At 39.8% G+C, this 90,086-nt stretch carries 88 protein-coding genes, 1 other RNA gene and 1 riboswitch; of the genes, 22 read left to right on the top strand and 67 right to left on the bottom strand.

The window, feature by feature from the left end; genetic code table 11:
- The 16 genes from AC3E7H_RS07020 to AC3E7H_RS06945 all read right to left on the bottom strand — a co-directional run.
- Nucleotides 1-4,125, bottom strand: a 4,125-nt coding sequence (locus tag AC3E7H_RS07020; RefSeq protein ID WP_490676303.1) for a mucin-binding protein, incomplete at its 3' end; no start/stop codon positions are given.
- Nucleotides 4,126-4,590: 465 nt separating this feature from the next.
- Nucleotides 4,591-5,223 (bottom strand): response regulator transcription factor, encoded by a 633-nt coding sequence (locus AC3E7H_RS07015; protein WP_049531079.1) that lies wholly within the window; start codon nucleotides 5,221-5,223, stop codon nucleotides 4,591-4,593.
- An 18-nt stretch (nucleotides 5,224-5,241) separates the two neighbouring features.
- Nucleotides 5,242-6,231 (bottom strand): envelope stress sensor histidine kinase LiaS, encoded by a 990-nt coding sequence (locus AC3E7H_RS07010; protein WP_490676302.1) that lies wholly within the window; start codon nucleotides 6,229-6,231, stop codon nucleotides 5,242-5,244.
- Nucleotides 6,228-6,926 (bottom strand): cell wall-active antibiotics response protein LiaF, encoded by a 699-nt coding sequence (liaF, locus tag AC3E7H_RS07005; protein WP_490676301.1) that lies wholly within the window; start codon nucleotides 6,924-6,926, stop codon nucleotides 6,228-6,230. Before liaF ends, AC3E7H_RS07010 begins: the two co-directional genes overlap by 4 nt.
- A gap of 94 nt (nucleotides 6,927-7,020) precedes the next feature.
- Nucleotides 7,021-8,022, bottom strand: a complete 1,002-nt coding sequence (gene fni, locus AC3E7H_RS07000) for a type 2 isopentenyl-diphosphate Delta-isomerase (protein ID WP_490676300.1) — start codon at nucleotides 8,020-8,022, stop codon at nucleotides 7,021-7,023.
- On the bottom strand, nucleotides 8,000-9,013 hold the full coding sequence (locus AC3E7H_RS06995) for a phosphomevalonate kinase (protein WP_490676299.1): 1,014 nt from the start codon (nucleotides 9,011-9,013) through the stop codon (nucleotides 8,000-8,002). The genes fni and AC3E7H_RS06995 overlap by 23 nt, the downstream gene beginning before the upstream one ends.
- Nucleotides 9,000-9,953 carry a diphosphomevalonate decarboxylase gene (gene mvaD / locus AC3E7H_RS06990; protein WP_490676298.1) on the bottom strand — a complete coding sequence of 318 codons (954 nt, stop codon included), beginning with the start codon at nucleotides 9,951-9,953 and terminating at the stop codon, nucleotides 9,000-9,002. The genes AC3E7H_RS06995 and mvaD overlap by 14 nt, the downstream gene beginning before the upstream one ends.
- Complete coding sequence (mvk, locus tag AC3E7H_RS06985; protein ID WP_490676297.1) at nucleotides 9,935-10,813, bottom strand: mevalonate kinase; 879 nt, start codon at nucleotides 10,811-10,813, stop codon at nucleotides 9,935-9,937. Before mvk ends, mvaD begins: the two co-directional genes overlap by 19 nt.
- Nucleotides 10,814-10,935: 122 nt before the next feature.
- Nucleotides 10,936-11,865: an N-acetylmuramoyl-L-alanine amidase family protein gene (locus AC3E7H_RS06980; RefSeq protein WP_490676296.1), complete on the bottom strand. Its 930-nt coding sequence runs from the start codon at nucleotides 11,863-11,865 to the stop codon at nucleotides 10,936-10,938.
- 95 nt (nucleotides 11,866-11,960) lie between these two features.
- Nucleotides 11,961-12,650 carry a response regulator transcription factor gene (locus AC3E7H_RS06975; protein WP_490676295.1) on the bottom strand — a complete coding sequence of 230 codons (690 nt, stop codon included), beginning with the start codon at nucleotides 12,648-12,650 and terminating at the stop codon, nucleotides 11,961-11,963.
- A gap of 11 nt (nucleotides 12,651-12,661) precedes the next feature.
- Nucleotides 12,662-14,086, bottom strand: coding sequence for an NADP-dependent phosphogluconate dehydrogenase (gene gnd, locus AC3E7H_RS06970; protein WP_003017375.1), 1,425 nt, complete (start codon nucleotides 14,084-14,086; stop codon nucleotides 12,662-12,664).
- A 76-nt stretch (nucleotides 14,087-14,162) separates the two neighbouring features.
- Complete coding sequence (gene mapZ, locus AC3E7H_RS06965) at nucleotides 14,163-15,626, bottom strand: cell division site-positioning protein MapZ (protein WP_490676294.1); 1,464 nt, start codon at nucleotides 15,624-15,626, stop codon at nucleotides 14,163-14,165.
- 12 nt (nucleotides 15,627-15,638) lie between these two features.
- Nucleotides 15,639-16,796, bottom strand: a complete 1,158-nt coding sequence (locus tag AC3E7H_RS06960; RefSeq protein ID WP_049503035.1) for a THUMP domain-containing class I SAM-dependent RNA methyltransferase — start codon at nucleotides 16,794-16,796, stop codon at nucleotides 15,639-15,641.
- Between the two features lie 81 nt (nucleotides 16,797-16,877).
- An RNA gene (gene rnpB, locus AC3E7H_RS06955) (RNase P RNA component class B) lies at nucleotides 16,878-17,258 on the bottom strand.
- An 18-nt stretch (nucleotides 17,259-17,276) separates the two neighbouring features.
- A complete protein-coding gene (gpsB, locus tag AC3E7H_RS06950; RefSeq protein ID WP_000146538.1) occupies nucleotides 17,277-17,606 on the bottom strand; it encodes a cell division regulator GpsB in 330 nt (109 codons plus the stop codon).
- 69 nt (nucleotides 17,607-17,675) lie between these two features.
- A complete protein-coding gene (locus AC3E7H_RS06945; protein ID WP_375555773.1) occupies nucleotides 17,676-18,203 on the bottom strand; it encodes an SLOG family protein in 528 nt (175 codons plus the stop codon).
- Nucleotides 18,204-18,270: 67 nt separating this feature from the next.
- On the opposite strand from AC3E7H_RS06945, the gene recU reads away from it, so the two are divergent.
- Nucleotides 18,271-18,867, top strand: coding sequence for a Holliday junction resolvase RecU (gene recU, locus AC3E7H_RS06940; RefSeq protein WP_414260694.1), 597 nt, complete (start codon nucleotides 18,271-18,273; stop codon nucleotides 18,865-18,867).
- Nucleotides 18,864-21,026: a penicillin-binding protein PBP1A gene (gene pbp1a / locus AC3E7H_RS06935; RefSeq protein ID WP_490676293.1), complete on the top strand. Its 2,163-nt coding sequence runs from the start codon at nucleotides 18,864-18,866 to the stop codon at nucleotides 21,024-21,026. The genes recU and pbp1a overlap by 4 nt, the downstream gene beginning before the upstream one ends.
- 363 nt (nucleotides 21,027-21,389) lie before the next feature.
- Here pbp1a and AC3E7H_RS06930 read toward each other — a convergent pair whose 3' ends face one another.
- Nucleotides 21,390-23,372, bottom strand: a complete 1,983-nt coding sequence (locus AC3E7H_RS06930; RefSeq protein WP_490676292.1) for a peptide ABC transporter substrate-binding protein — start codon at nucleotides 23,370-23,372, stop codon at nucleotides 21,390-21,392.
- A gap of 223 nt (nucleotides 23,373-23,595) precedes the next feature.
- Here AC3E7H_RS06930 and AC3E7H_RS06925 point away from each other — a divergent pair, with 223 nt between their 5' ends.
- Complete coding sequence (locus tag AC3E7H_RS06925) at nucleotides 23,596-24,078, top strand: S-ribosylhomocysteine lyase (protein WP_006151868.1); 483 nt, start codon at nucleotides 23,596-23,598, stop codon at nucleotides 24,076-24,078.
- 55 nt (nucleotides 24,079-24,133) lie between these two features.
- On the opposite strand, the gene AC3E7H_RS06920 is transcribed toward AC3E7H_RS06925, so the two are convergent.
- A complete protein-coding gene (locus AC3E7H_RS06920; RefSeq protein WP_075228470.1) occupies nucleotides 24,134-26,236 on the bottom strand; it encodes an AAA family ATPase in 2,103 nt (700 codons plus the stop codon).
- A 402-nt stretch (nucleotides 26,237-26,638) separates the two neighbouring features.
- Nucleotides 26,639-28,954, bottom strand: a complete 2,316-nt coding sequence (gene pflB, locus AC3E7H_RS06915; protein ID WP_000260625.1) for a formate C-acetyltransferase — start codon at nucleotides 28,952-28,954, stop codon at nucleotides 26,639-26,641.
- Between the two features lie 237 nt (nucleotides 28,955-29,191).
- Between pflB and dinB the strand changes: the two genes are divergently transcribed.
- Nucleotides 29,192-30,253: a DNA polymerase IV gene (gene dinB, locus AC3E7H_RS06910; RefSeq protein ID WP_000904608.1), complete on the top strand. Its 1,062-nt coding sequence runs from the start codon at nucleotides 29,192-29,194 to the stop codon at nucleotides 30,251-30,253.
- Nucleotides 30,254-30,287: 34 nt separating this feature from the next.
- Here the strand turns inward: dinB and AC3E7H_RS06905 are convergent, their stop codons facing one another.
- Together AC3E7H_RS06905 and AC3E7H_RS06900 are read right to left on the bottom strand one after the other, a co-directional pair.
- Nucleotides 30,288-31,133, bottom strand: coding sequence for an undecaprenyl-diphosphate phosphatase (locus tag AC3E7H_RS06905; RefSeq protein ID WP_000273482.1), 846 nt, complete (start codon nucleotides 31,131-31,133; stop codon nucleotides 30,288-30,290).
- A 61-nt stretch (nucleotides 31,134-31,194) separates the two neighbouring features.
- A complete protein-coding gene (locus AC3E7H_RS06900; protein ID WP_490676291.1) occupies nucleotides 31,195-33,090 on the bottom strand; it encodes a DUF2207 family protein in 1,896 nt (631 codons plus the stop codon).
- 129 nt (nucleotides 33,091-33,219) lie between these two features.
- Between AC3E7H_RS06900 and AC3E7H_RS06895 the strand changes: the two genes are divergently transcribed.
- Nucleotides 33,220-34,785 carry an ABC transporter substrate-binding protein/permease gene (locus AC3E7H_RS06895; protein ID WP_000732055.1) on the top strand — a complete coding sequence of 522 codons (1,566 nt, stop codon included), beginning with the start codon at nucleotides 33,220-33,222 and terminating at the stop codon, nucleotides 34,783-34,785.
- On the top strand, nucleotides 34,785-35,525 hold the full coding sequence (locus AC3E7H_RS06890; protein WP_070460098.1) for an amino acid ABC transporter ATP-binding protein: 741 nt from the start codon (nucleotides 34,785-34,787) through the stop codon (nucleotides 35,523-35,525). Before AC3E7H_RS06895 ends, AC3E7H_RS06890 begins: the two co-directional genes overlap by 1 nt.
- 362 nt (nucleotides 35,526-35,887) lie before the next feature.
- Here AC3E7H_RS06890 and AC3E7H_RS06885 read toward each other — a convergent pair whose 3' ends face one another.
- The 13 genes from AC3E7H_RS06885 to AC3E7H_RS06825 form a co-directional block, all read right to left on the bottom strand.
- Nucleotides 35,888-36,103: a capsule biosynthesis transcriptional regulator gene (locus AC3E7H_RS06885; protein ID WP_001140700.1), complete on the bottom strand. Its 216-nt coding sequence runs from the start codon at nucleotides 36,101-36,103 to the stop codon at nucleotides 35,888-35,890.
- A 105-nt stretch (nucleotides 36,104-36,208) separates the two neighbouring features.
- Nucleotides 36,209-37,105 (bottom strand): SPFH domain-containing protein, encoded by an 897-nt coding sequence (locus AC3E7H_RS06880; protein WP_000243418.1) that lies wholly within the window; start codon nucleotides 37,103-37,105, stop codon nucleotides 36,209-36,211.
- A gap of 82 nt (nucleotides 37,106-37,187) precedes the next feature.
- On the bottom strand, nucleotides 37,188-38,438 hold the full coding sequence (gene ilvA, locus AC3E7H_RS06875; protein WP_490676290.1) for a threonine ammonia-lyase IlvA: 1,251 nt from the start codon (nucleotides 38,436-38,438) through the stop codon (nucleotides 37,188-37,190).
- Between the two features lie 80 nt (nucleotides 38,439-38,518).
- Nucleotides 38,519-39,541 carry a ketol-acid reductoisomerase gene (ilvC, locus tag AC3E7H_RS06870; protein ID WP_235097868.1) on the bottom strand — a complete coding sequence of 341 codons (1,023 nt, stop codon included), beginning with the start codon at nucleotides 39,539-39,541 and terminating at the stop codon, nucleotides 38,519-38,521.
- Nucleotides 39,542-39,759: 218 nt separating this feature from the next.
- Nucleotides 39,760-40,236, bottom strand: a complete 477-nt coding sequence (gene ilvN / locus AC3E7H_RS06865) for an acetolactate synthase small subunit (protein WP_001253809.1) — start codon at nucleotides 40,234-40,236, stop codon at nucleotides 39,760-39,762.
- Nucleotides 40,229-41,929 (bottom strand): acetolactate synthase large subunit, encoded by a 1,701-nt coding sequence (locus AC3E7H_RS06860; RefSeq protein WP_070460105.1) that lies wholly within the window; start codon nucleotides 41,927-41,929, stop codon nucleotides 40,229-40,231. Before AC3E7H_RS06860 ends, ilvN begins: the two co-directional genes overlap by 8 nt.
- A 213-nt stretch (nucleotides 41,930-42,142) precedes the next feature.
- Nucleotides 42,143-42,832: a 50S ribosomal protein L1 gene (gene rplA / locus AC3E7H_RS06855; protein WP_001085672.1), complete on the bottom strand. Its 690-nt coding sequence runs from the start codon at nucleotides 42,830-42,832 to the stop codon at nucleotides 42,143-42,145.
- A gap of 96 nt (nucleotides 42,833-42,928) precedes the next feature.
- Nucleotides 42,929-43,354: a 50S ribosomal protein L11 gene (rplK, locus tag AC3E7H_RS06850; RefSeq protein WP_001085808.1), complete on the bottom strand. Its 426-nt coding sequence runs from the start codon at nucleotides 43,352-43,354 to the stop codon at nucleotides 42,929-42,931.
- Nucleotides 43,355-43,549: 195 nt separating this feature from the next.
- Entirely contained in the window at nucleotides 43,550-44,032 is a 483-nt protein-coding gene (locus AC3E7H_RS06845; protein WP_414258032.1) for a GNAT family N-acetyltransferase, read from the bottom strand.
- Complete coding sequence (locus tag AC3E7H_RS06840; protein WP_485731663.1) at nucleotides 44,007-44,426, bottom strand: chromosome partitioning protein ParB; 420 nt, start codon at nucleotides 44,424-44,426, stop codon at nucleotides 44,007-44,009. Before AC3E7H_RS06840 ends, AC3E7H_RS06845 begins: the two co-directional genes overlap by 26 nt.
- 27 nt (nucleotides 44,427-44,453) lie before the next feature.
- Entirely contained in the window at nucleotides 44,454-45,104 is a 651-nt protein-coding gene (locus AC3E7H_RS06835; protein WP_490676289.1) for a phosphatase PAP2 family protein, read from the bottom strand.
- A complete protein-coding gene (locus tag AC3E7H_RS06830) occupies nucleotides 45,094-45,657 on the bottom strand; it encodes an ECF transporter S component (protein ID WP_490676288.1) in 564 nt (187 codons plus the stop codon). Before AC3E7H_RS06830 ends, AC3E7H_RS06835 begins: the two co-directional genes overlap by 11 nt.
- A 159-nt stretch (nucleotides 45,658-45,816) precedes the next feature.
- Nucleotides 45,817-46,035, bottom strand: a riboswitch (FMN riboswitch).
- Between the two features lie 48 nt (nucleotides 46,036-46,083).
- Nucleotides 46,084-46,587: a tRNA (cytidine(34)-2'-O)-methyltransferase gene (locus AC3E7H_RS06825; RefSeq protein WP_075227583.1), complete on the bottom strand. Its 504-nt coding sequence runs from the start codon at nucleotides 46,585-46,587 to the stop codon at nucleotides 46,084-46,086.
- A gap of 393 nt (nucleotides 46,588-46,980) precedes the next feature.
- Here AC3E7H_RS06825 and trkA point away from each other — a divergent pair, with 393 nt between their 5' ends.
- From trkA to AC3E7H_RS06805, 4 genes are all read left to right on the top strand, one after another.
- On the top strand, nucleotides 46,981-48,330 hold the full coding sequence (trkA, locus tag AC3E7H_RS06820) for a Trk system potassium transporter TrkA (protein WP_000691699.1): 1,350 nt from the start codon (nucleotides 46,981-46,983) through the stop codon (nucleotides 48,328-48,330).
- A gap of 3 nt (nucleotides 48,331-48,333) precedes the next feature.
- Nucleotides 48,334-49,773: a TrkH family potassium uptake protein gene (locus tag AC3E7H_RS06815; protein WP_375555689.1), complete on the top strand. Its 1,440-nt coding sequence runs from the start codon at nucleotides 48,334-48,336 to the stop codon at nucleotides 49,771-49,773.
- 163 nt (nucleotides 49,774-49,936) lie between these two features.
- Nucleotides 49,937-50,569 carry a hypothetical protein gene (locus AC3E7H_RS06810; protein ID WP_083279609.1) on the top strand — a complete coding sequence of 211 codons (633 nt, stop codon included), beginning with the start codon at nucleotides 49,937-49,939 and terminating at the stop codon, nucleotides 50,567-50,569.
- Between the two features lie 60 nt (nucleotides 50,570-50,629).
- A complete protein-coding gene (locus AC3E7H_RS06805) occupies nucleotides 50,630-51,322 on the top strand; it encodes a CPBP family intramembrane glutamic endopeptidase (protein ID WP_070460117.1) in 693 nt (230 codons plus the stop codon).
- Between the two features lie 631 nt (nucleotides 51,323-51,953).
- Here the strand turns inward: AC3E7H_RS06805 and AC3E7H_RS06800 are convergent.
- The 3 genes from AC3E7H_RS06800 to AC3E7H_RS06790 all read right to left on the bottom strand — a co-directional run bounded on the left by AC3E7H_RS06800 (nucleotide 51,954) and on the right by AC3E7H_RS06790 (nucleotide 55,107).
- Nucleotides 51,954-53,498 carry a peptide chain release factor 3 gene (locus AC3E7H_RS06800; protein WP_070460122.1) on the bottom strand — a complete coding sequence of 515 codons (1,545 nt, stop codon included), beginning with the start codon at nucleotides 53,496-53,498 and terminating at the stop codon, nucleotides 51,954-51,956.
- Nucleotides 53,499-53,705: 207 nt separating this feature from the next.
- A complete protein-coding gene (locus tag AC3E7H_RS06795) occupies nucleotides 53,706-54,398 on the bottom strand; it encodes a YwaF family protein (RefSeq protein ID WP_490676287.1) in 693 nt (230 codons plus the stop codon).
- Nucleotides 54,399-54,432: 34 nt separating this feature from the next.
- A complete protein-coding gene (locus AC3E7H_RS06790) occupies nucleotides 54,433-55,107 on the bottom strand; it encodes a YwaF family protein (protein ID WP_004251928.1) in 675 nt (224 codons plus the stop codon).
- Nucleotides 55,108-55,319: 212 nt separating this feature from the next.
- Between AC3E7H_RS06790 and gatC the strand changes: the two genes are divergently transcribed.
- From gatC to nusB, 9 genes are all read left to right on the top strand, one after another.
- Entirely contained in the window at nucleotides 55,320-55,622 is a 303-nt protein-coding gene (gatC, locus tag AC3E7H_RS06785; RefSeq protein WP_004251926.1) for an Asp-tRNA(Asn)/Glu-tRNA(Gln) amidotransferase subunit GatC, read from the top strand.
- Nucleotides 55,622-57,088 (top strand): Asp-tRNA(Asn)/Glu-tRNA(Gln) amidotransferase subunit GatA, encoded by a 1,467-nt coding sequence (gene gatA / locus AC3E7H_RS06780; RefSeq protein ID WP_061862717.1) that lies wholly within the window; start codon nucleotides 55,622-55,624, stop codon nucleotides 57,086-57,088. The genes gatC and gatA overlap by 1 nt, the downstream gene beginning before the upstream one ends.
- The gene (gatB, locus tag AC3E7H_RS06775) at nucleotides 57,088-58,533 is read left to right on the top strand and encodes an Asp-tRNA(Asn)/Glu-tRNA(Gln) amidotransferase subunit GatB (protein ID WP_373094353.1); all 1,446 of its coding nucleotides are present in this window, start codon (nucleotides 57,088-57,090) and stop codon (nucleotides 58,531-58,533) included. Before gatA ends, gatB begins: the two co-directional genes overlap by 1 nt.
- Before the next feature lie 51 nt (nucleotides 58,534-58,584).
- Nucleotides 58,585-58,977 carry a hypothetical protein gene (locus AC3E7H_RS06770; protein WP_371620518.1) on the top strand — a complete coding sequence of 131 codons (393 nt, stop codon included), beginning with the start codon at nucleotides 58,585-58,587 and terminating at the stop codon, nucleotides 58,975-58,977.
- 50 nt (nucleotides 58,978-59,027) lie between these two features.
- Complete coding sequence (locus tag AC3E7H_RS06765; protein WP_373094349.1) at nucleotides 59,028-59,984, top strand: zinc-ribbon domain-containing transport protein; 957 nt, start codon at nucleotides 59,028-59,030, stop codon at nucleotides 59,982-59,984.
- 9 nt (nucleotides 59,985-59,993) lie between these two features.
- On the top strand, nucleotides 59,994-61,121 hold the full coding sequence (locus AC3E7H_RS06760) for an SPFH domain-containing protein (RefSeq protein WP_373094347.1): 1,128 nt from the start codon (nucleotides 59,994-59,996) through the stop codon (nucleotides 61,119-61,121).
- An 80-nt stretch (nucleotides 61,122-61,201) separates the two neighbouring features.
- Nucleotides 61,202-61,762, top strand: a complete 561-nt coding sequence (efp, locus tag AC3E7H_RS06755; RefSeq protein WP_000568646.1) for an elongation factor P — start codon at nucleotides 61,202-61,204, stop codon at nucleotides 61,760-61,762.
- A 28-nt stretch (nucleotides 61,763-61,790) separates the two neighbouring features.
- Nucleotides 61,791-62,180, top strand: coding sequence for an Asp23/Gls24 family envelope stress response protein (locus tag AC3E7H_RS06750; RefSeq protein WP_049503061.1), 390 nt, complete (start codon nucleotides 61,791-61,793; stop codon nucleotides 62,178-62,180).
- The gene (gene nusB / locus AC3E7H_RS06745; RefSeq protein ID WP_049503062.1) at nucleotides 62,173-62,595 is read left to right on the top strand and encodes a transcription antitermination factor NusB; all 423 of its coding nucleotides are present in this window, start codon (nucleotides 62,173-62,175) and stop codon (nucleotides 62,593-62,595) included. The genes AC3E7H_RS06750 and nusB overlap by 8 nt, the downstream gene beginning before the upstream one ends.
- A 60-nt stretch (nucleotides 62,596-62,655) precedes the next feature.
- Here nusB and AC3E7H_RS06740 read toward each other — a convergent pair whose 3' ends face one another.
- The 14 genes from AC3E7H_RS06740 to AC3E7H_RS06675 form a co-directional block, all read right to left on the bottom strand.
- Nucleotides 62,656-63,381, bottom strand: a complete 726-nt coding sequence (locus AC3E7H_RS06740) for a CPBP family intramembrane glutamic endopeptidase (protein ID WP_075228489.1) — start codon at nucleotides 63,379-63,381, stop codon at nucleotides 62,656-62,658.
- 269 nt (nucleotides 63,382-63,650) lie between these two features.
- The gene (locus tag AC3E7H_RS06735) at nucleotides 63,651-64,418 is read right to left on the bottom strand and encodes an acetyl-CoA carboxylase carboxyl transferase subunit alpha (RefSeq protein WP_490676286.1); all 768 of its coding nucleotides are present in this window, start codon (nucleotides 64,416-64,418) and stop codon (nucleotides 63,651-63,653) included.
- Nucleotides 64,418-65,281, bottom strand: a complete 864-nt coding sequence (gene accD, locus AC3E7H_RS06730; RefSeq protein ID WP_254724512.1) for an acetyl-CoA carboxylase, carboxyltransferase subunit beta — start codon at nucleotides 65,279-65,281, stop codon at nucleotides 64,418-64,420. The genes AC3E7H_RS06735 and accD overlap by 1 nt, the downstream gene beginning before the upstream one ends.
- Nucleotides 65,282-65,315: 34 nt before the next feature.
- Nucleotides 65,316-66,683: an acetyl-CoA carboxylase biotin carboxylase subunit gene (gene accC, locus AC3E7H_RS06725; RefSeq protein ID WP_254724513.1), complete on the bottom strand. Its 1,368-nt coding sequence runs from the start codon at nucleotides 66,681-66,683 to the stop codon at nucleotides 65,316-65,318.
- A gap of 11 nt (nucleotides 66,684-66,694) precedes the next feature.
- Complete coding sequence (gene fabZ, locus AC3E7H_RS06720; RefSeq protein ID WP_000565515.1) at nucleotides 66,695-67,117, bottom strand: 3-hydroxyacyl-ACP dehydratase FabZ; 423 nt, start codon at nucleotides 67,115-67,117, stop codon at nucleotides 66,695-66,697.
- Entirely contained in the window at nucleotides 67,114-67,596 is a 483-nt protein-coding gene (accB, locus tag AC3E7H_RS06715) for an acetyl-CoA carboxylase biotin carboxyl carrier protein (protein WP_373094339.1), read from the bottom strand. The genes fabZ and accB overlap by 4 nt, the downstream gene beginning before the upstream one ends.
- A gap of 2 nt (nucleotides 67,597-67,598) precedes the next feature.
- A complete protein-coding gene (gene fabF / locus AC3E7H_RS06710) occupies nucleotides 67,599-68,834 on the bottom strand; it encodes a beta-ketoacyl-ACP synthase II (protein WP_045763683.1) in 1,236 nt (411 codons plus the stop codon).
- Between the two features lie 22 nt (nucleotides 68,835-68,856).
- Nucleotides 68,857-69,591: a 3-oxoacyl-[acyl-carrier-protein] reductase gene (gene fabG / locus AC3E7H_RS06705; RefSeq protein ID WP_490676285.1), complete on the bottom strand. Its 735-nt coding sequence runs from the start codon at nucleotides 69,589-69,591 to the stop codon at nucleotides 68,857-68,859.
- Between the two features lie 32 nt (nucleotides 69,592-69,623).
- The gene (gene fabD / locus AC3E7H_RS06700) at nucleotides 69,624-70,535 is read right to left on the bottom strand and encodes an ACP S-malonyltransferase (protein WP_490676284.1); all 912 of its coding nucleotides are present in this window, start codon (nucleotides 70,533-70,535) and stop codon (nucleotides 69,624-69,626) included.
- Nucleotides 70,528-71,502, bottom strand: a complete 975-nt coding sequence (gene fabK / locus AC3E7H_RS06695; RefSeq protein ID WP_490676283.1) for an enoyl-[acyl-carrier-protein] reductase FabK — start codon at nucleotides 71,500-71,502, stop codon at nucleotides 70,528-70,530. Before fabK ends, fabD begins: the two co-directional genes overlap by 8 nt.
- Nucleotides 71,503-71,618: 116 nt before the next feature.
- Entirely contained in the window at nucleotides 71,619-71,843 is a 225-nt protein-coding gene (locus AC3E7H_RS06690; RefSeq protein ID WP_000257840.1) for an acyl carrier protein, read from the bottom strand.
- Nucleotides 71,844-71,901: 58 nt separating this feature from the next.
- Nucleotides 71,902-72,876, bottom strand: coding sequence for a beta-ketoacyl-ACP synthase III (locus tag AC3E7H_RS06685; RefSeq protein WP_490676282.1), 975 nt, complete (start codon nucleotides 72,874-72,876; stop codon nucleotides 71,902-71,904).
- Nucleotides 72,876-73,310, bottom strand: coding sequence for a fatty acid biosynthesis transcriptional regulator FabT (gene fabT, locus AC3E7H_RS06680; RefSeq protein WP_004251873.1), 435 nt, complete (start codon nucleotides 73,308-73,310; stop codon nucleotides 72,876-72,878). Before fabT ends, AC3E7H_RS06685 begins: the two co-directional genes overlap by 1 nt.
- A 91-nt stretch (nucleotides 73,311-73,401) precedes the next feature.
- The gene (locus AC3E7H_RS06675) at nucleotides 73,402-74,187 is read right to left on the bottom strand and encodes an enoyl-CoA hydratase (RefSeq protein WP_025170321.1); all 786 of its coding nucleotides are present in this window, start codon (nucleotides 74,185-74,187) and stop codon (nucleotides 73,402-73,404) included.
- 253 nt (nucleotides 74,188-74,440) lie between these two features.
- On the opposite strand from AC3E7H_RS06675, the gene AC3E7H_RS06670 reads away from it, so the two are divergent.
- The 3 genes from AC3E7H_RS06670 to serS all read left to right on the top strand — a co-directional run bounded on the left by AC3E7H_RS06670 (nucleotide 74,441) and on the right by serS (nucleotide 77,667).
- Nucleotides 74,441-75,805 (top strand): aspartate kinase, encoded by a 1,365-nt coding sequence (locus tag AC3E7H_RS06670; protein ID WP_490676281.1) that lies wholly within the window; start codon nucleotides 74,441-74,443, stop codon nucleotides 75,803-75,805.
- A gap of 2 nt (nucleotides 75,806-75,807) precedes the next feature.
- Nucleotides 75,808-76,179, top strand: coding sequence for a DUF956 family protein (locus AC3E7H_RS06665; RefSeq protein WP_004251868.1), 372 nt, complete (start codon nucleotides 75,808-75,810; stop codon nucleotides 76,177-76,179).
- A 213-nt stretch (nucleotides 76,180-76,392) separates the two neighbouring features.
- Nucleotides 76,393-77,667 carry a serine--tRNA ligase gene (serS, locus tag AC3E7H_RS06660; protein WP_490676280.1) on the top strand — a complete coding sequence of 425 codons (1,275 nt, stop codon included), beginning with the start codon at nucleotides 76,393-76,395 and terminating at the stop codon, nucleotides 77,665-77,667.
- 99 nt (nucleotides 77,668-77,766) lie between these two features.
- On the opposite strand, the gene groL is transcribed toward serS, so the two are convergent.
- The 16 genes from groL to AC3E7H_RS06580 form a co-directional block, all read right to left on the bottom strand.
- Nucleotides 77,767-79,386 (bottom strand): chaperonin GroEL, encoded by a 1,620-nt coding sequence (groL, locus tag AC3E7H_RS06655; protein WP_490676279.1) that lies wholly within the window; start codon nucleotides 79,384-79,386, stop codon nucleotides 77,767-77,769.
- Nucleotides 79,387-79,401: 15 nt separating this feature from the next.
- Nucleotides 79,402-79,686 carry a co-chaperone GroES gene (gene groES, locus AC3E7H_RS06650; RefSeq protein ID WP_320692800.1) on the bottom strand — a complete coding sequence of 95 codons (285 nt, stop codon included), beginning with the start codon at nucleotides 79,684-79,686 and terminating at the stop codon, nucleotides 79,402-79,404.
- Nucleotides 79,687-79,821: 135 nt separating this feature from the next.
- Nucleotides 79,822-80,115 (bottom strand): DUF202 domain-containing protein, encoded by a 294-nt coding sequence (locus AC3E7H_RS06645; protein ID WP_155458651.1) that lies wholly within the window; start codon nucleotides 80,113-80,115, stop codon nucleotides 79,822-79,824.
- Nucleotides 80,116-80,217: 102 nt separating this feature from the next.
- Nucleotides 80,218-81,072, bottom strand: a complete 855-nt coding sequence (locus AC3E7H_RS06640) for a PTS system mannose/fructose/sorbose family transporter subunit IID (protein WP_033586897.1) — start codon at nucleotides 81,070-81,072, stop codon at nucleotides 80,218-80,220.
- Entirely contained in the window at nucleotides 81,056-81,898 is an 843-nt protein-coding gene (locus tag AC3E7H_RS06635) for a PTS mannose/fructose/sorbose/N-acetylgalactosamine transporter subunit IIC (RefSeq protein WP_061862698.1), read from the bottom strand. Before AC3E7H_RS06635 ends, AC3E7H_RS06640 begins: the two co-directional genes overlap by 17 nt.
- A gap of 56 nt (nucleotides 81,899-81,954) precedes the next feature.
- Entirely contained in the window at nucleotides 81,955-82,449 is a 495-nt protein-coding gene (locus AC3E7H_RS06630; RefSeq protein ID WP_070460178.1) for a PTS sugar transporter subunit IIB, read from the bottom strand.
- Nucleotides 82,450-82,463: 14 nt separating this feature from the next.
- On the bottom strand, nucleotides 82,464-82,901 hold the full coding sequence (locus tag AC3E7H_RS06625; RefSeq protein ID WP_214262372.1) for a PTS sugar transporter subunit IIA: 438 nt from the start codon (nucleotides 82,899-82,901) through the stop codon (nucleotides 82,464-82,466).
- Between the two features lie 138 nt (nucleotides 82,902-83,039).
- The gene (locus AC3E7H_RS06620; RefSeq protein ID WP_320692801.1) at nucleotides 83,040-84,338 is read right to left on the bottom strand and encodes an extracellular solute-binding protein; all 1,299 of its coding nucleotides are present in this window, start codon (nucleotides 84,336-84,338) and stop codon (nucleotides 83,040-83,042) included.
- Nucleotides 84,335-85,018, bottom strand: coding sequence for a response regulator transcription factor (locus AC3E7H_RS06615; RefSeq protein WP_006147185.1), 684 nt, complete (start codon nucleotides 85,016-85,018; stop codon nucleotides 84,335-84,337). Before AC3E7H_RS06615 ends, AC3E7H_RS06620 begins: the two co-directional genes overlap by 4 nt.
- Nucleotides 85,019-85,024: 6 nt before the next feature.
- A complete protein-coding gene (locus AC3E7H_RS06610; RefSeq protein WP_061862695.1) occupies nucleotides 85,025-86,341 on the bottom strand; it encodes a sensor histidine kinase in 1,317 nt (438 codons plus the stop codon).
- Entirely contained in the window at nucleotides 86,341-87,324 is a 984-nt protein-coding gene (locus AC3E7H_RS06605) for a substrate-binding domain-containing protein (RefSeq protein WP_061862694.1), read from the bottom strand. The genes AC3E7H_RS06610 and AC3E7H_RS06605 overlap by 1 nt, the downstream gene beginning before the upstream one ends.
- 188 nt (nucleotides 87,325-87,512) lie before the next feature.
- The gene (locus AC3E7H_RS06600) at nucleotides 87,513-87,908 is read right to left on the bottom strand and encodes a single-stranded DNA-binding protein (RefSeq protein ID WP_490676278.1); all 396 of its coding nucleotides are present in this window, start codon (nucleotides 87,906-87,908) and stop codon (nucleotides 87,513-87,515) included.
- Nucleotides 87,909-87,982: 74 nt separating this feature from the next.
- Nucleotides 87,983-88,744, bottom strand: coding sequence for an SDR family NAD(P)-dependent oxidoreductase (locus tag AC3E7H_RS06595; RefSeq protein WP_490676277.1), 762 nt, complete (start codon nucleotides 88,742-88,744; stop codon nucleotides 87,983-87,985).
- Nucleotides 88,745-88,773: 29 nt separating this feature from the next.
- Entirely contained in the window at nucleotides 88,774-89,400 is a 627-nt protein-coding gene (ytpR, locus tag AC3E7H_RS06590; protein ID WP_049527037.1) for a YtpR family tRNA-binding protein, read from the bottom strand.
- Nucleotides 89,401-89,413: 13 nt separating this feature from the next.
- Complete coding sequence (locus AC3E7H_RS06585; RefSeq protein WP_075227609.1) at nucleotides 89,414-89,731, bottom strand: thioredoxin family protein; 318 nt, start codon at nucleotides 89,729-89,731, stop codon at nucleotides 89,414-89,416.
- The gene (locus AC3E7H_RS06580) at nucleotides 89,728-90,018 is read right to left on the bottom strand and encodes a DUF4651 domain-containing protein (RefSeq protein ID WP_049527035.1); all 291 of its coding nucleotides are present in this window, start codon (nucleotides 90,016-90,018) and stop codon (nucleotides 89,728-89,730) included. The genes AC3E7H_RS06585 and AC3E7H_RS06580 overlap by 4 nt, the downstream gene beginning before the upstream one ends.
- Nucleotides 90,019-90,086 lie beyond the last annotated feature (68 nt).

The raw sequence follows: 90,086 nt of genomic DNA, 5'->3' as shown, positions 1-90,086 counted from the left end.
TGCACTTGGAATTTTGTTTCCTTCTGGATCAACTGGAATGATCTTACCAAGTGGTTTATAAGTAACCTTATCCGTAACTTCTGGTTGATCTGGAGTAACTGTCTTAGATCCAGCTTCCTTCTTATCGGCATAGTAATGTTCAACAACTGGAACTGTTTCTTTGCCATAAGTGTGATTAGGTTGATCCCATGTTGTTGTACCATTTTTTTGTTTACCAGTAAAGGTGAAGTTATCTTGAACCTTATCAGCTGGAGTAGCTGTTCCTGCTCCTTCAAACGTTACCGTTTGTTTAGTTGGTTTTGTAACTTCAGTTGTTTTTGGTACGTAGATAATTGGTGTATCTTCACCTGGTTTTTCAGGAGTGATTGGTGTTCCTGGAGGTACTGATTTACCTGGTTTAGTTGGATCTTTTGGATCTGGAAGATGTGGTTCATAACCTGGTACATCTGGAACAAGTGGTTGACCTGGTTTAGTTGGATCGTTTGGATCATTTGGATACTTCACTTCTGGTGTTGATGGGAACTTAGGATCATTTGGTGTCTCTGGTTTTGGAACCAAGTTTCCAAGTGGTTTGTAAGTTACAGTTTCTTCAAGATTTTCTTGAGTGACTGTCTTAGAATCAACATTTGCTTTATCCGCATAGTAACCTGTCAATCCTGGTGTTGGAACTGCATCATAGTTAGCCTTATTCGCTGTCCATGGTGCATTAGGGTTAAGAACTTTACCTGTCACCTTATCAACATTTAAGGTACGTGTCCATTGTGCATTTTGAACATTGTCAGCTGGGGCAGTTGCCTTACCGTCTGATACCACATAATGAACAGTTGATGTTACATCTTTCTTCCATTGATCTGTCGCAGGGTATTTAGGACTGTTTGGATCATTTGGATTGATTGGATCTGTTGGATTGTGTGGATTATTTGGTCCAACTGGAGTTACATCGTGTTCTAGTCTAACTACGAATTCTTGTTCAATGTTTTCATCATCATCAAATTTCTTTTGATCTTCAGAGGCCTTTTTGAATCCATCGTCTACAAGTTTGTAACCTTTATTAACAAAATCAGCAATCTTAGCATCCGTTGAGTAGTTAATGGCTTCATCCGATTTACCAGAAACTTGATCTTTTGCTAACTCCTTATTATTAGCACTTGTATCAATGTATTTAATAATAGCTGATTGCATTGGTCGCTTATAGACAACGACTGTTTCGTATGTACCCAAATCAGACTTAGCTACAATATTGCGCCAATAAGTTTCTGAAACGGTACGTTTACCTGCTTGAGCTTCAATAAGCGTATCTGGTGCTTTGCTTGAATCATATGAAACAGAAACTGAATCAGCTTTAGCCCCAACTTCTAATCCTGGAACATTTGTTGATAGAATTTCTGGTTTATAGCCTTTGAGTTTTGGCGAAGCGATAGTACCATAATTATAGGTAGCAGAATTTGTTCCGTCTTTTTTCCAACCTGTATCAGCTATATTATCTCCATCGATATCAGAAATGTGATACTTCGCTTTACTGTATGCTGCTAAGAATTCATCACCATTTCTAACGCTTGAATTTCTTAAAATATTTTCGAAACCTTCTTTGTCGATTGAGACATCCAAAGTACGGTTCCAATCTGATGACTGGATAACATCTTTAACTGGATTTCCGTCTTTGTCTACTTTAACTGGAGTTCCATCTTCGTAGACATATTTGATGATATTCTTATGAACACCAGTCGGGTTGATTTTAGTACCATTTGAAACCCAAATGTTTTGACGGTTATGATCAACAGGGTCAATACCATAGGTTCTATCTGTAGCGCTTACCCCACCAGAAGAAGAGCCTGTTTGAACAGATGCAGCGTTAGCAGGTTGAATATCTGGTCTTCTACTTATGAAACCAGCGATTGACATTGAACCGCTCCGTATATTAGTCCAAACAGAACTTTGTTTATCTTTAGTTTGGCTATCCCTACCATCTTTATTCATAGAATAGACGGTATAAGTTCCAACAGTAGAGCCACCGTTCCGACTAGCTGGACCGTTAAATTCGATTCTGTTTCCAGACGCTGGTGTTTTATCTGAGATATAAAGGATGTTTCCGTGTCCAATATCCTGTGGGTTGTTCCCTTGAGGAATAGATACTGGTAATTTACCCGTAATTTCCCCTGCTGAAAGACCTTGTGAGTTTGTATATCTCATGAAGGATACATAAAGTGGGTTATTGAACTGGAAGACAGTATTCTTACTTGAACCCAAGGCTACGGAAATCAACTCCGCATAGAAGTTGGTATTATCATCTCGGATATCTACGATAGAACCCTTATTAGCTTGGAAAAGTGGCTCAGACTTAGTACCATTCTGAGAACCAAGTGAAATGACATCATCCCAGTCATTGTTGCCACGATTGTCCATTTGCACACGGAAAGTCGCAAAGTCATCTACTAAGATTTTACCATTTTCATTGAGGCCGATATAGTTGTAACCATCGTAACTACCCGAAGGTGCACCACCGTTCTTACCTTTACCATCTGAATGGAAGGTATTTGTCGAATGTTTACCAAAGGCTACTCTTGAATCATTACCGAAATCAAGTGCTACACCGCGTCCTCTATTTTCAAAGCGAACTTTTGAATTTTGACCTGTGACAAGTTCTGAGTTATTACCCATCATAATCCCATCACGGCCATTAAACTCAAAGGTACCTTCTTCACCAATAAGAACACGGCTAGGGCCATTTTTACGACCATGGTTACCTGCACCGTAACCACCGAAACGATTCTTATCGTTAACTCCATCCCCTGGACGGTCTATACCAATTGAAATACCTTGACCGATACTAGTATTTAAGACTAACTTAGAGCCTTTACCAGTTTCTACGGTACCACTATCAGCCATGAAAATACCAGCATTATGGTAGCGAGCATTATCAGTTCGGTTGTCAGTGTTCATGTTGATAGTAAGACTACCTTTATCTTTTACACTGACTTTAGCTCCACTTTCAAGAGTAATAGCATCCCCTTGAGAAGAGCGATTAAGCGTTAAACTAGCTCCCTCAGCAACTGTTACAGATTTGGCATCGTGAATATTTGACTCACGACGTTGATCTGAACGGCCAACCGCGCCAACATTACGTTGTACGTATTGTGTTTGACCGTTTGCTGCTTGGTAACTGTCACTTACTGTTGATGTTGTATTCCCTTTGATAACGACATTTGTGTTACCACCACCACCATAAAGTGATGAACCAACACTGGTTACGTTGTCAAAAGTGACAGTATTTGAACCGCTAGTTCTTGATAGTTCAATTGGACCTCTAGAGTTTGCTGAAGCAATCTTAAGATTTTTGAGGTTTAGTTCCCAGCTAGCTCCTGTCAACTCCAAAGTGTGTGACAAAAGTTCAAGACGAGCGTTTTCATTTTTACCTTGGATAGTAACTGGACGTGATGGTGCACTAATGGTAGTTCTACGGTCTACAGAACCAGGATTTCGGCCATCTGTGTTTCCATTATCACCTTGAGCAACGACATCACCATTTACAGTGATTTCGTTGACATTTCCATCCTCTAAGGCTGAAACAAACTCACTCCAATTTGATACTTCACGTTTATTTTCTGAAGTAGCTCGACGTGTACGTGTTGAACGGCGTGCTTCAGTTGGAGCTGGAGCTTTATCAGTAGATTTACCATCTTTTTCAGCAACTTCAGCTTTATCAGTAGACTTACCATCTTTTTCAGCAACTTCAGCTTTACCTTCAGTTGTTTTTGCCGTATCTTCACTTGATACCTTAGCTGATTCTTCTTTATCAGCTTTTGGCTTTTCAGTTGTTTCTGGTGTTACAACAGCTTTATCTACAAGTGTAGAATTTGACTCAGAAGTTTCTGAAGCTTCAGCAGGTTTTTCAACTACTGCAGGTTTTGATTCAGAAGTTTCTGACACTGAAGATTCCGACGTACTAGTTGAACTATCTGGACTAGCAGATACTACGGAAGGGGACAAAGTTTCTGAAACATTTGTCTCATCAGCGCTAGCGACTTGGCCACTCAAAAAGAAGGCGGTTCCTAAAAGAACAGACGCTAAACCAAAGCTATACTTACGTAAAGAAAAGCGTTGGCGTTCATTAAAATGATACTTCATTTTATTCTCCTTAAAATATTTGTATATTTTTACACATACTAGTATACCACTTCAAATTAATATTTCAACTATTTTTATATTTTAATTGTCTTTTATAACCAGTTATTTGTTGTCGGAATATTTTCATCCACTATAACTGTGGATTTTTTTGATAACAAAACTATTTTTTGTAAAATAAAAGATTTCTTGATACATTATTGCAAAAAACTTTATTATATACGACATGAATATTATAGAATGTATCACTTAGATAATCTTCCTAGTTCTTTAAAAACTTTAATCGAAACATTGTATGCCTGTTAATAGAATAAGTATTAAAAAATCGTAAAAACAAAATAAAATAGACCAGTTTTCCTGATCCATTTATTCTATAGTTATAAATTATATAGATACATTCTTAACTAAAAGTAAATCTTTTGAATGACTTTTGAAAAATAAACCTTACTTTCACTCCAAAAGATTCATCTAGAAATCCTCATGCCCTACTAAGTGATGCTGAAAGGCATATACTGCTGCCTGGGTGCGGTCACTAACCTGAAGCTTTGCTAAAATATTGGATACATGGGTTTTAACTGTCTTAAGGGAAATGAACAATTCATCAGCTATACGCTGATTTTCATAGCCTTTAGCGATTAATTGAAGGACATCTCGTTCACGAGCTGTCAGATCTTCATGTAGTTCAATATGATTGCGGTTGTATTCTACCTTCTTGCTAACCTCTTGTTCAATGGCTAGCTCTCCAACCGCCACCTTACGAACAGCGTGTAACAATTCATCTGCACTGGACGTCTTGAGCATATAACCTCTAGCTCCAGCATTCAAGACCGGCATGATTTTTTCATTGTCTAGGTAAGAGGTCACGATTAATATTTTAGCTTCTGGCCATTCTTTGAGAATAGCTAGAGTTGCATCAATTCCGTTGACTTCAGGCATAACAATATCCATGACGATCACATCTGGACGAAGCTCCAAGGCCATAGAAATTCCTTCCGCACCATTGGTTGCTTCTCCTACAACCTCTACATCATCTTGTAATTCAAAATAACTTTTTAAACCCAGACGCACCATTTGGTGGTCATCTACTAATAATAGTTTCATTTCATTTCCTTTTGTTAGTCACTCAAGCAAGGGAATGCGGATATCCACTGCCAAACCCTGCTTAGGAGCCGTCATCAATTGTACTGTCCCAGCCATATCTTCCACTCGTTCTTTGACATTGCGTAGACCATAGCTTAGTTCATCAACATCATCTAGCTGAAAACCACGACCATTGTCTACTACCTTCAACTGCAAACCTGTTTCCGTTTGATAAAGGTAAACATCTAGACATGAAGCTTGGGCATGACGAAGTGTATTACTAATCAATTCTTGGACGATACGGAAGACATGTTCCTCAATCTTTTTAGGCAATTCGTCTACCTGATATTTAAAGCTTACCTTCAATTCACTTTTTTCTTCTAGCTCTTTGAGGAGTAGCTGAATACCCTCCACCAAGCTTTTTTGTTCCAGTTCAATTGGTCGTAAATGCAAAAGAAGAATGCGCAAGTCTCTTTGAGCTGTCTCTAAAATGGCAGTCACACTTTGGAGTTGTGTTTGCATCTTCTCGCGGTCTAATTTAGAAGCTTGTTGGCTGAGCCCAGATAAAATCATATGGGCTGCAAAAATTTCTTGGCTGACCGTATCATGCAAGTCACGTGCGATTCGCTTGCGCTCCTTTTCAACAATTTCTTCTTCTTTGACCAAGGCCTGATTGTCTGCTTTTTGAATAGCTTCTGTCAACAAACCGAGCTTTCCTGACAAATTTCTAAAACTTGCGTCTAAGTCAGCATCTCCCAGACTTTCAATATCTTTGCCAGCTAGGAGACGTTTGAGATTTGCTTGGATTCTTCTCTTTGAAATTTCGTCAACCATTGTCCAGAATAGGACTAATAAAAAGGCTAGGGCAAGACTAAACATCAGGGCTAGAAAAAGGACTTTTTCTGTCTTTTCTAGATCCTGAAAAAGAGAAGTCCACTCCAAATCTAAGACCTTAAAAAGGCTTCGAAATAGAAAAGCAACAAAGAGAAATGAGGTGAGACCAATTAAAATATAGGGTTGTTTTTTCATCCTCTCACCACCTCAACATCTCCAATCATGGTTGTCAAAAGTACCTTAACACTCTTAGGACTCTTGAGATAATCTCTGGTTTCTTGATGAAATTGCTCATTACGTAAAGCACGTTTAGGCTGGTCAAAAAAGGTTAAGTCTCCATACAGAGAATTGACACTAAGACTGACTTCAACATCTACTGGTACAATAATTCTAGTCGTACCCACCAGTTTTCTCAAGATGATGACATTATCATGATTGCTCAAAATCACGTGCTCTAGATGAATGGTATCTTTCCCCATGAGACGAAAAAGGTTGATATCATCAAAGCGGCAAGTCTGGTAGCTTGAGAAGTGGTGTAGATTCCCAAACCAGCGATTTTTCTCCCTCTTCACTGTCACTACTTCTTCAAAAAACAGATTGGTGTCTTCTCTTTCCTGATTCATCATAGGATAAAGCAAGAAGAGACTATAAATCAAAGCCACAAAGATAGCTAAAATGACAAAGGGATTGAGCATGATGATAAAGAAAAATAGGATGCTCACTGCCACTAATATGAGGTTATTCCCCTGTCTTCCAGTATAGTATCGAATCAGCAGTAAAAACAAGAGCAAGATCAGCAGAAAACGGGAAAAATGCTCTGATACCATCATAATCAGAGCTCCTGTTAATAAACAAGCTTCAATAAATAGAAAAATTTGAAATTTTCGCATGTATCCGTCCTCTCTATTTTATTGTATCACAAAACCAAAAAGTCACATCAGTCTGAGGAATGATAAAGAGACCGGGACCAAAATCCCGACCTCCTTATAATTGATCTTTTGCTTCTTTTAATTTTCCGTAAAGGAGATAGTCGACCTCTTGCAAATCCTCAATTCTTTTACAATTAAGGGCACACATAATCAAGCATAGGTCTTCCTTCCAACCTTCAACAATGGAAATAACGACATCAACAGAGTAATTTTCAACCAGCTCTAACATGGTGCGTGATAGACCAACCGCCTTGGCTCCAAATACCAGGCATTTGATGATGTCTAGTGGATTGCGCACTCCTCCACTTACCAAAAGCTCCATCTTATCTTTCCAGTCTTGGGCATTCAGAAGTGCTTGCATAGTTGATTGACCCCAGTCATTTAGGTAGTCACGCTGTCCACTGCGACGGTTTTCAATATAGGCAAAGCTCGTTCCCCCACGACCAGACAAATCAACGGTTCGTATTCCCATCTCATAAGCCTTAGCAATGGTCTTAACATCCATACCAAAACCGACTTCTTTTAAAACAAGAGGAACTGTGATTTGCTCAGCATAATCTTTCAGATTACTTTGCCATAATCTAAATTGACGTTCACCTTCTGGCATGAGTAATTCCTGCATAACATTGACATGAACTTGCAAGAGGAGGGGATTCATCTCTTGGACCGTTTGTATCCCCAATTCAACAGGCTTGTCTAAGCCAATATTGGTTCCAAGTAGAAGGTTAGGGTGACTAGTTTTGACTGAAAAAGAATTGTCCGATGGATCCTTAAGTGCCGCACTGTAAGAACCTGTCACAAATAAAATCCCACAGGCCTCAGCCACCTGAGCCAATTTTTGATTGATTTCTCTGCCCTTGTCACTCCCACCTGTCATGGCGTTAATATAAAAAGGAAAGTCCCATTTGCGCCCTGCAAATTCTGTCGAAAGATCAATTTCATCTAAGTCATATAAGGGTAGCGAAGAATGAATCAGTTCAACTTCATCAAAACTATTATAAGAACTTTTTTGTTCAAGGGCATAGCGGATGTGCTCATCCTTCCGATTCGTCGTCATGTCCTATCCTTTCTTGATACAAGAGTTCAATCCCAAGATCAGCCCAGCGTTTTTTCAGTAATGTGGTCGAATCTTGGTCAAAACTGAGGGCTATCCCACAGTCTCCACCACCAGCACCACTACTTTTAGCAACAGCTTTTAAGTTTCTGCTGGCATCTTTTAATTGTCTGAGCGAAGGTGTGTAAATATCTGAACTCAAGCCTTCTAAAAGTTGGCTGGCTTGTTCTAACAAGGCAATAATGGTTTCTTCTTGCCCTTCCTGCAATCCCTTCACCAAAGATTTTACTGTTTCTTTTGAAGCCTGCAAAAAGCTAGCGTTCATATTGTTCTTGATTTGCTTGACCATATGACTAGACACAGCTACTTCCTTGGTCCAACCCACCAGAAAATCAAATTTCAAGGCCGGTTCAACACTAGAAATAGAAAAGCCCCAATCACGTGCCAATACAGTTGGCAAGTCTTCCTTTTCTAGCCATTGTGCCACTTTCTCCCGATCAAATGACTGATAGAGGACTAGGTTTTCTGAAACGATACAGGCAATGTCACCCATGGAACCATTGTCCCCACGTTTGAGAAGGACTGCACTCGCCAGTTTAAACAAGAAGTCTCTTTCAGCTGGTCTATCATAGAAAGCAAGCATGGCCTTGATAACCAATACAACGACGCTACCACTAGAACCCAGACCAAACTTCTTGCCCTCACGCTCCATTTTCCCACGAATGTCTAGGGAGAAAGGCTGTAGTTCAACTCCTTGGACAGTCAGGTATTCCTCCACCAAGGCAACTGTTTCTTGAATCAAGGCATAAGAAGAATCTGGACTCATGTCTACACTATAGGAAAACATATCTGAGTAGAGTCGATAATTATTAGACGCTTTAATCTCAGCCGTCATATAGATGGGAATAGCCTTTATTAGCGCCAACTGTCCTGGTTCTAAAATGGCATACTCCCCAGCCCAATAGAGCTTCCCACAAGTTTTAACAATCGTCATCTTGGCTCAAATCCTTTGTTTTTGAAACGATTAAGCGATAGCGTTGACCTAAAAGTTCTGATAAATGTTCCAAGTCCTCTTCCAAGCAAAGAACCTTGACATTAGGGCCCGCATCCATGGTAAAGTAGCAAGATTCTCCTTGTTCTCTAAGCTGACGAACAAAATCCATAGCCTCATAACTAGCATCTGTCAGATAAGAGAAGGAGGGAGTGGCTGTTTTTGTCGTAGCATGCATAGCCAAGGCGTTCTTCTCTGTCAATTCTCCAACTTTCTTAAAGTCATTTTCCTTGAGGTAGACCAACATATCCTTGTAATCTTGTTCAGATTGACGAATCCACTCATCAAAAGTTGTCGAAGTCTCCACACAGAGCTTCATCCCATCTCGACTGGAAATTGGTTTTTTCTGGTCTTCCAAGACCAACATAATCATAGCGAGTTTCAAGTCAGTCTCAACTGGATAGATCTCTCCACTATCCTTGTCCCAGGCTGCCAAGGGGCCATAAAAACTACGAGATGAAGAACCCGATGCAAACTTAGCTTCCAAGGCCAATTCTCTGCGACTCAGCCCCAGTTGGAAATATGAGTTACAAGCTTTGACCAAGGCAGATAAACCACTGGAACTTGAAGAAAGGCCTGCTGCTGTTGGCATATTGTTCTTAGTATCGATACGAACAAACCCTGCTCCTTCAGGACGGTAGCGGTCAATGATTTTACTCATCTTAGCGTGCTCAGCTTCATTTTGTAACTGACCATTGATATAGAATGCATCTGCGGTTGCATCAGCTGGTAAAGGAGAAAGTGTCGTCTCCGTATACATATTTTCTAAGGTTAGAGAGATACTGCTAGTCGCAGGAACCATCTCTTTTTCTTTTTTCTTACCCCAATATTTGATAATAGCAATATTGGCATAGGAACGTACTGTTACAGGCTTTCGATCCATGTCTGAACAGCTCCTTTCTCTTCTAATCTTTCTGCTAGTTCTTGCGCTTGGCGATAGTCGGCTACTAAGGCTATGATACAGCCTCCTAAGCCACCACCACTCATCTTGGCGCCAAGAGCACCATTGTCGAGAGCAGTTTCAACCAAGGCATCTGACTCAGGACTGCTAACTCCAATTTCCTTTAGATTGCCATGTGCCTTTGTTAAAATCTCTCCCAGCTTCACGGCATCTTTTGTTTTTATTGCTTCTTCTGCTTGCTGGGTCAACTCTCCTAGCGCATGTAAGAAAGGTAAGGCATCCTTGCCTTTACTCTCTACAACTTGGATAGCTTCACGAGTATGTCCATAAACTCCAGTATCAGCAATGACCAGATAAGCTGACAAATCCATAGCTAATTCTTCAAAACCTACATTCTTGATAAAACGAATAGGCTGGTCACTAAGACAGGTCTTGGCATCTAAACCACTAGGATTCATATGGGCAATCATCTCCGCCCGATTGACCAAAATCTCTAACACGTCATGTGGAAGTTCCGCTTGGTAATAATCAAATACCGCTCGAATGGCTGCAATGCTAATGGCTGCTGAAGACCCCATCCCACGTTTTTCAGGAATAGCCGAGTCAATTTGACAACGGATGCACGCATCTTTTATATTTAGATACTCGAGAGAAGCATATACCGCCATGGATAAGGTGTCCTCTTCAAAAAGACGCCATGGTGTCGCTGCAGGAACTACCCGACAAGTCACCTCTACCTCTAAAAGCGGCAAAGAGATTGCTGGATAGCCATAGACTACTGCATGCTCTCCTATTAAAATAATTTTACTATGTGCCTGACCGACACCAACTTCTTTTGTCATTTAATCCTTCTATCAGACGAAAACCGTCTTTTTCTAGATAAAATTTTAGAACTTTATTCCTTTCTATTTTATTATATTTTCACAAAAAAAGCGATTGTTTCCTTCACAATCGCTTGTTTTCATTACTGTACCCACTCGCCATTATAGTTGACGTAGTAGCCATCTACTTTTGTATTTACAGCTAAGGCACCTGAACTATAGGCATAGTACCATTTACCATTAACTTGGAACCAGCCTGTCACCATAGCTCCTGACGAACGAAGATAATACCAAGTATTACCGACATAAATCCAGCCAGTTTTCATATCACCATTTTGAGCATCTAAATAATACCAAGTTGAACCATCTAGATACCAACCGGTCGCCATAGCACCTGATGAACGGAGATAGTACCACTTATTACCAAGATACTGCCAACCAGTTTGCATAATGCCAGTCTCTGGGTCTAAATAGTACCAAGTGGAAGCATCTTGAATCCAACCAGAACGTCTCTCACCACCAAGATTCTTATTCCCAGAATTTCCTGTTTTTGCTAGGTAATACCAGTTAGACTGATCGTAAAGCCAACCTGTCTTTAAAGAATGATCTTGATCAAAGTAGTAGTATGCTAATTTAAGAACTTCTGGACCTTCCCATCCTTCACCATGTTTTTTCCCAACGGTTAAGGAATCTTTTACCTCTAATTGTTGCCAGCCAACAAATTCTTGTAGTACGCCATCTTGGTTAAAGTAATACCATTGTGGCATTGGCATAGATTCTAATCTTAAACCATTTGGGTAAGGACCAATTGTACTACCTTTAGATGGAAACGGGATATATTGCCAGCCAACAACCATCTCACCTGATACATGATCAAAATAATAGTACTTGCCATCAATCACTCTCCAGGCCTTTTCTTTGATATCGCCCTTCTTGTAGTAGGTTCTACCATTTTCTTGAACAAATTTCCAGCCTTCTGAATCAGCATCATCCGCAAATACTGTACTAGTTGCTAACAGACTAAAAAAGAATGCTGCAAGTCCAGCTAGCATCATTTTTTTCAAAAATTTCATTCTTTTATCCTCCAAAATGATTGTAGCAAAAATCAAATCATATGTCAACATTTCAACGACTCAAAAAAAGCAGTTACAAAACTGTAACTGCTTTTCTATTCTTGCATGGTGTAACCAACACCACGCACGGTTTTAATGTAGCTCTTTTGACCTTTTACGTCAAGTTTACTACGTAGATAACGGATATAAACATCCACAATATTGGTTTCGGTCGCACTTTCATACTTCCAAACACTTTCCAGCAATTGCTCACGAGTTAAAACCTTCTTACTTCCCATAAGGGTAGCTAAGAGGTCATATTCACGACGTGTCAGAGCAATCATCTCCTCGCCACGATAGACGGTATGATGTTCTACATCCATACGCAGATTGCGATAAGCTGTCGGAACTTTCATCTGACTACAGTGTTGGTCGATGAAATCTCGACCTCGGAAGATAGCTGAAATACGATTGACCAAATCATCGATAATGATTGGTTTATAGATGTATGAAACAGCGAAACGCTGGATTGTTTCAAGTTGGTCTTGCAATTCTTCTCGATGGTCCAAGACCATGATCACCGCAGCTGGCTTGGTTCGACTCAACTTATCTGCAAAATCCTGGGCTGTCATATCCCCTAGATGAGCATTCAGTAAAATCAAGTCATAGTCTGTCTGAAGAGCCATGGAGAGGGCTTTTGGTCCCTCTTCTACCTGATCAACTCGGTATTGCTCTTTTTGGAGTTCCAGACTTAAAAAATGAGCTAGATTTCTTTCTTTCTCAAGTAATAAAATCCGTTTCCCCATGGCTGACCTACTTATTTTTCGTCATACCAAGAGTAGTGGAAGGTTCCTTCTTTATCCTTACGTTGGTAAGTGTGGGCACCAAAGTAGTCACGTTGTGCTTGGATCAAGTTCGCTGGAAGATCAGCTGAACGGTAGCTGTCAAAGTAAGTGATAGCTGCTGAGAAGGTTGGTACTGGTACACCAGCTTGAACAGCAAGAGCTACGATATCACGAACAGATTGTTGGTACTTAGCAGTTACGTCCAAGAAGTACTCATCCAAAAGAAGGTTAGCAAGATCTGCATCACGGTTGTAAGCATCTGTAATCTTTTGCAAGAAACGTGAACGGATGATACATCCATCACGCCAGATAGAAGCGATGTCTGCAAATGGCAAGTTCCAGTTGTTTTCTTTAGAAGCTACACGCAATTGCGCAAAACCTTGTGCGTATGAGATGATTTTTGAGAAGTAAAGAGCTTGACGGATTTTTTCAATCAACTCAGCCTTATCTCCTTCAAATTTGAAAGCAGCTGGTTTTGGAAGAACCTTGCTAGCATGTACACGTTCTTCTTTGTAAGTTGAGATGTAACGTGCAAATACTGACTCAGTAATGAGTGACAATGGCACACCAAGGTCAAGAGCTGATTGACTAGTCCATTTACCAGTTCCTTTGTTTCCTGCAGCATCCAAGATATAGTCTACGATTGGTCCGTCTTGACCTTCGTCATCTTTGCGTCCAAGGATATCAGCAGTGATTTCGATCAAGTAGCTGTCCAATTCACCCTTGTTCCACTCAGTAAAGATTTCAGCCATGTCTTCTGCAGAGAGGCCAAGCAAGTGTTGCATAAGATCGTAGCTTTCTGCGATCAATTGCATATCACCGTACTCGATCCCATTGTGGACCATTTTTACATAGTGACCAGCTCCATCAGGACCGATGTAAGTTACACATGGTTTTCCATCTTCTGGAGCTTTTGCAGAGATTTCTTCAAGAACATCTGCTACCAAGTCATAAGCTTCTTTTTGTCCGCCAGGCATGATAGATGGTCCTTCAAGGGCACCTTTTTCACCACCAGAAACACCTGTACCGATAAAGTTGATACCTGAGTTAGCCAACTCTTCATTACGACGGATGGTATCTTTGTAGAAAGTATTCCCTCCATCGATCAAGATATCACCTTTATCCAAGTGTGGAAGAAGGGCTTGAATTGTCGCATCTGTACCAGGTCCTGCTTGTACCATAAGCATGATACGACGTGGTTTTTCAATTGAGTTTACGAAGCTTTCGATATCATAGCTTGGCACGAAGTTTTTATCAGGGTGGCAAGCAATCACATCTTCAGTTTTTTCTTTACTACGGTTATAAATAGCAACTGTATAACCACGAGATTCAATATTAAGGGCAAGGTTACGACCCATTACGGCCATACCAACAACACCAAAGTTAGCTTTTGTCATGTGACACTCCTCTTGTTTAATATGTTTTATTTTATCATGTTTATCTGTGAAAAGAAAGAATTTTGTAACAATTTGACTAGTAGTCTAAATCATCCGCATGTCCAGAACCATTCCCTACAAAGTAACCTGTCTTACAATTAAGGGTAAAGAGATAGGTACCATCTGGTTTATAAAGGTTGTAATAACCATTGCCATTAACAATATTCACAGGTTCCAAAATGTATTGGTTACCCGTGATATAGCCACGCGCACGCGAAGTCTCAAGAATGCGTTCAAGGACACCATCAGCGAATGTCCAAGCAGGATTACTACTATCACTTACAGCGGCTTGATTGTACGGTACTCGACTGACACTTCTTTGTAGGTTCACACCATTGCTTGCTAGTCCACTATTTAGGATATTATTTGCTGAGGCTGTTTCACCCGCTGAAGTTGATGCATTAGCAGAACTGCTAGCATTGCTTTCAGTTGCTGAGCTTGACTCTGTTTGGCTTGATGAACTTGACTGACTACTGCTTGAGCTTGTAGAACTTGAAAGTTGACTCTTACCGAGACTAATAGCCTTATCTAGCAGTTTATCAATTTCAGTATTCCCAGTCTTAACTTCGGTAAATTTAGCATCTGCCTTTACTTTAGCATTTGTATCTAGAACACCATCTGTAATAGCTGGCGTTTCAAATTGAGCATTAACATCTTGTACTGCCTTGATTTGTGTTTCAAGGCTATCATATTTTGATTTTGCAAGAGTATGTTCTTTAGCACCCTCAAGTTTATCTAATAGCTCTTTGAGCTGACTCAATTGACTAAACTGACTATTTTTTAGGGCAGTTTTATTCTCATCAGTATAAAAAGTGTCATAGAGACTGTTAAATTGATCGAGAATTGCTTGGTTACTTACCAAACCTGCATCAGATGACTGAGACTGAATTTCTTGAGAAGAACGCGTAATTTGACGATAAACGTAGTAGCTACCCCCAATAATCAAGACAACAATCGCTAAAAAAGCTGACAAAATGACCCACAGTTTTTTGCGTCGTGGTTCATCCTCTTCTTGAAGAGAGCGAGCTAGAATTGGGGTTTCTTCTTGTGAAGTTTCCTCATTTTCTACCTGTTCAGGTTCAAATACTTCCTCTACAAGATTTTTATCCATAACTAAAGTTTCTTCTAGTGGCGAAGGGAGAACTTCTTCAGTTGCTACTCCCTCTTCTTCAGCAAACTTTTCTGATTCAGAGACTTCTTCTACTGGTTCCACCTCTTCTTCAATCGTCTCTTTAGCTTCTTGGATCAAATCATCTAGACTTTGAAGTTCCTCTTTCTTCGCCTGAATGTTTGTAAATTTATCAGCTTCAATTTCTTCACGGTGTTGTTTAATGTATTTGTCCAAAATCGTATCATCAGGAGTTACTCCTGCTTCGATTTCTTCATTTTTTCGAATAACCTGTCCAACCGTCAAATCCTTAGCTTCCTCAAAATCAAACTGAGGTTCCTGAGATGTTTTCTCAGTTTCTAACAATTCTTCTTTTTTATCCTTCTGATCCATGGCAGCTCCTTTCTAATCTGTCAAATTTCTTTTGACACGTTGACCAAAATATTGATACAAATCAACTTTCAAAGTACCATTATAGAGTTTTCGTTTTTTATCCGCCTGACTACCATATTTACTTTCAAAGGCTTCATCACTTGTCAGAATAAACTTACTCCAAGTTTTGAGTGGTTCAAAAACCTCACCCATTTCAGCATAAAGTTTAGTTACTCCTGCATCATCTGACAAACGTTCACCATATGGTGGGTTAGAGATAATGACTCCATTAATCTTATCCGTACGCAAATCCTGTACGCGCATCTGTTTAAAGAGAATATCTCCAGATACTCCTGCTGCCTGGGCATTGGCTTTGGCAATTTCCACCATACGACCATCGATATCACAACCCATAATATCCAGTTCAATCTCTCGATTTATCTTCTTGCTTGCCTCAGTTCTGACTTCTTGAATCAAGCGGTCACTAACCCAGTTCCACTCTTCAAAGGCAAATGAACGACGCAAACCTGGTGCCATCTTGCGCGCAATCATAGCCGCCTCAATACAAAAAGTTCCAGAACCACAGGTTGGATCAATCAAAGGCTTATCTGGATACCAGTTTGACAGTTGCAAAATCGCAGCTGCCATATTCTCCTTGATTGGAGCACCACCTTTTTCAGTACGGTAACCACGTTTAAAGAGACTTGAACCAGTTGTATCAATCATAACAGTCGCTATATCTTTCAAAATGGAAACTTCAATCTTGAACTCTGGACCATTCTCCATCAGGGGAACACCTTCTGGTCGGGCATAGTGTTTTTGTAGTTTCTTAACGACTGCCTTCTTAGAAATTGCCTGCACACTTGGCTCATTGTGTAATTTTGACTTGACACACTTAGCCTTGGCAATTGGGAAACGAGCTCCTAGCGGAAGATAGTTTTCCCAATCTAAAGCAAAAACACCTTGGAAGAGTTCTTCAAATGTTTTTGCAGGAAAAGTTCCCACAACAATTTTGATTCTATCTGCAGCTCTTAGCCACAGGTTGGTTTGGATAATCGCTTTAACATCACCTTGAAAACGAACACGCCCATTTTCAACTTGACAATCATAACCCAAATCTCTTACTTCACGTCCAACTACAGCTTCCAAACCCGCCGCAGCAGTCGCAATTAAATTAAATGTTGTTTTCATTTCAGTCTTTTATAGACCTTTCTTTATGCACTTTAAAAAATGAGGTTGAGAATATATCTCAGCCCCAACCTATATGCAATTTTCTATAAGCCATGTTTTGTTCCAGAAGTGACTAGGACCACTTCCTTCGATAATCATCTGTCTACCACTAGCAGCTCTAGCTGCTAGCAGTCAGAGTACTACGTTCGTTTCCGCGCACTCCATGCCCCGACCAAAATTTGGGTTGCTAGCTTGAGGGGTTTACCGCGTTCCACTCTCTCTGTTTCCAGAGAGACTCCGTCACTGTGGCACTTTCAAGTCTACTCTGACATATCCAAAGACTTAGCCATTTCAACTGCCGTAACGATTTCTCGTCCCTAGGCTTATGGTTTCGCCTAGCACAAACACTACAGGCATCACAGCCTGTGCTAGCATGGACTTTCCTCATGAAAAGAAACTCTCTTCACGCGATTATCCAAAAATTGCACAACAGAAGTATTCTTAGAAATCAGAATTATCCATGATTTGTTTGCCAAACACTTCTTTTTCAAGACGATTCAAACGTTTCAAAATATCAAAGTTTGTCATAGAAGTTGTACTTCCAAGCTCTGCTGGTTCAGAAGCTACTGGAGTCACTTGAGGTTTTTTTGCCAATTCCTCTTTCAACTCTGCAATTTCTAAACGGAGTGACTTTACTAATGCTGCATAAGTTTCATAATCCTTGATGACATCATCCAAGAATTCATCAACCTCTGCTTTACTATATCCACGTACTTCTCTTCCAAAATCCTGCTCAAAAATATCTTTTGCTGTAAAAATAATACTTGCCATGTCTCTCTCCATTCTCAGTTGCTAGTATTATTATATAAAAAAAGGCAAACAAAAAGCAAGGTCAAAGGCTCAATTTTCGGAAAAATTTTCAGCTACTTCGTTTAATTCCTCAAATGTTAATCTTTTTGTAATATAGTTGTCTTTCTTTTTCATCAGTTCGTAAAAATACTTCAGTTTTGTTTCATTTTCTTCATCATAAAAAAGATAGGCTCCATCTGTATTTTCAAGTAAGAAAAGTTGATAATCTCGTAATTGACCCTTGTGTTCATAGTTCGGATAGGCGTATTTAACAAAATCAACTTGTTTAAATTCACTAAGTTTAACCCGATTCCCCTCATTCCAGTTTTCCCCATGAGTCTCAAAATCAAAGATAGTCGCAAGTTGGAAACCAAAGTCATCTTTCATATCTCTGGCCACCTCCAAAACCCAGTGTTCAAATCCCAGAGTTCCCGTAAACACCAACCATTTCAACCCTTCGTCAGCCATTTTTTCCAAATCTCTACGAATGGCTTTTTTAATAATTTTTAAACGAATATCTTTGTCATTAAACAATCCTAAATCAAAGCTAGAATAGCCTAAAACCAAGGCTGTATGCATTTTTTCACCCTTTCTGTGCACCTTTATGATATAATAGAGTGATGTTATTGTACCAATAAGGAGAATTATGGTCAACTATCCTCATAAACTTTCATCGAAAAAAAAACATCAAGTCACCTCACAAACTAAAAATTTCGCAAATCGTGGGATGACCTTTGAGAAGATGATCAATGCTACAAACGAGTATTATCTGACACACGGTTTAGCTGTTATCCATAAGAAACCAACTCCTGTTCAGATTGTCCGCGTAGACTATCCTCAGCGTAGTCGTGCTAAGATTGTTGAAGCTTATTTTAGACAAGCATCGACTACCGATTATTCTGGAGTTTATGAAGGGTTTTACATCGATTTCGAAGCCAAGGAAACCAAGCAAAAACATGCGATTCCGATGAAGAACTTCCATCCTCATCAGATTCGGCATATGGAACAAGTCCTTGAACAAAAAGGAATTTGCTTTGTCCTTCTTCATTTTTCTTCTTATCAAGAAACGTATTTATTGCCGGCACTTGACCTCATCCGTTTTTATCATCAGGATATGGGAAAAAAGTCAATGCCGCTTGACTATATCAAAGAATTCGGTTATGTGATTGAGCAGTCTGCTTTTCCACAAATTCCTTACCTTGATACAGTCAAACAACATTTACTAGGTGGTAAAACAATATGAACAAACAAACTATCTTACGCATCGCTAAATACCTCGGCATTGGTGTGATTAGCTTATTTATCGCAGCTTTCCTGCTTGGTGGTGGTGTCTTTCTTTACTATGCAAACAAAGCTCCTGAACTTTCCGAGAGTAAACTTGTTGCAACTACATCAAGTAAAATTTATGATAGCAAAAATGAACTCATCGCAGATTTAGGTTCGGAACGTCGTGTCAATGCTCAAAGTAGCGACATTCCTACTGATCTTGTCAATGCGATTGTCTCTATCGAAGATCACCGTTTCTTTAACCACAGAGGAATTGATAGCATTCGTATAGCAGGAGCATTCCTTCGTAACCTTCGAAGCAATAGTGGTCTTCAAGGTGGATCAACTTTGACTCAGCAGTTAATTAAATTAACTTACTTTTCAACATCAACAGCTGATCAAACCCTATCCCGTAAAGTTCAAGAGGCTTGGTTAGCTATCCAGCTAGAGCGAACTGCAACTAAGCAAGAAATCTTGACCTATTACGTCAATAAAGTCTACATGTCAAATGGTAACTATGGTATGCAGACAGCTGCGGAAAACTATTATGGTAAGGACCTCAAAGACTTATCCATTCCTCAGCTAGCACTCTTAGCAGGTATGCCACAGGCTCCAAACCAATACGATCCTTATTCTAACCCTGAAGCAGCCCTTGAAAGACGGAACCTCGTTTTGTCAGAAATGCAAAAACAAGGTTACCTTACAGCCGAACAATATGAAACAGCCATCAATACTCCAATCACAGATGGACTTCAAAGTCTAAAATCTATTAATAGCTATCCACAGTACATGGATAACTATCTTAAAGAGGTTATTGATCAAGTGGAGCAAGAAACAGGTTATAATCTATTAACAACAGGTATGGAAGTCTATACCAACGTTGACCCAGAGGTACAAAAACACCTTTGGGACGTCTATAATACTGATCAATACGTAAACTATCCTGATGATGATATCCAAGCAGCTTCTACTATCATTGATGTATCAAATGGTAAAGTTATTGCCCAACTCGGATCTCGTCACCAAGCTAGCAATGTATCCTTTGGTACCAACCAAGCAGTGGAAACAAACCGTGACTGGGGTTCAACTATGAAACCAATTACGGACTATGCACCTGCACTTGAGTACGATATCTATGACTCAACTGCTTATATGCTTAAGGATGTACCATATAACTTTCCAGGAACTAGCACTCCAGTCTATAACTGGGATCGTGGCTATTATGGTAACATCACCCTTCAAACTGCTATCCAACAATCTCGTAACGTACCAGCAGTTGAAACTCTCGATAGAGTTGGACTCGATAAAGCCAAAAAATTCTTAAACGGACTTGGCATTGATTATCCAACCATGGTATATGCAAACGCAATTTCAAGTAATACGACTGAATCAGGTAAACAGTACGGTGCAAGTAGTGAAAAAATGGCTGCCGCCTATGCTGCATTTGCTAACGGTGGTATCTATCACAAACCAATGTATATCAATAAAGTTGTCTTTAGCGACGGTAGTTCAAAAGAGTTTTCTGATCAAGGTACTCGTGCTATGAAAGAAACAACCGCCTATATGATGACAGAAATGATGAAAACCGTATTATACTCTGGTACTGGTCGAGACGCCTATATATCATGGCTTTCACAAGCAGGTAAAACTGGTACATCAAACTATACTGATGAAGAGATTGAAAACCACATCAAAACAAGTCAGTTTGTTGCTCCAGACGAAATGTTTGTTGGTTATACCCGTAAATATTCAATGGCGGTCTGGACTGGTTACTCAAACCGCCTTACTCCAATCGTTGGTGATGGCTTTACTGTTGCCACTAGTATCTATCGTTCTATGATGCAGTATCTAGCAGAGGACGATCACCCTGGTGATTGGACAATGCCAGAAGGACTTCATAGAAGTGGTGATTACATCTTCAAGAATGGGGCACGTAGCAACTGGATTCCACAGTCAACTCAAGAAAGTTCGACTACAGAGAGCTCTAGCTCAAGTTCAACTTCAACAACTGAAAGTGAAAGCTCTTCAAATGAAAATACGAATGGCACTACCAATCCAAATGCAACGCAACCAAACTCATCTGCAAATCCTCAACAACAAAATCAACCCCAACAAAATCCACGAAGACAACAATAAAATATATAAAAAACTGAGAACAAATCCTCAGTTTTTTGTATGTAGTTTTTATAGTGGAATCTTAACTTCTACTAGGTCAAACTTTTTAAAAATAGGAAGATAAACAACTGAACAAACTAAAAACTGTCAAAGTTATCTCAATCACAACCTTATCCCAAACACAAGTTAAATAGTCGGGAAAACTGTTTAAAATTATAGGTAAAAGTTACCTTGTGTTTATGTAGTTTATCTATGAACTGGGGCGTGACTTAGAAAGTCTAATCTACTACTTCAATGCAGGGATTAAAGCAATAATCAACATGCTAAACTAAAGTCTCAGGAAGGGTATCAAAAGGCCAGACTTTTTGTCCGGCCTCTTTTTTCTTATTTGACATGATTTGCAAGATCTTCTTGCGCTTTTTTATTAGATTCTTCTTTTTCTTTCTTCCATTTATCTTGAGCTTTTTGATACTCATCAGCAGTTACTGGTTTATCTTGAAGTTCAAGGTATTTGTACAAGAGGGCTTCACTCATACCCTTGTTACCTGAGTAAGCAAATGGAAGTGTGAATGGTACCATCTTAGACAACATTGGACGTCCAGTTTGAGAAGTTGTTGGAATAATCAATGCACTATCTGTCAACCAAGCTTGGGCTGCAGCATATTTATCATAACGTTTTGAAACGTCAGTGTCTTCATTTCCAGCTTCAACAACCATCTTTTCGTAATCTTCCAAACCAACTTGTTTGGCAGCAGCGTTGTTTGTACCTGAATCAAATCCTAGGTAAGTCTTAGTATTTTCACCTACTGATGGTTTGATGATATCAAGGTATGTAGATGGGTCGATGTAGTCTGGAGACCAACCAACATTATCTGAAAGATCCCAATCTTCACCGGCAGCCGTTTCAGCAAAGTAAGTGACATTGAGAACTTCATCTTTTTGAAGTTGTTGGATATCAACGACTACGTTATCAGTTCCTAATGTTGCTTCAAGTGATTGTTTCAATGATTGAACACGTTGAACTTTTGTAGTATTGGTTTGGTCAACAGGCATATCCAAGTGGATTGGGAATTGAACGCCTTCTGCTTGGAGAGCTGTCTTAGCCTTAGCAAATTCTGCTTTTGCTTTTTCAGGATTGTAAAGACCATCTTGAGCATCGTCTAGGTTAACATCTTTCCACTCGTCACCATAGGTCACCAATTTTTCCTTAACTAAGTCACCAAAGTTTTTACCATCTGCTTGAACAAATGTTGGTGGTACGAACAAGTTACGAAGGAGTTTGCTTGCTCCACTTTCTCCATTAACTTGAGAAGCATATGCTGTTCTATCAAAACCAAAGGCAATAGCTTGACGGAAGTCTTTGTTAAGAAGAGCTTTTTTAGTTGATGTCTTTTGCTCATCTGTAGTCTTAGAAGTATATTTGTAAGACTGACGGTCAATATTTGTACCAACTAAGAAAGTAGCAGAATCTTGTGGTGTATAAACGATATTGTCTTTAAACTCTTTTTCAAGTTCAGAGTAGCTTCCACTTGTTGGGAAGAGACGAGCCATTGAGAAACCACCATCTTTAAAGGTTTCTGCAAGTTTGTTATTGTCTTGACCATCCCAGAATGAAAGTTTTACTTTATCAATATGAACATTGTCCTTATCCCAGTAGTTTGGATTCTTTTCAAATTCTACTGAAGATTTTGCTACTAATGATTTTAACAAGAAAGGACCATTATAAAGGATACTGCTTGGATCAGTTGCTTTGGCAAAGTCACTTCCTTTAGAAGTAAGGAATTCTTCATTGACTGGGGCAAGAATTCCCATGGTTGTCTTAGAGTTCCAGAAGCTTTCTGGTTTGTTCAAAGTGTATTGAACTGTTTGATCATCTACAGCCTTGATTCCAACTTCTGAGAAGTCTTTAACTTCACCTTTTACATAAGCATCAAGACCTTTAATAGATTCTTGAACAAGATAAAGGGCTTCTGACTTATTATCAGCCGCATATTTAAGACCTGTTACAAAGTCTTGCGCTTTCACTGGCGCATACTCTTCGCCTTCAGAAGTGTACCATTTAGCATCTTTACGGATTGTGTAAGTGTAAGTCAACCCGTCTTTGGACACTGACCAACCTTCTGCCAAAGATGGCACGAAGTTACCGTAGCGGTCATTCTCCATCAAACCGTCAATGACATTACTTGTGATATTAGCAACCGCAGCCTTACCAGTTGTCAGATAGTTGAGACTATCTGGATCTGTTTCATAAACATAAGAAAAAGTTTTCTCACCCTTTGCACTAGAGCCTGAACCTGAACAAGCTGCCAAAACACCTGACGCTAACAGAGTTACTCCTGCTAGGGCCATTACTTTTGAAAATTTCATAATAAACTCCTTTATGACTTTTTATACATTATAGTCCCTTTTTTGCTAAGTGTCAATACAATTTTCAGAATTTTTCCAATTGATTTGAAAATAATTGCCTTTTCAAAATTATTTTTTACAGTCAGACTCTTTTATGGCATTCATATTTGAAAAATCTCTTTATTAGCAGTTTTTAAGTAAATCTTTATGATATAATGAAAGGAGAAAGTTGAAAGGAAATACCATGTCAAAAGAAGTTATTGTTGAAAGTTTTGAACTTGATCACACCATTGTCAAAGCACCTTATGTCCGTTTAATTGGGGAAGAAACAGGTCCTAAGGGAGATATCATTTCTAACTTTGATATTCGCTTGGTTCAACCAAACGAAGACTCAATCCCTACTGCTGGACTTCATACCATTGAACACCTCTTGGCTAAGCTCATCCGTACTCGCATTGACGGGATGATTGATTGTTCACCATTTGGTTGTCGTACAGGTTTCCATATGATTATGTGGGGACGTCATACTAGCGCAGAAATCGCAGCTGTCATCAAGGATTCACTGAAGGAAATCGCTGAAACAACAACTTGGGAAGATGTCCCAGGAACTACCATTGAATCTTGCGGGAACTACAAGGACCACAGCCTATTTTCAGCTAAGGAATGGGCTAAATTGATTCTCCAACAAGGAATCTCTGATGATGCCTTTGAACGCCATGTCATTTAACACAAAAGAACCAGTTTTTTCAACTGGTCCTTTTTTTTACACTCAAAATTTTAATTTAGGCTTTCTCACGAATGACCAAGACACCATCTTCCATGTCGGCTTCAAGGTGTTTAGCATCAAGATTATCCAAGTGGAAGTCTGTGACTTTGTCACGAATTTGTTGTTCAACTACTCGACGGAGTGGACGAACACCCATTACTTCATCATAACCTTCTTCAGTCATGTATTCTTTAGCTGCATCGCTCACTGCCAAGTCGATCTCTTTCTTGGCAAGTGTCTTATTGACATCAACCAACATCAAATCAACAATCTTAGAAAGGTCTTCCTTGCTCAAATGTGAGAATTCGATAACAGCATTGAAACGGTTGAGGAACTCTGGACGGAAGTAAGGTTTCAAACGATCCATCAATTCTGGTTTATCCGCATCTTCTGTCAAGTTCGCTTCATAACCAAAGCCAGCATTTGAAGTTGCGATAATCACTGTATTCTTGAAGTTTACTGTGTTACCTTGACCATCTGTTAAACGACCATCATCCAATACTTGAAGAAGAAGAGTAATCACTTGAGGGTCTGCCTTTTCAATCTCATCAAGAAGGACAATTGAGTATGGATTACGACGAACACGTTCAGTCAATGTATTGTTGTTGTCATCGTAACCAACATAACCTGCAGTAGTACCAATCAATTTAGAAACGGCTGTACGGTCGCTGTATTCAGACATATCCAAACGAATGATGGCGTCTTTAGTACCAAACATATCAAGTGCTAATTGTTTAGCCAATTCTGTTTTACCAACACCAGTAGGTCCTACAAAGAGGAAGCTACCGATTGGGCGATTTCCTTCATCAAAACCTGCACGGTTCCGACGAATCGCTTTGGCAACGGCTTCAACAGCCTTGTCTTGACCGATAACCTTAGTTTGCAAACGGTGGCCCATATCTTTCAAACGTTCAATATCAGTTGCACCCATTTGTGAAACAGGAATACCTGTCATACGTTCTACAGACTCAGCTACGTCATTTACAGTCGCTGTAACCTTGTGATCTTCTGTATGGTTAGCAATTTGCTTTTCAAGTTCTTCGATACGAACTTTTGCATTTAAAGCTGCTTCATAATCTTCTTTAGCAGCTGCAGCTTCTTGTTTAGCTTTTTCTTCTTCAATTTCATGTTCCACAGCATGCACATCTGTTACTGGATGTTGTGCAGCCAAGTGAGCAGCTGTCACATCGACAAGGTCGATAGCCTTATCTGGCAAGCTACGTTGTGGAATATATTGAACAGAGTAATCAACAGCAGCTTTCAAAACTTCATCTGGCAAGATAACATTGTGGTGTTGTTGATAAAGATCACGGATCCCTTGGAGAATCTTGAAAGTATCTTCAGCAGATGGTGCATTAACTTTTACTTCGTTGAAACGACGAGCAAGAGCAGCATTTTTCAAAATAGTGTTGCGATATTCATCTTGAGTTGTTGCACCAATCACTGTCAATTCACCACGTGAAAGAGCAGGCTTCAAGATATCCGCAAGACCTTTAGATCCTTGACCATCCCCTGTGCTACCAGCACCAAGGATTTGATGAATTTCGTCAAAGAAAAGGATAATATTTCCAGCTTCTTTAACTTCTTTTACCAAGTTTTGAATGTTTTCTTCAAAGCTACCACGGTATTGTGTACCAGCTTCAAGTCCAGAAATATCAATTGAAATGATTTCTTTGTTCTTGATTGCTGCTGGAACATCACCATTCACGATAGCTTGGGCAAGACCTTCTACTACTGCCGTTTTACCAACACCAGCATCACCGACTAGAACTGGGTTATTCTTTGTACGACGAGAAAGGATTTCAGATGTTTCTTGAATCTCCTTATTACGTCCAATAACCGGATCTAACTTCCCTTCACGAGCTTCAGCAGTTAAGTTACGTCCAAGTTTTGCAAGAATACCATCTTGTTTCATAGCTTTACCTTGAACATACTGAGCTTGGTCACTTCCTTCACTTGGAAGTTGCCCTGTTTGACGATAAATAGCGAATTCTTCAGGTGTTACTTCACGACCGTTAATCAAGTAACGACGGTTTTCTGAACTGTATCCACGCATACCGCCCATTAATTGGTTAAATAAATCATCCATGTTGTTAAAGTTATTAAAGTTGTTGTTCATATTTCATACCTCGTTTGTTTTCAAAATTAGTTAGTCAAATTAATTTGACTTTATCTGACCTTTGTTTTAAAAAATTTAGACTAGCTATTTGCTACTCTACGTATAATTTCAGGTTTTTCTTTATCCAATACAGGTTTTGTAATTGGACTTCTAAAAATACTAATGTTCATCATAGGTTGTACCTCTTTTCTAGGTTTTACCCATACTTTGACCTTAAGATAAATTACACAATCACCTTAAAATCAAGGTTTTCTAAGGATTCCCTTATCCTTATGTTCTTAGTATATCACTTTGGTCAGTATTAGTCAAGAGATTTGACCAATTTTGACCAATTTTTTTAAATATTTTTTTATAGCAAAAAACCAGTCAAAATGACTGGTTTTTATTTACTATTTATGAATCTTAGCTCAATGCGTCATCCATTGAAAGAACTTCGTGGAAGACACGTTGTGTCAATTCAGTTTTTTGTTCTGGAGTGAGGTATTTAGTGTTTACACAGTATCCAGAGATACGTACGATTACGTCTTCACCTGACATGATCTTTTCGTAAACATCGTTCAAGTCCATAACGTTCAAGTTAACGTGTTGTCCACCGTTTTCGAAGTAACCATCAAGGATTGTTACCAAGTTATCAACTTGTTCGTCACGAGTTTTACCAAGAGCACGTGGTGATACTTGAGTTGTCAATGAGATACCATCAGCTGCGTAACCAAAGTCAAGGCTAGCAAGTGAGTTCAAGTTTTGCAACCATCCACCTTTAGCTTTGTTAGATGGGTTAGCACCTGGTGAGAAGAATTCAAGTTTAGACAAGTTCACTGAACCATCTTCGTTGAGGTATACACCTTTGTGGACTGGTGAGTTACCAGTTTGTTTAGAGTAAGCAACGTTAGATGTGATTGTCAAAAGTGAAACTGTAGCTTCTGCATTCTTGTAAAGTTTGTGGCTACGTAGACGAGTTGTATAAGCTTCAATCAACCATTCTGCCAATTCGTTTGAACGTGGGTCATCTTCACCCCAACGTGGGTATTCACCGATTGTTTCGTAATCGTAGATGTAGCCATTTTCATCACGGATTGGTTTAACTGTAGCGTATTTGATAGCTGACAATGTATCAACAGTGTTGGCAAATCCACAGATACCGAATCCCATGTTAGCACGTTGTTTAGTTGGCAAGAAGGCCATTTGAACAGCTTCGTAGTTGTACTTGTCAGTCATGTAGTGGATGATGTTCAAAGCATCTACGTAAGTGTCAGTCAACCAGTCAAGAGATTTTTCAAAGTTAGCTTTAACTGATTCGAATTCAAGAACTTCGTCGCGGATTGGTTCGATGTCAAATACTTTGTAGTCTTTATGAACATCGTCGTAACCACCGTTCAAACCAGTAAGAAGAGCTTTAAGAACGTTAACGCGAGCACCGAAGTACTGGATGTTGTGACGTTGTTCTTCGTTTTCTGGATCAAGTGGAGATACACAACATGAGATACAGCTCATTTCACCATATCCATCTTTAGCCATTGTTGTTACACCTTCGTATTGGATTGAAGAGTGTTTGTGGCTCATGTGCATACAGTAGCGACGGAAGTTGTATGGCAATTTGTCAGTCCAAAGAACTGTCAAGTTTGGTTCTGGAGAGTTACCAATGTTGTCAAGAGTGTTCAAGAAACGGTAGTCCATCTTAGTAACACGGTGACGACCGTCGTTACCCATACCAGCCATTGAAGTTGTGATGAAGGTTGGGTCACCTGAATACAATTGGTCGTAAGCTTTTGTACGAGCAAATTTAACTGTACGAAGTTTCATAACGAAATCATCAACAAATTCTTGGATTTCTGATTCAGTAAATGTACCACGAGCAAGGTCACGTTCTGCAAAGATATCCAATACGATTGGCACACGTCCAAGAGATGTAGCCGCACCGTTGATCACACGGCAGACAGACATAAAGGCAATGTTAACCCATTGGATAGCTTCTTTAACGTTCATCGCTGGTTTGCGAACATCAACTCCGTAAAGATCACCCAAGCGAACAACTTGTTGCAATGCTTGATATTGAAGGTTGATCTCTTCACGAAGACGGATTGTTTCTTCATCAATTTCTTCGATTGAGTTCCAGTCGTTAACTTTTTCTTGCATCAAGTAGTCTGCACCGTAAAGAGCAAGACGTGCATAAACACCGATGATACGTCCACGTGAGTATGCATCTGGAAGACCAGTTACAGTGTGAGCGTGACGAGCACGACGGATGTTTGAAGTGTAAGCACGGAAGATACCATCGTTAACAGTTGTTACGTATTTAGTGAAAATTTCGTGAACAGCTGGATCTGGTTCGTATCCATTTTCTTTCAAAGTAGTTTCAGCCATACGGATACCACCTTTTGGCATGAAGTTCAATTTGAAGAGTTCATCGTTTTGGATACCATAAATCAATTCGTTTTCTTTGTCGATAAATCCAGCAGGAATATCAGCAATAGAAGTTGGACGAGTGTCCATTGGGAAACGAGTTTCTTCGTAGTGTGCTTTAGTTTCTTCTACGATTTTTTTGATGTGGAGTGAACGTTCTGTTGGTCCTGCAAGGAAGCTTTCGTCTCCATCGTAAGGTGTGTAGTTAGCTTGTACAAAGCGTGATACACTTGCTTTTTCTTTCCAGTCAACACCTTTAAAGCCTTCCCAGGCTTTGTCAAAAATATCTTGTGCTTCAACAACTGTCTTAACAACCATGTTAATGTCCTCTTTTTTCTTTCTAGTAACAGTCATCTGTTACATTCATGTATTCAGTATACCACACAGTAAACGATTTCAACAACTAAAAACTCACTTTTTTAACACTTTCTTTTCTAATACAGTTCGAAATATGCTGCAAACTGTATTATATTTTTGAAAGAGATTATTTGATTTTCATTTTTTCAGAAAAAGAGTATAATAAAATTAAACAAACTAGCACTGAGAGGTTTCTCCATGTTGATTTTTCCACTAATGAATGATTTATCTCGTAAAATCATCCATATTGACATGGATGCCTTTTTTGCTGCTGTTGAAATTCGAGACAATCCCAAACTTAAAGGGAAGCCAGTTGTGATTGGTAGTGATCCTAGAAAAACTGGTGGTCGAGGAGTTGTTTCTACCTGTAGCTATGAAGCGCGAGCATTTGGCATCCACTCAGCTATGAGTTCTAAAGAAGCCTATGAACGTTGCCCTCAAGCCGTTTTCATTTCTGGAAACTACGAAAAATATACTGCTGTCGGTCAACAGATTCGAGCTATTTTTAAACGTTATACGGATAATATCGAGCCTATGAGTATCGATGAAGCTTATCTAGACGTGACTGAAAACAAACTCGGCATCAAGTCCGCTGTTAAAATCGCTCGACTAATTCAACAAGATATTTGGAATGAACTTCATTTGACCGCTTCTGCTGGTGTGTCTTACAATAAATTCTTAGCTAAAATCGCTAGCGATTACCAAAAACCTCGAGGCCTGACAGTTATTCTTCCTGATGAAGCTGAAGATTTTCTTAGACAAATGGATATCGCTAAATTCCACGGTGTAGGTAAGAAAACAGTTGAAAAATTGCATCAAATGGGCGTATTCACAGGAGCTGATCTTTTAGAAATTTCTGAAATTAGTCTCATTGACCGTTTTGGTAGACTCGGTTTTGACCTGTATCGCAAGGCTCGTGGCATTGATAATTCTCCCGTCAAATCCAATCGCATTCGTAAATCTATCGGAAAAGAAAAAACTTATAGTAAAATTCTCAATCTAGAAGAGGATATCAAAAAAGAGCTAACCCTACTTTCGGAAAGAGTTGCCCTTAGTCTTCAAAAACATGAAAAATCTGGAATGATTGTTATTTTAAAAATCCGCTATGCTGACTTTTCTACAATGACTAAGCGGAAAAGCTTATCTCAAAAGATCCAAGATGCTGAAACGATTTCACAAATGGCTATCCAACTTTACGAATCTCTGGCAGATAAAGATAAAGACGTTCGCTTATTGGGTGTCACTGTGACTGGATTTTAAAACCTTGAAGGAAGCTTCCCTCAAGGTTTTTTTCTTATACAAATAATCGAATAAAGCTATAAAGTAGCAAGACACTACCAAGGACAATACGGTATTTACCAAACATCGTAAAGTCGTGTTTTTTAACATAGCTAGTCAAGAAACGAATGGCAACCATGCTGACTGCAAAAGCTACTACCATGGCTACTAAGAGCAAGAAGAATTGACCAAAACTCAAAACTTCTCCTGCCTTGATGAATTTAAAAATCTTCAAAGCGCTGGCTCCAAACATAACTGGAATTCCTAGGTAGAAGGTAAACTCAGTTACCACCGAACGACTGGTTCCGTTTAACAAACCACCGACGATAGTCGCACCTGAACGACTAGTCCCTGGTAAAAGAGCCAAGACTTGGAAAAGTCCGATATAGAGGGCTGTTTTATAAGGCAACTTGTCTAGCTCTGTGACTGTTGGCTCAATTGCTTGCGCTTTGTTGCGTTTTTCAAGATAAATAAAGGCAACCCCATAAACAATCAACATAATGGCTACTGAAACCATATTATGGAAGTGAGTATCAAACCAATCATCAAACTTAAAGACTAAAAGAAGAGGGAGGGTCGCAACAAATACTTTGGACCATAATTGCCAAGTTCTACGAACTTCGACTTTATCCTTGCCTGGTTTAAAAGGATTCAGTTTGTTAAAGTAGATAACCATAACGGCTAGGATAGCACCCAGTTGAATGACTACGTTAAACATAGACATAAAAGCTTCATTTTGATCTTTATACTGGATAAACTCTTCTGCCAAAATCAAGTGACCAGTACTTGAAATCGGCAACCATTCCGTAATTCCTTCAACAATCCCAAAAAAGATTGATTTTAAAATTTCAAAAAAATACATAGATTACTCCTTTTTCTACCCTCCATTATATCATACTTTTAAAGACTGTGTTGAGTTTTCTTTAGAAAGCGCCGATACTTCCACCACCGCCACCGCCTGAGAAACCTCCACCAGAGCTACCGCTTCCAGATGATACAGAGAAGGTACTTGCTGTATTTGCGACCGAAGTGTATTGATTAATGTGAGCAGCAGATATATGAAACTGTTTATCCCATCCACAAGATACATAAAGATTCATAGTTTCGTTTTCAAGTTGAATATTGTGGAGCTTCATGATCTTATTCACTTTCTTTGCGTATCCATACAGAGTTGCATAAACCAAAAGACGATTCCAAAGTACAATGCTCTCTAGTTCAGCCTTATCAAGATGAGTAATATCACGAAGCATATTTTCAAAACTTGTCCAAAGGTAATAGGCTTCTGCCCCTTCTTCGTTTAAGACTCCATCACGAGATGGACCTCGAGTCACAAAATAAACTAAGGCACTGGCAAGTAAGCCTATTAAACCTAGGGAAAGTAAAGGAAGTGAAAAATAACCACGTGTTCGCAGACTATAATAAAAGACAAGAAGGCCTATTAAACCTGTTATAGCTGAACAGACTTTCATACCATTCACAAGACTACTTTCTTTATCAGTCAAAGGACGATAATAGCTTGGAAGACGTAGAATTTTTACCTTGTCTCGAACACAACTTTGCAAACGTTGAAGTCGTCTCTCGAAGGAACGCTTGAGATGCAAACCGAATTCGCGAATATGCTGCTCATCAGCTTCCTTAGCTCCATGGAATAGTCCTGAAGAAACTTGATACTCTGGAAAAAGGTCTGAAAGAGCCAGTTCTTTATTAGTTGAGAGAGTCATCCGCAAGCATTCTTTTTCAAAATTCGACAAGCCTTTTTCACTATTGATTTTTATCCACGGTTCTTCTTCACCCTGAAAAATAGATAAATGCCCTCGATCAACTAAGTCTAGCAAGGTCGCCTGAATCAATCGTTCAAAAGAGAATTTGCCAAACTTCTTCTTATTCAAGGGACTGATTTCCTCCAAGGAGGTAGAGTAAATAGCCTCCGCCAAAACCATTGGAGGTAGATCCATTGGGGGTTCGTAGAGTCGATGATCCTTGGGATATACCTTTTTGAGGGCCGTATGTTTACGAAATGCTCGATAATACATGATGGTCATCATCAATAACACGATAAAGATTATTGGAAAAATCCACTTTATCATGAGACTAGCTTGCACTTTGCTAGCTTTTATTTCTATTTCAATTTTTTTAAAATCTCTTAAACGCTCTTCTTCCAGCCCTTGGCTTGGAGCTAACGAGAAAGCCTCTCTGGGCCAATAGGCATGTAGCTCAACTTGACGTTTTCTAGGAAGATTTTTCATCTTCACTCGATAAATATCATTTACTTTTTCGACACTACCCTCATTGAGGAGTTTTCCAGTATGAAAAAAGACTTTCTCTGCCGGACTATATGAAGTTACTCGGAATTCTAAGTCTTTGATGTCTCCTGAACTATCTGTCAGTGGTTGCCAATTCAGCTCAGCAATATCCTGATACAAGAAAAGAAGGTTTTTCAATTGCCAGGTAATGGTTACACGTACAGTGTCTCCAGCTTTTCCAGGATTTAAAATGATTACTTGATAGCCTTTCTCATTTTTCTTTGTGTAGGAAAGTGCATCTTCTATAATTTCTCCATTCTTTGATACTAGAACAGTTGGATCATCATCAATCTCAAAGCCTTCTGGCATTTTCCCTGCTTTTCCTAGTCCAACCGATTGACCATTAAAATCATCTTTAAAACGATAGGTGATTGTTTGTTGGAAAACTGCTGTATTATCTGCATGAATATTCAAATCTCCCTTATAAGATAGAATATCAAAGTCTACAGCAAAAACCAGGCGAGGTAGCAATAGCAAACAGGCAAACACCAAAGTAAATAGCCATCTTTTTTTCATCGTATACTCCCTTTCAAGTTTTTCACTATTATATCATTTTTTACAAGTAAGGGTTTACTAAGATTGAAAAAGTTCCGCTTTTTCGATACAATAGAGAGAAGCAATTTTAGACTAGAAATAGGAGAAAACATGAAAAAATTATGCTTAACTATCCTTGCTAGCCTGGCCCTTACTTTAGGACTAGTTAGCCAGGTCCAAGCCGATGAATATTTACGCATCGGTATGGAGGCAGCCTACGCACCCTTTAACTGGACTCAAGATGATGACAGTAACGGTGCTGTCAAAATCGATGGAACCAACCAATATGCTAATGGTTACGACGTCCAAATAGCTAAAAAGATTGCTAAGGACCTAGGTAAAGAGCCCTTGGTTGTTAAAACCAAGTGGGAAGGACTTGTTCCAGCCCTTACTTCTGGTAAGATTGATATGATCATTGCAGGTATGAGCCCAACTGCTGAACGCAAACAAGAAATTGCATTTTCAAGCAGCTACTATACTAGCGAACCAGTACTTTTGGTCAAAAAAGATTCTACCTATGCAAACGCCAAAACACTAGACGATTTTAAAGATGCAAAAATCACTTCTCAACAAGGGGTTTACCTTTACGACTTGATTTCTCAAATTCCAGGCGCTAAAAAAGAAACTGCCATGGGTGATTTCGCTCAAATGCGTCAAGCTCTTGAAGCTGGTGTCATTGACGCTTATGTTTCTGAACGACCAGAAGCCCTAACTGCTGAGTCAGCAAATGCAAAGTTCAAAATGATTCAGCCTGAACCTGGTTTTAAAACTGGGGAAGAAGACACCTCTATCGCTATCGGTCTTCGTAAGGATGACGAACGTATTAGCCAAATCAATGCTAGTATCGAAACCATTTCTAAGGATGAACAAGTTGCTCTCATGGATCGTATGATCAAAGAGCAACCTGCAGAATCTACAACGACAGAAGAAAGCAACAGTAATTTCTTTGGCCAAGTCGCTAAAATTCTGACTGAAAACTGGCAGCAACTCTTGCGTGGTGCTGGTATTACCCTTCTCATTTCAATTATCGGTACCATCGTTGGTCTCGCTATCGGTCTTGCTATCGGTGTTTTCCGTACTGCACCTCTATCTGAAAACCAATTTATCTTTGGAATCCAAAAACTAATCGGTTGGATTCTCAATATCTATATTGAAATTTTCCGTGGAACACCTATGATTGTACAATCTATGGTTATCTACTATGGAACTGCCCAAGCTTTCGGGATCAACCTAGACCGTACGCTAGCTGCTATCTTTATCGTTTCAATCAACACTGGTGCCTATATGACTGAAATTGTTCGTGGTGGTATTTTGTCTGTTGATAAGGGACAATTTGAAGCAGCAACTGCACTTGGTATGACTCATAACCAGACCATGCGTAAGATTGTTTTGCCTCAAGTTGTTCGAAATATTCTACCAGCAACTGGTAATGAGTTCGTCATCAACATCAAAGATACTTCTGTATTGAACGTTATCTCTGTAGTAGAACTTTACTTCTCAGGAAATACAGTAGCAACACAAACCTACCAGTACTTCCAAACCTTTACCATCATAGCAGTTATCTACTTTGTCCTCACCTTCACAGTAACGCGTATCCTACGCTTCATCGAAAAACGTATGGATATGGATACCTACACTACAGGTGCTAACCAAATGCAAACGGAGGATTTGAAATAATGAGTCAACCAATCCTTGAAATCAAACACCTCAAAAAATCCTACGGGCAAAACGAGGTCCTAAAAGACATCTCTCTCACTATTCACAAAGGAGAAGTGATTTCTATCATCGGTAGTTCCGGTAGTGGTAAATCAACCTTCCTACGTTCTATCAACCTTCTCGAAACACCAACTGAAGGTGAAATCCTTTATCACGGTGAAAACGTACTTGAAAAAGGGTATAATCTCACTCACTATCGTGAAAAACTAGGTATGGTCTTCCAATCCTTTAACCTCTTTGAAAATCTCAACGTTCTTGAAAATACGATTGTTGCACAGACAACTGTTCTCAAACGTGAACGATCAGAAGCAGAGAAAATTGCTAAAGAAAACCTTGAAAAAGTTGGAATGGGAGAGCGCTACTTGCAAGCTAAACCTAAGCAACTTTCAGGTGGTCAAAAGCAACGTGTCGCCATTGCTCGCGCACTTTCTATGAACCCTGATGCCATTCTCTTTGATGAACCAACTTCAGCCCTTGATCCTGAAATGGTCGGTGAAGTTCTAAAAATCATGCAAGAACTAGCTCAAGAAGGCTTGACAATGATCGTTGTAACCCACGAAATGGAATTTGCTCGTGACGTATCACACCGTGTCATCTTTATGGACAAAGGTGTTATTGCAGAAGAAGGCAAACCTGAAGATTTATTTACAAATCCTAAAGAGGAACGTACAAGAGAATTTTTACAACGCTATTTAGGTTAAGACAAAAGCGGTTGAATAAACCTCTTCAACCAAGAGTTGTTTTCCTATTCAATCCCAAATCAACATTGAGTCAAAGGCTCATGAACATAAGAATATAAAAATCAAGGTCGGAGTTTTTTATCCCGACCTCTTTTTATATACTTTAAAATCACTTTTATCCCTTCTTCTATTTCCTGAGCAAGTAATGCTTGTAACTCTATTCCTAATCTTATATTTGATTTTCATGAGTGAGTGAGATCACTCCTCTACTGTCAACCTAGTTCATCCTAACAGATAGATTTGTTTAGTAGGTCATAGCATGGCTATATCGCCGTTCCATAAATAAAAGCAGACTCTAATTAGAGTCTGCTAGTATCCAAAGATTAATCTTCAAATTTTTCATGATTTTTTTCATAGAAATCAATTAATCCAAGGGCTGTTTCAAAGGAAATATTTTTAACTTTTGCACGTCCTTGAGCTAGAGCAATGATAGACATTTCACGTGCATTCGTTTCTTTAGAAATACGATAACCAGTGATCTTCTTATCACGAACCCAGCTAACAACTGATTCTACTTTTTCAAAGTTAGTCTTAGCCATGTTTTTCTCCTATTTTATTCTTTACGATATTTAATTGTATACGTTTTTATGGCATTTGTCAATAACAAAACATATATCCAATCAAATAAGACGTTAAGATTTGGTTTACTTGGCTTTTAAAGCCGATAATATATGGGTTCGTATATCTTCAACTCCGTTAGGATTTGCTGGTAAGAAAATTGTATTATTACCTTGTTTTTCTGCAAAATTATTCAATGTATCTAAATACTGGTTAGTTAACAAGATTGACATGATTTGCTCTTCAGTTAATTCAACATTGGCTCCTTTTAACTCTTTAATAGAATCAGCAAGTCCATCAACAATTGCTTTTCGTTGCTCTGCGATCCCCACACCATGTAAGCGATCCTTTTCTGCCTCTGCTTCGGCCGCTGTTACGATCTTAATTTTATCTGCTTCGGCCAATTCTTGTGCTGCTACTCTCTTACGTTGAGCAGCATTGATTTCATTCATCGATTGCTTGACTTCCGCATCCGGCTCTACTTTGGTAATGAGCGTTTTGACGATAATGTACCCATACGTTGACATTTCTTCCGCTACTTGTTTTTGAACTTCTAATGCAATTTCATCCTTTTTCTCAAACAATTCATCCAAAGTTAACTTAGGAACTGATGAGCGCAATGCGTCTTCAATATAAGATTTGATTTGAGCCTCAGGTCTCATTAGTTTATAGTAAGCATCTGTAACATTTTGTTCATTTACTCGGTACTGTGTCGCAACATTCATCGTCACAAATACGTTATCTTGAGTCTTGGTTTCCACAACGATTTCACTTTGCAAGAGACGCAGTTGTACACGAGCTGCAATTTTATCAATCCCAAATGGTGCTCTTAGGTGAATACCACTATTGCTCAATTTTTGATACTTACCAAATCGTTCAATGATAGCTACTGATTGTTGTCGAACAACATAGATTGAGCTCATTAATATAGCTCCTACAATAAGCATTAGAATAATTAGAACAAGTATAACTTTTAAAACCATGGGAATCTCCCCCTTTCTTCACTTACATTATAGCACTAGTAAATAGGTTAGGCAAATAATATGATAAAAATTTCATAGCATATTAAACAAGCATATTATATAGGGTCTCATTCCCATTCAAGTTAATATAAGACGGGTCGAATTTTTCCATCCGGTGAATCAATCCCGCATAATCATGTTTATCAGCAAGTGCAATCCCTATTAGTACTGGACCAGTTCCCTTGCTAGCTCGTTTGATATATTCAAAACGAGTAATATCATCATGAGGTCCTAAGATATCATTTACAAACTCTCGAAGTGCTCCCGGACGTTGTGGGAAATTCACTACAAAGTAATGCTTGATACCATCATAAATCAAGGCACGTTCTTCCATCTCTGGCATACGGTTGATGTCATTATTCCCTCCAGAAATGATACAACAAATAGTCTTGCCCTTAATATAATCGGATAATACTTCCAAGGCTGCAACACTAGCAGCACCCGCAGGCTCAGCTACAATCCCTTGTTTAGAATAAAGATCAATTAAGGTCTCAGAAATCAAGCCTTCATTTACACCGATAAGAGTTTCAACATTTTTTCGTGTTGCTTCATAGGTCAACTGCCCTACTTTTTGCACTGCAATCCCATCCGCAAATTTATCAATTTCTTTAAGTTTAACCGGTCCCCCAGCTTCAAAGGCAGCTTTCATAGAACGAGCACCTTCAGCCTCGACTCCAATGACCTCAATTTGAGGATTTGTTTCTTTAATATAAGTAGAAACACCTGAAATGAGACCTCCACCGCCAACAGGTACCAAGACAGTATCAAAATCAATAGATTCTTTACGAGCTTCTTCTAAAATTTCATAGGCTACCGTACCCTGACCAGCTTGAACATAGGGATCATCAAAGGGATCAATAAAAGTACGATTTTCAGCTACAGTAAAGTCTTGAGCAGCCTTGGCTGAAGCATCAAAAGTATCCCCTACTAATTTGATCGTAACAAAATCTCCTCCAAAGAAACGAACCTGACCAATTTTCTGTTGAGGTGTCGTAATTGGCATAAAGATTGTTGCAGGGATCTTCATCTCATTACATGTGTAGGCAACTCCTTGAGCGTGATTGCCCGCTGAAGCACACACTACACCACGTTCACGTTCCTCTTTTGTCAATTGCGAGATAGCGTAATAAGCTCCACGAATTTTAAAAGAACGGACACGTTGAGCATTTTCCTTCTTAAGATAAATTTTCGCTCCGTATTTTTCGGATAAATAATGATCGTAGTCAAGTGGTGTATTGGCTACTACACCACTCAAAACCTTGTGGGCTTTCACCACATCTTTTGCACTTAGCATAATCTCCTCCCAGATGAGTTTTCAAGATAAAAAGCGAGTTAGGTTCCCCCCAACTCGCCTTCTGTTTATATTCTTAAAAATTAGTTGTAGATCTTGAATGCATCATCGTCGTTTTTACCGACAAATGGCATTGCTTTACGCAATTCTGCACCAACTTTTTCAATTTCAAGGTTAGCTGCTTGTTCACGGTAGGCAGTCAATTTTGGACGTCCAGCTTTGTAGTCATTCACAAAGTCGTTGGCGAATTTACCATTTTGGATGTCCGCAAGAACTGCTTTCATGTTTTCTTTGACTTGTTCAGTGATTACACGTGGTCCTGAGACATAGTCACCATATTCAGCAGTGTTTGAAATTGATTGACGCATTTTCTTGAATCCACCTTCATAGATCAAGTCAACGATCAATTTCATTTCGTGAAGAACTTCAAAGTAAGCCAATTCTGGAGCATAACCAGCTTCAGTCAAGACTTCAAAACCAGCTTCGATAAGAGCAGTCAAACCACCACAAAGAACTGCTTGTTCACCAAACAAATCTTCTTCAGTTTCTTCTTTGTATGTTGTTTCAAGAAGACCTACACGCGCTGCACCAACACCTTTACACCAGTCCATAGCGATGTTTTTAGCATTTCCTGTTGCATCTTGGTAGACAGCGTAAAGTGCTGGAACACCAAATCCTTCTTCGTAAGTACGACGTACCAAGTGTCCTGGTCCTTTAGGAGCACACATAAAGACATCAACATCTGCAGGAACTTTGATGAATTCGAAGTGAATGTTGAAACCATGTGCAAATCCAACAGCATTCCCAGCTTCCAAGTTTGGAGCAATTTCTGATTCGTACAATTCTTGTTGGATTTCATCTGGTGCCAAGATCATGATAACATCAGCCAATTTAGTTGCTTCTGCTACTGTGTAAGTGTCAAAACCATCTTCTTTTGCTTTATCAAAAGACTTACCTGGACGTACACCGATGATCACATCGCGACCTGAATCACGCAAGTTTTGAGCGTGCGCATGTCCTTGTGAACCATAACCAATAACGGCGATTTTTTTACCGTCAAGTGCTGCTACTTTTACATCTTTTTCGTATTCCATTTGAACTGCCATAGTTTTTTCTCTCTTTTCTATTTTTATTGCCTGTTAGGCTAGTTTAACAAATTTAAGTTGGATTCTTTTACTCAATGAAAATCAAAGAGCAAACTAGGAAGCTAGCTGTAGGTTGCTCAAAGCACTGCTTTGAGGTTGTAAATAAGACTGACGAAGTCAGTAACATATACCTACGGCAAAGCGACGCTAACGTAGTTTGAAGAGATTTACGAAGAGTATTAGTCGCGGGTAAATCCAGTTGCACCCGTACGAGCGATATTCTTAATACCGTAAGGTCGAATGACTCGAATCAAAGCTTCACTCTTTTCTGCATTCCCAGTCATCTGAATGGTAATGGAACTTGGAGCTACATCGACTACTGTTGCACGGAAAGGTTGGATAATAGCCAAAATTTCTGCACGTTTTTCAGCAGGCGCTGAAACCTTTATAAGAATTACTTCTCGTTCTAAGTGGGGCTGATCCGTAATATCACGAATACGAATTACATCAATCTGACGATTAAGTTGTTTGATGATTTGCTCCACCTCATCATGTGAGGCAACATCGATGATAATGGTAATTCGTGATACATTTGGATTTTCAGTTGCGCCAACAGAAATGCTTTCAATATTGACTTGGCGTCTCGATAAGACTCCTGTGAAGCGATTGAGAACACCTGAACGGTTTTGAAGTTTGGCTGTTAACATTCTACGCATTAAACTTCACCCCCAACATCTCATGATTACTCTTACCAGCTGGTACCATCGGTAAAACATGTTCTTTCCGAGAAATGTCTACTTCAATAAACATTGGTTCATCTTCCATGATGACTTCCAAATCCTTCTCAAGAGTTTCAGGATTATCAAACTTATAATTCTTAATTCCATAGGCTTGAGCCATCAATTGGAAATCTGGAAGGCTATCAAAGACCGACTCTGAAGTTCGACCATCATAGAAGGCTTCTTGCCACTGGCGAACCATCCCGAGTGAATGGTTATTAAGCATGATGACCTTGATTGGAATCTTGTAAATATTTAAGATTGCCAATTCCTGATTGGTCATCTGGAAACCGCCATCTCCGACAAAGAGAACAACTTCTTTATCTGGATTAGCAATCTTAGCACCAATAGCTGCTGGGACTCCGAATCCCATGGTTCCTAGACCACCTGATGTTACCAATTGACGCTCGTTTTGGTAAGGATAATATTGAGCCGTCCACATTTGGTGTTGTCCAACGTCTGTTACGACAATGGCATCGCCATTGGTCAACTCACCGACGCGTTCAATAACTGCTTGAGGTTGAACCACACGTTCTTTCTTATCATAAGAACGAACACGATTCTTATCTTTGGTAACTTTCTCAATCCACTTTTCAGTATTGTTACGAACGTTTGGCTCAGCTAGTAACTGCTGCAAAGCCTTTTTCGCATCACCGACAACTGGAATATCAACTGCGATAATCTTACCAATCTCTGCAGGATCGATATCAATATGCGCTACTTTTGCATTCTTAGCAAAGGTTTTAGGATTTCCAGTCAAACGGTCATCAAAGCGACAACCAATAGAAATCATAAAATCAGCCTCAGTCATGGCAATATTTGCTGCAAAGGAACCATGCATTCCGCCCATTCCCAAAAACAGTGGATGGCTAGTTGCAATTGTTCCCTGTCCCAAAAGACTTGTCACAACTGGTATTTGATAACGCTCTGCAAATTCATTTAACTCTGCTGCAGCCTCAGCATAGCTAATTCCACCACCAGCTAACAAAACTGGCTTCTTAGCCTTAGAGAGTTGCTTCAAGATCTTCTTGATTTGCATATCATTTGGCTCAAGTGTTGGCTGATAACTTGGTAAATCTATCTCTGGAGAGTAAATGAAGTCTGTCTCAAGCGCAGAAACATCTTTTGGTAGGTCAATGACGACTGGCCCTGGACGACCTGTAGTCGCAATATGCACAGCTTCTGTAATAATTCGCGGAATATCCGCAGTTTCTCGAACCTGATAATTGTACTTAGTGATTGGCATGGTGATACCAACGATATCAGCTTCTTGAAAAGCATCCTTACCGATTCCCGCTCTTGCAACTTGTCCTGTGAAGACCAAAAGGGGAACACTATCGCTCATAGCATCTGCGATCCCTGTAATGGCATTTGTAGCTCCTGGTCCGCTTGTGACGACTGCAACACCCAGTTTTCCTGTTGACTTAGCATAACCTTCAGCTTCGTGAAGACAGCCCTGCTCATGGCGACCTAGAATATGGCGGATTCCCTTAAAATTATAAATAGCATCATATAAAGGAAGTACTGCTCCACCAGGATAACCAAAAATCGTGTCGATTCCTAAGTCGCGAAGTGTTTCCAAAACAAGATCCGATCCCGACTTAGGTGAGTCTAAAATGATTTTCTCCATCGTTCCCCTTTCTCTTCTCTTAAAAATAGCTTGTTACTATGATACCATTTTTTCAAAAATTTTCAAGAGAAAAGAGCAAATTTTCTGAATTTTCTATCTAGATACTTTACAATATCAAATAGATTAGAAAGTTTATACGTATTTTTATTTTTTTAATAGAAAAAAAGGTTGAGACAAACTTGTCTTCAACCTTTCATGTTAAATCATTACTAATTAAAGTGAGTTAACGTCAACCTTGATACCAACACCTTGAGTAGTTGTGATTGTCAAGCTTGTTACGTAAGTTCCTTTAGCAGTAGCTGGTTTAGCTTTTTGGATTGTTTCGTTGAATGCTTTGAAGTTTTCAACCAACTTGTCAGCTTCAAATGAAACTTTACCGATGATCGCTTGTACGATACCTGCACGGTCTGCACGGTAAGTGATTTTACCACCTTTAGACTCTTCAACTGCTTTAGCAACATCCATTGTTACAGTACCAGTTTTAGGGTTTGGCATCAAGTTACGAGGTCCAAGGACACGTCCAAGACGTCCAACAAGAGCCATCATGTCAGGTGTAGCGATAACTACGTCGAAGTCCAACCAACCGTCGTTGATTTTAGCAACAAGGTCATCTTCACCAACAAAGTCTGCACCAGCAGCTTTTGCTTCTTCAGCTTTTGCACCACGTGCAAATACAAGAACGCGAGCTGTTTTACCAGTACCGTTTGGCAATACCATTGCTCCACGGATTTGTTGGTCAGCTTTTTTAACGTCAATGTTCAAGTTGTAAGCAACTTCTACAGTTGCATCAAATTTTGCAAAGTTAGTTTCTTTTGCAAGAGCTACAGCTTCTTCTACGCTGTATGCTTTTGTGCTGTCGATCTTCTCAAGAGCAGCACGAAGTTGTTTGCTTTTTTTAGCCATTTTCTATTCTCCTTGTAAGTGGTTCAATCGATTTTCATCTCCCACGTCACTTCTCGAAATGATGAAGTCTTGCGGGTTATATAGGGATGTTATTGATTAGTCAACAACAGTGAATCCCATAGAACGAGCAGTACCTTCGATCATACGCATTGCAGACTCAATGTTTGCAGCGTTCAAATCTGGCATTTTAGTTTCTGCAATTTCTTGTACTTGTGCACGAGTAACTGTAGCAACCTTAGTTTTGTTAGGTGTACCTGATCCTTTTTCAACACCTGCAGCTTTTTTCAAAAGAACAGCAGCTGGTGGTGTTTTTGTAACGAAAGTAAATGATTTGTCTTCGTATACTGAGATAACAACTGGAATGATCATACCAGCTTGGTCAGCAGTACGAGCGTTGAACTCTTTTGTGAATCCCATGATGTTGATACCAGCTTGACCAAGAGCAGGTCCAACCGGTGGAGCTGGTGTAGCTTTACCAGCAGGGATTTGCAATTTTACAAGTTTTTCGACTTTTTTAGCCATTTTTAAATCCTCCTTTGTGGTTTTGGCGGTAATTTAGAGATTTTTACCTCCCACAAGTATGCTTTACACATACCCATCTATTATACACTATTTTAAAAAAATTGCAAGAGAAATTTTTATTTTTGATATTTCTTTATGTTACACCTTTTTTTGGTGCAATTAATCTTCAAAATCTTCTACCATGATGGAAAGAATTCATTCGCTCAAAGCCAGTACAAAACTCAAGCCCTTTTCAGTAGTACCGCTTTCCACAAATCCAATAGACTCAAAACATCTTATAGAGATACGATTGAAAGTGTAGATTTCTTGAACTTTCAATTGTTTCCAACCCTTTTGACGAGCTAGATCAATCAAAATCTTCAATACCTTGCGTCCAAGTCCCTGATGTTGATAAGTCGGATTGCCAATCACAATAGGAAGATTCTCCTGAGATAAGGTTACATCCCCAATTGGAAGCCACTCTCCCTTTTCTCGAAACTCAATCCAGAACAAATCCCCGTGACTCTCTAAATAGGAATACATAGCATTTAATTTTTCTGAACTATAAGGTATTCTAATACCGTCTACAAGTTCCACCAAATCCACATCTTGATACCAGGCCAAAGCTACATCCTGATGATCTGCTAAAAAATAGGGAACTAAACGTAAGGAATCATCTATCTGAATGATTTTTGTCATCATTTTCTAATCCTAATACTAGCTCCGCTGCTTGATTAAAACCATCACACCAGTTATACCATTTTGCTTCATACTCATCTTGAGATAAGATATGATCTTTGAAATCCAGAACAGAGCATATCTTTCTTTTCTCACAAGCTTGCGCATAGAGATGATATAGTTCATCACCACCATCTTTATCCCACTCTGCAGAAATCGTATTCTGGCCTATCAATAAAGCCTGATAAGCCCTGTGATGCCCATCTGTAATCAACAAATAATCTCCAAATGCAAGAACACTGATTGGATTGATATTGTGCTTTTCTACCGATTGATAAAGCATCTGGATATTTTGTAATTTCTTTTCTGATAAGTATAGCTGACTCGGATGAAGATCTTTTATGTTGACTTCCATTTCTTTCTCCTCAAGAAGGGTTAATGCCTACTTCTGCTTTCCTTCGAAGCGCCATTGAAAACGCAGTTTATCGTAGAAAGGGAACTCCATAAACAAAACTCCTAGGCCTACACAAAGGCTGGCAATCACATCTGATGGGTAGTGAACTCCCAGATAAATTCTTGATACCAATACACTGAAGATGTATAAACTTAGCAAGATTTGAACGATTTTTCTCCAGACTGTATTTTTAATCCGTTGGCTCAAAATCACAATCAAAGTTCCAACCATAATCGTTACTGCCAGAGAATGTCCGCTTGGAAAAGAAAAACCTTTTTCTTCTACCAAGTGTAGAATTTCTGGTCGTGGTCGTTGGTAAATATTTTTAAAAGTTACGATTAAGATTCCAGCTAAAGCTAGATTTCCCAGCATGAGATAACTTTCCATCTTCCATTGCTTACGATAAAATATAAAAGCTACGATTAAAACCCAGCTAATAATGACTGGGATATCAATTAAGTGCGTAATTGCCCGAAAAAGAAGCGTTAAGGTCTCAGGTAAATCACCTCTAATGGCAGTCTGAATCGGCTGATCAAAACTGACCAGCATTTCTGGATAAAATTTGACAATATAGCCAATAATCATAAAAAGTAAAAGGGCAAAAGAGCCCTTCATCATAAATGTTTGTTTATCTTTCATAGTATTTTAAAGTTGGTTTCAAAAGGACAAACAACAACCAGAAAGAGATGGCAAAGATAATACCTTCAATCAGATTAAAAGGCAAAACCATAGTCATCAGGTAGTTGCTCAATCCTAAGATTTTCTCAATATCAAAATTAGCAAACTTAGCGTACAAAGGAACAGCATAAACATAGTTTAGAACTAGCATAGCTAGAGTTAAACCAAGCATACCAGCTAGTGAAGCTAGGACGAAACGCATGGTTGTTCGCTCTTTTTTCCAAATCAAACCAAAAGCAAGTACAAAGACTCCCAAGGCAACAATATTCATCGGTAAACCAATATAGGTACTAACCCCTTGATTGTTCAGAAGGATTTTCAACAAGGACCGAAGGAAAAGCACTCCAAAAGCTGCTGGTAAATCCAAGACTACCAAGCCCACAAGGACCGGTAAAATACTAAACTCAATCCTCAAAAATGATGCCGCTGGCAAAAGCGGAAAGTCAAAGTACATCAACACAAATGAAAGTGCTGATAAAATTGCAATGGTCGAAAGTCGACGTGTGTTTGTCATAACAGGTTCCTCCAATTTTCTATAAAATCAGAAGAAGTTGGAAAGGATTCCTCTATCTATCCTTTATTTTTATATTCCAAAAGTTCCCCCTCACTCTTTTTTTTAGCAAGCGGTTGCAATTTACCTATAAAAAATCAATTAGAATAGACAAAGCCATTCTTTCGTCTTCTCCCATCCAGACTATACTGTCGGTTGTGGAATCTCACCACATCAGCTTGCGCTCGCGGACTTATTTGGCTAAGATATTTTAGATTTATCTAGGCGTCGTAGTCGAAGATAATACTTAAAGTATATCGAGACAAGACAACGACGAGAAAGCTAAAATAGCTAGTCAAATTTACCGCCGGTCGGGAATTTCACCCTGCCCTGAAGACCCCTTTATGATAACAAAAAAAGCTTGCAAGCGCAAGCATTTTATCTAAGTGTTTATTTCAATTTATCTGTTTCATAAGTGTGAACCAGTTCGAGGCCCACAAAGTTTTGTTGTCGGAGAGCCTCATAGACAATCATACATACTGTATTAGATACATTCAGGCTACGAACATGTTCATCATTCATCGGAATTCTGAGAGCCTTTTCTGGATGCTCACGCATAATTTCCTCAGGCAAGCCCTTATCTTCACGCCCAAAGAGAAAATAATGATCTCCTTCTGTCGTGAAATCTGCATCTGAATAGACTTTTTCTGCAAACTTGGAAATCAAGTAGAGCTGACCATCCATTTTTCCCATAAAATCAGCCAAGCTATCATAAAAATGAATCTCAAGCTTGTCCCAATAATCTAGACCTGCCCGCTTCATCTTACGATCATCAATAGGAAAACCCATCGGTTTGATAATATGAAGGGGCGCATTCGTTGCTGCGCAAGTACGAGCAATATTACCCGTATTTTGTGGAATCTGGGGTTCAAATAATACAATATGATTTGCCATGCCTTGTTTCCTCTCACTAGTGCAAAAAAATAGCCACACTGCCCGGAGTCAAGCTCAGCAAACAGCGTGGTTAAGGCATCGTTAACTTACCTCACAACAGGTTTGAAGTAAATCAGCGAAACTACTGTTTTAGTATATCACTTTCAGCTTGATTGTCAATAGAAATGACTTGATTTTTTCAATTTTTTTACAAACATATTTACATTAGCTAAAAATGCTTATGTATTCATTAGAATTACACGAAAATAGCTGATTTATATCTTAAATTTTTAACAAGTAAGATTATCAGTGGGACAATTTTCTACCCTAATAATGAAAAGAGTCGGTTGCCGAGTGCATTTTATTCTAAAAAAGAGTATGATAGATACATATTGAAAAAGTAGGTTATTTAATATGAAGATTATTCTTGTCGGAGGGGGGAAAGTTGGTTCTGCCCTTTGTCGTTCACTTGTCGCTGACAATCATGATGTTGTCTTAATTGAACAGAACGAAACGGTTCTTAATTACATGACAAGCCGTTTTGATATTATTGGAATTGCTGGTAATGGGGCTGACTTTGCCATGCTAGAAGCTGCCAATGTTCAAGACTGCGATATTTTCATCGCTATGACTCAGTATGATGAGGTCAATATGGTCTCTGCTGTCTTAGCTAAAAAGATGGGGGCTAAAGAAACCATCGTCCGTGTCCGCAATCCTGAGTATTCCAACCCTTACTTTAAAGAAAAAAATATTCTCGGATTTTCTCTTATTGTCAATCCAGAACTCCTTGCAGCTCGTGCTATCGCTAATATCATCGATTTCCCAAATGCTCTTTCTGTTGAGCGTTTTGCAGGTGGTTTGGTTAGTTTGATGGAATTCAAGGTTCGAATTGATAGTAATATTTGTCAGATGTCTATTGCTGATTTCCGTAAAAAGTTTGGTAATGTTATCGTTTGTGCCATTGAGCGCGATCATAAGCTCATGATTCCAAGTGGGGATATGGTCCTCCAAGATAAGGATCGGATCTTTGTTACAGGTAACCGTGTAGACATGATGCTTTTTCATAACTATGTCAAATCTCGTGTCGTTAAAAGTTTACTCATTATTGGAGCTGGAAAAATCGCTTACTACCTTGTTGGTATTTTGAAAGATAGCCGTATTGATACCAAGGTCATTGAGCTTAATCCAGATCGTGCAGCATTTTTCAGTCAAAAATATCCAAAACTCTATATTGTGCAAGGTGATGGAACCGCAAAAGATATCCTCCTAGAAGAAAGCGCCCAACACTACGATGCTGTCGCAACTCTAACTGGCGTTGACGAAGAAAACATTATTACATCTATGTTCTTAGATAGTGTTGGTGTTCAGAAAAACATCACCAAGGTCAATCGAACTAGCCTTTTAGAGATTATCCATGCACCTGAGTTTTCTAGTATTATCACACCAAAAACCATCGCTGTAGATACTATCATGCACTTTATCCACGGTCGTGCCAATGCCCAATATTCAGATCTTCAAGCGATGCACCACCTTGCAAATGGACATATTGAGACTCTTCAATTTCTCATCAAGGAAGCCAATAAAATGACTGGCAAACCCTTGTCTCAATTGAAACTCAAAAAAGATATTTTAATTGCTGCTATTATCCGCAACGGAAAAACAATCTTCCCAACAGGTGAAGATAGCCTTCAAGTCGGTGATAAGTTAGTTGTCATCACACTACTATCAAATATCACCAAGATTTATGATCTGTTAGAGAGGTAAGCTATGAATAGAAGTATGGTACGATTTCTTCTTGCAAAGCTACTCTTGATCGAGGCTGGTCTACTCTTAGTTCCAGTTAGCATTGCTCTTTATTATCGAGAATCGAGTCAAGTTTTTACAGCACTTTTCTCTACCATCGGAATCCTTGTTGTGCTAGGTCTTCTCGGCATCATCAGCAAGCCTAAAAAACAGCGAATCTATGCAAAAGAAGGGGTCTTAATTGTAGCCCTCTGTTGGATCCTCTGGTCATTCTTTGGTGCCCTTCCCTTTGTCTTTTCAGGGCAAATTCCCAATATGATAGACGCCTTCTTTGAGATTAGTTCTGGCTTCACAACAACGGGAGCAACCATTTTAAATGATGTTTCTGTCTTAAGTCGTTCTCTTCTATTTTGGAGGAGTTTTACCCACCTCATCGGAGGGATGGGGGTACTGGTTTTTGCCCTAGCTATTATGGACAATGCTAAAAATAGTCACCTAGAAGTTATGAAGGCTGAGGTTCCAGGACCAGTATTTGGCAAGGTTGTATCTAAGCTAAAAAATACAGCTCAAATCCTTTATATCCTTTACCTGGCTATGTTTGCCCTCTTTGTGGTTATTTATTACCTTGCTGGGATGCCACTCTACGATAGTTTTGTTATCGCTATGGGTACTGCTGGTACTGGTGGCTTTACTGTTTATAATGACGGAATTGCCCACTATCACAGTTCTCTCATTACCTATCTGACAAGTGTCGGGGTTTTGATGTTTGGTGTCAATTTCAATCTCTACTACTACCTCATGCTCCGTCGTATCAAGGAATTCTTTTTTGATGAAGAACTCCGAGCATATCTCTTGATTGTGGCTATATCTACTGGTCTAATCACACTCAACACGCTCCACCTCTATAACGGAGTTTCTCAAAGCTTTGAGATGGCCTTCTTCCAAGTATCTAACATCATTACCACTACCGGTTTTGGATATGGAGATATCACGAACTGGCCTTTGTTTTCTCAATACATCTTGCTAATGCTGATGGCAATCGGTGGTTCTGCTGGTTCTACCGCTGGTGGTCTCAAGATCATCCGTGGAGTCATCCTGTCTAAAATTGCTAAAAATCAAGTCTTGTCTACCATATCACCTCACCGTGTGTTAACCCTTCAGGTTAATCAAACGGTTATTGATAAGGATACCCAGCACAAGATCCTGAAGTATTTTGTGGTTTATATCATGATTCTACTCAGTTTGATTTTCATCGTCAGTTTAGATACCAATAATTTAATGGTTGTCACGAGTGCTGTTTTCAGTTGTTTTAACAATATCGGTCCTATTTTAGGAACAACTGCAAGTTTCTCCATTTTTAGTCCATTTTCAAAACTTCTACTATCCTTTGCAATGATTGCAGGACGTCTTGAAATCTATCCAATCATACTGCTCTTTATGAAGCGAACTTGGTCTAAACGTTAGAACAATCAACTTTACACCCTATCTCTCCTCTTCAAGGAACCCTTGAAGGGGGATTTTTTAGTTTCAAAAGACAAGACAGCTCTAAAAATCGACAATTGGGAATTTAAGGATTTTTCTCTCCTATCTTTTAGCTATAATAAGAAAAAAATATAGGGGATACTTTATGGAAAAAGTCATAAAATCAATTCGACTACTCTTGTTCTTTGCCTTAATCCAACTGGCATTTTGTAGTTGTATCTTTTGGTCTGGAACCTCTCTGGCCCTCAAACAATCCTGTTTTTATTTTCTACTGACTTTATTGGGCTTATCTGGGTCTTGTGCCTTTATGCATTATTTATCTAGTCATAACCTGAAAAGAGATAGACTGATTGATAGGAGTCGCTTTATCTTTTTATTTTATAGTATGATGATTGTGGTCAACCTCTGCGGGGTTGGACTGGTTCTATCAGATACTATCGTTACTGTCAACTTACTTCAAAAGGAAGCTGTAGAACTCATCCTCCCCTCCTTCTTTTTTCTCTTTGGAGTTGATCTTATTACCTTTCTCCCCTTAAAAAAATGGAGAAGGTTGCAAAAAAATTCCAGTAGCAAGGAAGTGAGATTTTCCATCATTATCATTTCCATTTTAATCTTCCTACGTAATCCAATCACCATTTTATCCATCGCTTTTTATATTGGCCTTGGCGCTTTATTTCTCAGTTTTTTATTTCCAAAAAACTTAAGAGAAGAGGTGTCATTCTACAGTCATTTGATTCGGGATATTCTATTTGTCGTTTGTACCTTCCTCTTATGGTAACAAATAGAATCCTTGCAATAATTATGTTATAATTAAAAAAAAATTTTAGGAGATACATCAATGAACTTTTTTAAAGATTTTCGTAAGCGACTCGCTTGGTTTGGGATTTTGTTAGTAGCTATCTTTCTATCTCAGACTCCTATGCTAACTCTAGCTATACTAACTAAAATTCAGTTTAATCCAATCTGGTCAACAATTCTTGTGTCCCTTATTTCGATTCTTGTACTTGCTATCTTTTTATACGGAGCCCATAAGAACAAGTTGCTGGATTTAAAATCTAAACTTCTCACCATTAACGATCTTCCTCGCATTGTCTTAAGCTATCTAGTTATTTATGTTGGAAATCTTGTGGGTGGAATCTGGTTACAACTCGTGAAGCAAACAACAACTGCTAATCAACAAGTAATTAACAACCTTGTTTCTGAAAGCTCTCTGATTAGCAGTTTCTTCCTCATCGTTTTAATCGCACCTATTTGTGAAGAAATCATTTGTCGCGGGATTATTCCTACCAAACTCTTCCAAGGCTACGAAAAGTTTGGCTATGTCATTGGTTGGCTAATCTTCCTCCTTGCACATATGCCTTCTAATCTCCCTTCCTTCTTGATTTATGGTTGGATGTCAGTCGTCCTCACTTGGACTGCTTATCGTACCAGACGTTTGGAAATGTCTATCTCGGTCCATATGTTACTTAATAGTATCAGCTTCATCTTACTGGCACTCTTCACAATTTTTATGAAAAATTTCGGTATCTAATACCCAATTATCCATTCCTTTAGGCTGGATCAATCGTCCTGGTCTAAGGGATTTTTTTGTTTCAAGCAGCACTTTATCTCGGAAAAATTCATTTTTTCTACCATCTTAAAAAATTTTAAAAATATTTTTATGCATAAATTTTATAAAGTTTAAAAATGGATATCTATACTGAAGTTATTTACCGATTAGCGACCTAAAAGACCTCCTAAACTCCGTCCCTCACCAGGGCAGAGTTTAGGAATTTTGTTAAAACCAGCCTACAAGAAAAGCCAAGAAGATATTTTTCTTGGCCTTTTTCAATAGATTTAAGGTTCCAAAGCAAGTACTTTTTTACTACAACACTGAGTTTTACAAATCGATTTTATTTGCCAAACGCAGTTAGTAAGACAGGTAGCTAGACCACTTCCTTTCTGTTACGACGGCAAAGCCCACGAATCAATACCATTCGTGGGCTTTGCCTAGTGAAGCGTTTAGGTAAACCGTCTTAGTGGATAGTGTTTATTAGATTACGACACTTAGTTTTACAAATCGATTCCATTTGTAAAACTAAGTTAGTGAGGCAGTTAGGCAAGTCTTATAGGACTTGCCGTAGTCTACTTAGATTGCTTTGCAATCAAGTAGACTTACTGAATCACATCTTTTCCTCTAACTCTACATCCGGATACTTATCTGCAAACCAACGGAGGGCAAAGTCGTTTTCAAAGAGGAAAACAGGCTGGTCAAAGCGGTCTTTGGCAAGGATGTTTCGGCTTGAAGACATACGCTCATCCAGATCTTCAGGTTTGATCCAGCGAACCGTCTTTTTACCCATTGGGCTCATAACCACTTCTGCATTGTACTCATTTTCCATACGATGTTTGAAGACTTCAAACTGCAATTGACCAACGGCACCCAACATATATTCACCTGTTTGGTAGTTGGTATAAAGCTGAATAGCTCCTTCTTGCACCAATTGCTCAATTCCCTTGTGGAAAGATTTTTGCTTCATAACGTTCTTAGCAGAAACTTTCATGAAGATTTCAGGGGTAAAGGTTGGCAGTGGTTCAAATTCAAATTTGTTTTTCCCAACTGTCAAAGTATCTCCCACCTGATAAGTACCAGTATCGTAAACCCCGATGATATCTCCAGCTACGGCATTAGTGACATTCTCACGACTTTCTGCCATAAACTGAGTAACATTTGACAGCTTAGCTCCCTTACCAGTACGAGGGAGATTGACACTCATACCACGCTCGAATTCACCCGATACGATTCGAACAAAGGCGATACGGTCACGGTGACGAGGGTCCATGTTGGCTTGGATTTTAAAGACAAATCCTGAGAAATCCTTATCATAAGGATCAACAATTTCTCCATCTGTTTTCTTGTGACCGTGTGGTTCTGGAGCAAACTTGAGGAAGGTTTCTAAGAAAGTCTGCACACCAAAATTAGTAAGGGCTGATCCAAAGAATACCGGAGTCAATTCACCCGCAAGGATGGCTTCTTCTGAGAATTCATTTCCAGCTTCTTGCAAGAGTTCGATGTCATCCTTGACTTGCTCGTAGAATGGGTTGCTAGCAAATAGTTTGTCCCCATCTTCTAAGCTAGCAAAGCGTTCATCCCCTTTGTAAAGTTCCAAGCGTTGGTTATAGAGGTCATACAAGCCTTCAAAGGCTTTCCCCATCCCGATTGGCCAGTTCATTGGATAACTTGCAATACCCAAGACTTCTTCCAATTCTTGCAAAAGATCCAGTGGCTCACGACCGTCACGGTCTAACTTATTCATAAAGGTAAAGACTGGAATCCCACGGTGTTTGACAACCTCAAATAACTTTTTGGTTTGGGCCTCGATACCCTTGGCAGAGTCCACAACCATGACAGCCGCATCCACTGCCATCAATGTACGATAGGTATCTTCTGAGAAATCCTCGTGCCCTGGAGTATCTAGGATGTTCACGCGTTTGCCTTCGTAGTCAAATTGCATCACAGATGACGTTACCGAAATCCCACGTTGTTTCTCGATATCCATCCAGTCAGACTTGGCAAAGTTTCCTGTTTTCTTCCCTTTTACAGTACCTGCCTCACGAATCTCTCCCCCAAAATAGAGCAATTGCTCAGTGATGGTTGTTTTCCCCGCGTCCGGGTGAGAGATGATGGCAAAGGTACGGCGTTTTTTAATTTCTTCTTGAATGTTCATAAGTTCTCTTTCTTTCTACTTTTTTAATAATTTCAATTTATAAGCATTCTTTGTTACATCGGACTCTAAAATTCCTTTCAACACTCCATTATATCGGATTTTAGAGAGTTTTTCAATTGCTTACACAAGAAAAAGCAGGTCAAGATAGTAGACCTGCTCTTCAGATTCTTTTGTTGATTATTTATATCTATCACTCTTAATATCGCTTCACAGATGAATCGTTTCTAGAGCAATTTTCTTTTGCCAACGTTTCTTAAATAAGATATCAAAGAGTACTAGAGCTGCAGATAGAATGATTGAAACCAGAAGATACTTTATCCATATAGGAGCATCTGGGATAAAAGGCGTGGTATTCAAAAGCCCGTAATTCCCACCTGTTACTTGATTAACTCCAACTAGGAAAAGGTTGAGAACAAAAGTGTAGGCGATAATGCGATACTTTTTCAGCAAGGTCTTATCGTAGTGGTTCATAAGATAGACCAAGGAATTGACCAAGAGAGCATAATGCCCAATCAGGAATGAAAAACTGGTAATATGCGGAAAGTCATAGGGATCAAAAACCGGATAGCCCAAAGCAAATACTGCCCCACTAGCCCCCATAAGGGCAAAATACTGCTTGGTTTTCCATTTATCTGGCAAGAAAACTACTGCAAACATGGCCAAACGGCAATGGTAAAGAGGCAGACTATTTGAAAATGGAATGCTAAAACCAATATACCAAGTATAGAGCGCTAGCAGTTGCGCTATTTGAATCCACTTAAATAATCGAACAAATTTGGGATTTTTGTAGTAAGTAAGAGAAGCATAAATAGACAAGGCAAGAAGGCCTATCATGACACCGTACCAAAAAATCGGAATAGGCGGTGGTGTGGTTTGGGTTCTTGTAATAAAATGATGCATAAAATCTCCTTAGAATAATTAATTCATTTGTTCGCTAACTATTCTTATGTTTATATTTGACGAGTTGATTGATAAGGACGAGAATACCTGTCATCAAACTGGTTACTATCAAATAGTTAAGCAAACTACCATGATCCCCAATCACAGGGGGCTTGCTCATAAAGCCATAATTCCCTCCTGTTGCAAGATTAGCTAGAAAGATAATAGCATTGACACCAAAGGTAATCTGGCATATTTTCCAAGTATCCCCTTTTTCAACTTTATAATATCTAACAAGATAAATCAAGCAATTTGCTAAGAGGGCCCAGTGGCCGAAAACATTGTTAACCGAGGAAACATGAGGAAAAGGAAAAGGATAGAAGACTGGATAAACTAAAGCCATAATAGAACCAAATACTCCAACCAGGGCAAAATATTGTTTGAAAAAGGTCTTGTTAGGAGCAAAAAGAATCATCCACATAGCCATGCGACTATGGTAAAAAGGGAGAGCCTCTGACAAGGGCAGGCGTGCCGAAATATACCAAGCGTTGATAATGAGCAACTGAATCAATTGACCCCAATACCAAAATTTTCTGTAACCTTTAGATGATGCGAAACGAATCGATAAAACAGCTATGATTACCAAAGAAGTGGGTAATAAGAAGTACCACATCCCCAAATGAGGAGGGACTGTTTTTTTACTGGTAAAAAGTAAATCCCAAATTTTCATATGTCCTCCTTAACTTGTTCGAATCGGTCAATGTCTCCATCTTGTTTGCCGGCTAAAAACCAATGCTGTTCTTGCTTCTATTTTCAACCATTATATCGAATTAAAAACCATTTTTCAATTTCTATTTCTTTTCAACTTAGCTCACCTTATTTATAGGAAAATATGGTAAAATAGAACAGATAAATAATCATCATTTCACGAAAGGATACCAGATGAAAATTACGCAAGAAGAGGTAACTCACGTTGCCAATCTTTCAAAATTAAAATTCTCAGAAGAAGAAACTGCTGAGTTTGCGACAACCTTGTCTAAGATTGTTGATATGGTCGAATTGCTCGGCGAAGTCGACACTACTGGTGTTGAACCAACGACTACCATGGCAGATCGCAAGACCGTTCTTCGCCCAGACGTAGCCGAAGAAGGAACTGACCGTGATCGCTTATTTAAAAATGTACCTGAAAAAGATAACTACTATATCAAGGTACCAGCTATCCTGGATGATGGAGGAGATGCCTAATGACTTTTAACAATAAAACGATTGAAGAGTTGCACAACCTCCTTGTATCTAAGGAAATTTCTGCAACCGAACTAACGCAAGCAACGATTGAAGATATCAAGGCGCGTGAAGAGGCTATCAATGCCTTTGTCACTATCGCTGAAGATCAAGCTCTTGCTCAAGCTAAAGCTATTGACGAAACTGGAATTGACGCTGATAATGTCCTTTCAGGAATTCCGCTAGCTGTTAAGGATAATATCTCTACAGACGGTATCCTAACAACTGCAGCCTCAAAAATGCTTTATAACTACGAGCCAATCTTTGATGCGACAGCTGTTGCCAATGCAAAATCTAAGGGCATGATTGTTGTCGGAAAAACTAACATGGACGAGTTTGCCATGGGTGGATCAGGTGAGACTTCTTACTACGGTGCTACTAAAAATGCTTGGGACCACAGCAAGGTTCCTGGTGGATCATCAAGTGGTTCAGCTGCATCTGTAGCTTCTGGACAAGTCCGTTTATCACTTGGTTCTGATACTGGTGGTTCTATCCGCCAACCTGCTGCCTTTAACGGGATTGTTGGTCTCAAACCAACTTACGGAACAGTTTCACGTTTCGGTCTCATTGCCTTTGGTAGCTCATTAGACCAGATTGGTCCTTTTGCACCAACTGTTAAGGAAAATGCGCTCTTGCTCAATGCTATTGCTAGCGAAGATGCAAAAGACTCTACTTCTGCTCCAGTCCGCATTGCTGACTTTACTTCAAAAATCGGTCAAGACATTAAGGGCATGAAAATTGCTTTGCCTAAGGAATACCTTGGCGAAGGGATTGACCCAGAAGTTAAGGAAACCATTCTGAACGCTGCTAAACACTTTGAAAAACTTGGTGCTATCGTTGAAGAAGTGAGCCTTCCTCACTCTAAATACGGTGTAGCAGTCTACTACATCATCGCTTCATCAGAAGCTTCATCAAACTTACAACGTTTTGACGGTATCCGCTATGGTTTCCGTGCTGAAGACGCTAAAAACTTGGACGAGATTTACGTTAATACTCGCAGCCAAGGATTTGGTGATGAAGTGAAACGTCGTATCATGCTTGGAACTTTCAGCCTTTCATCAGGTTATTACGATGCCTACTACAAGAAGGCTGGTCAAGTTCGTACCCTCATCATCCAAGATTTTGAAAAAGTCTTTGCAGATTACGATCTCATCCTTGGTCCAACAGCTCCAAGCGTGGCCTTTGATTTGGATTCACTCAACCACGATCCAGTTGCCATGTACTTGGCTGACCTCTTGACCATCCCAGTCAACTTGGCTGGACTTCCAGGAATTTCAATTCCTGCAGGATTTGCCCAAGGTCTACCTGTCGGGCTCCAATTGATTGGTCCTAAATACTCAGAAGAGACTATCTACCAAGCTGCTGCTGCTTTTGAAGCAACAACAGACTACCACAAACAACAACCCGTGATTTTTGGAGGTGATAACTAATGAACTTTGAAACAGTCATTGGACTTGAAGTCCACGTAGAGCTCAACACCAATTCAAAAATCTTCTCACCTACTTCTGCCCACTTCGGAAATGACCAAAATGCCAACACAAATGTGATTGACTGGTCTTTCCCTGGCGTACTGCCAGTTCTCAATAAGGGTGTTGTCGATGCTGGTATCAAGGCAGCTCTTGCCCTCAACATGGACATCCATAAGAAGATGCACTTTGATCGCAAAAACTACTTCTATCCTGATAATCCTAAAGCCTATCAAATTTCCCAGTTTGATGAACCAATTGGTTACAATGGATGGATTGAAGTGGAGCTAGAAGACGGTACAACTAAAAAAATCGGTATTGAACGCGCTCACCTAGAAGAAGACGCTGGTAAGAACACCCACAGTACAGATGGTTTCTCTTATGTCGACCTTAATCGTCAAGGCGTGCCATTGATTGAGATTGTATCTGAAGCCGACATGCGCTCACCAGAAGAAGCCTACGCTTATCTAACAGCCCTCAAGGAAGTGATCCAATACGCTGGTATCTCTGACGTTAAGATGGAAGAAGGTTCTATGCGTGTAGATGCCAACATCTCCCTTCGTCCTTATGGTCAAGAGAAATTTGGTACCAAAACTGAGTTGAAAAACCTTAACTCCTTCTCAAACGTTCGCAAGGGTCTTGAATACGAAGTACAACGTCAGGCTGAAATCCTTCGCTCTGGTGGTCAAATCCGCCAAGAAACACGTCGTTACGATGAAGCCAACAAAGCAACCATCCTCATGCGTGTCAAGGAAGGTGCTGCAGACTACCGCTACTTCCCAGAACCTGACCTACCACTCTTTGAAATCTCAGATGAATGGATCGAAGAAATGCGTACTGAATTGCCAGAGTTTCCAAAAGAACGCCGTGCTCGCTACGTATCTCAACTTGGTCTATCAGACTACGATGCTATCCAGTTGACTGCCAATAAAGTCACTTCTGATTTCTTTGAAAAAGCTGTCGCCCTCGGTGGTGATGCTAAACAAGTTTCTAACTGGCTCCAAGGTGAAGTCGCTCAATTCTTGAACGCCGAAGGTAAGACACTGGAACAAATCGAATTGACACCTGAAAACTTGGTTGAAATGATTGCTATCATCGAAGATGGTACGATTTCATCTAAGATTGCCAAGAAAGTCTTTGTTCACCTAGCTAAAAATGGTGGTGGAGCACGTGAATACGTTGAAAAAGCAGGTATGGTTCAAATCTCAGATCCCGATGTCTTGATTCCAATCATCCACCAAGTCTTTGCCGATAACGAAGCCGCTGTTGCCGACTTCAAGTCAGGAAAACGTAACGCTGACAAGGCCTTCACAGGATTCCTCATGAAAGCAACCAAAGGCCAAGCCAACCCACAAGTCGCCCTCAAGCTACTTGCCCAAGAATTGGCGAAGTTGAAAGAGAACGAGTAAATATACTTTTGTTAATAGACTTTTCCACTAAAAAATAGAAAAGGAGAATAAATGAACAAATTTTTACGAGTACTATTTATTTTAGTTATTGTCGCCATGTTGGGTGCTTCTATTCTACAAATCTTTCTCCCATCATATATGGGAGAGCATTCTGGTTACGGTATTTCTGCAGGATGGCAAAGAGAAATTGGAATTTGGAATCTAGCTGTCTTAATTATTATTCTTGCCGTTAATATTAAGTACGATTGGTTTTACCTGAGAATTGCCCTTCTTGCCCTCATTATTGGTGGTATAGGAATAGGAACAAATCATTTGTTAAATTTTATTGAATATCATTCTCCTGTTAATGCGATTGGCGCTATCGAGAATTATATACTCGTATTTGGTTGGATTATAGGGTGGTTTATTGAAAATAAAACTATAAAACTCCAAAACTCTTTTTAGACATAAAATTTGGCAAAAACTGTTTTTGTACTCACATAGTTAGGAGACATATGAAAAAGTTATATACTCTTCTCGCCACTTGTTTATTGTTGTTCTTCTTCACACCATTTAACTCAATTGATGCTGGAGTTGGCCATTCGCGAAGTGGTAGCTCTAGCCGAAGTAGTTCAAGAAGTAGCAGCCGCAGTAGCTCAAGTCGTAGCTCTTCTTATAGAAGTAGTAATCGCTCTGGAAGCAGCTCCTCTAGTTCAGGTGGCTCTTTAGGTACTGGTATGAACATGCTTATCATGTTTGGTGTCGGAGGATTCTTACTCTACATGTTCATCAAATATCTAAACGACCTGAATTCATCTTCTGGCAAGTCTTACGGTAGTTCAACTGGATATAATCCACCTAGCCATCGCCGAGCAGAACACAACACACTAGCTGTTAGTCGTATCAAATATGGTGATCCAAACTTTGATGCTGATGCCTTCGCTTCATGGGTTAAAGAAGTCTATATTCAGTTACAGGCAGCCTGGACTAAAAAGGATTGGAATTTGGTTCGTTCTCTCGAAAGTACTAGTCTCTATTCCCAACATAGTACTCAACTCGAAGATCATATTCGGGCAAAAACAACCAATGTCTTAGAAAAAGTCTATGTTGAAAATATCCGCATCAAAGATTTCTATGAAAATCCTGATGGTAACGATACCCTTGTTGTTATCTTGTCATCTACACTCAGAGACTATGTTATCGATGATGAGACTCGTAAGGTTATCGAAGGAGACCCTCAACAAGATCTATTTACAGTTTATCAAATGAACTTTATCCGCAAACATGGTAGCCAAACCGAAAACAATGTTCAAGATGAGGCTGTTAGCGACCACTGTCCAAACTGTGGCGCTCCACTTAAAATCTCAGCTATTAGCCAATGTGAATACTGCGGAGCTGATCTCACACGTAGTCCAAACCAATGGGTACTCGATACCTACGATGTTGTGGATGAAGACGAACTTTATAATTAGGAGGAAATTATGGGATTTATTCGTGCCGCCCTATCTTCAGGGCTTAATAGTTTCAACGATAGCAAATTTAAAGAAGCGATCGTACTTCCAAATAACCTAACAGCAGATGCTTTGGCCATTAAAGGTCAACTTCTTTCAAAAGATCCAGACGGCAAATCTAGACAAAGCAATCAAAACACTGGACTACTAACAGATGGTAGTGTCGTTATTGTTCCTCAAGGCTATGTCGCTATTCTAGTGAACAACGGTACCTTCCTTGGAGATGTCTTAGAAGCTGGTAGCCACGAATGGCGTTCAGGAGATAATGCCTGGCTTCTTGAAAAAGGTGGCCTAAAGGGTACTTGGGAAAACTTCAAAAACCGCTTCTCATTTGGTGGTCAAGTCATTACCCAACAAGAAATCATCTTTATTCGTATGCAACCCGTTGCCGGAAATAAATTCGGTACACAAAATGCTGTAGAATACTTCAGTGAACGTTATCAACAACTGCTCAACATCCGTTTCTATGGCTTGTTTGATATCAAAGTTGCTGATCCAGTCCTATTCTATGTTAGCTCCATCAGTCAACAAATTGAAGACCATAAAGCCTTTACATTACAAAATGTAGCTCAAGGAACACTCCGACAAAATATCGCACCAAAGATTGCCATTGCAATTGCTAAATTTACCAATGAAAACAAGGTAGATATCTATAGCCTTAATGCCAATCAAGATACTTTCAATGAGCTAGCTAAACAAGAAGTTAATAAGGTATGGGTTGGACTTTATGGGATTGAAACAACCAACATCCTGCTTGAAGATTTGAGCTATGATCAAGAAAGCTTAGATATTGTCCGTAAGCTTGATAGCGAGCTTGTCGCTATGAAGTACAATACGATTGAGATTGAAGAACGTCGTGCTCGTAATGAAGCTCTCATCGCTGCTGCTAACAATGAAGGCAATGGCAATGGTATGAACATGATTATGGGAATGAACCTAGGACAAACACTTGGTGGTCAACTCAACCAACAAGCCCAAACTCAAGCCCCTGTTCAAAATAACGGGCAAACTGCAAGCAAGAACTTTTACATCGAGGTAGACGGTAAGTATGTTCTCGTAACCAAAGATGAAGAAGGAAATATCGTACCAGTCAACTAATTCAAGCTCATCTGATATTTGAGAATTATTGCATTTTATGGTACAATAAAGAGTAAACTATTTATTAAAGAGGTAAAATCATGATTGAAGCAAGTAAACTAAAGGCTGGTATGACTTTTGAAACAGCTGAAGGAAAATTGATCCGCGTTTTGGAAGCTAGCCACCACAAACCAGGTAAAGGAAACACGATCATGCGTATGAAATTGCGTGATGTCCGCACTGGTTCAACTTTTGAAACAAGCTACCGCCCAGAAGAAAAATTTGAGCAAGCGATCATCGAAACAGTTCCAGCTCAATACTTGTACAAAATGGACGACACAGCTTACTTCATGAACACAGAAACTTACGACCAATACGAAATTCCTGTTGTGAATGTTGAAAACGAATTGCTTTACATCCTTGAAAACTCAGATGTAAAAATCCAATTCTACGGAACTGAAGTAATCGGTGTAACTGTACCAACTACTGTTGAATTGACAGTTGCTGAAACACAACCATCTATCAAAGGTGCTACTGTTACCGGTTCTGGTAAACCAGCAACAATGGAAACTGGTCTTGTCGTAAACGTTCCAGACTTCATCGAAGCAGGTCAAAAATTGATTATCAACACTGCAGAAGGAACTTACGTTTCTCGCGCCTAATCTCTAGAAACTAGAAAGAGGTCATTCTATGGGAATTGAAGAACAACTTGGCGAAATCGTCATCGCCCCACGTGTACTTGAAAAAATCATTGCTATTGCAACTGCGAAAGTTGAAGGAGTACACTCTTTTTCAAACAAATCAGTATCTGACACCCTTTCAAAACTTTCTCTTGGTCGTGGCGTATATCTAAAAGAAGCAAACGATGAGCTCACAGCTGATATCTACCTCTACCTAGAGTACGGTGTCAAAGTTCCTAAGGTTGCTATGGCTATCCAGAAAGCTGTTAAGGATGCTGTCCGTAACATGGCTGATGTTGAAATCTCTGCTGTCAACATTCACGTTGCAGGTATCGTTCCAGATAAAACACCAAAACCAGAATTGAAAGACTTATTCGACGAGGACTTCCTCAATGACTAGTCCATTATTAGAATCTAGACGTGAACTACGTAAGTGTGCCTTCCAAGCCTTGATGAGTCTTGAATTTGGTTCAGATCTAGAAACTGCTTGTCGCTTCGCCTACACACATGATCGCGAAGATACAGACGTACAACTTCCTAACTTCCTTGTAGAGCTCGTTTCTGGTGTCCAAGCTAAAAAGGATGATCTGGACAAACAAATTACTCAACATTTGAAAACCGGTTGGACCATCGATCGTCTGACTTTGGTAGAAAAGAATTTACTACGCCTAGGAGTTTTTGAAATCACTTCATTTGATACTCCTCAACTCGTAGCTGTTAACGAAGCTATTGAACTTGCTAAGAGCTTTTCAGATCAAAAGTCAGCCCGTTTCATCAATGGACTCCTCAGTCAATTTGTGACAGAAGAAGATTAAATAATATAGAAAAAGTGTTTGACTCAAATCAAACACTTTTTTACTTTCTACTTACTAACACTATCTAAAAAAACGATAATAGACATAATTATAAACAAAAATCCAGATGGGCTTGGCATAAGGGAGAAAGTTGAAAAAACTATGGCAAAGGATTGTGATTTTTAGATTCTTAGTCCAACGGTAGACAAGGGCAAAGAAGAGACCGCCTAAACTATAAATGATCAAACTGATGGGATCGCGATGGGAAAATACCAAATGACTGATTCCAAAGATAAGGGCTGATAAGATAACATCCAGATAATACTTGGAGTTTGGAAAGAAGGTATTCATGAAATACCCTCTAAAAACTATCTCCTCCAATATAGGTGCGACGACTACTATTAAACTAAACTTAAGAATAGTTGATAGAAAAGTTGGTTGTCCATTGGAGTATAGGACCGAAAGAAGGTCTTGAAAGATATACTTATTGTCAGTTAAGTGGTGAAATCGTAAGTCAAAAGCATCCACCAACTGACGAAGACAATAAATAGCTACTAGACTGATTACAAGGAAAAAGAGAGTTGACCAACTCCAAGCATTTTTTTCAAAAATGTATAGCATCTTTTTCTTTTTGAGCCAATAGATAAATAATCCTAAAAGAGCTAGTTGCTTTACTGCTAAAATAATAGAATAGCCATCTATCCCCCATCCTAAAAACTTAGTCAGATGCACAACTCCTAACTCTGGTAGATAAACTGATAAAAATACCAGTAAGATAAAGACTCCCAAATGCCCTAGTTTTTTCATACTCACTCCTAAAAAATTACCTTGATGGAGGAAAAGAATAACAACCCCCTATTCACTTTATCAGTTATATACTGACCAAGCACAGCATAAAATCTATAAAAGCTTAGTCTATTTCCTGTAGCACTTATAGATTATCATTCCTTATTATATAATATACATCTTTTTTTATGACTCTCAGTTCCATTTCCTCAACTGTCAATTTTTAATCCTGAAATGAATTTTTGAGAGAAACCAAAAAGCTAGAACCTTTTTTAGCTCTAGCTGTCTTTTTAATATTTTCTAAAGCGTTGATAACGCTCTTCCAAAAGTTTCTCCGACGGTAATTGTTTTAATTGTTCAATTTCTGTTTGAAGTTCATTTTTCACACGAGCTAGTAGCTCTTTGGCAGAGAGACCTCTCTCTGAAATAACCTTATCAACGACTTCCATCTCCAAAAGTTCATGGGAAGTGATTTTCATCAACTCTGCAGCTTCCATGGCACGACTGCCATCCTTCCAAAGGATAGAAGCAAAACCTTCAGGACTGAGAACTGCATAGATAGAGTTCTCTAACATCCAGACACGGTCAGCTACGGCAAGAGCGAGGGCTCCACCAGAACCACCTTCACCAATAATAATAGCGATTATCGGCACCTTAAGATCGCTCATCTCCATGAGGTTACGAGCAATAGCTTCACCTTGACCACGCTCCTCTGCTCCGACACCAGGATAGGCACCTGCCGTGTTGATAAAAGTTACAACAGGACGGCCAAATTTTTCAGCCTGCTTCATCAAGCGAAGGGCTTTTCGATAACCTTCCGGATGAGGTTGTCCAAAGTTACGGTTAAGATTATCTTGTAAGCTTTTACCTTTTTGGATTCCAACAACAGTTACTGCTTGGTTTCCCAACCAACCGATACCACCAATAACAGCACCATCATCTCGGAAGGAACGATCTCCATGCAATTCAACAAATTCATCAAAAATTCCTGTCGCAAAGTCCAAGGCAGTTAAGCGGGTTTGTTCACGTGCTTCTCTGACGATTTTTGCAATATTCATCAACAATCCCCCTTATGTAACCTTACTAATCGAGCAATCATATCTGGCAATTCTCTCCGTTTAACAATCGCATCCACAAATCCATGTTCTAACAAAAACTCTGCCTTCTGGAAATCCTCTGGCAAATCTTCCCTTACGGTATTTTCAATGACACGACGTCCAGCAAATCCTACCAAACTTTGAGGCTCTGCCAAGATGATATCCCCTTCCATAGCAAAGGAAGCTGTAACACCTCCAGTTGTTGGATCCGTAAGGATTGTTAGGTAAAAGAGACCTGCATTGGAATGACGTTTGACTGCTGCAGAGATTTTAGCCATCTGCATCAAACTCATGATTCCTTCTTGCATACGTGCTCCACCAGATGCTGTAAATAAGACGACTGGTAATTTTTCAGCTGTCGCATATTCAAACAATCGAGTGATTTTTTCACCAACGACTGTTCCCATAGATGCCATGATAAAGTTGGAATCCATGATTCCGAGAGCAACTTTCTCGCCCTTGATCAGAGCAGTTCCTGTAACAACAGCCTCATCAAGACCTGTTTTTTCACGCATAGAGGCTAATTTTTTCTGGTAGCCTGGAAATTCCAATGGATCTTGCGTCTCAATTCCTGTGAACATCTCTAGGAAGCTTCCCATATCAATGGTTAAAGCAAGACGCTCTTGAGCTGAAATACGGAAGGTATAGCCACAGTGAGGACAAATACGGTCACTTCCCAAATCCTTCTGGTAAATGGTATGTTTACAACCTGGACATTTTGAGAAGAGTTCGTCTGGAACCTCAGGCTTAGCTTGGGGCTTTTCTCTAAGTGAACGATTGGGATTAATTCGTATATATTTTTCTTTTTTACTAAATAGAGCCATACATCCCCCTTTTCAGTCTCATACTCTTTTTACATTATTCTTTTTCTTGATAGTGTGGTAAGAAAGTTTCCATCAAGAATGAGGTGTCGTAGTCTCCTGCAATCACGCGTCGATCTGAAATCAAATCGAGTTGGAAATCAGCATTGGTGACGACCCCTTCAATTTCGAGTTCATAAAGAGCTCTTTGCATTTTCATGAGTGCATCAAAACGATTTTCACCATGAACAATAATTTTAGCAATCATACTATCATAGTATGGTGGAATGGTATACCCTGGATAAACTGCAGAGTCAACACGCAAGCCAACACCACCGCTTGGTAGATAAAGATTAGTAATCTTACCTGGGCTCGGTGCAAAATTAAAGGCTGGGTTTTCTGCGTTGATACGGCACTCAATAGCATGTCCTTTTAGAACAATGTCTTCTTGCTTAAGAGTCAAAGGTTGACCTGACGCAATACGGATTTGTTCCTTGACAATATCCACACCAGAAACAAATTCGGTTACTGGGTGTTCTACTTGGACACGAGTATTCATCTCCATAAAGTAGAATTTGCCACTTGCTTCATCTAGTAGGAATTCAATAGTACCAGCATTTTCATAACCAACAGACTCCGCCGCACGGACTGCTGCAGCACCAATTTCATTACGCAGTGTTTTCCCAATGGCAATCGAAGGACTTTCTTCTAAAACCTTTTGGTTATTCCGCTGAAGCGAACAGTCACGCTCACCTAGGTGAATCACATGTCCCATCTGGTCAGCAAGAATCTGTACCTCAATGTGGCGAGCAGGATAAATCACACGCTCGAGGTACATAGCCCCATTTCCAAAGTTTGCTTTGGCTTCACTAGAGGCTGTTTCAAAGGCTGATACAAGATCTTCTGCCTTTTCAACCTTACGAATTCCTTTACCACCACCTCCAGCTGAAGCTTTCAGCATAACTGGATAACCAATTTTTTCGGCAACAGCCAGAGCCTCTTCTGCAGTATGGACTTCTCCATCTGATCCTGGAATGACAGGCACATTAGCCTTAATCATTTGAGCACGGGCGTTAATTTTATCTCCCATGACATCCATTACTCGAGCTGATGGCCCAATAAATTTGATACCGACTTCTTCACACATAGTTGCAAATTTGGAATTTTCACTTAAAAAACCAAATCCAGGGTGAATAGCTTCAGCTTCAGTCAAGACCGCAGCTGATAGGATGGCATTGATGTTCAGATAAGATTCTGTAGCCTTCCCAGGGCCGATACAGATAGCCTCATCAGCCAAAAGCGTGTGGAGAGCTTCCTTGTCAGCAGTTGAATAAACAGCAACTGTGGCAATTCCTAATTCTCGTGCCGCACGAATAATACGAACAGCAATTTCACCACGATTGGCAATTAAAATCTTACGAAACATGGAAAACCTCCCTAGTTTCCAATAGCAAAGGTCAGAGTCCCGCTTGCTGCAAGCTTACCATCTACTTCTGCCTTCGCTTCTACTACGGCGATTGTGCCACGACGTTTGACAAACGTTGCTGTCATGACAAGCTGATCACCAGGAACAACTTGCTTCTTAAATTTGACTTTGTCCATGCCAGCATAGAAGACAAGCTTCCCTTTGTTTTCAGGTTTTGATAATTCCAAAACACCTGCCGTTTGTGCCAAAGCTTCCATAATGAGGACTCCTGGCATAACTGGGTATTGAGGAAAATGACCGTTGAAGAAAGGTTCGTTAATCGTTACATTTTTAATAGCAACGATTGTATCTTCGCTGACTTCCAAAACACGATCCACTAAGAGCATGGGATAGCGGTGAGGCAAAGCTTCTTTAATTCCTTGAATATCAATCATTTGATACGTACCAAGCCTTTCCCGAACTCAACCATTTCTTCATTAGCAACAAGAACTTCTGTTACGACACCGTCTTTAGGTGCTGGAATTTCGTTCATGACCTTCATGGCTTCGATGATGACCAAGGTTTGTCCTTTTTTAACAGTATCACCGACTGAAACAAAATTAGGTTTGTCTGGTCCCGCAGCCAAGTAAGCAACTCCGACAAGTGGGCTCTCTACAAGGTCCCCCTCAGCTACAGATTCACTAGCACTTGATTCTGAAACTGCTTCTACAGCTGGTGTTGAAGTTAGAGCTTGAGGTGCTACTGTAGGTGCAGGTGCTGAAACAACTGGTTGAGGTGCTGGACTTGTTTCTGCAACAAGTTTTGCTTCATTCTTGCTGAAGAGTAACTCATCCGTTCCATTTTTATAAGAAAATTCTCTCAAGCTTGACTGGTCAAATTGTGCCATCAAGTCTTTGATTTCATTTAAATTCATCTTTACTTATTCTCCCAACGTTTGAAAGCAAGAACTGCATTATGCCCACCAAATCCAAAAGTGTTTGAGATAGCATAAGGAATTTCACGTTCCAAGCCTTGTCCATAAATAACATTTGCTTCAATGTAGTCTGATAATTCTGTTGTTCCAGCTGTCATTGGAACATAGTTGTTACGAATTGCTTCAATTGTTGCAATGGCTTCAACTGCACCTGCTGCACCTAGCAAGTGTCCTGTAAATGACTTAGTTGAAGATACAGGTACTTCCTTACCAAGAACAGCTACAATCGCTCCACTTTCTCCCTTTTCATTAGCAGGAGTTGATGTACCGTGAGCATTGACATAAGCTACTTGGTCTGGTGTGATTTCAGCTTCCTCCAAGGCAAGTTTGATAGCCTTAATAGCACCTTGACCTTCTGGATGTGGTGAAGTCATATGGTAGGCATCGCAAGTATTTCCATAACCAACAACTTCAGCTAAGATAGTTGCTCCACGTTTTTCTGCGTGCTCTAGACTTTCAAGTACCAACATACCTGATCCTTCACCCATGACAAATCCATTACGGTCTTTATCAAACGGAATAGAAGCACGAGTTGGATCTTCCGTTGTTGAAAGAGCTGTTAAGGCTTGGAAACCAGCAATCGCAAATGGAGTAATAGATGATTCTGAACCACCAACCAACATGATGTCTTGGAAACCAAACTTGATAGAACGGAAGGCATCTCCGATAGCATCATTTGATGAAGCACAAGCTGTATTGATAGATTTACAGATACCATTTGCCCCAAAGCGCATAGCAACATTTCCTGCAGCCATATTTGGCAAGGCTTTTGGAAGTGTCAATGGTTTTACACGTTTTGGTCCCTTATCATGAAGTCGAAGCACTTGATCTTCGATTTCTTTAATCCCACCGATACCTGATGCAACGATGACACCAAAGCGGTCTCTATCAAGAGTCTCTACATCAAGATTAGCATTGTTCACTGCTTCTTGAGCTGCATACAAGGCATACAAAGAATAGTCATCAAAACGATTGGTATCTTTTTTTACAAAGTATTTATCAAACGGAAAATCCTGGATCTCTGCCGCATTATGAACGTCAAAAGCACTGTGATCAAATTTGGTGATTTCACCAATTCCAATCTTTCCATTTTTAAGACTGTTCCAAAATTCTTCTGGTGTGTTCCCAATTGGAGATGTCAATCCATAACCTGTTACTACTACACGATTTAGTTTCATTTTCATACCTCTATTTTAACTCTTATTGCATGGTTAGTCCACCATCAATTGCAATGACCTGTCCCGTTAGATAATCCTGACTTGCAAGAAAGACTGTCACCTCTGCGACCTGCTCTGCTTGGCCAAATTGTTTCATCGGAATTTGTGCCAACATGGCTTCTTTCACCTTATCAGATAGAACTGCAGTCATATCTGATTCAATCATTCCTGGAGCAATGGCATTGACACGCACATTGCGATTGGCAACCTCACGTGCTACCGATTTGGTAAATCCAATCAAACCGGCCTTGGATGCGGCGTAGTTTGCTTGACCGATATTTCCCATCAGACCAACAACACTAGACATATTGATGATAGCACCTTCGCGTGCTTTTATCATCGGTTTCAAGACTGATTGTGTCATATTGAAAGCACCTGTCAGGTTGACTTTCAAGACCTTCTCAAAATCTTCTTCCGTCATCTTAAGCATGAGAGTATCTTGAGTAATCCCAGCATTATTTACTAAGATATCAACTGACCCCAACTCTTCAATGGCTTGGTCTACCATACGTTTTGCATCTGAGAAGTCAGAAACGTCACCAGAAATAGCAAGAACCTTCACCCCGTATGGTTTAAATTCGGCTAGAAGCTCCTCGGAGATTTCACCACGACTATTCAAGACAACATTGGCTCCCAAGCTGGCAAATTTATGAGCAATGGCAAGACCAATTCCTCGACTTGAGCCTGTAATAAAGACATTTTTCTGTTCTAGTTTCATTTTTCTCCTTTCAGAACTTCTACCAGTTTGGTCTAATTTTCTAAGAGTGCTAGTAAACTTGCTTGATCTTCTACATTAGCAAGTTGAGCTGTTTTATCAATCTTTTTGACGAATCCTGACAAAACTTTACCAGGTCCAATCTCGATAAAACGAGTGACACCCGCTTCTTGCATGACTGCAATACTTTCATAAAAACGAACGGGTTCCTTAACTTGGCGAGTCAAAAGTTCTGCAATTCGTTCTTTTTCCATAACCTTCGCTTCTGTATTTCCAACAAGTGGACAAGCAAAGTCAGAAAACTCAACATCTTCTAAGGCTTGAGCTAATTTTTGACTAGCAGATTCCAATAAAGCTGTATGGAAAGGCCCAGAAACATTGAGCGGAATCAAGCGTTTTGCTCCCGCTTCTTGCAAAAGTTCAACTGCACAATCTACTGCAACTACCTCCCCACCAATAACAATTTGACTCGGCGTATTGTAGTTGGCTGGAGTTACAACACCAAATTGAGAAGCGTCTTGACAAGCTTTTTCAATCACTTCAACTGGTGTATTGAGGACAGCCACCATTTTCCCTGATCCTGCTTCTTCCATATAAGCCCCACGTTTGGCAACTAGAGCCACTGCAGCTTCAAAATCCAAGGCACCACTAGCTACAAGGGCTGAATATTCTCCAAGCGACAAACCTGCCACCATATCAGGCTGGTAACCTTTTTCCTCTAGAAGTCGGTAAATCGCAACTGAAGTAGCCAAAATAGCTGGTTGTGTGTAACGAGTCTGATTTAACTTTGCTTTATCATTGTCAATCAAATCACGGAGATCATAACCCAAGACTTGGCTAGCTTGATCGATTGTTTCCTTGACGATAGCATATTGGTCGTATAGTTCACGTCCCATTCCTAGGTATTGAGCTCCTTGACCTGCAAATAGAAAGGCTGTTTTAGTCATTTCTTGTAACTCCTGCCCAACGAGCAGCTTCTGATTGAATCTTTTCAGCTGCACCGTAGTAGATATCTTTTAAGATTTCTTCAACAGTTTCTTCTTTAGAAACCAAACCTGCAATCTGACCGGCCATCACTGAACCACCATCCACATCACCATGGACAACAGCTTTAGCGAGAGCTCCCGCACCCATTTGCTCAAAGATTTCCAAATCTGGATTTTCTTGTTTAAAGGCATCTTTTTCAGCTTGCTCGAAATCACGAGTCAATTGATTTTTGATAGCACGAACTGCATGACCAAAATGTTGTGCTGAGATAGTTGTGTCAATATCACGAGCTTTCAAAATCTTAGCTTTGTAGTTTGGATGAGCATTTGATTCTTTAGCAACTACAAAACGAGTTCCTACTTGCACAGCTTCCGCACCAAGCATAAATCCAGCAGCAGCTCCCTCACCGTCTGCGATACCACCTGCAGCGATAACAGGAATTGAAACAGCCGCCGCAACTTGACGAACCAAGGTCATGGTTGTTAATTTACCAATGTGTCCACCAGCTTCCATACCTTCACAAATGACAGCATCTGCACCGATTTTTTCCATACGTTTAGCCAAAGCTACGCTAGGAACTACAGGAATAACAGTGATTCCTGCTTCATGGAATCGTTCCATATATTTACTTGGGTTTCCTGCACCAGTTGTGACTACCTTAACCCCTTCTTCAATCACAAGGTCAACAATATCATCAACAAATGGAGACAAGAGCATGATATTGACACCAAAAGGCTTGTCTGTTAAAGATTTAATCTTATCGATGTTGGCTTTAACCACTTCTTTAGGTGCGTTTCCTCCACCAATGATACCGAGACCACCAGCTTTTGAAACAGCTCCAGCCAAATCGCCATCTGCTACCCAGGCCATTCCACCTTGGAAGATAGGATATTTAATATTTAATAGTTCAGTGATACGTGTTTTCATATTGCCTCCATAAGTCTTGCTTACGTAATAGTTCGACTTTATTATAATTTGACGGTCAAACTATTACCTAAACAAGAGGGAGCGGGTCTCCCCTACTCCTTCTTTATTTATTCTAATTATTTAGTTTGCTCTTCAACGTAAGCAACCAAGTCGCCAACTGTTTTCAAGTTGTCTTCAGCTTCGATTTGGATATCAAAAGCGTCTTCGATTTCTGAGATTACTTGGAACAAGTCCAATGAATCTGCATCCAAATCATCAAAAGTAGATTCAAGTGTTACTTCTGATGCATCTTTTCCAAGTTCTTCAACGATAATTTCTTGTACTTTTTCAAATACTGCCATGATAGACTCCTTTAAAATAAATAGTTTTTTTATAACAATGTGATCACCACATGATTACCTAAATTGTAACAATAAGTGTGCCCCATGTCAAACCTCCACCGAAACCTGACAAGAGAATTTTTTGGCTACCATCCAAATGGATGAGCCCTTCTTCTACACACTCAGAAAGTAAAATCGGGATACTTGCCGCACTAGTATTTCCATACTTCATCATATTAGCAGGAAGCTTGTCACGATCGACACCGATTTTTCTAGCCATCTTATCTAAAATTCGAATATTAGCTTGATGAAGCAAGAGATAATCGAGTTCATCTGCTGATATTGGACTTTTTTCGATGGTCTGTTTAATAGATTTAGCCACGTCTCGAATTGCAAAGTCAAAAACTGCTCTCCCATCCATTTTCAAGAAAACATCTGGTTCTTCTTGAATCGAAAATGGTGAAATCAATCCTGTCTGTCCATAAGTGAGACACTCACCACGAGAACCATCGCTATTGAGACTTTCAGCTAAGAAATGTTTTTGGTCACTTGCCTCAAGTAGTACACCACCAGCTCCATCTCCGAACAAGACAGCTGTTGAACGGTCAGACCAATCCAAAGATTTTGACATGGTCTCACTACCGATAACAAGACCCTTTCGATATGTTCCTGAAGAAATGAACTTTTCTGCAGTCGATAGGGCAAAAACAAATCCACTACAAGCAGCTGTTAAATCATAGGCAAAAGCCTTATGAGCGCCAATCTTTGCCTGAACACGAGCTGCGGTTGAAGGCATCATCGAGTCAGGTGTCATCGTCGCTATAATGATGAAGTCTAGCTCTTCAGCAGAAATCCCTGCCTTCTCTATAAGTTGTCTTGCAACCTCTGTAGCCAAATCTCCTGTTGATTTCGTCTTAGAAATATGGCGTTCTTTAATCCCTGTCCGACTTGAGATCCATTCATCACTCGTATCCATGACCTGAGCCAAGTCTTCGTTAGTGATAATCTGCTCTGGAGCATAATGAGCGACCTGGCTTATTTTTGCAAAAGCCATTACTTCAAATCCTCCAAAAAGTGATAAAGATTAGTCAAGCCTTTTCCCATAACTTCAATCTCTTCAGGACTCATGCCCTCGATAATTCTTTCGACCATGGCCTTATGGAAACGTTTATGAAGACGGTGAACGAGACGACCTTTCTTTGTCAAATGCAGATGTACTACACGACGATCTTGATCTGAGCGGATACGTTCGATGTATCCTTTTCTCTCCAAATTATTTAAACTCGTTGTCACAGTCCCTAGAGTTACCATCAACTCTTTGGACACTTGACTTGGAGTCACTTCTGGATACTTACCGATAACATCAATCGTGTGCATTTCTTTGATAGAGATGTCTTTGAAACGACTACCTCGCAAACTTACTTCCTCGATCACTAGGACGTTGTTAAAAATTGATGTTAAATAATCATTGACTTGTTGGTAGTCCATTTCTCTTCCCTCCTTTATCAAAAAAAGTTTAATAATCAAAACATTTGACAAGAAAAGTATATCAAACTTCAAAGAATAGTGCAAGTATTTTTTATTTCCCGATAAATTTTGGACGTCTTCTTTCAGAATGTGCACGAACACCTTCTTTAAAATCTTCCGTATAGGATAGTGATTTTTGTAGTTCCAATTCAAGTTGAGCATATTCATGCCACTGCTTGAATTCACTTTCCCAAACAAGTTTCTTAATCGCAGCATAGGAATTTGAAGAGCCACGTCTCAACTTCTTCAACAATTGTTCTCTTGTTTTTTCTAATTGTTCACTAGTACATAGACGATATAGAGCTCCTGCCTCCATTGCCTTTTCAGCGGTGAAAGCTTCTCCAGTCATAGCTAATTGAGTTGCTCTAGTTGCACCGAGCGATCTTGTCAGCAAGAATAAGCCACCCGCGTCAGGAGCCAATCCTACACCTACAAAAGCCTGGATAAATTTAGACTTGTCAGATGCGATACAGAAATCAACTGCCAAGGCCATATTGGCTGCAGCTCCAGCAACTGCTCCATCCACCTCCATGATAACAGGCTTAGGAATCTGTTTAATCTTATAAGAAATAGTATTGACCAATTCAGCAATTCGAGTTAAGGAATCAATATCATCCTCATCGACAGCACGTTTCATTTCAACTAAATCACCACCGACAGAAAACACCTTACCAGCAGCATTGATGAGAATAAATGAAACAGAATCGTCTTTTTCAGCTAATTCCAGTGCTTCTAAAATTTCTTCACACATAGGAATATGGAAACCATTTGCCACCTCGGGACGATTTAAAGTAATCACCGCTAAATCGTCTTGAATTTGAAAGATAATATGATTCATAGCCACTCCTTTAATTTAAAAAGCTGATTAAATTATTTTATCTTCAAAGTATATCTTTTTCTTTTTAGTTATACAAGTAAAAATTGTATAAAAGTGTATCAGCCGATTTTTAAAGAGTCTTTTCTATACTAAAAATAACTAAGTTAAGCTAATCAGGTCCAGACCTCTAATAAGATGTAGCCTTTCCTATTGTAGATTGAAAAAAGCCCTTCTTTCTGCTATAATCGTATAAAATACAAACTGAGGAGTTTTTATGAAGGTTGTAAAATTTGGGGGAAGTTCACTCGCCTCTGCAAGCCAATTGAAAAAGGTTTTAAACATTGTAAAAAGTGACCCTGAACGTCGTTTTGTAGTTGTATCTGCACCAGGAAAGCGCGATGCTAAAGATACCAAGGTTACGGATGCTTTGATTAAATATTATCGTGATTATGTAGCAGGAAATGATATCAGTGCTAGCCAAAATTGGATTATCGATCGTTACGCTGCAATGGTTAGCGAACTAGGGCTTAAACCAGCTGTTTTAGAACGAATCTCTAAAAGTATCCGAACTCTCGCTACCCTTCCAATTGAGAACAATGAATTTCTTTACGATACCTTCCTTGCTGCAGGGGAAAATAACAACGCTAAACTCATTGCAGCTTACTTTAACCAAAATGGATTAGAATCTCGCTATGTTCATCCGCGAGAAGCTGGTATTGTTGTAACAAGCGAACCCGGAAATGCTCGTATCATTCCTTCAAGTTATGATAAAATCGAAGAACTCAATAATGGTACAGAAGTTCTAGTTATCCCAGGATTCTTTGGCGTGACCAAGGAAGATCAAATCTGTACCTTCTCTCGTGGTGGATCAGATATTACTGGTTCAATTATTGCAGCTGGAGTTAAAGCTGACCTTTATGAAAACTTTACTGATGTTGACGGAATTTTTGCTGCCCACCCTGGTATCATTCATAAGCCACACTCAATCCCTGAATTGACTTACCGTGAAATGCGGGAATTGGCCTATGCAGGTTTCTCTGTACTACATGACGAAGCACTCCTTCCAGCCTACCGTGGTAAAATTCCTCTCGTTATCAAAAATACCAATAATCCTGACCATCCAGGTACTCGCATTGTTTTGAAACACAGTAGTGATGAATTCCCAGTAGTGGGGATTGCTGGTGATTCTGGTTTTGTCAGCATCAATATGTCTAAGTACCTCATGAACCGCGAAGTTGGTTTTGGTCGTAAAGTACTTCAAATTCTAGAAGACCTGAATATTGGTTGGGAACACATGCCTACAGGTATCGATGACCTTTCTATCATCCTTCGTGAGCGCGAGCTTACACCAATCAAAGAGGAAGAAATCCTCCGTCAACTTGTTCAAAAAGCTGAAGTTGACCATGCTGAAATCGAACATGACCTGTCTATCATCATGATTGTTGGCGAAAAAATGAAGCGCCATATCGGGGTAACTGCTACAGCCACTCGTGCCTTATCTGAAAACAATATCAACATTCAAATGATGTCACAAGGTTCTAGTGAAGTTTCAATCATGTTCGTTGTCCACAAAGACCAAGAAAAAGCGGCTCTTAAGGCTCTCTACCAAGCATTTTTCGGCGAAAGTAAGGAAGACTAAACATGGCACAATCTCTCAATAAAGTCGTTGACTTACAAACTACTGGAACTTCTTACCTCTCTATACAAGGAAAAGTTGGAAAATTTCTGGTAGGAGACCAAGCCTTGGAGTTTTACTCGGATCGCAATATTGAGGATTATATTCAAATCCCATGGTCTAGCGTTAATCAAATCGGAGCCAATGTTTCAGGCCGTAAGGTTAGTCGTCATTTTGAAGTTTTTACAGACCAAGGAAAATTCCTCTTTGCCTCAAAAGACTCCGGAAAAATTCTTAAAATTGCTCGGGAAAAAATCGGAAATGAAAAGGTTGTGAAGCTACCTACCTTACTCCAAATCATCGGTCGTAAAATCAAAAATCTATTTGCAAAAAAATAGAAAGTTTAGTATAATCATAGAAACGGATAAGTAGGTTAAGTTGATCTTTCAGAAAGTCTGCGGGTGCTGTGAGCAGATAGAAAACTTAAGTGAAATTCTACCGTTGTTGCAAACTAAATACATAATTAAGTGCACACCTGTGAAGTTGGATGGAACCGTGGCCCTGCCACTCCAACGCTTTGTCAGGTGTGCTTTTTTCATAAAGGAGTTTATATGCTAGATATTAAACGAATACGTACAGACTTTGATGCTGTCGCTAAAAAACTCGCTACACGTGGTGTAGACGCTGCTATCTTGAACGAGATGAAAGAAATCGACGCTAAACGTCGTGATATCTTGGTCAAGGTTGAAACGCTTAAAGCGGAACGTAATACAGTTTCTGCTGAGATTGCTCAAGCTAAACGCAACAAAGAAAATGCAGATGATAAGATTGCAGCTATGCAAACCCTATCTGCAGAGGTAAAAGCTCTGGATGCTGAGTTGGCAGAAATTGATGCTAAATTAACAGAATTTACCACTACTCTTCCAAACATCCCAGCTGATAGCGTTCCTATTGGAGCAGACGAAGACGATAACGTAGAAGTTCGCCGTTGGGGAACTCCTCGCGAGTTTGACTTCGAACCAAAAGCTCACTGGGACCTTGGTGAAGACCTTGGTATTCTTGACTGGGAACGTGGTGGAAAAGTCACTGGAGCTCGCTTCCTCTTCTATAAAGGACTTGGAGCTCGTTTGGAACGTGCCATCTATAACTTTATGTTGGATGAGCATGGAAAAGAAGGCTATATAGAAGTCATCACACCTTACATGGTCAACCATGATTCTATGTTTGGTACTGGTCAATATCCAAAATTCAAAGAAGATACGTTTGAATTGAAAGACACAAACTATGTCCTCATTCCTACAGCTGAGGTTCCTCTGACCAACTACTACCGTGATGAAATTCTTGACGGAAAAGACTTGCCAATCTACTTTACCGCGATGAGTCCATCTTTCCGTTCTGAAGCTGGTTCAGCTGGTCGCGATACTCGCGGTTTGATCCGTTTGCACCAATTCCACAAGGTTGAAATGGTGAAATTTGCCAAACCAGAAGAATCATACGAAGAATTGGAAAAGATGACAGCTAACGCTGAAAACATCCTTCAAAAACTCAACCTTCCATACCGTGTGGTAGCTCTCTCTACAGGAGATATGGGCTTCTCAGCAGCAAAAACTTACGACTTGGAAGTGTGGATTCCTGCACAAAATACTTATCGTGAAATCTCAAGCTGTTCAAATACAGAAGATTTCCAAGCTCGTCGTGCCCAAATCCGTTACCGTGATGAAGCAGATGGAAAAGTGAAACTCCTTCACACTTTGAACGGTTCTGGACTTGCTGTTGGACGTACCGTTGCTGCTATTCTTGAAAACTATCAAAATGAAGATGGTTCTGTGACCATTCCAGAAGTTCTTCGTCCATACATGGGTGGAGCTGAAGTTATCAAACCATAACTAATTGAATGCAAAAAGAGGAAGCTGAACTTCCTCTTTAGAATTTACAAGAAAGAAAAACAGGTAGAAACCTTTATTTCCACCTGTTTCTTATATTTCTTAGTAACCACCCATCATAGATGGATCCATTGCTGGAGCTGGGGCTACTGGTTCTGGTTTATTCGCTACGACTGCTTCGGTTGTCAAGATGAGACTTGCTACTGAAGCGGCGTTTTGAAGGGCTGAACGACTTACCTTAACAGGATCGATGATTCCCGCTTCAATCATGTTAACCCATTCACCTGTCGCAGCGTTGAAGCCTGTTCCAAGCTCTGCATGCTTCAAACGATCGATAACGATTGAACCTTCATAGCCTGCGTTGTAGGCAATTTGGCGAACCGGCTCTTCTAAGGCACGAAGAACAATGCTACGTCCTGTTGCTTCATCACCTGTCAATTCTAAAGCTTCAACAGCTGGAATGACATTCACTAAGGCAGTACCACCACCTGCAACGATACCTTCTTCAACAGCTGCACGAGTCGCGTTAAGAGCATCTTCGATACGGAGTTTCATTTCTTTCAACTCAGTTTCAGTTGCAGCACCAACCTTGATAACAGCTACTCCACCTGACAATTTAGCCAAGCGTTCTTGAAGTTTTTCACGGTCGAATTCTGAAGTTGTTGTTTCAATTTGAGACTTGATGACAGCGACACGGTTAGCAATTGCTTCAGGATTACCTGCGCCTTCTACAATAACAGTGCTATCTTTATCTACAGACACTTTAGCTGCTTGACCTAAAGCTTCGATGGTAGCATCTTTCAACTCAAGACCAAGGTCTTCGGTAATAACAGTTCCACCTGTCAAAATCGCAATATCTTCCAACATCGCTTTACGACGGTCACCGAAACCAGGAGCCTTAACAGCAACTACGTTGAAAGTTCCACGAATCTTGTTCAAGACAAGAGTTGGAAGAGCTTCACCGTCAACGTCATCTGCAATAATCAAGATCGGACGGCTACTTTGAAGAATACTTTCTAGAAGTGGCAAAATTTCTTGGATGTTTGAGATTTTCTTATCAGTGATTAAAATGTATGGATTTTCAAGGTCTGCAACCATTTTTTCATTGTCAGTGACCATGTACTGTGATAGATAACCACGATCGAATTGCATTCCTTCTACAACTTCAAGCTCTGTTTCCATACCACGTGATTCTTCAATAGTGATAACTCCATCTTTACCAACTTTTTCCATGGCTTCAGAGATGTATTCACCCACTTTTTCAGAGCGAGAGGATACGGCAGCGACTTGTGCGATTGCTTCCTTGCTTGATACTGGAATGGCATTGTTCTTCAAGGCTTCTACAGCAGTTGCAACTGCTGCTTCAATCCCACGACGGATACCGATTGGGTTTGCTCCTGCTGTAACGTTCTTGATTCCTTCACGAACGATGGCTTGGGTCAAGACAGTTGCAGTGGTTGTTCCGTCACCAGCAATATCGTTGGTTTTAGAAGCTACTTCTGATACCAATTTGGCACCCATATTTTCAAAATGGTCTTCTAGTTCAATTTCTTTAGCGATTGTCACCCCGTCATTGGTAATCAATGGTGAGCCGAATGATTTTTCAAGAACAACATTACGGCCTTTAGGCCCCAAGGTTACTTTAACTGTATCAGCTAGGATATCAACACCACGTACCATAGCTGAACGAGCATCTGATGAAAATTTAATGTCTTTTGCCATACTTACTTCCTCCTCTTATTCTTCCACGATTGCTAAAATGCTAGCTTCACCAACGATGACATATTTTTCATCGCCATCTTTGACCTCGATACCTGCATGAGCTTCGACTAAAACTTGATCTCCAACTTTTACACTTGGAGCAACTAGTTCACCGCTCAAGGTACGAACACCTTGTCCTGTAGCCACTACTTTAGCTGTTTTTGTTTTTTCTTGAGCTGATCCTGCAAGGACAAAGCCTCCAACAGTTTGTTCTTTTTCTTCAATTTTCAAGACCACGCGGTCTCCTAATGGTTTCAACATCTGTTTTCCTCCATAACATAATCATATTGTTAGCACTCTTTACTAACGAGTGCTAAACCATAGTTCTATTGTATCACTTAGTCAGAAATAGTCAAGAAAAAAACACCTCAAAATGAATGAGATGTTCCTTAAAGATCACTTTAGAATTATTAACTTTCGATTAAAATCATCGACGACTTTTTGGAGATTGATTCGTCCTCGATAAATACCATATCCAAAAACCACCATTCCCAATATTCCAACTAAGGCAAGTAAAATTCCGAAAATTAAGATTGGGAGTAAGCTATTATGAAAGAGATAAATCAAGACCATACCTACACTGGTAATGATAAAGAGTAAGCTAAACCAACGGCCAAGATTTTCAATCATATGACGTTGATACTTAATTTCTGTTTCATATCCATTAACAAGTTCTTGTTTTGTAACCATGAGGATCCTCCTGACAAAAATTGAGAATGAAGGGTAAGAGAAGGAGGTTGGTCTACTTCATTCTCAAAATTTTCTACTAGTAAATATGTGCTTTTCTTGAGCTTAGTAATTAAGATGCGGGTCAAAGATACCTAGAGCAACACCAACCAAAGCGACAACAACTAGAAGCAACATTACTTTGTTTGGTGAAACTTTTTTCTTAGACATTAACCACCAGCAAATAGTGATGAAAGTTGCTGTCAAGAGACCTGGATAAACACCATCAATCTTTTCTTGGATATTTAAGAAGACTTTTCCTTCAGAATTCTCGAATTGAAGGGCTGTTGTAACAGATACCCAAGTTGCTGCTACCGCACCGATAACCATACCACCAACAACGCTAATCGCTTTACGAAGAGCTTGTCCTTTTGGTCCTACTAGAAATTCAACGGCTTTATCCCCCAATTGATATCCTTTGAAGAAGGCAAAGCGCATACCAAAGTATACTAAGAGGTTCCATACGACGATGTAGAAGATAGCACCAGCGATGTTACCACCTTTAGAGAGACCGAGGGCAATCCCCAAAAGAACTGGAATCAAGGTCCCAACGACCAATGAGTCACCGATACCAGCGATTGGACCCATCAAACCGGCACGCATACCATTGATGGTTTCACCATCTACTGCATCTCCATTTGCACGCGCTTCTTCCAAACCAGCCGTAATCCCTACAACGAGAGAGCCAAGTTGTGGTTCAGTATTGAAGAAGGCAGTATAGGTTTGCATAGCATCTTTTTGTTCTTCTTTTGTATCATACATTTCTTCTACGATTGGAAGCATAGAAGTCAAGTACCCGAAGGTTTGCATGTGTTCTTGAGAGAAACAAGTCAAATGACCATAATACCAATGATGAAATGCTTTTGCTAATGTTTTCTTTGAAATTTTCTTTCTATCAGCCATTTTAAATATCCTCCTCATCATCGTCTACGTAAACAACCCCAGCTGGAGCAGCTTTCATAGATTTGATTACTTCAAGTTCATAGTAGATTACTGCAAAGATCAATGAAACAACTGCACTAGCTACCAAGTTCAATCCTAGAGATTTAGCCAAGGTAAATCCAACAAAGAATGGAATGAAGTCAGTTGCTTTTGTAACAATTTGTTTCAACAAGATAGCAATACCGACACATGGGAGAAGGGCTCCAACTGTAAAGAGGGCTTTCATCCAGAAACCATCCATAGGAAGGTAAAGTTTCATCAAATCAACCATGTTTTCACCATATTTAGTGATAATCATAGTTGGAAGGAAAGAGAAGAGGAAGTGAGAGATCCAAGGATAAATCCAGTCAACTGCGTAGAGTTTTTTAAAGTTTCCTTCTTCAACAGCTTTCCAACCAATGTGTTGCCAAAGCAAGTTCATTGTAGCTGTACCGTAGAAAAGAACAGTACCGATTGTCCCAACGGCCGCACCGATTGGGGCTGCAGCTGCTGCAATTCCAGCTTCGTCTGTGATGTGATTTGCATGCACAAACAAGATAGCAAGAGGAACACCGATATAAGAGATTGCACGAACATCAGCAGATACGGTTCCACCAGGTGTTACCAAGGCGATATAAACGACTTGAAGGGCAACCCCGACCATAATACCGGTTGTCACATCTCCAAGAATTAAACCTGAGATCAACCCACCGATCAAGGGACGACCGAGTGTATAGTTCCCGATACTGGAACCTCCCATACCAGGCATTGAAGACAAGCTGGCGAAAACTGCAAGCAAGATTGCTTGAATCCATGAAATTGTCATAACAAACGCTCCTTTTGTTTGTAAATTTATTTACCTAACTAATAAAACTGTTAGGTTTAAAAACCAAATTTAGATTTGAAATCATCCCAGTAACCAATTGAAACATCCGGCAACAATTGGAATTTCACCTTATATCCTGCTGCTTGAATAGCCTGAAAGGCTTCTGCTTCTTCCTGGGTGATGGATTGGTTATTGCCCAATTTCACTGCACCAGGTCTATCATTTGCAGGGCCAACGATGATTTCTCTGACATCACCTGGGACAAAACCTTGATCCACCAAAATTTCCTTCATATCGATTGGGTTTTTGGTAATCAAGAAGTACCGACTGTCAGATTCCGTTACTTTTGCTGACTTTTCTTTAAAGGCTTCTTTTGTCCATACAAAGGTTTTCTTGTCTGATGCGCCTTTGTAAGCTTGGATCAAAACCTTGTTTGATGCTGCTGCATCGTTTACGGCAATCAAACCATCACATGGTTTTTCTTTTGCCCAGCGTGTGACTGTTTGACCGTGAATCATGCGGTCATCAATCCGTACAAATGTTACTACCATAAGGTACCTCCCTATTAAATATCGTCATCATCTTCTTCAGCACTAGTGGCTGAAACTTCAAAAGGTTGTAGTGCAGATTGTGCTTCTGATAAGATAGTTGCTGACAAATCGTCTCCATCCAACACATCCTTCATCACAACTGCTGTCAGGGCCATGGTCAGGTTCATCCCACCAAGAATCAAAGCTCCATCTAGCTTTCCAGCTTCTTCTAGGACAGTGGCTGCCGTAGTTAATGGACTACCACCTACAATATCTGCTAAGACTAGCACAGAATCATCTGCTGTCAATTCTGAAATGCTCTCTCTAAAATCAACTGCAAAGTCATCGACCGATTTTCCTTCTTTAAGTCCAACTGCGATGACCTGATTCATCTTGTCACCAGCAAACATAGCTAGCGATGTTTTTAGTCCTTCTGCCAATCCACCATGACTGACTAAAATGAGATATTTCATTTTGCTACACCTCCTTTATTTGACTCTATTGTAGAATATTTGGAAGCGTTTTTACATTGTCAAATGTCACATGATAAACATGACATTTAGCAACAAAAAAATGACATCTGTCACTTGACACAATGTCATCTTATTTTTTTAAACTCCTACCTGAAGACTACTTTCAATTTCCCTCTGAATTTGAGGCAAGCGGTTCTCGACATCTTGATAGCGCAAAGCATTGCCAATCAAGTAGTCCAGCTTTTCCAACATTTCTTTAGAGACATTCTTGGGACTACTTTCAACAGCTTGTTCCATGATACGATTCAAGGTCTGATTGGTCAAGGAATCCGTGCCAAAATCATCTACCTGTAGAAGATCTTTACTAGATTGACTTTGTACCACCTGTGGCATAACGGAAATCCCTTGAGATTGAGCAAAGAGGAGTTGTTGAATTTCTGGATCTTCTGTCAACAATTGCATCAATTCCCAAACTAACTTGGAATGAGGAGTCCGAGCAGACATGGCAAAAGAAGTCGTCGTAACCAAAGTCGCCTTTGTAGTTTTTGACTTAGCAGGCATAGGGATACAGGTCCAGGTAAAGTTTGAATATTTATAAACGTGGTAAGGATAAGGTTTATAGGTTCTATATTGAGCCAAAGTCATGGGATAAAAAGCGACTTTCCCCTGGTCAAAATCTTTGTAACTCACCTTGTAGTTCTTATTCAGGTCTTCCAATTTTTGCAGAAAAGTCAATGATTCTTTGACTTCTGGAGCCGTAAGTTTAAGCATCCCACCTTGAAAGAGACTACCCCCATTTGCTGCCAAAGCTTCTTTCCAGGTATATTCTGTACTCCCAAACTGATCCAATTGACCATCTCCATTGGTATCTTTGGTTAGTTTTTTACAAATTGTATAGAACTCTTCCAAGCTCCAACCTTCCTTGGGAACCTCAATGCCTTCTTTATCCAGCAAATCTTTATTGACACACATCAAAATAGGATTACTTTCATAAGGTAAGGCATAGGATTGCCCCTGATAGACACCTGATTCAAATGCAACAGGATAAAAAGCAGCTTGGTCTTCATGATTCATATAGCCATTTAACTTTTCTAGAACGCCACGTGCCGCCAATAAGGACAGATCTTGCTCAGAAACCATAAACACATCCGGCGTCTTTCCTGAAACAATCTTTTCTGAGAGCCAGTCTGAATAATCCGACTGTGGAATCCCATTTTCATATTCCACACGGACATTAGGATGGGACTTTTCAAATTTTTGAATCGCAAGATCCAAAGCATGGGAGCGTTGACTGGTCGGTACATCCCAACTAGATCCTGCATAAACGCCTATATGGAGCACGATCGGTTGTTGTTTCCACCAATAAAAACCAGTACTCAAAGAGAGCACAAAAAGGAGAACGATTCCCCAACAAAGATGCTTTCGGTTTAATTTCATTCCGTATTTCCTTTTGAAAAATCGCGTCTAGTCACTCCTGTTTGAACTGACCAAATTGCTAATTGCGTTCGATCTCTTAGGTTTAATTTCGCCAAAATCGTTGATAAGTAATTGCGCACAGTTCCTTCTGACAAGAAAAGTTTGGCAGCAATTTCTTTGTTTGACTCGCCATAGCCGACTTCTTGAATAATTCGCCATTCTGTCGTGCTCAAATCCTTGACGTTGTCCTCATCCACAGCAATAGAGAAATTCGATTTGGCCATTTGAGAGAAGATCTGAAAGACCTTACTTGCGATATTGGGATTGATCATAGCTCCACCTTGATGCACCACCTTAATAGCCTCATAGAGCTCTTCTGTAGAGGCTCCCTTTAAGAGATATCCTGAAGCACCATACTTGAGTGCACTATAGATAAATTCATCATCGTCAAAAGTTGTTAAAATAATAATTTTGATATCCGGATAGTGTTCTTTTACTTCTTTTGTAGCCAAAACCCCATCCATGCCTGGCATCCGAATATCCATCAGGATCAGATCAGGATGCGTCTGTGGAATACTGGACAAGACATGATTCCCATCTTCCACTGTAGCTACTACTTCGATGTCGGAGTGAGCCGACAAAATAATTTTCAAAGATTCTCGAATCAAGGCTTGGTCATCTGCCACCATTACTTTAATCACCATATCTTATCTCCCTTCTTTATATTTTGGTAAACTGACACGTGTGAAAAATCCATCGCGACTTTCAAATTGAAGCTGACCTCCTAGAATTGAAATACGCTCCATCATCTGTTTGAGTCCATAACCATAAGTTAAGGTTTTAAACCCAACTCCATTATCTTGCAAAGCGATCAAATAATTCTCTTTATCCTCAAAAAAATGGAGTTTTAGTTGGCTGGCGTGACCGTGGCGAACCGCATTGGTCATAGACTCTTGAATCACACGAAAGATCGTATCTTCAATCATGACATCCATATCGACATCTACCCATTCATAGTTTAGATCAACTTGTAAGTTGGAAAGAATTTGATACTCGCGGATGGTCTTTTCTAAAGCATCTTTGAGAGTTCGTCCCTCAAGGGCTCCCGGACGAAGACGATTAAGAGAACCTCTCACATCTTGGATTCCTTCACGGACCACTTCTGATACGTTTTTCACCTGCTCTTTTGCCCGATTTGGATCGATATCGATCAAGACCCCAACAGCATCTAAACCTGCTGAGATGCCTGTTAGTGCGTGCCCCAGAGTATCATGAATCTCACGAGCAATCCGCTTACGCTCCCGATCCTCTGCAATCTTCTCAGACAAGGCCATATAATTGTTCAACTCCGTATTAACCTTGGACACCATGGCCAATTCTTCCTCTACTTCGTGGTTCTCCGCAAGGACGTTCATAATATAAAACAAAAGTGAAATAATGAAGAATACCATATTCGAGGCATAAAGGGAATTCTTTAAGAAAAAGGCCAGAATGCGAATAGATTCAGGATAAAAATGAATATAGACATCTAAGGACGGAATCGGGAAGAAAAGCGAAAAGACATCTGAATTTGTCACAAGGAGCATCAAGAAGCTCACTAGGATAAAGGCAAACCAATACTTCCGATCTCTCTTGGTATTCAACTCTTTGGAACCATAGAAGATATCCGCAAAAACCAAGAGAATGAGCCCGTTATAAGCTACATTTTGAACCCACATCAGAAGCAGCATCAGGAGAATCTCCAGAATATTCCTCTTATCAAAAATAGACCATCGACTCGTTTGAGGCAGATATCGACTCATCGATATCAAAGCAATCCCAGCAAACAAAACTGCAGACAACCAAAAAGTCGTAGATGGAGCAAAGGGAATACGCTCTAGACGCTCTAATAATAGAGAGGCTTGGCGTTGAGCTATGATATAGTTGGTTGCTTGAAGATAGATGATACTGTTTAGCATAACAGCGATAAAATTGACGACCATAAGAATGGCCAAACTGTATCGAACACCTCTAAACTTTCTCATTACTGCCACCCATTCACATCAAACTGATCAATGTTTTCCTTTGTCATCATTTCAACTGGAATGCTCACCTCTTTGGTATAGCTCTTCCCTTCAACAATATCTTGAATAACCTCCATCACGCGGTCTCCCATCTTCAAAGGGGACTGAGCAACGGTCCCCACAACATCATCCGTCGAGTGCAACAAAGATTTCATATCTGGTGAACCATCGATTCCATAAATCGCAACGGGGTAAGTTATTCCTTGCTCCTTAATTGCAGCCAGAGCTCCTATAGCTGAGCGATCATTTAAGGCAACCAAGGTATCAATTTCAACCCCTGATTGTAAAAAATTCTGGACAGCCGGCATGGCGATTTCCGTTTGCCCCTTGGTTTCCAGTTCCGATACAATCTGATAAGAACTGTGCCCCTCAATAGTGTCTTTAAAGCCCTGAATCCGCGTATCTGCTGAAACAGTCCCCTTATGTTCCAAAAGGAGGACCCGAGCACTAGAAGAACGTTTCATCAACTCTTTAGCAATCAATACTCCCGCTTGGTAGTTATCGGATACAATACTTGCATCTGGCTTAAAATTCTTCAGTTGGGTATCGACCGCAATGATTTTAATTCCTTGTTTTCTAGCTTTTTCAAGAGCAGTTAAAATTGACTGGCTATCCCCCTTGACCGGATTGATCACTATCATATCAACTTTTTGAGCACAAAAATCATCAATCTGTTGGCTCTGTCTTTCTTCGTCCAATTCTGGATCTCGGACATAAACAAGAGCTCCTCTTTCATCGGCAATTCGACTAATTTCCGAATGAATACTTTTATAGAACCCATTGTTCATGGTCATATAGGTGACACCAATTTTAGTCTGATCCTTGATGCCACTTGTTTGACAACGGCCGAAAACCCATAAGAGAACACAGACCACTGGAATCAGCAGTAATAGACGCTTTATCAGCCATTTCAACAATTCTATTTTCTCTTTATTTTTCGTCAAATTTCATTCCTTTTCTGAAAATTTTGAATATATATTACTTTATTCTACTACTTTTTCAAAAAAAGTGCTTGATTTTATTGTACAAGTGCATTTATTTGACCTATTTAAGAATTAATTTCCGAACAATAGCACAAAAATAATAGAAAAAGCTGGTCTATAGGCGAACCAGCTCTTCTATTTGATTGATATTAAAATGGAAGTTCCTCTTCTTCCAAGACCAAATCTGCTAAGTCTTGTCCTGCATTATTTTCACGCATAGCACGTTGGGCACGGCTTTCTAAGAGTTGGAAACCTGTACAGAGAACTTCTGTTACATAGTTGGTCTGGCCATTCTTCTCAAACTTACGGGTACGAAGTTCCCCATCCACAGAAATGAGACTACCCTTGCTTCCATAACTAGCCAAGGTTTCAGCAAGTTTGCCCCAGACCACAATATTGATGAAGTCTGCTTCACGTTCCCCATTTTGATCTTTATAACGGCGATTCACTGCGATCGTTGCTCGTGCAACGGACTTGTCATTGTTGGTTTTGTGCAATTCTGGTGTTGCCACAATTCTTCCAATAAGAATAACTTTATTAAACATTTTTTCATCCTCCTACTTATCTATTCGAAGGAATTCAAAAAAAGTTACAGGATTTGTAACTTTTTTTAATAAAATTAATCTCTATGAATCATAAATCCAGTTGCTTGTTGATTAGCCATGATGGTCATATCTGTAATTTGCACACGACGAGGTTGGCTGGTCACATAAACTACAGTATCTGCAATATCTTGCGCCTGTAGGGCTTCAAGTCCCTGATAGACCGTTGCAGCCCGTGCCTCATCTCCATGGAAACGGACCTTAGAAAAGTCAGTCTCTACGATTCCTGGCTGAATGGTTGTCACCTTGATATCTGTAGCTATGGTGTCAATCCGAATCCCATCTGAAAAAGTTTTGACAGCTGCCTTGGTTGCTGAATAGACTGCTGCACCAGCGTAGGCGTAAATACCTGCGGTTGAACCCATATTAATGATATGACCTTGATTTGCAGTCACCATAGAAGGCAAGAGACAACGAGTGACTGCCATCAAGCCCTTGACATTGGTATCCAGCATGGTCAGCATATCCAACTCTTCATAGTCCTGATAGGGTGCTAAACCAAGAGCCAGTCCAGCGTTATTAACCAATATATCAATCTGACCCACAGTTTTTAGAATATCTGAACAGACAGTCTTAACCATGCTCATATCCGTAACATCTAAAGGAAAGATCCAAACTTTTTGATTTGGAAAGGCTTCTGCGAACTCAGTTTTGAGAGCTTCAAGTCTTTCTGTTCGACGCCCTGTAAGAACGATATTTTCACCTTTTTCTAGATAGGCACGCGCAATAGCTTCACCAATACCTGATGTTGCACCTGTTATCACAACATTTTTTGCCATCTTACTTTCTCCTATCTAACTTAACAAATTTAAGCTGTCCAGTGTTTTGATGGGTCAAATGGTGTTCCGACAACTTGGTCTTCTGACAATTCAATGATCCCACGTTTTTGTGGAGCATTTGGTAAGGCAAGTTCACGAGGACTGCACATCATCCCAAAACTCTTTTCACCACGAAGTTCCCCTGGGAAAATGAGATTCCCTTTTGGCATCATAGCTCCTGGAAGAGCAACAATGGTTTTTAAACCGACACGCGCATTAGGAGCTCCTGCAACAATTTGCACTGTCTTATCACTCGCAACTGCCACTTGGCAGATATTGAGGTGGTCACTATCTGGATGCGCAACCATTTCTACAATTTCACCAACGACAAATTTGGGTTCCTTGTCATTGATGATTTCCTCAGCAAATCCTTGAGCCTGCAATTCTTGATTCAAACGTGCTACTTGCTCGTCTGTCAAAAATATTTGGCCACGTTCCTCAATTTCGAATAAGCTAGAAACTTCAAAAATGTTCCAAGCAACAGTTTCACCAGTTTCCTTTAGGAAAACACGTGCCACATTGCCTTTACGCTCAACATCTAGTTTGGCATCGCCACTGTTTTTCACGATGACCATAAGGACATCACCGACATGTTCTTTGTTATATGTAAAAATCATTCTTTCTTTTCTCCTATTTTAATTCTGCTAAAAAGTCGTTTATTTGTGCCTTGGTTTTACGGTCACGATTAACAAAGCGTCCAATCTCCTTGTCCTTATCTAAGACAATTAGACTTGGAATCCCGTATACATCCCATAGTTTTGCAAGTTCCATGTACTCATCTCGGTCTACTCGTATAAAGGTAAACTCTGGATTGGTCTCTTCAATCTCTGGCAGAGCTGGATAGATATAGCGACAATCGCCACACCAATCCGCAACAAAAAGGAGGACCTTCTTGCCATCCTGTTCTACTAGATTTGCTAATTCTTCTATACTCTTAGGAGAAATCATAAGACTTCCTCCTCGTAGATGAGATCTTCATCTTCGTAGACAAAGGTATAGTGACGACCATCTTCAAAAATAACACCACCAACAAGACGTTCTAAGCTACTTTCGTACACTTGGACATAGAGAGTTCCAATCTCACCCATTTCTGAAAAGTAGTCTCGCACAATAGCTGTCAACTCTTCCTGGTTCTTCATGAGTTTGTGATCATCAGCGACTTTCTTAGCACCAAAGGCAAGAGCTCCAAGCCCTACCACGACTAAACCTGTTTTAATAATATTTTTCGTTTTCATGCTAACATTGTAACACAAAAAGGCTCAAGGAACAATGAAAAAGGGAGTCCCACTCCCCTTTCTAATTT

The sequence above is a fragment of the Streptococcus sp. SCPM-O-B-15304 (M98) genome, from assembly GCF_058200215.1.
Note: the sequence above shows the minus strand (reverse complement) of the source record. Positions and strands in the feature narration are given on the sequence as shown.

Bases quoted from the DNA above. Each gene is read 5' to 3' on its own strand.
- AC3E7H_RS07015 (WP_049531079.1), bottom strand. From the start codon at position 5,223: ATGAAACTATTATTAGTAGATGACCACCAAATGGTGCGTCTGGGTTTA.
- AC3E7H_RS07010 (WP_490676302.1), bottom strand. From the start codon at position 6,231: ATGAAAAAACAACCCTATATTTTAATTGGTCTCACCTCATTTCTCTTT.
- liaF (WP_490676301.1), bottom strand. From the start codon at position 6,926: ATGCGAAAATTTCAAATTTTTCTATTTATTGAAGCTTGTTTATTAACA.
- fni (WP_490676300.1), bottom strand. From the start codon at position 8,022: ATGACGACGAATCGGAAGGATGAGCACATCCGCTATGCCCTTGAACAA.
- AC3E7H_RS06995 (WP_490676299.1), bottom strand. From the start codon at position 9,013: ATGACGATTGTTAAAACTTGTGGGAAGCTCTATTGGGCTGGGGAGTAT.
- mvaD (WP_490676298.1), bottom strand. From the start codon at position 9,953: ATGGATCGAAAGCCTGTAACAGTACGTTCCTATGCCAATATTGCTATT.
- mvk (WP_490676297.1), bottom strand. From the start codon at position 10,813: ATGACAAAAGAAGTTGGTGTCGGTCAGGCACATAGTAAAATTATTTTA.
- AC3E7H_RS06980 (WP_490676296.1), bottom strand. From the start codon at position 11,865: ATGAAATTTTTGAAAAAAATGATGCTAGCTGGACTTGCAGCATTCTTT.
- AC3E7H_RS06975 (WP_490676295.1), bottom strand. From the start codon at position 12,650: ATGGGGAAACGGATTTTATTACTTGAGAAAGAAAGAAATCTAGCTCAT.
- gnd (WP_003017375.1), bottom strand. From the start codon at position 14,086: ATGACAAAAGCTAACTTTGGTGTTGTTGGTATGGCCGTAATGGGTCGT.
- mapZ (WP_490676294.1), bottom strand. From the start codon at position 15,626: ATGGATCAGAAGGATAAAAAAGAAGAATTGTTAGAAACTGAGAAAACA.
- AC3E7H_RS06960 (WP_049503035.1), bottom strand. From the start codon at position 16,796: ATGAAAACAACATTTAATTTAATTGCGACTGCTGCGGCGGGTTTGGAA.
- gpsB (WP_000146538.1), bottom strand. From the start codon at position 17,606: ATGGCAAGTATTATTTTTACAGCAAAAGATATTTTTGAGCAGGATTTT.
- AC3E7H_RS06945 (WP_375555773.1), bottom strand. From the start codon at position 18,203: ATGCATACAGCCTTGGTTTTAGGCTATTCTAGCTTTGATTTAGGATTG.
- recU (WP_414260694.1), top strand. From the start codon at position 18,271: ATGGTCAACTATCCTCATAAACTTTCATCGAAAAAAAAACATCAAGTC.
- pbp1a (WP_490676293.1), top strand. From the start codon at position 18,864: ATGAACAAACAAACTATCTTACGCATCGCTAAATACCTCGGCATTGGT.
- AC3E7H_RS06930 (WP_490676292.1), bottom strand. From the start codon at position 23,372: ATGAAATTTTCAAAAGTAATGGCCCTAGCAGGAGTAACTCTGTTAGCG.
- AC3E7H_RS06925 (WP_006151868.1), top strand. From the start codon at position 23,596: ATGTCAAAAGAAGTTATTGTTGAAAGTTTTGAACTTGATCACACCATT.
- AC3E7H_RS06920 (WP_075228470.1), bottom strand. From the start codon at position 26,236: ATGAACAACAACTTTAATAACTTTAACAACATGGATGATTTATTTAAC.
- pflB (WP_000260625.1), bottom strand. From the start codon at position 28,954: ATGGTTGTTAAGACAGTTGTTGAAGCACAAGATATTTTTGACAAAGCC.
- dinB (WP_000904608.1), top strand. From the start codon at position 29,192: ATGTTGATTTTTCCACTAATGAATGATTTATCTCGTAAAATCATCCAT.
- AC3E7H_RS06905 (WP_000273482.1), bottom strand. From the start codon at position 31,133: ATGTATTTTTTTGAAATTTTAAAATCAATCTTTTTTGGGATTGTTGAA.
- AC3E7H_RS06900 (WP_490676291.1), bottom strand. From the start codon at position 33,090: ATGAAAAAAAGATGGCTATTTACTTTGGTGTTTGCCTGTTTGCTATTG.
- AC3E7H_RS06895 (WP_000732055.1), top strand. From the start codon at position 33,220: ATGAAAAAATTATGCTTAACTATCCTTGCTAGCCTGGCCCTTACTTTA.
- AC3E7H_RS06890 (WP_070460098.1), top strand. From the start codon at position 34,785: ATGAGTCAACCAATCCTTGAAATCAAACACCTCAAAAAATCCTACGGG.
- AC3E7H_RS06885 (WP_001140700.1), bottom strand. From the start codon at position 36,103: ATGGCTAAGACTAACTTTGAAAAAGTAGAATCAGTTGTTAGCTGGGTT.
- AC3E7H_RS06880 (WP_000243418.1), bottom strand. From the start codon at position 37,105: ATGGTTTTAAAAGTTATACTTGTTCTAATTATTCTAATGCTTATTGTA.
- ilvA (WP_490676290.1), bottom strand. From the start codon at position 38,438: ATGCTAAGTGCAAAAGATGTGGTGAAAGCCCACAAGGTTTTGAGTGGT.
- ilvC (WP_235097868.1), bottom strand. From the start codon at position 39,541: ATGGCAGTTCAAATGGAATACGAAAAAGATGTAAAAGTAGCAGCACTT.
- ilvN (WP_001253809.1), bottom strand. From the start codon at position 40,236: ATGCGTAGAATGTTAACAGCCAAACTTCAAAACCGTTCAGGTGTTCTC.
- AC3E7H_RS06860 (WP_070460105.1), bottom strand. From the start codon at position 41,929: ATGGAGAAAATCATTTTAGACTCACCTAAGTCGGGATCGGATCTTGTT.
- rplA (WP_001085672.1), bottom strand. From the start codon at position 42,832: ATGGCTAAAAAAAGCAAACAACTTCGTGCTGCTCTTGAGAAGATCGAC.
- rplK (WP_001085808.1), bottom strand. From the start codon at position 43,354: ATGGCTAAAAAAGTCGAAAAACTTGTAAAATTGCAAATCCCTGCTGGT.
- AC3E7H_RS06845 (WP_414258032.1), bottom strand. From the start codon at position 44,032: ATGACAAAAATCATTCAGATAGATGATTCCTTACGTTTAGTTCCCTAT.
- AC3E7H_RS06840 (WP_485731663.1), bottom strand. From the start codon at position 44,426: ATGGAAGTCAACATAAAAGATCTTCATCCGAGTCAGCTATACTTATCA.
- AC3E7H_RS06835 (WP_490676289.1), bottom strand. From the start codon at position 45,104: ATGAAAGATAAACAAACATTTATGATGAAGGGCTCTTTTGCCCTTTTA.
- AC3E7H_RS06830 (WP_490676288.1), bottom strand. From the start codon at position 45,657: ATGACAAACACACGTCGACTTTCGACCATTGCAATTTTATCAGCACTT.
- AC3E7H_RS06825 (WP_075227583.1), bottom strand. From the start codon at position 46,587: ATGGCAAATCATATTGTATTATTTGAACCCCAGATTCCACAAAATACG.
- trkA (WP_000691699.1), top strand. From the start codon at position 46,981: ATGAAGATTATTCTTGTCGGAGGGGGGAAAGTTGGTTCTGCCCTTTGT.
- AC3E7H_RS06815 (WP_375555689.1), top strand. From the start codon at position 48,334: ATGAATAGAAGTATGGTACGATTTCTTCTTGCAAAGCTACTCTTGATC.
- AC3E7H_RS06810 (WP_083279609.1), top strand. From the start codon at position 49,937: ATGGAAAAAGTCATAAAATCAATTCGACTACTCTTGTTCTTTGCCTTA.
- AC3E7H_RS06805 (WP_070460117.1), top strand. From the start codon at position 50,630: ATGAACTTTTTTAAAGATTTTCGTAAGCGACTCGCTTGGTTTGGGATT.
- AC3E7H_RS06800 (WP_070460122.1), bottom strand. From the start codon at position 53,498: ATGAACATTCAAGAAGAAATTAAAAAACGCCGTACCTTTGCCATCATC.
- AC3E7H_RS06795 (WP_490676287.1), bottom strand. From the start codon at position 54,398: ATGCATCATTTTATTACAAGAACCCAAACCACACCACCGCCTATTCCG.
- AC3E7H_RS06790 (WP_004251928.1), bottom strand. From the start codon at position 55,107: ATGAAAATTTGGGATTTACTTTTTACCAGTAAAAAAACAGTCCCTCCT.
- gatC (WP_004251926.1), top strand. From the start codon at position 55,320: ATGAAAATTACGCAAGAAGAGGTAACTCACGTTGCCAATCTTTCAAAA.
- gatA (WP_061862717.1), top strand. From the start codon at position 55,622: ATGACTTTTAACAATAAAACGATTGAAGAGTTGCACAACCTCCTTGTA.
- gatB (WP_373094353.1), top strand. From the start codon at position 57,088: ATGAACTTTGAAACAGTCATTGGACTTGAAGTCCACGTAGAGCTCAAC.
- AC3E7H_RS06770 (WP_371620518.1), top strand. From the start codon at position 58,585: ATGAACAAATTTTTACGAGTACTATTTATTTTAGTTATTGTCGCCATG.
- AC3E7H_RS06765 (WP_373094349.1), top strand. From the start codon at position 59,028: ATGAAAAAGTTATATACTCTTCTCGCCACTTGTTTATTGTTGTTCTTC.
- AC3E7H_RS06760 (WP_373094347.1), top strand. From the start codon at position 59,994: ATGGGATTTATTCGTGCCGCCCTATCTTCAGGGCTTAATAGTTTCAAC.
- efp (WP_000568646.1), top strand. From the start codon at position 61,202: ATGATTGAAGCAAGTAAACTAAAGGCTGGTATGACTTTTGAAACAGCT.
- AC3E7H_RS06750 (WP_049503061.1), top strand. From the start codon at position 61,791: ATGGGAATTGAAGAACAACTTGGCGAAATCGTCATCGCCCCACGTGTA.
- nusB (WP_049503062.1), top strand. From the start codon at position 62,173: ATGACTAGTCCATTATTAGAATCTAGACGTGAACTACGTAAGTGTGCC.
- AC3E7H_RS06740 (WP_075228489.1), bottom strand. From the start codon at position 63,381: ATGAAAAAACTAGGGCATTTGGGAGTCTTTATCTTACTGGTATTTTTA.
- AC3E7H_RS06735 (WP_490676286.1), bottom strand. From the start codon at position 64,418: ATGAATATTGCAAAAATCGTCAGAGAAGCACGTGAACAAACCCGCTTA.
- accD (WP_254724512.1), bottom strand. From the start codon at position 65,281: ATGGCTCTATTTAGTAAAAAAGAAAAATATATACGAATTAATCCCAAT.
- accC (WP_254724513.1), bottom strand. From the start codon at position 66,683: ATGTTTCGTAAGATTTTAATTGCCAATCGTGGTGAAATTGCTGTTCGT.
- fabZ (WP_000565515.1), bottom strand. From the start codon at position 67,117: ATGATTGATATTCAAGGAATTAAAGAAGCTTTGCCTCACCGCTATCCC.
- accB (WP_373094339.1), bottom strand. From the start codon at position 67,596: ATGAATTTAAATGAAATCAAAGACTTGATGGCACAATTTGACCAGTCA.
- fabF (WP_045763683.1), bottom strand. From the start codon at position 68,834: ATGAAACTAAATCGTGTAGTAGTAACAGGTTATGGATTGACATCTCCA.
- fabG (WP_490676285.1), bottom strand. From the start codon at position 69,591: ATGAAACTAGAACAGAAAAATGTCTTTATTACAGGCTCAAGTCGAGGA.
- fabD (WP_490676284.1), bottom strand. From the start codon at position 70,535: ATGACTAAAACAGCCTTTCTATTTGCAGGTCAAGGAGCTCAATACCTA.
- fabK (WP_490676283.1), bottom strand. From the start codon at position 71,502: ATGAAAACACGTATCACTGAACTATTAAATATTAAATATCCTATCTTC.
- AC3E7H_RS06690 (WP_000257840.1), bottom strand. From the start codon at position 71,843: ATGGCAGTATTTGAAAAAGTACAAGAAATTATCGTTGAAGAACTTGGA.
- AC3E7H_RS06685 (WP_490676282.1), bottom strand. From the start codon at position 72,876: ATGGCTTTTGCAAAAATAAGCCAGGTCGCTCATTATGCTCCAGAGCAG.
- fabT (WP_004251873.1), bottom strand. From the start codon at position 73,310: ATGGACTACCAACAAGTCAATGATTATTTAACATCAATTTTTAACAAC.
- AC3E7H_RS06675 (WP_025170321.1), bottom strand. From the start codon at position 74,187: ATGAATCATATTATCTTTCAAATTCAAGACGATTTAGCGGTGATTACT.
- AC3E7H_RS06670 (WP_490676281.1), top strand. From the start codon at position 74,441: ATGAAGGTTGTAAAATTTGGGGGAAGTTCACTCGCCTCTGCAAGCCAA.
- AC3E7H_RS06665 (WP_004251868.1), top strand. From the start codon at position 75,808: ATGGCACAATCTCTCAATAAAGTCGTTGACTTACAAACTACTGGAACT.
- serS (WP_490676280.1), top strand. From the start codon at position 76,393: ATGCTAGATATTAAACGAATACGTACAGACTTTGATGCTGTCGCTAAA.
- groL (WP_490676279.1), bottom strand. From the start codon at position 79,386: ATGGCAAAAGACATTAAATTTTCATCAGATGCTCGTTCAGCTATGGTA.
- groES (WP_320692800.1), bottom strand. From the start codon at position 79,686: ATGTTGAAACCATTAGGAGACCGCGTGGTCTTGAAAATTGAAGAAAAA.
- AC3E7H_RS06645 (WP_155458651.1), bottom strand. From the start codon at position 80,115: ATGGTTACAAAACAAGAACTTGTTAATGGATATGAAACAGAAATTAAG.
- AC3E7H_RS06640 (WP_033586897.1), bottom strand. From the start codon at position 81,072: ATGAGGAGGATATTTAAAATGGCTGATAGAAAGAAAATTTCAAAGAAA.
- AC3E7H_RS06635 (WP_061862698.1), bottom strand. From the start codon at position 81,898: ATGACAATTTCATGGATTCAAGCAATCTTGCTTGCAGTTTTCGCCAGC.
- AC3E7H_RS06630 (WP_070460178.1), bottom strand. From the start codon at position 82,449: ATGGTAGTAACATTTGTACGGATTGATGACCGCATGATTCACGGTCAA.
- AC3E7H_RS06625 (WP_214262372.1), bottom strand. From the start codon at position 82,901: ATGAAATATCTCATTTTAGTCAGTCATGGTGGATTGGCAGAAGGACTA.
- AC3E7H_RS06620 (WP_320692801.1), bottom strand. From the start codon at position 84,338: ATGAAATTAAACCGAAAGCATCTTTGTTGGGGAATCGTTCTCCTTTTT.
- AC3E7H_RS06610 (WP_061862695.1), bottom strand. From the start codon at position 86,341: ATGAGAAAGTTTAGAGGTGTTCGATACAGTTTGGCCATTCTTATGGTC.
- AC3E7H_RS06600 (WP_490676278.1), bottom strand. From the start codon at position 87,908: ATGTTTAATAAAGTTATTCTTATTGGAAGAATTGTGGCAACACCAGAA.
- AC3E7H_RS06595 (WP_490676277.1), bottom strand. From the start codon at position 88,744: ATGGCAAAAAATGTTGTGATAACAGGTGCAACATCAGGTATTGGTGAA.
- ytpR (WP_049527037.1), bottom strand. From the start codon at position 89,400: ATGATTTTTACATATAACAAAGAACATGTCGGTGATGTCCTTATGGTC.
- AC3E7H_RS06585 (WP_075227609.1), bottom strand. From the start codon at position 89,731: ATGATTTCTCCTAAGAGTATAGAAGAATTAGCAAATCTAGTAGAACAG.
- AC3E7H_RS06580 (WP_049527035.1), bottom strand. From the start codon at position 90,018: ATGAAAACGAAAAATATTATTAAAACAGGTTTAGTCGTGGTAGGGCTT.